Consider the following 115,343-nt stretch of genomic DNA (forward strand, 5'->3'; position numbering starts at 1 on the left):
TAAGGCATCACTCGCCACAATTGCCAACTCAACTCTCCTATTTTTAGCTTTCCCTTCTGCGGTATCGTTGGTGGCTCTTGGTTGGGTTTCCCCATACCACTTGGTAGTAAATCTAGATGAACTTATACCTGTGGCAACTAAATAGTCAGTCACGGAGCTAGCTCTTTTCTGAGACAGTTGCATATTGTAATCTTCTGCACCAGCACTATCTGTATGGCCCTCTACTAAAATGTTGGTATCTGGATACTCTTTTAAAATTTCCGCCAATTTATTTAAAGTAGTGGCTGCATCTCCTTTAACATCAGATTTGTTCGTGTCAAAATAAACACCAGCATCTTGCGTAAATGTTACATTAATACCTTCACCAACTCGTTCTACCTCTGCACCTGGAATTTCCTCTTCAATACGTTCTGCTTGTCTATCCATACGGTCGCCAATGTATCCACCTGCAGCACCACCTACCACAGCACCAATTATAGCACCTAATGCAGTATTACCTTTACCTACATTATTACCAATTACACCGCCTATGGCAGCGCCTCCTGAGGCACCAATCACCGCACCTTTTTGTTTGTTATTTGCATTCTTTACTGTACTACAACTTGCCAAAATTGAGAAAGCCATAAGTATAGTAGCTAATTTTACGTTTATCTTTTTCATTGTACTATTGTTTATTAAAATTGTATACTACAGTAACGGGTTCACCATCTACACTGACTCTAGATTTAAGCGTCATATTTTGCTCAGTTAGATTTGCAATATCTAATCGGTATCCTAAACCTCCCGATACATCTTTATTTTTCTCATCTATGAATTTAAATTGCAATTGGCTCACACTATTAGTGGGCTCCACAATAGTCCATTTTATAAACCTATCACCACCTTGGCATAAGCTCCCACCTTGTATAGTATAGCGTCCAGTATTATTATTATCACGGAAAAACCACTGGCTTCCCTCAAAACAAATGTCTTTAGAATCATTGAATAATACCGATTTAAATGCTCCTTGATTACCTTCATAAGAAACATCACTCAATATCCAAGTACCGCTAAGTATGTTTTGCTGTTGTCTGGACGATTTGGATACTGAACAAGAAAAAAGCACTGTTACCATGAGTAACGCACTTAATAATTTAGCTGATTTCATAATAGTTTTTATTTGTTCCATGTATATACGCTTAGAAACGTATTTTAAGATTTACGTCACTGTTAACAAATGTTAAAGTCGTTGTACAGTCACCTGGCAAAGAAACTAAAGACCATAAAATAGTTTTAGTGCAATACATTCCATTCTTAGCTTTATTGGCTCACAACCCCATTCTAGCTTAGTTATTAACAGTTGGTAATACTAATGAACAACTTTGCTTATTTTTGATTTAACTAATAAAAATGAACACATGAGTGCTATTCCAAGCGTGGATTTAAGGGACTTCTTATCAGAAGAACCGAATAGAAAGGAGAAATTTATAAAGGAAATTGGTGCAGCTTTTGAAAATATTGGTTTTGTTGCGTTACGCGGACATTTCTTGTCCGATGATTTGGTAGAAGATTTGTACTCTGAAATTAAAAAGTTTTTTGCGCTACCACAAGAAGTAAAAGATAGTTACGAAATAGAAGGTATTGGTGGGCAACGTGGCTATACAAGCTTTGGTAAAGAACATGCTAAAGGTAAAAAAGAGGGCGATTTAAAAGAATTTTGGCATTTTGGGCAATACGTAGAAGATAATCCAAAATTAGAAGAAGAGTATCCTGTAAATGTTATGGTAAAGGAGTTGCCCAAGTTTAATACTGTTGGGAAAGAAACTTACCAAATGCTAGAGAAAACAGCAAAGTATGTACTTAGAGCCTTGGCTTTACATTTAGGTCTAAAAGAAACTTATTTTGATGATTATATAAAAAATGGTAACTCCATTCTACGTCCTATTCATTACCCCCCAATAAAAGAAGAACCTAAAAATGCAGTTAGAGCAGCCGCACATGGTGATATTAACCTAATTACACTCTTAATGGGTGCACATGGTAAGGGTTTGCAAGTAAAAGACCATGAAGGTAATTGGGTAGACGCTATTGCTCAAGAAGATGAATTAATGATTAATGTTGGGGATATGCTATCACGCTTATCTAACAATAAATTAAAATCTACTATCCACCAAGTAGTGAACCCGCCAAGAGAATTATGGGGAACCTCTAGATATTCTATTCCATTTTTTATGCATCCAGTGAGCGATATGCCTTTAAATTGTCTGGAAAACTGTATAGATGAAAATCATCCAAAACAATTTGAAGACATTACAGCTGGGGCCTATTTGCATGAACGTCTTATAGAATTAGGCTTAATTAAAAAGTAAGGATGGATTTACAGGACCAGTTAAAAAATCTTTTCCCAGACCACGAGCCAGAACTTGATAAAACAGAAGAGAAAAAGGAACATTCTGAATTTTGGATTCAGGATTCTCCTCTTATCTGTAAGTACGAAAAAAGAAAAGGTAAACCTATCACTATTATTGAAGGATATAACGGGGCTACTGACGATTTTAAAAAGTTAACCAAAGCGCTTAAGCAGTTACTCAGTGTAGGTGGCAGTCATAAAAATGACACCATTATTATACAAGGAGATTACCGCGATAAAATCATGACTTTTTTAAAGGAGAGTGGTTTCACCATAAAACGTGTTGGGGGCTAACCAAGCATTAACTACCCCTATCGATAAACTGTTAAATTTACCGACCAATGATCTATCTTTTGTGGCGTTTGTTTTGCTTTTCTTGCTGTAAGCCTTATTTTTAACAAGTCTAACCAACGAAAACTACTACCTAAAAATGAATTCTTTATTACACATTACAAACGGTGATGCCTTTACGGACCGTTTAAAATCCCTCCCATACAAAGGAGACATTATTACATGGAGAGAAATGCTTTGCGAAGGCAAAACTATCAGTACTGTGGGTAGTGAAACGTTTTGGAAAACGCGTTTTGAATTTTTAAACGAAAATTATAAAGTGAGTAAATCTTGGTTTATAGAAAAAACCTTAAAAGAATACCGCTCTCTTTGCAACCATAAACAACAAGACCAAATAGTACTTTGGTTTGAGTATGATTTGTTTTGCCAGATTAATATGTTAGCTGTAATTAGTTGGCTAAAAACGCACAGAAGACATGCAGAAATTTCCTTAGTATGTAGTGGCAAGGAAAAAGGGTCTAGTAAACTAATGGCGTTAAATGAACTGACCGATGAACGTCTGGCAGAATTATACGAAAACAGAAAAGTACTTACCCAAGACGATATAGAATTTGCAGACTATGTTTGGCAATTATATTGTAGTGACAATCCCATACGATTAGAAAATCTAGGGGACTTTGAAAATTACCAATTCACCTACCTTGCGGACGCTTTACAGATGCATTTACAGCGTTTTCCTTCTATTAGAAATGGATTAAACGCTTTAGAAAACAAGGTATTAAACACCGCAATAGAAGCAAAACCAAAATCCAAAAAAGCCTTTGTAGGTACACTTTTAAAAACCCAAGAAGGTTATGGTTTTGGAGACTCTCAATACGATAGAGTATTAACAAAACTAAAACCATTATTTTCCTCTTTTAACCCAGTAAGATTAACAAAAGTTGGCAAGGAAGTGCTAGCTAACCAAACCAATTTTTATGCAAATCTTAGAGAAGGGAACGATTATTTAGGTGGTGCGCTTAAATACAATTTTCTATACAATACAGAGAGCGAACGTATTCTTAAACTTTAATTATAGCGAATGCCCATAGCGGACTCGGAACTGATAATCAACCCAGACGGGAGTATCTATCATTTAAATTTAATGCCAGAAGACCTTGCGGAAACTATTATTACGGTAGGTGACCCTGATAGGGTGAGCATGGTTTCTGATTTTTTTGATACCGTAGAAATAAAAAAAGGTAAACGAGAATTTATTACCCATACTGGGTATTACAAGAACAAACGTATCTCTGTTATTTCTACAGGTATCGGAACAGATAACATAGATATTGTTTTTAATGAATTAGATGCTTTGGTAAACATAGATTTTGCTACCAGAGCTATTAAAGAACAGAAGACAGCCCTAACCATTATAAGAATTGGCACCTCTGGGGGCATACAACCCCATATTCCCATAGACAGCTTTTTAGTATCAACAAAAGCGGTTGGCTTAGATGGTTTAATGCACTTTTATGAGCACAATAACCTTAATGATTTAGCATTAGAACAAGCTTTAACCAGTCATTGTAATTGGCAAGAGTACGGAATAATCCCCTATGCTTACTCAGCAGCTCCTAAAACATTAGAACAGTTTAAAAGCGATACTATTTTTCAAGGGATTACCGTAACCAACGCCGGTTTCTACGCACCGCAAGGAAGACAACTTAGATTACGCCCTCAACTGAAAGATTTTCATTCTAAATTAAAGTCCTTTCAACTAGGTTCAGATTTAATTACCAATTTAGAAATGGAAACGGCGGGCATTTATGGCTTATCTAAATTACTAGGCCACAATGCATTATCTATGAATGCCATTTTAGCCAATAGAGCTACGGGAGAATTTTCTAACAAACCCACTGAAACGGTTGCGGAGCTTATTCAGTATTGTTTGAGTCAACTTACTTAACATTTGTATCATCTAAAAAAAGAGGCAAATACTTACTTTTGGTAAAATTTGTAGATGAAAGAAATGGCGCTAAAACATAGAGACCATAATTGGTTGTTTTTTAACGAACGTGTACTACTAGAAGCGCAATGCCAAGACACTCCGTTGTTAGAAAGATTAAAATTTTTAGCTATTTTCTCGTCTAATCTAGACGAATATTTTAAGGTGCGAATCTCGCAATTACGGCAATTAAAAAAGGTTGACAAATCACTAAGAAAAAAACTTGATTTAAAAGGAAATAAAACACTTAAAAGTATACTTGAACTCATAGCGGAGCAGCAAACCGTTTTTGGCAAAACCCTATCAGCGATAGTAGAGGAATTAAAAACTGAACAGGTTTTTATTCACACAGATAATACGCTATCCCAAAATCAATTGCAGTTTATTGATACTTATTTTGATAAAGAAGTTGCAAAGCATTGTGAGCAAATTGCTTTAGACAATCCTTCTAAGATAAAAGACGGACAACTGTATTTTGTTTGCCAAAATGAGGATGAAAAATTACACTTATTGAAAATTCCAAGTAACGAAGTTGGTCGTTTTGTTAGTTTACCTGGAGAAGGACATCACTATATGTTTATAGATGATGTAATCCGATTAAAATCCGCATCCTTGTCACTAATGCCAGTACAACAACTCTATGCCATCAAATTGTCTAGAGATGCTGAATTATATCTGGATGATGATTATACGGATATGGATTTAGTAGATAAAATTTACCAAAGTCTTGGACAACGTAAATCTGGCCAGCCAACCCGGTTGTTGTATGATGCTACCATGCCAACCACTTTAGTATCTCAACTAAAAGAACTTCTACAATTGGGCAAGGTAGATATGGTTAAAGGTGGTAAATATCATAATTTATCGGATTTTTTTTCTTTCCCCGCTCCGAAAGATAAACCCCACTTAGTATATGACCAGCGACCTCCCCTACCGCATTTTGCCTTATCTAGTTCTAATGATATCTTTAAAACCATTGCAGAGAAAGACCAAATTGTGCATTTTCCCTATCAGGATTTTAAGGTAATAGAAAAGTTTATTCAACAAGCTGCCAATGATTTAAAGGTGACCACCATTAAAATGTCGCTCTATCGCATTGCTAAAGAATCAGCATTAACAGACGCCCTTTTAACCGCTCTAAAAAATGGTAAAAAAGTACTTCTATTTGTAGAAGCACAAGCCCGTTTTGATGAGCAGAACAATATTAAATGGGGCCGTATTTTTGAAGAACACGGAGCAACAGTTCTATATAGTGTTCCCAACATTAAAGTGCATTCTAAAATAGCATTGGTAGAAAGAGCCGTTACAGAAGGACCTAAACGGTATGTTTATATTGGTACTGGGAACTTTAATGCTAAAACCGCTAAAATTTATTCGGACCACGGTTTATTCACTGCACATAAAAAAATTACCAAAGAACTAGCACAGGTATTTCAGGTGTTAGAACGGACATTAATCATACCCAAAAGCAAGCGGTTAATGATTAGTCCTTTCAATACAAGAAATAAATTTTTAGAGTTGATACAGCAAGAAATTCGTTTTGCAAAAGCTGGTAAGACTGCAAAAATTACGGCTAAGATGAATAGCTTGGAAGACCGCAAAATGATAAAAGCCATACAAGATGCAAGCGAAGCTGGTGTTAGCGTCCGGTTAATCGTAAGAGGATTTTGTAGACTAGTACCTAAAGCAGAGCATGAGTTAAAGCCCAATGAAAAACCTATTTATATCACCAGTATAATTGACAGATATTTAGAACATGGAAGAATTTACTTATTCCACAATGGAGGTGATGAACAAATGTTTATTGGCTCTGCCGATTGGATGACCCGAAATTTAGACCGCAGAATTGAAGTATTAACTCCAATTTTAGACCCAACAATTTTTACTGAATTAAAAGACATCCTAACTTTACAATTAAACGATACGGTAAAAGCACGTGTGCTAGACGCGGAAGATAATAACCACAAGGTCAAATCTAATCGCAATAACATCCGTTCCCAATATGCCATTTACGATTACCTAAAAGAAAAATACCATGCAAACAGTTAAAATTATAGGCGTACCAGAACATTTTAATTTACCCTGGCATTTGGCCATAGAAGATGGTGCTTTTGAAGAAAGAGGAATCGATTTACAATGGGAAGATATTCCAGAAGGTACAGGTAGAATGGCCAAGATGTTAGCCGATGAGCAGACAGACTTGGCAATTATTTTAACAGAAGGTTTGGTAAAAAGCATTACGGAAGGTAACAACTCTAAAATAGTGCAAATATATGTTGAAAGTCCACTTTTATGGGGTATACATGTGGCACATCATAGTTCTTTTACAAATCTATCAGAGTTAGAACACACCAAAGCAGCAATTAGTCGCTATGGTAGCGGAAGCCACTTAATGGCCTATGTAAACGCACAAAAGCAAGGTTGGGACACCACTAAACTTCAATTTGAAGTAATTAACAATCTAGAGGGCGCAGTCCAAGGATTACAAGAACAGCAGGCACACTATTTTATGTGGGAACATTTTACAACAAAACCATTAGTAGATAACAATACTTTTAGACGTTTGGGAGATTGCCCAACCCCGTGGCCGTGTTTTGTAATAGCTGCTACAACAAAATTCATTACTGAAAATGCTACCATCCTTAAGCATATTTTAGACGTTATTAATACCTATACTCAAGAATTTAAGAGTATTCCAAGCATTGATAGAACTCTGGCTAACAGATACGGGCAAAAATTAGAAGATATTACAAGCTGGTTAAGTAAAACTAAATGGAGTCAGCAACAATTAAGTGTAGAAACCTTACAAAAGGTGCAAAACACGTTACATCAACTAGAAATAATTGAAGAATTAAAAGATAAGGATTTGTTTTTGTACCAAGATTAAAAATGTTTGGTGAACATTTTTCTAAAAATTCGGTCAGACAAAGGTTTTTGAGCAATATCTCTAACATTTGGGTCCGCTAATGTACGCCTTACAGTCTCTTCATTTTCTAGAGCTGTTATCATGACTATGGTAATGTTCTCCTTAAACTTGGCATCAAAATATTCCTCATAAGAATTTAGAAAGTCCCAGCCATTCATCACAGGCATGTTGGTATCTAAAATTAACAAACACGGAAAATCTAATTGGTTGTTATCGGCGTTTCGTAAAAATTCCAAAGCTTCCAAACCGTTTACTACGGAATGGATTTCTATTGTAGAATCTATTTGCTTAATGAAGAATTTATTTAAAAAATTCGTGGTTTCATCATCATCTACCAATAAAACAGATTTCAATTTACCCACCTTTATATAGGAATTTTCTTAGTTGGTTGTAAGTTACAAACGTAATATTTTTCTGGATGTTTTTAAAAGAATCTATTTTTTTTTAGGTTCTACCAACTAATTTCTTCCTTATTTAGAACTGTTAAAAGTTCATTTGCTTTACTAAAATGCTTATTTCCAAACCAATAGCCTCGATTTGCGCTTAAAGGCGATGGGTGCCCAGAAGAAAGAATATGATGCTTATTTTGGTCTATTAGCTTAGATTTTTTCTTTGCGTAACCGCCCCATAACAGAAAAATTACACCTTCTCTCTTGTCAGATATGGTTTTGATTACAGCATCTGTGAACGTTTCCCATCCCTTTTTTTGGTGACTACCAGCTTCTCCCCTGCGCACGGTAAGTGTCGCATTGAGCAATAACACCCCTTGCTTTGCCCAAGATACTAGATTCCCAGAAGTAGGATACGGTTTGCCAACATCTTGTTCCAACTCTTTAAAAATATTGATTAAAGAAGGTGGGTGCGGTATTCCTTCATTTACAGAAAAACATAAGCCATGCGCTTGGTTAGGTCCGTGATAGGGATCTTGGCCTATTAATACCACCTTAACTTTGGGTAGTGGACAAAAATCAAAAGCCGCAAAAATATCTTTGCCTTGAGGATAACAGGTATTTTGTTGATATTCTTCTTTTACAAAAGCAGTTAACGCTTTAAAATAAGGGGCTTCAAATTCTTTTTTTAAAGCAGTCTTCCAGCTTTTTTCTATTGTAACTTCCATAGCAATGCATCCCTTTTAAAGGTCTTATGTTAAAGATGACATAAGATTGAACAATCAAACTTCAAATTTACCAATATCTACTACATTTAACTATTCAAACCACAAATGATGGAAGTACGATTCAAAATTGTTTACCTAAAAAAGAGATTTCCACTTAGGATAAGTAGAGGCGTGCGAGACGGACAATATAATCTCTACGTAGAAGTAGAAGATGATGGTTTTGTAGGCTTGGGCGAAACTTCCCCAGGAATATCAGAAGGCGCAGCTACCGCAGAGGAAGCACAATTACAATTAGAAAAATTTGTACAACAATCGTTTAACCCAGATGCTATTTACAATGTGTACGACCAAGCTTTGGAAGAAAATACAGCCCCATGTGCACTAGCAGCTTTAGACATGGCATTATGGGATTTAAAGGCAAAAAAAGCAGGTTTGCCGCTATATCAATTATTAGGGATTGCAAAACCAAAGGTAGCCACCTCCATTACGTTAGGGATTATGACTCCGGAAGAAGCTAAGGAACGTTTACCTATTATTTTAGAGCAAGATGGCATACGTACACTTAAAGTAAAATTAGGTAATCCTGAAGGTATAGAAGCTGACAAGGCTATGTATATAGCGGTTCTGAACTACAATAAAACATACCCCATAAGTATTAGAGTAGATGCCAACGGTGGTTGGTCTCCCAAGGATGCAAAACATATGATGCAATGGTTGGCAGAGCGCCACTGTGAATACGTAGAACAACCGTTACAAGAAGGGCTAGAATCTGAATTGCCCTATCTTTATAAAAACCGCCCCCTACCCATCTTTTTAGATGAATCTTGTCGCTTTGTGAGCTCCATTCCTAAATGGGCGCATACTGTAGATGGCGTTAATATGAAATTAATGAAATGCGGAGGCATTACAGGTGCGCTGCGAATTATCCATACTGCCCATGCCTTCGGATTAAAAACCATGATTGGTTGTATGGGAGAAAGTTCTATATCTATTGCTGCCGGTGCAGCGGTATCTGGCATGTTAGACCATATAGATCTTGACTCACATTTAAATTTAAATCCAGACCCTTGCTCGGGGGCTCCTCTAGTCAATCAAATAATAATGCCTTTATCCCTTCCGGGCCACGGGGGACATTTTAAAAGTTAAACTTAACCCTAAAATTTATTTGAAAATGTTTACTACCAATCAACCTTTATGCATCTTTATGGAAGGTGCTTTAGACAAAGATGCTGGTAAAATGGGCTACGGCCTCATGCGTTTTTCTAAACACCCTATAGTATGCATAATCGATTCAAATTTTGCTGGCAAATCGGTTAAAGAAAGCGTAGACCTACCCTATGATATCCCAGTAGTAGCTACGGTAACAGAAGCGTTAACTTATCAACCAGAAATTATGGTACTTGGTATAGCCCCTAGCGGTGGTAAATTTCCGGATGAATGGGACGCTCCAATAGCAGAAGCTTTACAAAGTGGTCTACACCTTATCAATGGGCTTCATGATGACTTGAATGCGCGTTTTGGCAGTCTCTTGACCACAAACACCATCTGGGATGTTCGTAAACCGAAAGCTCATTATCCTATCGCCTCTGGCAAGGCGTCAAAATTAAAAGCAAAGCGGGTGCTCATGGTCGGCACCGATATGGCTGCTGGCAAAATGACTGCAGGATTAGAACTTTATGCCGCTTTATTAGACAAAGGCGTAAAGGTAGGCTTTGTACCTACAGGGCAAATAGGAATCACATTGATGGGTAATGGTATTCCATTAGATGCAATAAAAGTAGACCAAGCGGCAGGCGCTGTAGAGGAGGCAGTATTAGAGCAATCGGATAAAGAAATCATCATAATAGAGGGGCAAGGTTCTTTAGCACACCCTGGTAGCACTGCTACTTTACCCCTATTACGTGGTTCGCAACCTACACATTTAATTTTGTGTCATAAGGCTGCTCATACCCATTTAAGGCCACCAGTAGAACACATCGCTATTCCTCCTTTAGACCAATTTGTACAGTTAAATGAAGCTGTTGCCCATGTTTGTGGAACGCTACAAGAAGCAAAAACAATCGGTATTGCATTAAATACGGTTGGATTAACAGAAGAAGAAGCACAACAAAAAATTAAGGATATTACTATTCTAACCAAATTACCCACAGTAGATACCGTTAGGTATGGTGCCAAACCTTTAGTTGAAGCTTTATTGGCATGAACCAAACCGGTAGCTAGCAAAGCAACTGATGCAAATACGCTATCTTTGCTGCGCTAGAAAAAGAATATGCAAGGCGTACAAACAAAAACATTACAAGACCTAGAATTCCCAACCGTTCTACAGCAACTAGCGGCACGTTGCACTACAGAAAAAGGTAAAGCAGCCGCGTTAACGGTTGTACCAATAGCAGACAAAGACCACCTATTGGCTACCCTAGGGAAAACATCAGAATACGTAGCTTCTTTTACCAACGAAAATCGAATTCCCAACCACGGATTTGATGCGGTAGATAAAGAGTTGCAATTGTTAGCTATAGAAAATACGGTTCTAGAGGTGCCTAGTTTTAGAAAAATTGCGCACTTATGTACTACCATAAGCTTACACAAGAAGTTCTTTAAAAAATTTAAAGAATACTACCCTTTGCTATTTGCGGGCATTGACCAGATAGAAGAAAATACGTTTATACCAAACGCTATTAATGATGTTGTAGACCGTTTTGGAGAGATAAAAGACAACGCTTCTGTAGAGCTTAAGCGAATCCGAATGGATATGAATGTGGTTCGCGGTAAAATAAACTCGAGTTTTGGTGCTGCTTTAAGTCGCTACCAAGGCATGGATTATTTGGATGAAATAAAAGAATCCATTGTAGAAAACAGAAGGGTTTTAGCCGTAAAAGCCATGTACCGAAGAAAGGTAAGGGGTACTGTAATGGGAAATTCTAAAACAGGAAGTATCGTTTACATTGTTCCAGAAGCCACACTGCAATACAGTACAGAACTTAGCAATTTAGAATACGAAGAAAAAGAAGAAATTAGACGCATACTTTTGGTTTTAACCAACACCATTAGACCCGAGGCAGTTTTAATAAAAACCTATCAGTATTTTTTAACCGAAATTGATTTAACTGCAGCTAAAGCGAAGTATGCTAATGAAATGAATGGTATTTTACCCATCATTAATGAAGAACGAACACTATATTTAAGGGACGCCTACCACCCACTACTCTACCTTAACAATAAAAACAAACAAGAAAAGACATGGCCGCAAACCATATCTTTAAGTCAAGACAATAGAATCATTGTAATTTCTGGACCTAACGCCGGCGGTAAAAGTATTACCCTTAAAACTATTGGTTTGCTACAACTTATGCTACAATCTGGATTTATGGTTCCGGTACACGAGCGCAGTAGCATGTGTTTGTTTGATAAAGTCCTAACAGATATCGGTGATAACCAATCCATTGAAAATCATTTAAGTACCTATAGCTATCGCTTAAAGAACATGAATCAATTTTTAAAGCGATGCAACTCACAAACTCTTTTTCTGATTGATGAGTTTGGAACAGGGTCGGACCCAGAACTAGGTGGTGCTTTGGCAGAATCGTTTTTAGAGGTGTTTTATGAAAGAGAGGCATTTGGGGTTATTACAACCCATTACGCTAATTTAAAACTATTGGCTAACGAATTACCGCATATGACCAATGCCAATATGCAATTTGACAATAAAACCTTAGAACCCACCTTTAAATTGATTATGGGTGAAGCGGGGAGCTCCTTTACGTTTGAGGTAGCCCAAAAAAATGGTATTCCATACAGTCTAATTAATAAAGCGAAAAAGAAAATTGACCGGGGCAAGGTGCGCTTTGACGCCACCATTTCCAAACTCCAGAAAGAGCGTTCTAAAATGTCTAAAACGGAATCCCGTTTACAGGATAAAGAAGCCAAAGCCAAGGAAGAAGCAGAACGACTTGAAAAACTAAATGCAAAAATCAAAAATAAGCTAGAAAATTACCAAGAATTGTACGATCATAATCAGCGTATGATTTATCTAGGTAACAAGCTTAACGATGCTGCCGAGCGTTATTTTCATGATAAAAAGAAACGTGCGCTCATATCTGAAATGCTCCGTATAGTGGAAACAGAAAATAGCAAGCGTAAAAAAGCGACCGCAAAAGAGGCCAAAGCAAAAAAGGCAATTAAAAAACAAACCGCTAACGAACTAGAGCAAAAAATTGTGAAGGTTCGTGAAGAGAAAAAAGAACAAAAAGCAAAGGCGGTTAAGCAAGAAAAGGCCAAGCCAAAAGCAATACTAAAACTAGGAGACCGCGTGCGTATGCAAGATGGTAAAGCTATGGGTACCATAGATACTTTAGAAAAAGGCAAAGCCGTGGTAAATTACGGCCTATTCACCACCAATGTAAGTGTGGACCAATTGGAGTTGGTTGAACGAAAAAAATAAGCAGATGGAAGCAAAAAAAATTATTCTTTTTGACGGCGTCTGCAACTTATGCAATGGCGCAGTGCAATTTATCATCAAACAGGATAAACGTTCTGTATTTAAATTCGCTTCGCTACAAAGTGAAATTGGTAAACAACTAACAAAAGAGCATGGAATAGATACAGAATTACTAGATTCCATCATCTTAATAGAGCCGGGCATTGCCTATTACAGCAAATCTACAGCTGCTTTGGAGATTATGAAATCTTTTGGAGGTATTTGGAACCTAACTCGTCTATTTACAGTACTTCCAGAAGGTTTTAGAGATATCGTATACGATTTTATCGCTAAGAATAGATATAAATGGTTTGGTAAAAAGGATGCCTGTATGATTCCAACACCCGAGTTACAATCCCGATTTTTAGATTAACTCATCCAAACCCAGTTTTCCCTCACGCTTAAGCACCACCTTACTCATTTTTGGTTTTAAAAGCCACTTACCACCATTAGGTTTAAGCAACTTTTAAATTACCAATCATGAAAAAACTATGCTTATTCCTATTTTTTATACCCATTGTTCTTTTTTCTCAAGAGCACGAATTACAATCAAATATTGACTCCGTAACCATTTATCTGAGTGGTGCCCAAGTACATCGTAACGTTAAATGTACCTTAAAAAAAGGTGCTAATGCGATTAGCATTAAAGGCGTATCCGCGGATTTGGATGAAAACACGCTACAAATTGTTGGTCTTAAACAAGCAGCTATACGAAGTATGAAATACGAAATCAATTATTTAGATACGGCAACAAAAAGTCCACAAATAGCTTCACTTTCCAATAAACTTGAACAATTTAAACAGGAGCAAGCTTATCTAGAAAACGCAAGTCAAGGTTTACAAGAAGAGGTAAAACTGATTGAATTGAACAGACGTATATCTGGTGACAATGAGAGTTTAGACCTTAATCGTTTAAAAGAAATAAGCGCCTATTACCGGGAAAGAACGCAGGCAATTTATAATGAAATCTATTCGAATTCTATTAAAACAAATAAATTAAAAGACAGCATTCAACTGTATACTAGTGAGCTGGTTAAATTACAAGGAAGTCCTAAAAAAGCAGTAGGCGAAATTAAGCTTATACTAGACTCGCCTATTACGTTAACTACCAATCTTAGTATTTCTTATCAGGTAGAAAGGGCTGGTTGGGTACCCACGTATGACGTTCGTTCTACAGGGATAGATAAACCCTTACAATTGATGTACAAAGCACATGTATACCAAAATACCGCAGAAGATTGGGAGAATGTAGAAATAACTTTAGCTACCAATAAACCCAGTAGCAACATTAGTAAACCAAAATTGGAAACCAAATATTTAAACTTTTCTAGTTCTTATACCAAAAAGTATAATTCTACCACTAGAAAAAACGGCTACAGCTACAATCCTATGGTAAAACGAGTGTTTGGCACTATTACAGACCCAGAAGGAGAACCGCTACCGGGAGTAGCTATAGTAATAGAAGGCACTAACCAAGGTACCCAAACTGATTTTGATGGGAACTACACCTTAGATATCCCTAATGGACGTAGCTTATCCTTTTCCTATATTGGATTTAAGCCTGTTGACCTACCCATCTATTCCTCTATCATGAATTTGCAATTAGAAGAAGATATACAAGCGTTAGACGAGGTAGTTGTTATGGGTTATGGAAATGCTGGCAGGGCATCCGGCGTACAAATAAGAGGAGCCAGCTCCATGCCACAAAAAATACAAACGCCCGAACCCTTGTATATTATTGACGGAATTCCGGTAGAAGGCTTTACCGAAGGAGATTTAGATGCCAGTGAAATTGCTTCTATAGAAACCTTAAGAAATGAAAATGCTATCGATTTGTATGGCTCTAGAGCCGCAGACGGTGTTATCATCATCAACACGCATAAAAGTAGTACCCAAACCGATGGAAAAAATACCGTTTTCCGCATTCCAAAATCGTATACGATTAAAAGTAAAATGGAAATAACCTCAGTAGACATCAACCTTTACCAGTTAAAAGCTACCTATCAGTATTTGGCGATTCCTGTAATTGATACCAATGTATTTTTAACGGCTTCTTTTACAGATTGGGAACAATTTAATCTTTTACCTGGAGAAGCTCACATCTATTTTGATGGTCGATACGAAGGGAAAACAGTGATAGACCCCTACCTAACCAAAAAAGAAATGACGGTTTCATTAGGGATAGACCACAACATTCAAATAGAACGTAATCAAGAACGCAACTTTAAATCCAAATCCTTTTCTGGCGGAACCAGATTGGTAGATAGAACATATAGAATCACTATAAAAAACAACAAAAATATACCCATCAATCTAAAAGTAATGGACCGTATTCCCCTATCTGAGAATAGAGATATTAAGGTAGATGATATAGTTACCGGGGATGCATCATACGATGCTAAAAAGGGAATTTTAAGCTGGAACAATTCCATAGAGGCCAAAGCCACCACAACCAACGAATTTAGTTTTAGGATTAAGTATCCAAAAGGGAAATTCATATCGCTATAAATCCATAAAATGCGCAATTTTAACACGTTAAACAAAATAAATAACATATTGTATTTCAAATTAATAAAAATCATCACTTAAATTAAAAAATAAGCAATTCAATTGAGTTCGTTTTTAGTGTGATTGGATTAAACTTAGCAAGATAATTGGCCTTACTTGCAATATGAATTCGACTAAAAAAAAGAATAAAAAGAGTTGGTTTAAAAGAAAAAGGACTTGGATACCGTTAACGATCATCCTCGTTCTTTTAGCTTTTAGATTGGCACTACCCTACATTGTTAAAGACTACGTAAATAAGGTGCTGTCTGAGATTCCCGGTTATCATGGGCATGTAGCAGCTATAGATATTGCGCTTTACCGTGGCGCCTACGTAATACACGATTTAAAGTTGAACAAAGTAGCCGCTACATCACAAGTTCCTTTTCTTTCCATCAAAAAATCCGATATCTCCATAGAATGGAATGCCTTGTTTAATGGGGAAGTGGTGAGCGAACTTATACTCTACCAGCCTGAGTTTATCTATGTATTTGAAGACCAACAAGCTAAAGGAGTTGACCCCGAAGTAGAGGATTGGACCAAAGCACTTACAGATATTGTACCGATTGATATAAACCGTTTGCAACTCGTAGACGGAACTGCGGCATTTATTGAGTTACAGGCCGACCCGAATATAGATTTACATTTAAAAAACATTGATTTAGTTGCTTACAACTTGCGTAATGTGGTTCAAAAAGAACGAAACCTGCCTTCCGAGGTCCATGCTACCGCTACATCTATTGGTGATGGTGATTTAGAATTAGACGGGCGTTTAAATCTTGTGAAGCAAATACCGGATATGGATATTGCTTTTGAACTCACCAACGCCAATGCTACTGCTCTCAATGATTTCACCAACCACTACGCTGGTATTGATTTTAACAAAGGTACCTTCGAGGTTTTTGGTGAAATAGCTATAGCAGACGGCTATTTAAAAGGAAGTATAAAGCCAATTTTAACCAATGCCAAATTATTGGGCAAAGAAGATGGTTTTCTTAATAGTCTATGGGAAGGGTTTGTAGGTTTTTTTAAATTTTTATTTAAAAATCAAAAACATAATACGCTTGCCACCAAAGTTCCCATAGAGGGCAATTTAAATAATGCTGGGGCTAAAATATGGCCTACGGTAACCAATATTTTTAAAAATGCTTGGATAAAGGCCTATAAGGGCGTTTTAGACGATGATATTGATTTTAAAGACGCCGAGGAAGCCATAGATAATAAAAACAAATAAAATAAGCTTAAAACGGCTTATTTTAAATTATTCAGGATAAAGTCTAAGGTGGTATTTGTATTTCTGTTGGCATCAAAAGAATGGCTTTGATGCGTAATTGGTTTTGCTAAGCCTAATTTTTGCAAGTAAACTATTTTGTCCTCGAACTCTTGTGCTACTTTTCCAGTTAAAAATACATCAAAACTTTGCTGCTTTTTATACCGTTTGTACATTTTACTTAATCCACTTAAATACAATCGGTCTTTGGTAAACCCACCTCCACGGTGTGCCCGCAGTGTAATGTTAAACGCAGCTTCCCTGTCCAATTTATATTGCCCATGTATCAAATCAAAGGTATCTGCAAAACTGTAACCTTTAATTAAACTATCACTAGCTAAAACTCTATAAGCCAGTGTTTTTAATCGCTCTAAAGTAAGAGCTCCACTCATATATTCACTCAAAACCGCCATTCCCTCCTGTGTTTCTACGTTTTTTGGTAAACCGTTGGCAAAAATGCGCAGCGGTTGATTGTTGCCATTAAAAGTAGTAACCAAATGCACGCCAATTTCATGGTTGGCCAAGGTTTCCATTCTGTTCTTGCTGAACTTTGCATTTCTCTTTAGCAGTAAACTTTTATCTCGATTCCGTACCATGGCCTCTGCAGCAATCTGATTACTGAATTTAATATGCAATGGGAACTGGTATTGAGACATGAACGCTTCAAAATATGCCTTAGCCTCCAAGGCAGAATAGCTAGAAATCATGTCTTCTCGCGGCGCTTCATCCTGAAAGTGCAAAATATACCGTGCGTTTTGAACATCTCTTTCCCTAGGGGTACCATACAAGCGTAGCGAGTTGTAATAGAAAGATTGCCCTTTCCCTATTGTTTCTATACACTGTATCATATTGGCATAGTAATACACAATATCTCGATACATTTTCTGTATTTCTTCGTCCTTAATACGTTCTAAACGCTGTGAAAAGAACAAGCGCTGTAACTTGTAGGCATCGAATTTTAACTTAGGATACTTAAATTGGGGCTCCTCGGTATATTTTGAACTAAAAAAGCGTTGCTTCTCTTTTTCTATGTTAGCGGGATTTACATAGCTCAATAACTCAATTTTTCGTACCAATCGGTCTAAATTGGAGTCTATATCGAATACATTGGGGTAGTCATTGCGTAACGCCTGTAATTCTGCTGCACTCATCTTAAGTATGCTTTATTAATCGCCAAATGTATAAAGTCTTTCTCTCTAAAAAACATTGGGTAAAAAAAATATCAGCAAAACCTTGGTCCTACTGATATTGTTTATGTTATCTAAAACTAAACCCTTATTTCACGTCCTCATAATTATCGTCCCATTCTTTTACATCGGGCTCTCCTAATTTACCAACAGATTTAGCTACTAGCATAGAAACAGTTGCATCTCCTGTAACGTTAACAACCGTTCTACACATATCTAAAGGCCTATCTACAGCAAATATTAAGGCCAAGCCAATTGCTAATTTGTCTGAAGGAAAACCAATAGCCTCAAGAACAATTACCAACATTACCATACCCGCCCCAGGAACTGCTGCTGAACCAATAGAGGCTAGTAAGGCCGTTAGCACAATAGTTAATTGATTGGCCAAAGTCAACTCAAACCCTAGTGCCTGAGCTATAAAAACAGCCGCTACACCTTGGTATAAACTGGTGCCATCCATATTTATGGTAGCACCAACTGGCAAAACAAAACTAGACACCTCTTTATCCACTCCAATATGCTCTTCTACCCTTTCCATAGTAACTGGTAAGGTTGCGGCACTTGAACTGGTAGAAAAAGCAAGTAATTGAGCTGGACTCATTTGCTGTAAAAACCAGAAAGGATTTTTTTTAGTGATGGTTCCCACCAAAATGGCATAAAATACAATCATTAAAAACAAGCCACCCACAACTACACCGGCATATTTTAAAAGTGCCAATAACAAATCTGGATCACTGGACGAAACCACAACAGCGGCCAATAGTGAAAACACGGCATAAGGCGCCGTTAACATGATTAAGTCTACCATTTTTAAGACTACATCATTTAAAGAATCAAAAAAGTCTTTTAACGGTCTTGCTTTTTCCTCACCAATCAACAACATAGAAATTCCAAGAAAAATAGTAAAGAAAATAACTTGAAGCATAGCACTATTGTTCCCCAAGGCATTAATTGCGTTATCTGGCACCATATCTACCAAAAACTGCAACGGACCGCTATCTTTTTGCCTGGAAGCCTCCTCTAATTTAGAGGTAACCCCAGCATCATTGGCATAGGTTTCGGTTAGTTTAGCAACCGTTTCTTCAGAAATACCGGCACCTGGATTCAGCATGTTCACCAACACCAAACCAATGGTAATGGCAACAACCGTAGTTAAAATATAAATACCAATTGTTCTTAAACCAATATTTCTGAACTTAGAAATATCTTTTAAATCGGAAATCCCCTTTACCAAAGAGGCGATAATAAGCGGAATAGCGATGAGCTTGAGTAGCTTTACAAAAATTGCCCCTAAAGGTTGTATCCAATCAGACACAATGTCTTTTCCCGTAGGAACTTTGGTCATTACAAATCCAAAAACAATACCCAGCAACATTCCTATAAGAATCTGCCAGTGAAGTTCCAGTTTACGCATATAAAGTTGGTTTTGGCTTGGAAGATACCAATTTGCCCAAAATGCCCCAAATAATGCGGTTTAGATTTTATTGCCTTTGGCCAACAAAGTGTAATCTGCCAATACCAATGCCGCCATTGCTTCTACAATGGGCACCGCTCGAGGCACTACACATGGATCATGCCTGCCTTTGCCTTGGGTAGCAACCTTGTTCCCCTCTTTGTCTATAGTATCATACCCTTGAAGCACCGTGGCAACGGGTTTAAAAGCCACAGAAAAGTAAATATCCATACCATTGCTAATACCCCCCTGTATACCACCACTTTTGTTGGTTTTAGTGGTGCCATCCGTATTATACTGGTCGTTATGTTCGCTTCCCTTTTGGGTTACTCCTTCAAAACCGCTACCATATTCAAAGCCCTTTACCGCATTTATGGATAGCATGGCTTTACCCAATTCTGCATGGAGTTTATCAAAAACAGGTTCACCTAGTCCAATTGGTACGTTTTGAATCACACAAGTAATTACACCTCCAATGGTATCCCCATCTTTTTTAATGGATTTGATGTATTCTTCCATTTGGCTTGCCATTGTAGGGTCCGGACAACGAACTGGATTTTTCTCTATTTCAGAGAAATCTAATTGCTGATAAGGTGTTTCCAATTTTAAACCCCCAACCTGACTAACGTAAGCAGTTATTTTTATATCCTTCAAAAATTGCTTGGCAACAGCGCCTGCAACAACTCTGCTCGCTGTTTCCCTAGCCGAAGAACGCCCGCCACCACGATAATCCCTAAAACCATATTTATGGTCATACACATAATCTGCATGACTAGGGCGGTATGAGTCTTTAATGTGGGAGTAATCTTTAGACTTTTGATTGGTGTTATGGATAGCAAAACCAATGGGTGTACCAGTAGTTTTACCTTCGAAGACACCAGAATATATTTCTACCGTATCTGGTTCCTTGCGCTGCGTTACAATTGCAGATTGCCCGGGTTTTCTTCGGTTTAATTCCTCTTGAATAGCCTTTTCGTCTAATTCAATACCAGCAGGGCACCCATCTATAATTCCACCAAGGGCTCTACCATGGGATTCTCCAAATGTTGTAATTCTAAATAAGGTTCCAAAAGAATTTCCGGCCATTGTCTAAAAATTAAGCCGTAAAGGTAATTTTTATCGCTCTTTTAAAAAAACCGAATTGCACTTAAACATTTAGCAACATTACTTAAAAACAGGTGATATAAACTTAACGATTAGCTTATAATCATTTGATTACAAATTTATAGTAAGCTCATACATGGCTATTTACTTTGTAATCAAAGTGTTTTGTATTGAAAAAGCGTAAAATTGAATTAGCGGTAATTTCTGATGTACATTTAGGAACCTATGGATGCCATGCAGATGAATTGATTGCGTATCTAAATAGCATTAAGCCCAAAAAGCTCATTTTAAATGGAGATATTATAGATATTTGGCAATTTAGCAAGCGTTATTTTCCACCGGCACACCTTAAAGTTCTCAAGAAAGTAATTGGCATGGCTTCTAAAGGCACAGAGGTGTATTATATTACAGGTAATCATGACGAAATGCTACGTAAATTTTGCCCTACGTCCATGGGTAACTTTCATATTGTCAATAAATTAGTTTTAAACCTCGACGGTAAAAAAGCTTGGATTTTTCATGGGGATGTTTTTGACATCTCTATTCAACGTGCCAAATGGCTAGCTAAGCTTGGTGGTTACGGTTATGATATGCTTATCCTCATTAACAGTTTCATCAACTGGTGTAGAGTTAAAATGGGTAAAAAGAAATACTCGCTTTCTAAACGTATAAAAAATAGCGTTAAGGGTGCCGTAAAGTATATCAATGATTTTGAACGTACCGCAGCAGAGTTAGCTATTGAGAATAACTATGATTATGTAATTTGTGGTCATATTCATCAGCCTAAAAAAGAAGTTTTTGAGAACAAACAAGGCTGTACAACCTATCTAAATTCTGGCGATTGGGTAGAAAACTTAACCGCCTTAGAATATTCTTTTAAAAGATGGCGTATATATCATTACAATCATGACAAGCTATCTCCTTTCTTTGTAGATGAAGACTTAAAAGAAATGGATATTAATGAACTTATAGCCTCTATTACGGATGCTAAAGAAACGCCAAAATACAACAGTCTAGATAAAGAATTTTCAGAAGATTATCCAGAAGAAATATCCGAAAAAGAATTTAAAAAAGATGCTCTTTTAGACAATCAAAGCGCTACGCAAGATGGTGACGGGGTGTAAAGCATGCCTACCCGTTCCATCTTTAATTTGATGTCTGCAACTGGTTCCGTTTGCCGCTATAACGGTACTGCTTCCTGTTTTCCTTACAGCGGGGAATAATTTTGTTTCGCCCACCTTCATGCTAATCTGGTAATGCTCTTTTTCATAACCAAAAGAACCTGCCATACCACAACAACCAGAAGGTATTATGGCAACCTTGTAGTTCTCTGGTAAATTGAGCACGTCAAAAGTTACTTTTTGATTGCTCAGTGACTTTTGATGACAGTGTCCGTGGATTTTAATTTCCTTAGCTTCTTTAGTGAAGGATGAAGCTGTTATCCGATTTAATGCGATTTCCGCCGCTAAAAACTCCTCAATTAATAACGAATGGCTTGCCAGTTTTTCCGCTTGAAGTTTATCTTCTGCAAGACGACTGTATTCATCTCTAAATGAAAGAATTGAAGATGGCTCTATACCAACAATACTTAGGCCTTGGTCTGTGAAAGCTGTAAGAGCGGCAATGTTTTTATTTGCCAATTCTTTGGCTTGTTTTAAAAACCCCTTAGACAAGTAAGTTCTACCACTATCGCCGTAAAACAATTCCACTTGGTATCCTAATTTAGTGAGCAACACTATGGCGTCTTGCCCAACAGTTACATCCAAGTATTTGGTAAACTCGTCTATAAATAGTACCACTTTTTGTCCTGTAGTATTTTGTTCCTGTTGCGCTAAAAAGGTATCAAAATTAAATTTATAAACTGGGGGCAATTCTCGCTCCACAGCAACACCAGAGAGTTTTTTAACAAGCGTTCCAATGGGCGACTTATACGTAGCATTGACCAATGCGGCCATTTTACTATTAAAAGCATTTATCTTGGTATTATGCGCAAACAACTTAGAGCGCAACGAATACCCATTTGCTTCTTGATACTGATATTGAAACTCTGATTTTAGCGTAGCCACGTCTACATTACTGGGACATTCACTAGAACAAGCCTTACAACTAAGACATAAATCAAAAACCTCTTTTAGTTCTGTGTGATTGAACCGGTTAGGCTTGTCAGAATTGGTAAGAAACTCCCGTAATACATTGGCTCTACCCCTAGTCGTGTCTTTCTCTTGTTTGGTAGCGTGGTAACTAGGGCACATAGCACCCTTGCTCAACTCTGTTTTTCGGCAATCACCACTACCATTGCATTTCTCTGCGGCTCTTAAAATACCTTGACTATCAGAAAAATCTAGCAATGTACTAATCTCTGGTTCTTTTCTATCTACTACGTAACGTAGCGAAGCATCCATAGGATAGGCATCTACAATCTTTCCTGGATTTAAGATATGATTGGGGTCAAAATAGGCTTTTACGCGTTTTAATAACTCATAATTCTTTTGGCCTATCATGATTGGTATAAATTCTGCACGTACGATACCATCTCCATGCTCGCCGCTAAAACTACCTTTGTATTTTTTAGTAAGATAGGCTACATCCGTGGTTATTTTTCGGAATAAAACCACATCTTCCTTTTCTTTTAAATTTAAAATAGGCCTTAAATGCAATTCTCCCGCCCCTGCATGTGCATAATAAACTGCGCTTTGTTGGTATTTATCCATTATGGCACTGAACTCCATAATAAAAGGTTTTAAAACGTCTAAAGCTACTGCAGTATCTTCAATACACGCAACAGCCTTTTTATCGCCTACCATATTCCCCAACAATCCCAGACCTGCTTTTCTAAGCTCCACCGCTTTTTGTATATCTGCACCATACAACACAGGTTGTGCATAACTTAATCCAGACGCTTCTACCGTATTAACAAGGTCATGTATCTTTTGCTCTAATTCCTCTGAACTATGCGCTCTAACCTCTAGCATTAACAAGCCTTCTGGGTCGCCCTCTACAAAAAATCGATTGGCTAGTTGTTGCCTATTATTTTTAGTACAATCCAATATGGTTTTATCCATCATCTCGCACAAAAACAAATCGTGCTTCATTACGGGAACCACATCTGTAAGACAATCTTCTAAAGTTTTGTAATGGGTGCAAACCATAGCGGCATGCGCGGGTGGCAAAGTTTCTAACTGTAAGGTGATTTCTGTGGTAAATGCCAAGGTCCCCTCACTGCCTGAAAGCAGTTTACATAGATTAAAAGGTTTATCTTCTTTTCCAAAGACCGAATTAAACAAGAGTTCGTCTACCGCGTATCCCGTATTTCTTCTGTGGATGGACGGCTCTGGAAATTCTTTAAGGATTTCTTCTTTGACAACCGGATTACCTAACTCCGTTTTAAGAGCAGCATAAATCTTTCCTTCTAACGTATTTAGTTTTGTTTTCTGCTCGTATTCTTCTGCCGAAATATCTTTAAATTCTGCCCTTGTGCCATCTGCCAAAATGGTTTTCATACTAATAATAGTATCTCTAGTCACTCCAGATTGTATGGAGGTAGTACCAGAAGAATTATTCCCAACCATACCTCCAATCATGCACCTGTTAGAAGTAGACGTATTTGGACCAAATTGCAGTCCATGTGGTTTTAGGTACATGTTTAACTCGTCCCTAACCACGCCAGGTTGCACGGTAACTGTTTTATTAGCTACGTCTAAAGTCAAAATTTGAGTAAAATATCTAGAGGTATCTACCACAATACCTTCCCCAACACACTGCCCTGCCAAAGAAGTACCTGCTGTCCTAGGTATTAAGCCAATCTTGTGTGTATTCGCAAACTGTAACAATTGTATTAAACCCTCGTCATTCTTAGGAAAGGCAACCGCAGTTGGCAGTTTTCTGTACACCGATGCGTCAGTAGCATATAACGTTCTTACTAATGCATCATATTGAAAATCACCTATAAAGGATTCTGAGAATTTTTTTAAGATATTTTTATCCAACTTGGAACAATTTTTGGTCTAAAACTTCGGTTAAAAAAGAATAGCTAATGTAAAGCTATTTTATTTATTCAACTTAAATAGACACTTATGAAAATGACCACATTTTTAATTGGTTTGTTCAGTTTTGTAACAGCTGTAGTAAGCGCTCAAAACATCTCTGAACACACCTTGGGACTACGTTTAGGAGATAGTGATGGCTTTGGAGCGGAAATCTCTTATCAAAAATCTATTGGAAGATACAACCGTGCTGAGTTTAACCTTGGTTGGCGTGATAGTCGCGAATATGATGCTTTTAAATTAGCCGGAGTTTACCAATGGGTACACAACCTAGATGGCAATTTTAACTGGTATTACGGCGTTGGTGGCGGTTTAGGAAATTCTGATTTTGAACGTGTGCCAGACAGAGACCGTGATGATGGTCTTTTTGTTTTTGCTGCTGGTAATCTAGGGGTTGAATATGATTTTGATATCCCTTTATTAATTTCTTTAGATATACGGCCAGAAATAGGTTTGGTTGGTTTTAACGAGTTTGATAATGATTTCTTGTTTGATATCGCATTAGGACTCAGATATCAGTTCTAAACAACAACACACAAACGATATTTTTTAAAAGTGCCATTAGGGGCACTTTTTTTGTTAGCATGTTTGTGTACCTTTATCCAAAATAATTATCACACATGAAAAAAATCCTATCTATTGTTACATTAGGACTTTTGGTTATAGCTTGTTCTACCACCCCAGAAGGGTATACTATTAATGGTGAGTTAACTGGAGATGTAAAAAACGGTACTCAAGTATTTTTAAAGACTACAGATTCTATAAGACGTGGTCTTATTGAAGTGGATACAGCTACTGTAGAAAACGGCGTATTTACATTTACTGGAAATGCTAATAGCCCGCAGCTACATTACCTATTTGTAGACGGTACCAGAGCCAATACTGCTTTTGTATTAGAAAATGGAACCATCAACTTTAAAGCACAAAAAGATAGTTTACAATTCGCAGAAATTACTGGTACAACACAAAACGAATTGTTTATGAATTATTTGAATGGCCAACGCGAATTATCTAACATGGCACAATCCATGAACGAAGAATTTAAGAAAGCAAATGCCACGGGAGATACCGTTGTTATTGGCTCTTTACGTGATGAATATCAGGAATTACAAGAGCGCGGTAAGACTATGGAGTTAGATTATGTAAAGGAGAACCCAAATGCTCTCATTTCCGCTTTAATTTTAGATAAAATCATGGCGACAAAAGCTTTACCAGAGGACGAAATAGAGGCTTTGTACAATGCTTTTACAGAAGAAATAAAAAACTCAAGACCTGGAAAACGTCTTGGTGAAATGTTAGCAAAAAACAAAAACACTAAAATTGGAGCAAGAGCTCCCATGTTCAGTGGGCCTACTCCAACCGGGGAAGAAATTGCTTTGAATCAGGTAAAAGGTAAACTTACGTTAATTGACTTTTGGGCAGGATGGTGTAGGCCATGTAGAATGGAAAACCCCAATATTGTAGCCGTATACAATAAATATAAAGACAAAGGTTTTAATGTAGTGGGAGTGTCTTTAGATCAAAAAAAAGAAGTTTGGCTAGATGCAATTGAAAAAGATAGCCTTACATGGAATCATGTTTCTAACCTACAGCGTTTTCAGGACCCAATTGCGCAACTTTACAATATTAATGCCATACCGGCAGCCTTTTTGTTAGACGAGAATGGTGTTATTGTGGCAAAAGATTTAAGAGGACCAGCTTTAGAGGCTAAAGTAGCAGAACTACTTAATTAAAAAGAAAAGCCCGCCAGATATACGTCCAGCGGGCTTCCTCACTCTCATCTAGCACACTCTAGAATCTATTATTCATATCATTAAATTCGCCAGTTACTGTAGCACCTTCTTCTTGTGTTACCGTTCCTGTGATGTAGGCTCTATTAGCATCTCCAAGGAATTCTAAACTAGCACCTTTCTTTAAAATTAGATTTCCATAGATAGCAAAATCACCTTCAATACGTAAGATTGCATTCTCTTCTACGATTACGTCTTTTCTATCACTATTTCTACCCACGATTAGGGTTCCACGCATGTCAAACGCTGCTTCTTTGTCTACTTTTACATCATTACGTACGGTCCAGGTACCACACAATAGTAATTGACCTTCAACGGTTATACTATTAAATCTATTAGAGCCATTATAACCTAAGTTTTGATTACTTGCTACAGTTAAATTAGAGCTCCCAGAATATCTAGAGGTATCTACACAAGATTCTTCTAAACTTTGCGAAGGCTTATTCATCTTAATAATTTGTAAACCCCCTCTACCAGAAGCTGCAAATATGTAATCCTCTTTTGTCTCAACGTAGTTGATACTGCCATCTAATGCAATAATACCTACAAGGTCTACCCCATTATCGTTTTCTGACAAGCAAAGACCAGCACCGCCATTAGCCATTAATAATACATTCTCATTAAACGCAGCTGCATTGGTCACAATATCTCCTTGCTCTACATTTTCAGGACTGATTGGTATCTCCAAACGTTGTACTAAATTCCCTGTAGCAGCATTGTATACCCCTGCACCATCTTGACCTTCGGCAACAACAATCAATTCTCCATAATAATCTAAGGTACGCTTATCTGCCTCTCTAAAATCGCCAGAAATAGCTATATCGCTTGCTTGACTGAAATCCGAATTCAACACTCGAACACCATAACTTGCATCTAGAACAGCAATTTTATCGTTATTTATAGCTAAAGATCTTAAGTCTTGAAAGGCTGCTTCATTTATCATTTCTAGGCTCGACTTATCATACAAACGGATGTAGCCATCTTTACCAGAGGTTACATAAACACCAGCATTAGTCAAAGCTACATCTGTGGCATTAAATCCTTCTTGGAATGCGTAGGATATACCTGCATCAGTATTAAATCTTCCGTTTGCTACCGGTATTTTAGCTAAAAATGAGTTAGCATCTGCGGTTGCTGATTGCTCTGCATCTACACCACCAGCTGCATAGACAAATCCATTTTCATATTTAATGGAATTAATGTCTGCATTAGTATAATACAATCTAGAGGTTACCCTTGGTTGATAAGGATCACCAACATAAATAATATCCATAGCTCCTGCATAGTCATCTTCTGCAGTGTTGTAGGATACGTACACATAATCATTTACTAAATGAATGTGCGATGCAGTTAAGTTTTCTGCACCTGAATACGAAGGGGGATTAATTTGTGCCACTAAAGACAATGGATAGTCCCCAGCTTGTTCCTCGCCTTCGCGAGCATAATTGCTAGAGGCAGATTGGTCAGGATAAAAATCCAAAACTCCGCTATCTTCAAAATTTAGGCTGTTTTCTAAAACCGACGCGTCTTGTTCTACGACTAAGTTGTCATCATTCTCTTCAAATACGGTGGTTTCATCTGAACATGAAATTAACACCACGACCATTGCTAGCAATGGAAATAGTAATTTCCGTGTCATAATAAGTAGGTTTAAAAAATTTGGTAAAAATTCAACGTGCAAGTTCAACATAATATTTCAACCCACGTAAGAATTTTCGATAAAGTGTAGCGTTTCTATCGATTAATCGATGAAAAGCATCGTTTAAAGGAACTAAATTTTACCCATCTTGTCTAGCACAAATAAAATAATGATAGGTACCGCAAGTAAGAAAACCATCAAGGTTTCAGAAAAAATTAAACTTGGAACAAAAAGTAATGTAGTCACATAACCACCTATTGCACCCCCAAAATGTGCTGTGTGCCCAATATTACCTAATCTGCTTTTCATTCCATAAATGGAATAGAGCAAATACGCTATGCCAATTACATAAGCAGGTAGCGGAATAGGAATAAAAAAGAAACCTAAACGCATATTTGGTTGCAATAAAATGGCTGCATAAAGTACACCTGTTACAGCGCCACTTGCACCTACTGCACTATAATAGGGTTCATCTCTATGAAAAAATAGGGCTAACAAACTGCCTGCCAATAAGCTAACAAAATAGACTATAAAGAATTTGGGATATCCCAACCAGTTTATGATTACATCAGAAAAAAAATACAGCGTAAACATATTAAAGAAGAGGTGTGGAATATCTACATGCAAAAAACCAGAGGTTAACATACGCTCCTTTTGTCCAGTTTTAATAGCTCCTATTTGGAATTTATAACGGTCAAAAAAATAGCTGTCTTTAAATCCTCTTAAAGAAACCACCACATTTGCTGCCATTATGGCTATTGTGGCCCAGTGTAAATTAAGCATTAGCATAAGGTTTGGATTCAAATATAGCTATATTTGCCGATAGATTTTACCACATGCAATTATTGATTTTTTTACTGGCTTACCCTTTTATCTGGTTGGTATCTAAACTGCCATTTAGGTTACTTTATATGTTGTCTGACCTTGTTTTTGTTTTACTCTACCACATTGTTGGCTATCGTAAAAAAGTAGTCTATAGCAACTTAAAATTAGTGTTCCCTGATAAACCTGATAGCGAATTAAAACAAATCCAGAAGAAGTTTTACGCACATCTGTGTGATATGTTTTTAGAAATGATAAAAACTATGAGTTTAAGCAATGCTGAGGTTAAAAAAAGGTATGCGGTACAGAACATAGAACTTATTAAGCGTATAGAAAAAGATAGAAGCATATTAGTAGTATGCTCTCATTATGCCAATTGGGAATGGAATGTAAGTATTAATAATTATGTGAATTCTAAAGGATACGCTGTATACCAGCCAATTGCCAATAAGTATTTTGACGACTTTGTACGTAAAGTAAGGGCTAGGTTCAACACTACCCTTATTACACAAAAACAGACCGTAAAAACAGTGGTTAAAGATAAAAGAGATGGCGTAATTGGGGTCTTTGGTATGGTTAGCGACCAGAGCCCTATGGTGAGTAAAGCGCAATACTGGTCTGATTTTATGGGGATAAAAGTCCCTATTTTTAACGGAGCAGAAACTATGGCTAGAAAATTAGATTTAGCGGTAGTATTTTTAAAAGTGAGCAAGGTTAAACGCGGGTATTACAAGGCAGAGTTTATACCCATAGCAGAAAATGGTGCAGCAACCGAAGAAAACTATATCACCGATACCTTTTTAAGATTGGCAGAACAACAGATTAAAGAAGAGCCAGCTTATTATCTATGGACGCACCGTAGGTGGAAACACAGAAACAAGCAACCTGCACATTACGCCAAAGTATCTTAAAATAAAAAGCCTCCGTTCGGAGGCTTTTTATTCATAGTCTTTTGTACTACAACCCTGCAATTTCTTTTATTTCACCTATAATTCGGTCAGCAAGTTCATCCGCCGCTATTTGACTTTTTGCTTCTGTGTAAATACGAATAATTGGTTCTGTATTAGATTTACGCAAGTGCACCCAGTTTTCTGCAAAATCAATTTTTACCCCATCAATGGTAGATACATCTTCGTCCTTATACTTATTGTGCATAGCTACTAAAAGCGCATCCACATCTAATTCTGGTGTTAATTGTATTTTTTTCTTACTCATAAAATAACTAGGGTAACTAGCTCGTAATTCTGCAACCGTGCCTCCCTTTTCTGCCATTAACATTAAAAATAATGCCGTTCCTACTAGAGCATCCCTACCATAATGACTTTCTGGATAAATAATGCCGCCATTACCTTCGCCACCAATTATAGCATTATTGGCTTTCATCTTAGTAACTACATTCACCTCTCCTACAGCAGCAGCTTCATAAGTACCTCCATGCTTTTCTGTAACATCCCTTAGGGCTCTAGAAGAAGATAGGTTAGAAACTGTATTTCCTTTAGTTTTACCCAGCACGTAATCTGCGCAGGCCACCAATGTATACTCTTCTCCGAACATTTCGCCATCATTACTAATAAACGCTAAACGGTCTACATCTGGGTCTACTACAATACCAAAATCTGCTTGTTCTTCTACTACCTTTTTACAAATATCTCCCAAGTGCTCTTTTAAAGGCTCAGGGTTGTGCGGAAAATGGCCTGTTGGCTCACAATATAGCTTTACTACCTCTACGCCTAAGGCATCCAATAATTTAGGAATGGCAATACCTCCAGAAGAATTAACACCGTCTACTACAACTTTGAATTTCTTTTCTCTTATAACTTCTGCATCTACAAGAGGTAATGCTAAAACTTCATCTACATGGATATCCATATAAGCATCATTCGTAGTAATAGTCCCTAAATTATCTACTTCTGCAAAATTAAAATCCTCTTCCTCTGCCAATTCCAATATTTTAGCCCCTTCCTCTGCATTTAAAAATTCTCCTTTTTCATTCAACAACTTTAAAGCGTTCCATTGCTTTGGGTTATGACTTGCAGTTAAGATAATACCACCATCGGCCTTCTCTAAAGGTACCGCAATTTCTACGGTTGGCGTAGTACTCAACCCTAAATCAATAACATCTATACCCAAGCCCACCAAGGTAGAAACTACTAAATTCTGTATCATTTCTCCAGATAAACGGGCATCTCTACCAATAACCACCTTAAGCTTATCCTTGCCTGCATAATCTTTAAGCCAAGTACCATAGGCTGCTGCGAATTTAACCGCATCAATAGGTGTTAAATTATCATTAGTGGCACCGCCTATAGTGCCTCGTATACCAGAAATGGATTTTATGAGTGTCATATGTTAAAAAAGTTTGTGCAAATATATAATGATGCCGTGTAAAGGGTGTTTCTAATTTGTAAATTCGGTATTTAACCCCAAAGTTTCGGTATATGAACTTCTTGGCCCATATTTACCTTTCTTTTGACCAGCCTGAAATTACCGTAGGAAATTTTATAGCAGACCACATACGCGCAAATAAATACCAACATTTACCAGAACGTATACAACAAGGTATTCTATTGCATAGAGCCATTGACACTTTTACAGATACGCATCCTATTCCTAAAAAAAGCAGTAAAAAATTACATAAAAATTATGGCCATTACAGCAGGGTTATTGTAGATATTTATTACGACCATTTCCTAGCTAAAAATTGGCATAGGTATTCTAATGAACCTTTGCTAGATTATGTAGAAAATTTCTATTCGCTGTTAGAAGACTATTTTACCATTTTGCCAAAAGCTACGCAACGAATGATTCCTTATATGATCGCGGATAATTGGCTTTACAACTATGCTAACTTAGCAGGTATAGCAAAAGTTTTAAATGGAATGAATAGACGAACTAAAAATAGAAGTAAAATGAATTTTGCTATCCTAGATTTAGAGGAACATTACACTGCTTTTGAACAAGAATTTGTTACCTTTTTTGACGAATTAGTTATCTTTTCTAAAACTAAATTCCAAGAGATATGTTTAAAATAACCACCGCCTGCCTATTATTCTTCTTTGTAATAGCCTGCAAACAAAACCCTCATAAACCTGCCAATCCAACGGGACTAGTAACTAAAAAAGCTATGGTGGTTGCTGCACGGGAAGAGGCGGCAAGTATTGGGGCAGCAGTTATAAAAAAAGGTGGTAACGCTTTTGATGCTATGGTCGCGACAGAAATGGCTTTAGCAGTTGCATATCCGTTTGCTGGCAATCTAGGCGGTGGCGGATTCATGGTGTATAGAAAAAATGACGGTAGTGTAGGCGCCTTAGATTATAGAGAAAAAGCACCTTTAGCAGCACATAAAAACATGTATTTAGACTCATTAGGCAATGTGGTACCAGAGATGAGTACTGTAGGAGCCACTGCTGTTGGCGTACCAGGTACCGTAGCTGGTGTAATGGCGGTGCACAAAAAATTTGGAAAACTACCACTAGAACAAATTTTATCCCCAGTTATAGCCCTTGCTAATAAAGGTGTTATAGTTACAGAAAAGCAAGCAAAACGATTAGATAATAGCAGGGAAAAGTTTATTTCGGTTAATGGTGATAGCACCAAGTTTGCACAAGTTTATTATAAAGGAGACACTATAAAATATCCTGCATTGGCAAACACGTTAAACACCATTATGCTACAAGGAAAAGATGGATTTTATAAAGGCGAAATAGCAAAGAAATTAGCCGACTTTATTCAGGAAAAAGGAGGATTTATAACTGAAGAAGATTTAGCAAAATATGAAGCTCAATGGCGTAATCCTGTTATTTTCAATTATAAAGACCTAAAAATAATCTCTATGAGTCCTCCCAGTAGTGGCGGAATCACTATGCAACAGATTTTTAAAATGATGGAGCCTTTTGATGTTGCTTCTTTTGGTCATAACTCAGAAAAAACCATTCAACTATTTACAGAATCAGCAAGACGTGCGTATGCTGACAGAAATTACTTTTTGGGAGACCCAGATTTTGTTACTATTCCAACCAACAAACTAACCTCAGATTCTTACCTTACAGAACGTATGAAAACATTTAGTTTTGACAGTGCAACTGCTTCTGATGATATTGCCCATGGTGCAATAGAAATTATAGAGAGCAATGAAACCACACATTATTCTATTGTAGATGCTGAGGGCAATGCCGTTTCTGTTACCACTACTTTAAATGGTGCTTACGGCTCCAAACTTTATAGTGACGAATTGGGATTTTTCTTAAACAATGAAATGGATGATTTTAGTTCCAAGCCTGGTGTTCCCAACATGTTTGGATTAATTGGAGCTGAGGCCAATAGTATTGCCCCAGAAAAAAGAATGCTTAGTAGTATGACGCCAACAATTGTAGAAAAAGAAGGTCAGTTGTACATGGTTGTTGGCACCCCTGGTGGTTCCACCATTATTACAGCAGTAGCACAAACCATATTAAATGTGTATGAATTTAATTTAAGCATGCAAGATGCTGTAAACGCTCCTCGTTTTCACCACCAATGGTTACCAGATTTAATTATGTTTGAGGAAGAAGGATTTACACAAGAGCTAAAAACCAATCTTAAAGAAAAAGGGTATAAACTAAGGGAGGGTAAAAATCCTATTATTGGTAAAGTAGACGCCATAAGAATTTTACCTAATGGCCAGTTAGAAGGTGGTGCAGATAAACGTGGTGATGATACTGCCGTAGGCTTTTAAGATTATGAGGTTAGATGTAGTTTTAGTTACCGATAAGCGCTACCTGAAGCCTAAAGAAGATGCGTATACTAAAAATGTGATTTTAGAGGACCAATTGGTAGCTGATGCTTTACAAAACAAAGGTTTAAAAGTTGGCCGCACCTATTGGGACGACCCTAATTTTGATTGGGGCTCAACTAAGTATGTTATTTTTAGGGCCGTTTGGGATTATTTTCATAGAATAACCGAGTTTAAAAAATGGTTTGAAGCTACTGCCCAGAAAACCATATTTATCAATAGTAAAAAACTAGTAGAATGGAATTTAGACAAGCATTACTTTATAGATTTAGCCAATGCCGGAGTACATGTTCCTAAAACGTATTTTATAGAAAAAAGAAGTGTTGAAAGCTTAGAGGATGCTATTGAAGAAGCTACAATAGAGGCTGACATACAATCCAAGCACCTAATTTTAAAACCTTGTATTGCAGGTGGTGCAAGGCATACTTATAAATTTGAACGTAAAGACTGGCATAACTTAAACAAACAGTTTTTGCAGTTGATAGCCAAAGAAGCAATGATGTTGCAAGAATTTCAAACAAATATTATTAAAGAAGGAGAGTTTTCGCTGATATTTTTTGGAGACACCTATAGTCATACCATACTCAAAAAAGCGAAACCAGGTGATTTTAGAGTACAAGATGATTTTGGAGGCTCCGTTCACCATATTCAACCTACCAAAGCACAAATACAATTTGCCTTGCAAGCAGTACATGCTGCCCCAGAACTTCCTGTTTACAGTAGAATAGACCTTTTTAAAGATAATGATAATCAACTTGCATTGGCTGAACTAGAGTTGTTTGAACCGGAACTTTGGTTTAGAACATCTAAAAAAGCCGCACAGATTTTTGCTAATTCTTTGGTTGAAAACTATTTTAAATCGATATAATTTTATATTTGTAACAATACAAACTGTTTATGTTATGAATTTTAAAAGTGATGCACCGTTAGACCAGATTCTAGAAGCGCTTTTTACTCCCTACAAAGAAAGTGTACCAGACGTTGCTAAAATTGTTAATGCAATGATTTCTCAGGGAATGATTGCTTCAGAAGATGATATTATTAACGATCACATTGCCTTTAGAACCTTAGGCGTCCCAAATTTAGGCATATCCTCTTTTGAAAAGATTTTTTTGCATCACGGTTACACCAAAATGGCTCCATATCATTTTAAAGAAAAGAAATTAGATGCGTTTTGGTATGCACCTCCCTCACAAAAATATCCGCGGATTTTTATTTCGGAATTACGAGTGAACGATTTATCAAAGACAACCCAAGATATAATTTATAAATACACCCATCCTATTACAGAAGACCCCATTGCGTCTATTGATTTAGATAATCCCAGCATGGTAGGTAAATTCTTTTATCAACCACTATGGCAATTGCCTAGTTTAGAAGATTATCAAAGTTTGGCTGCAGAAAGTGAATATGCTGCTTGGGTTATTTATAATAGGTATTACTTAAACCATTATACCATTAGCGTTCACGAGCTTCCAGAACCATTTAATTTATTATCTGTTTTTAATACCTTCTTAGAGGAGCATGGTATTAAACTCAATGATTCTGGTTCCAAAATTAAAGTAAGTGCAGATGGCCTTTTAAAACAGAGTAGTTCTGTAGCCAAAATGATACCAGCAACCTTTGCTGGTGGAGAAACTTTAGCCATATCTGGCAGTTATGTAGAGTTTGCTGAACGTTTACCTTTGGCTGATTTTGCTCATTTACCTAAAGAGCAATTAGATGCAACGATGAGGAGAGAAGGTTTTGAAGCAGCTAATGCGGATAAAATATTTGAAAGCACCTATTCTGGACAAACCGGAAAATAGTCTTTACTTTAGCTCAAAAAAGGATGAGAAGGTTCTTTAAATGGACGGGGATTGTTGTAGTTGTTATACTAATTGCAATTGTTACATGGGGATTTATTGCAAATGAAGCCCTTCCAGAGGGGAAAGCAGGCCAAGAAGCTGATGCCTTAGCAATGAAAATGCTTACATCTTTAAACTATTCTAAATATCAAAATTCTCGTTGTATAGAATGGTCTTTTAAAAATGGTGCAAATCATTACAAATGGGATAAAAAATTGGGTAAGGTTACAGTTACTCTAGAAGATACCAAAATACATCTAAACCTTAATGCCCCAAAAAAATCTGAAGTATTAGATGCTTCAACAAGCTTATCAAAAGAGGAAAAGACCGCTTTGATAAACAAGGCTCTTGAAAATTTTAATAATGACTCGTTCTGGTTAGTTGCCCCCTACAAAGTATTTGATAATGGTGTTACCCGTAAAGTTGTGTCGCTAGACAGTGGAGAAAAAGCCTTATTGATTACCTATAATTCTGGAGGAACAACCCCTGGCGATAGTTATTTATGGTTACTAAACGATAATGGTTTTCCTAACGCCTTTAAAATGTGGGTAAAAATTATTCCCATTGGTGGCGTTAAAGCTACTTGGGACGACTGGCAGGTGATGGATTCTGGTGCATTTTTACCCAAAACACACCAGCTAGGACCCATTACGCTAAACATGGGTGATATTAAAGCTTACAACTAAAGGCTTTTTTCGCCATATTTGTAGTATGATTAAATTGCGCTACACCGCCTTAATAGTAAGCATTGTTTTGGGCTTTGCAAGTTGTAATCTACCACCTAAGGAGCAAAATCCGCAACGCACGGATTTTTCTGGTAAGCCTGCCGCCAAAATACCTGTAGATAGTTTGGTAGAAAAAGGACAGACCTATTTATCTGTTTATTCTGGAGTATACAGTTACTCAGAACATTCAACCCACAATTTAACTTCTACTATAAGCTTACGTAACAGGGATGCAAAAAATGAAGTATTTATTACCAAAGCAACTTATTTTGATACCCAGGGTACAGCTTTACATGAGTACATAAAAAATCCGATTTCTCTTAAACCCATGGAAACACTACATATAGTAATAGACGAGAGAGACGAAAGTGGTGGCACTGGAGCCAACTTTATATTTGATTGGGCCATCAACAATGAAGGTACTCCTCCTCTATTTGAAGCCGTAATGATTTCCACGCAGGGACAACAAGGTTTGTCTTTTGTAACTACCGGAGAACGGATTAAGTAATGCTTAATTTTTAACTTGTCCCAATTGTCTTTTTAAGTCATCCATAGAGGCTTGCAATTGTTTTAGTAAACCAGTCTCTGTAGTTGCATCTAAATTAAAGGTTAGTTTACTGCTTACCTCCCAAATTTCTTGTATTTGAAAAGGTTTTATCTCATAAGGAGGATAATTTTCATTCAAAGAAATTAAGGTGATGTTGTTAGAATTAGGGCGCTTTTCAACTTTTTTTACCATAACGGAATCTTGCAACACCACAACGTACATTTTATTGGCAGATACATAGTCTATATGTTCTACAGCTTTCGCTAAAACCCATTCTCCAGAACGTAAATTAGGGAGCATACTATCTCCTTCTACCTGAAAACCGCGGTACGTAGCATTTCTAAATTCGGGGATAGGTAAATCAAACGCTGGTAATTGTTGGTACCAGGTAGTATCTTGAATATTTTGCGGATAACCCGCTGCTGCTTTCGCATTTACCAAAACCATATTATCCCTTTCCATATTATCTACCGTAACTACTTTAGGGATAACGCTAATTTTTGCTGTTTCTAAATATTTCTCTTCACTATCTCCATACAACCAAAGTGGATTCACCTTAAATTGTTTCAATAATTCTGCTATTACTTTTCCAGATAGTTTAGTACGTCCCCGTTCTATATCTGCCGTAGTATTAGAGACACCTAAAAGTGCAGCAAATTGTACTTGAGTATAACCTAATTCCCTTCTAATTTCTACAAAACGCTTTAAAGCCAGCTCATTTTCCATAGTCAAATATACTATTTATGGATAATTTCCAAAAATATTTTGGATAATTTCCAATTATTGGATTATTTCCATATTTTTGGATAAAAACCAATTGTTGTGAACTTTGAGCGAATAAAAGAGAAGTTAAACATCCTTGCAGATGCTGCTAAGTATGATGTGTCTTGCGCAAGTAGTGGTAGTACTAGAAAAAACTCCAACAAAGGCTTAGGAAATAGCACGGGCATGGGTATCTGCCATAGCTACACAGAGGATGGTAGATGTGTGAGTTTATTGAAAATATTGTTAACTAACCACTGCATTTTTGATTGTGCTTATTGTGTTACGCGCCGTAGTAATGATGTTAAACGTGCTGCTTTTAAAATACAAGAAGTAGTGGATTTAACTATAAATTTTTACCGAAGAAATTATATTGAAGGTCTTTTTTTAAGCTCAGGCATCTTTAAGAATGCTGATTACACTATGGAACGTTTGGTGCAAGTTGCCAAAAAACTGCGCCAAGAAGAGAATTTTAACGGATATATTCATTTAAAATCTATTCCTGGTTGTAGTGATGAATTAATGTATGAAGCTGGTTTGTATGCAGACCGTTTATCTGTTAATATAGAAGTCCCCACCATATCTGGCCTTAAACTTTTGGCACCAGAAAAAAAGCATGAAGACTTTACAAAACCTATGTTGAAGGTTAAAAATGAACTTATACGGTATAAGAACGAACAAAAGCTAATAAAAAGCACTCCTAAGTACGCTCCTGCTGGCCAAAGCACTCAAATGATTGTGGGTGCTTCTGGTGAGTCTGATAAGGATATCATGTATTCTGCTACCTACTACTACAAAAAATACCATATGAAAAGGGTATATTATTCTGGCTACGTACCCGTAATACAAGATAGTAGACTGCCTTCTATCACTTCTCAAGTGCCCATGTTAAGAGAAAATAGATTATATCAAACAGATTGGCTTTTAAGATTCTATGGATTTTCTGTCAACGAGATTTTAGATGAATCTCACCCTAATTTAGACCATGATATAGACCCTAAGCTTTCTTGGGCATTGCGTAATATGCATTGTTTTCCAGTTGATGTTAATAGCGCTGATAAATCCATGTTACTGCGTGTTCCAGGTTTGGGAACTAAATCGGTTTACAAAATTTTAAATGCAAGAAAATTTAGACAGTTAAACTGGGAACACTTAAAAAAAATTGGTGTAGCACTTAACCGTGCACAATATTTTTTGATATGCAACTCTAAAGATTGGCATAAAAAAGATGTAGAAGCGGAGGGAATTAAAAATTTAATTCTACGTAATTCTCAAAGTAAATTTAGAACACAATACAGCAATCAGCTATCTCTTTTTACAAATTAATTCTAAGCACCCTGTTTATGACTGTAATGACCACTTTAATTTACGACGGTAGTTTTAACGGCTTCCTTAGCTGCATATTTAAAGCTTTTGATGAAAAACTTAAAATAGCAGATATCCAAAGAAAAAGTGCTGCTCAAAGTGGCCTTTTCGCCTCCACAGAAGAAGTATATACAGAAGTAAAAAAAGCGCAGCGGGTGTGGAAAGGTTTAAAGGCTAAAAATAACAATGCTCTTAATACTGCTTATTTTGCTTTTTTAAGTGAAACTGAAGGAATAGAAGTACAGCTATACCAATATATATCTAAAATTATATACAGTAAGAAAAATGAACACTTTGATTACAGTGATAAATTGGTGTTGTATATAAATCAATTGGCGAAAAAAGTAGGTAGAGAAAAACACCGAATGGAAGCCTTTGTACGTTTTCAATTAACAAAAGACGCTATTTACTTTGCTATTGTAGAGCCAGATTTTAATGTATTACCCCTTATTTCTAAACATTTTAGAAACAGATATGCAGACCAAGAATGGCTTATATATGACAGAAAGAGAGGTTATGGTATACACTATCAAGGTGATAATGTAGAGATGGTTACTTTAGATTTAACTGCACAATTACACAATAGCCTTAAGAAGAGTAATTTACTAAAAGATGAAGAACATCAATATCAAGAATTATGGGGTAATTATTTTAATAGCACTAACATTAAATCTAGAATTAATAAAAAACTACATACCCAACATGTACCCAAAAGATATTGGAAGTATCTGAGTGAGAAAAAAGCGGTGTAGTGCATCGCCCTGTACTATTCTATTAGGACGATGCACTATACTAATTTATTTACTTTTTTCACCTACAAAATTATCACTCTTGTTTTTAAAGAGTACATTAAAACTCGTTAGTGACCCATAAATACGAGTAATGTATTGTTGTAGGTCAACTTTTTCTTGGTCATCTAGATTTTTGCTACTATTAATTTTTTGTTCCATTACACGTAGCCTATCTCTAACCATTACAATTTTATGAAAAAAGGTATCAATAGGCATTTCTTTATTGGCTACAGCATCGCCAGGTTCAAGAATAAGCTTACCGCCTTTCCACTTATCTGCTATTGCAACTTTTTCTGTAGCATCACTCCAACGTTGTAAAATTTTAACCAAGGAGCGTTCAACTTCAAAAAAACTTACGGTATCTACTTCATCCTCTACAGCTTCAATGACCTCAAAATCATCATCAATTGCAATGGTTTCCAAGCCTATTTCCATAAAGGTAACCCAATACAGTTGTGCAGTAACGTTAGTAACTACGCCTTTACCATGTGTTGGGTGATTTATCCTAGAGCCAATTCCAAGTATTTTCATATATCAAGTATAAAAAATGGTTTGTAGGGTAAAAATAAGACATCAATTAACAAATTAGCAACAGTAAGTCACTTCCAATTTAAATGTCAATTGTTTACTTTAGCATCTTGTGCTATGATTAACTACGAAGAAAATATTGAAGTCCGCGGTGCTCGCGTACACAATCTTAAAAATATAGACGTAACCATCCCTAGAGAAAAGCTTGTTGTTATTACTGGCTTATCTGGTAGTGGTAAATCTTCTTTGGCTTTCGATACCATTTATGCAGAAGGCCAAAGACGTTATATAGAAACATTTTCTGCCTATGCTAGGCAATTTTTAGGTGGTTTGGAAAGACCAGAAGTAGACAAAATTGATGGTCTTTCTCCAGTGATTGCTATTGAGCAAAAAACCACGTCTAAATCTCCTAGGTCCACTGTGGGTACTATTACGGAGGTTTATGACTTTTTACGTTTACTGTTTGCCCGTGCTGGGGATGCTTATAGCTATGTTACAGGTAAAAAAATGGTAAGCTATAGTGATGCTCAAATAAAGGAGTTAATTCTTGAAAGCTATACAGATAGTAAAATAAATATTCTAGCTCCTGTAATCAAATCTAGAAAAGGGCACTATCGGGAACTATTTGAACAAATAGGCAAGCAGGGATTTGTAAAGGTGCGTATAGACGGAGAAATTACTGATATCACCAAAGGGATGAAAGTAGACCGTTACAAAACCCATGATATAGAAATTGTTATAGACCGCTTAAAAGTTGGGCAAGGTGCCGATTTTGATAAACGTTTAATGGAAAGCATCAACACGGCCATGTACAGTGGTGAAAACGTGATGATGGTCTTAGAAGAAGGCGAAAAAGAACCGCGCTATTTTAGTCGCGATTTAATGTGTCCAGAATCTGGAATCTCTTACCCTACCCCAGAGCCCAACACCTTTAGCTTTAATTCGCCCAAAGGAATGTGTCCAGAATGCAATGGTCTTGGGCATGTTTACCAAGTTAATGAGCAGAAATTAATTCCGAATGACAAATTATCTATAAAAAGTGGTGGCATTGCTCCTTTAGGGGAGTACAAACGTTCTTGGGCATTTAAGCAATTAGAAACTATTGCTCAGCGGTATAATTTTGAATTGGACACGCCAATAGCAGATATTCCTAAAAACGCTTTGGAAATTATTTTAAACGGCGGTAAAGAAAGTTTCTCTGTTAATTCTAAAACCCTGGGAGTAAAACGCGATTATAAGATTGATTATGAAGGAATATCCAATTTTATAAAATCACAGTTTAATGAAGCTAACTCTACCAGTATAAAACGTTGGGCCAAGGATTTTATGGATAAGACAACCTGTCCTACGTGTGGTGGTGCTCGGCTTAAAAAAGAATCTCTTTATTTTAAAGTTGATGGCAAAAATATTGGGGAGTTGGCTCATATGGACATTGTTGAGCTTGCAACATTTTTTAAAGAGCTAGAAGCTACTTTAGAAGGGAATCAAAAGAAAATTGCCGAAGAAATAGTAAAAGAAATTAGAACCCGTTTGCAGTTTTTGTTAGACGTTGGCTTAGACTATTTGTCGTTAAACAGAGGCTCTAAAACACTATCTGGTGGGGAAGCACAACGTATACGTTTGGCTACACAAATTGGCTCACAATTGGTTGGGGTACTTTATATTCTAGATGAGCCTAGTATTGGTTTGCATCAAAGAGACAATGAACGCCTCATAAACTCTTTAGTTTCACTTCGGGATATAGGAAATTCTGTTATTGTGGTTGAGCATGATAAGGATATGATTTTAGCTGCCGACCACGTCATAGACATAGGTCCTAGAGCTGGGAAGCACGGTGGTGAAATTATATCAGAAGGGCCACCGTCAGAATTAGACCAACACCAAACGCTAACAGCTCAATATTTAAATGGCAGTAAAGAAATTGCTGTACCAAAAAATAGACGGAAAGGAACTGGGAAAAACATTACGTTAAGTGGTTGCACTGGTAATAACCTTAAAAATATCACCGTAAAATTTCCTTTAGGTAAGATGATTGGCGTTACTGGAGTTTCTGGCAGTGGTAAGTCTACTTTAATTAATGAGACACTCTACCCTATTATGAATGCTCATTATTTTAATGGCGTAAAAAAACCAATGCCTTACAAAAAAATAACAGGGCTGCAACATATAGATAAGGTCATAGATATCAACCAAAGTCCAATTGGTCGTACTCCAAGGTCTAACCCAGCTACGTACACTGGTGTTTTTAGTGAAATACGTTCTTTATTTGCCAAAACCACAGAAGCAACCATAAGAGGGTATAAACCCGGACGTTTTAGTTTTAACGTAGCTGGCGGTAGATGTGAAACTTGCATGGGCGGTGGATTAAAGGTGATAGAAATGAACTTTTTACCAGATGTCTATGTTGAATGTGAAACGTGCCACGGGAAGCGTTTTAACAGAGAAACCTTAGAAATACGTTATAAAGGGAAGTCTATTGCAGATGTTTTAGAAATGACCATTAACGAAGCGGTGGATTTTTTTGAGAATATTCCTAAAATTCACAGAAAACTAAAAACTATTAAAGATGTGGGCTTAGGCTATATTAGTCTAGGTCAGCAATCTACTACACTATCCGGTGGCGAGGCGCAGCGCGTTAAGTTAGCTACAGAACTTTCTAAACGGGATACCGGAAATACTTTTTATATCTTGGACGAACCTACCACGGGATTACATTTTGAAGATATTCGTGTACTAATGGAAGTTCTTAATAAATTGGTAGACAAAGGGAATACTGTTTTAGTGATAGAACATAATTTAGATGTTATTAAAATGGTAGACCACGTTATAGATATTGGCTACGAAGGTGGTAAAGGTGGCGGACAAGTTATTGCAGAAGGCACCCCAGAACAGGTAGCAAAAAATACCAAAAGCCATACGGCAAGATTTTTAAAAAACGAATTAGAAGAAACTAAAAAAATTATAGCAAAAGCAGTATAATACCTATGCGAACAGAAAAACATCATAAAGGTTGGAACGAAATTAAAACCAATGATTCTTGGGCATTGTTCAAGATTATGGGCGAATTTGTTAATGGTTTTGAAAAAATGAGTCAGATTGGCCCATGCGTTTCCATATTTGGTTCTGCCAGAACTAAACCAGGTGCTCCATTTTATGAATTAACGGTAGAAACCGCACAAAAAATAGCAGAGGCTGGCTATGGCGTAATTACTGGTGGTGGCCCTGGAATTATGGAAGCTGGTAACAAGGGAGCTCATTTAGCAGGCGGTACTTCTGTAGGTTTAAATATAGAATTACCTTTTGAACAGCATGACAATCCATATATAGACAGCGATAAAAGCTTAGATTTTGATTACTTTTTTGTCCGTAAAGTGATGTTTGTTAAATATTCTCAAGGTTTTGTTGTAATGCCTGGTGGTTTTGGAACCTTAGATGAACTGTTTGAAGCTATTACCCTTATCCAAACCAATAAAATACAAAAGTTTCCTATCGTTTTAGTAGGTAAAACCTTTTGGACTGGCCTTATGGATTGGGTAAAAAATACCATGCTAGAAGTTAAAAATATTAGTCCTCAAGATTTAGATTTAATAAGCATTGTAGATACCGCGGATGAAGTTGTGGAAATTATTGATGCCTTTTACAAAGGACACAATCTTACCCCAAACTTTTAATTCTTGATTAGACCAAAGAATATCAGACTTTTATATTATTGGGTATGGTTTATTATTGGAGCCATACCCCTACTCTGTTTTGGTCAACACACAAATACAATAAGCGCCCATCTCAACGATTCTACTAAAATCATCTCAATACGCCAGGAACTAACCTACGTAAACGATGCTGATGTTTCCTTATTTACCCTGTACTTTAATGATTGGAACCATGCTTATTCAAGTAAAAAAACACCTTTAGCTAAACGTTTTGGCGAAGATTTTGACCGTAGACTTCATTTAGCAAAGGATTTTGAGCGTGGCTACACCCAAATAAATGCAATTAATAGTACAGATAACAAAACATTATCTTGGGAACGCATTAGTACCAGAGATATCATAAAGGTAGAGTTACCCAAAGAGCTTAAGCCCGGTGAAAAAACTACCCTATATTTTAATTACAGCATACGCCTACCAGAAAGTAAATTTACTGGCTACGGACACCAACCCAATGGCGGTTATTATTTACGGGATTGGTATGTAAACCCTGCAGTTTTCGATGGCAATTGGCATCTGTATTCTAATAAAGGTTTAGAAGATTTATATACAGAAGTCACTAATACCACTATCAATTTTACATACCCTAAACATTTATCCTTAGCTAGTAATTTTAACCACCAACAAAACTCAGAATTTCCGCAAGGGAAAAACATACAACTAAAAGCGCAGGAGCGTAAGAATTGCGTTATCATTCTTACTACTGAAAAAAAATACACCACCCATGTAACCCCTTATCTTACGGTAACAACAGATTTAGATGCGGTACGTTACGATGAAATCTCACAAGGGGTTAGTATTAATCGTATTAACGAATTTGTCACCACTCATCTGGGTCCGTATCCACACGGCAATTTATTGGTAAGTTCTATTGATTATACTAAAAACCCCATCTACGGTCTTAGTCAATTACCCTCTTTTGTAAGGCCTTATAGTGACCAGTTTCAATTTGAATTGGCATATTTAAAAACCAGTTTGAATAGCTTTTTAAATGAGACTCTATTTATGGACCCCAGAAAGGAACGTTGGGTTAATGATGCGATAGCAAATTACTTGGTTATTAAATATGTAGAAACGTATTATCCAGACCAGAAACTAATAGGTAAACTTGCTAACAAATGGTATTTAAAAGGGTTTAATGTTGCCCAGATGGATTTTAATGAGCAGTTTAATTTACTGCAAATGTTATCTGCACGTAGCAATATTGACCAAGCGTTAACCACCCCTAATGATTCCCTCATAAAATTCAACCAAAAAATAGCTAATAGATATAAAGCAGGTTTAGGCTTATCTTACTTAGCGGATTATATTGGTAAATCGCGTGTAGATAGTACGATAGCTGATTTTTACAATGTGCATAAATTAACCCCTAGAACCCACGTTATAGATTTTAAAAATGTACTTACAGATTGTTCTGACGAAGATGTAAATTGGTTTTTTGATGAATACGTAAGCACCCGTAAAAAAATTGATTTTAAAATTAAGAATATTGCTAAAACAGAGGACAGCATTACCTTTACCTTAAAAAATAAAAGAGGCACTAACGTCCCAATATCACTCTTTGGATTGTATAAAGACTCTGTTATCTCTAAGTACTGGTTTAAAGATATTGATAGCACCAAAACATTTACCATACCTAGAACAGGAGAAGACCGCCTGGTACTAAATTACGACAAAAAAATACCTGAATTTAATCAGCGAGATAATTGGAAAACCTTAAACGGTTTCTTTAGCAGTAACAAAAAACTAAAATTTACGTTTTTTAAAGACACAGAAAATCCATTTTACAATCAAGTATTTTTTGTTCCCATTGCCAATTTTAATATTTACGATGGCGTTACACCAGGAATCCGTTTATACAATAAAACCTTTCTAGAGCGCCCTTTTGTGTATGATATCTCCCCTACTTATAGTTTTGGAGAACAAACTATGGTTGGTAGAGCCAGTTTAAAGTACCGTAAATATCATGGAAAATCCGGATTGTATGTATCTAACTATTCTATTGGTGGTAGTACTTCTCACTTTCAAGAAAACTCTAGAGCAAGTACATTAACCCCTGCTATGAGCTTTGCCTGGCGACCAGAAGACTTACGTTCTAATAAACGAAAAATACTTTCTTTTAGATATAGAAATGTATTTAGAAGTATAGATGAAAATGTACGTAATGATAATACGATAGATTTAGACTTAGAAAATAATCCAGACTATAGTGTCTTTAATGCTCGCTTTTTAAATTACAACAACAATCTAATTAATTACAAATCTTCTGTAATTGATTTTCAACACTCAGCTCAATTTACCAAAGTTTCTTATGAATTGGAGTATAGAAGGTTGTTTGAAAGTAACAGACAATTAAATGTAAGATTCTATGCAGGTAAATTTTTGAGGAACAAGACTAACTCAGACTTCTTTAGTTTTGCCTTAGATAGACCCACTGATTATATGTTTGATTTAAATTACTTGGGCAGGTCAGAATCTACAGGGCTGGTTAGTCAGCAAATTATAATTGCAGAAGGCGGCTTTAAGTCTATCTACGATGACCAATTTGGCAGTGATTGGATTATGACTACCAACGCAAGTATTAATGTATGGCGATGGATAGAATTATATGGTGATATTGGTTTTATTGGGGATAGAGGTGCGTCTTCAAGGTTTGTCTATGACTCTGGTGTACGTTTAAATCTAGTTACAGATTATTTTGAATTGTACTTTCCGCTTTATTCCAATAAAGGTTGGGAAATTGCGCAGCCTAATTACGACCAGTCTATCCGTTTTATTATTACAGTAAGCCCAAAAACACTTACTGGCCTATTCACTCGCAGGTGGTTTTAATTGATAAATCATCATCCAAAGGACGATATTTTAATTATTTTTTAAACTATTCATAATTCAAACTGCATCAAATTACGATTTTCAAAATATTTTATGACTTCTGTCGTTACGTTGAATGCATCTTTTTTAGTAATTTTGCAGAAAATCAGTCCAGCTTATGAATACAGACCCAAAAACTAGCAACGAAATTTCTTTTGATGACTTTAAAAATCAAATTCTAAGTGATTATAAAGTCGCCTTAATCAGCAGGGAATGCAGCTTACTAGGACGTAGGGAAGTATTGACGGGGAAAGCCAAATTTGGAATATTTGGTGATGGTAAGGAACTTCCACAACTAGCTATGGCTAGAGCTTTCCAGAACGGAGACTTTAGAAGTGGGTACTACAGAGACCAAACCTTTATGATGGCGTTGGGGCATTTAAATGCTAAAATGTTTTTCCACGGATTGTATGCCACCACGGACCTAGAAAAAGAACCTATGAGTGCTGGTAGGCAAATGGGCGGACATTTTGTAACCCATAGTATCAATGAAGATGGTACATGGAAAAATTTAACCGCACAAACTAATAGTAGTGCAGATATTTCTTGTACTGCTGGGCAAATGCCACGTTTAGTTGGGCTTGCACAAGCATCAAAAATCTACAGGAATGTTGCAGGCATAGACCAAACCAACTTTTCTAACAATGGTAATGAAGTTGCTTGGGGTACTATTGGTAACGCCAGTACTTCTGAAGGACACTTTTTTGAGGCGCTTAACGCTGCGGGAGTCATGCAAGTACCAATGATTATAAGTGTTTGGGATGATGCTTATGGCATCTCTGTACCAGCAGAATACCACACGACTAAAAGCGATATTTCTGAAGTTTTAAAAGGATTTCAACGAGATGAGGATGCCAATGGTTACGAAATAATCAAAGTAAAAGGTTGGGATTATACTGCCCTTATCCATGCGTATGAAAACGCTTCTGATATTGCCCGGGAGGAACATGTTCCAGTGCTTATTCACGTAACAGAATTAACCCAACCTCAGGGACATTCCACCTCTGGTTCTCATGAACGTTACAAAAGCGCAGAGCGCCTAGAATGGGAAAAAGAAAATGATTGTAACAAGCGTTTTCGGGAGTGGATTATAGAAAATAATATTGCTGATGATGCCGCATTAAAAGCATTAGAAAAACAATGTAAAATAGATGTTAGAAATGCGAAAAAAGAAGCTTGGGCAGAATTTTTAGCACCTATCATTCAAAATAAAAAGGAATTGGTAGCGCATTTAGACCAGTTAGCAAACGCTAGTGCCAATAAAGTGTTTATCAACAAGATTAAAAATGATTTAATTGCTATTGATGAGCCCATTAAAAAAGACATTGCCAGCATGGCACGCAAAGCGTTACGTTATGTTATTGGTGAAAATTCTACCGCTAAAACCAATTTTAATACATGGTTAGATGGCTTTATGTTAGAGAGCCAAGAAAAATATAGCAGTGATTTACACAATAGTTTTGTTACTAATGCTACCACAGTTACTCCAATAGCGCCGACTTACGATGAAAATGCAGAAGAAGTAGATGGCCGTGTTATCCTAAGAGACAATTTTGACCAGCTTTTTAGCAAGTATCCAAATACCATGGTCTTTGGAGAAGACGCTGGTAAAATTGGCGATGTAAATCAGGGACTAGAAGGTTTGCAGAGCAAATATGGTAATTTAAGAATATCTGATACAGGAATACGAGAAGCAACCATTGTAGGGCAAGGTATTGGTCTGGCCATGCGAGGTTTACGCCCAATTGCAGAAATACAGTACCTAGATTATATCTTATACGGATTACAAACCTTGAGTGATGATTTGGCAACCTTAAGTTACCGTACTGTTGGTAAGCAAATAGCTCCTTTAATCATAAGAACTAGAGGGCACCGTTTAGAAGGTATTTGGCATTCTGGGTCACAGATGGGTGGGCTTATCCATTTATTGCGCGGCATGTACATACTTACCCCAAGAAATATGACGCAGGCAGCTGGCTTTTATAACACCTTGTTAGAGACCAACGAACCTGCACTAGTCATAGAAAGTTTAAACGGTTATCGCTTAAAAGAGAAAAAACCAAACAATCTCGGGAAGTATAAAACGCCTATTGGTGTAGTAGAAACCATAAAAGAAGGAAAGGATATTACAGTAGTTTCTTATGGCTCTACCTTAAGAATTGTAGAAAAAGTTGCTAAAGAATTGGTTGCTGTTGGTATAGATGTAGAATTGATAGATGCACAAAGTTTATTGCCTTTTGATATAAATCATGATACCATTCAAAGCGTTAAGAAAACTAATAGGTTGCTTGTAATAGATGAAGATGTGCCTGGCGGCTGTTCTGCCTATTTAACACAAGAGATTGTGGAAAAGCAAGGTGCCTATCAATATTTAGATAGTGCACCCCAAACGTTAACAGCTAAAGCGCACAGGCCCGCTTATGCTACAGATGGCGATTATTTTTCTAAACCCAATGAAGAAGATATTTTTGAAAAAATCTATAGTATTATGCACGAGGCCAACCCAACTAATTTTCCTAAACTACGCTAGTCGGTATAATTTTTAATAAAATTGTTAATTACTAAAGTGAATGGTCTAATTTAAGACGGTTCACTTTTTATAATTTTAAGGGTATTGTTAAATCCCCCTGAAAAATATATGCTCTTATGAAAGACATAGGTTTGGCGTTATTACGCATTGTACCTTCCTTAATGATGATGACTCATGGATTCCCTAAATTTCAAAAATTAATTTCTGGTGATTTTACTTTTGCTAATCCATTAGGTATCGGTGAGGCACCCTCTTTATTTTTAACTGTGATTGCGGAATTTATTGCCCCTATTTTAGTGATTCTAGGTTATAAGTCTAGAATAGCTGCTATGCCTGTAGCATTTACCATGTTAGTCGCGGCTTTTGTTGTTCATGGTGCGGATCCTTTAGGTAAAAAAGAATTAGCATTGTTGTATGCTGTAATTTTTGTTGTGATAAGTTTAGTAGGTCCCGGAAAATTTGGCATAGACCGAAAGTAATTCGGTCTATGAATGCCTAATTGATTGCTAAAAGACTGTGTTTAAAAGTTCTTTTAGTAAATCTGCTTGTGATAAATTTTGCGCTCCCAATCCTTTACCCATTAAATCTAGTTTTCTTAGACCCGCGATTATGCCACTAATACGTTTCATGGGATAGTTTTTAGCAGCTGTTTGATACTCTTTTACAAAATAAGGACTAACGCCTAGTGAACTTGCCACATTTCTTTGAGAATGGTCTGTTAATCCATGATACTGTAATAATTGTATAAAGAAATTATTTAAAAGAGAAATTGTAACCACAAACGGGTTGTCTTTTGGGTTTTGAGCAAAATAAGCAACTATTCTAGAGGCTTTCTCAAAATTGCGCTCCCCTACCGCTTTCTTTAATTCAAAATTATTGTAGTCTTTACTAATTCCAATATGGGTTTCAATGTTATCCGCTGTAATTTCTGTATTCTTTTTTAATACTAAATACAGCTTCTCTAATTCATTGCTAATTTTACTTAAATCCGTACCCAAAAACTCCACCAACAAAGCAGCTGCCTTGGGTGTAATTTTATAGCCTTTACCAGATAAAACACGCCTTATCCAATCAGCTACCTGATTTTCATAAAGTTTTTTACTTTCAAAGATGATTCCTGTCTTAGCTATTTCCTTGTAAACCTTTTTGCGTTTATCTAGCTTTTTATACTTGTAATTAAATACTAAAACAGTGGTAGGCTGGGGATTCTTAGCATATTCTGCTAATTGCTCTATAGTTCTAGATAAATGTTGTGCCTCTTTAACAATAACCACCTGATATTCTGCCATCATGGGAAATCGTTTAGCATTAGAGACAATTTCATCCACGGTGGTATCTTTACCATACACCGTCATCTGATTAAAGCCTTGCTCTTCTTCTGTTAATACATTTTTAGCAATATAATCCGTAATCCTATCTATATAATAGGGTTCTTCTCCCATAAGAAAATAGATTGGCGCTATTTTCTTGTTTTTAATATCCCCTACAATTTTTTTGGCTTCTTCCATTTAAAAAAAAACTAGATTTTTGCATATGCAAAATCTGAACTTCCCAAATTTTGAATTTCGGTTTAAAAGTACCGAAAATCGGCTCCATGTCTTTGATATCATCAGAAAAAAATTTGTGGTATTGCAGCCAGAAGAATGGGTAAGGCAACATGTAGTGCATAATTTAATTACAATTAAAGGCTATCCAAAAACGCTTATTAATGTTGAAAAACAACTTATAATCAACGGATTAAAAAAACGCTACGATGTTGTAGTATTTAAACCAAACGGTAGTATTTCTATCTTAGTGGAGTGCAAAGCGCCAGAAGTAAACATTACACAAAATACGTTTAACCAAATAGCTATTTACAACATGAATGTTGCGTCTGACTATTTAATGGTGACAAATGGTTTGCAGCACTACTACTGTCAAATGGATAACAAAGCGGAAAAATATGTATTTCTAAAGGATATTCCTGATTTTAGCCGTTAATTTGCTCCCGTTTTGAAAATTGCAATTGCCATATTAAATTGGAATGGAGCTGCTTTACTTGAAGCCTATCTCCCCAACGTATTGGAGCACTCACCCAATGCCGATGTTTACGTTATAGATAATGCCTCTACCGATAATTCGGTTAGCATGGTAAAAGAAAAATTTCCAGAAGTTAGGTTAGTTATCAATAAAGAAAACTACGGATTCGCAGGGGGGTATAATGAAGGATTACAAATTATTGATGCCGATATATACTGCTTACTTAATTCTGATGTAAAAGTGAGCGCCGATTGGTTAAAACCTATGGTGCAAATGTTTACTGAGGATTCCAATATTGCTATAGCTCAACCTAAAATTTTAGACCTACGCCAACCAGAATACTTTGAGTACGCTGGAGCAGCTGGTGGATTTATTGATAAATACGGATACCCATTTTGTAGAGGTAGAATTTTTCAAACTTTAGAAAAAGACCAAGGTCAATATAACGATATTACAGAAGTGTTTTGGGCTACAGGAGCCTGTATGTTTTTTAGAAAAGAAGTGTTTTGGGAACTTAAAGGCTTTGATGCCGATTATTTTGCGCACCAAGAAGAAATAGACCTATGCTGGCGAGCTAAAAATGCTGGGTATAAGGTGTTTTACAACGGTCATAGCACGGTGTATCATTTAGGTGGCTCAACATTAAAAAATAGTAATCCAAATAAAACCTTTCTCAATTTTAGAAACTCACTTTATTCGGTCATTAAAAACCTACCTACTAGACAGGCATTTGTAATTATTTTTATTAGGTTAGTTTTAGATGGTATTGCAGCAGCACGTTTTTTACTACAGCTCAGAGGTTGGCATGCGTGGGCCATTTTAAGGGCACACCTCAGCTTTTATCGTAATGTTAGAAGCATGTATAAAAAGCGAGAAAAAGCTAATTTTATATTAAAATACTATTTCGTAAAATCCATAGTGTGGTCTTATTTCGTACATCATATAAAGCATTTTAACATTTTAGTAAAAGATTAACTAAGGCACAATGTTAAGAGCTTTCAATTTGTATAATTTTGATTAGACTAGCGTAAATTAAATTTAAGTTTATTATGAAAAAAATAGTACTGGGTACTCTTGGGATAGCTATCCTTTTAAGTTCTTGTGTTTCTCAGAAGAAATATGCTGAACTTGAAGCAAAACACAATGAAACTGCTGACCTTTTAAATTCTGCAACCGTTAAATTAAACGATTGTTTGGATGAAAAAGCAAATGCTACCTCTAGAATGAATGCTCTAGAAGAGCAAAATGCATTCTTAAAAGCAAATAATCAGGAGTTGATAAATAATATGGGAGATTTAACCACTTTAACAGCAAAAGGAGCTGAAAACTTGGAGAAATCTTTAGAAAGTTTAAGGGAAAAAGACTTAACAATACGTAAACTACAAGATGCAGTGACCAGAAGAGATTCTGTTAATCTATCTTTAGTACAGAGTTTAAAAGGTGTTTTAGGAAATCTTGATGATGAAGACATTGAGGTTAGCGTAGAAAAAGGTGTTGTATTTGTTTCTATTTCTGATAAATTATTATTTAGTAGTGGTAGCTATAATGTAACTTCCGCGGCTAAACAAGTTTTAGGTAAGGTTGCAAAAGTGGTGAACAACAAACCAGATTTTGAATTCTTAGTAGAAGGACATACAGATAATGTACCGTACCGTAAAGGTGTTTTATTAGATAACTGGGATTTGAGTGCAAAACGTGCTACTTCTGTAGTTAGAATTTTACAAAACGATTTTGGTGTAGATCCAGCTAGAATGACAGCTGCTGGTCGTAGTTACCATATTCCTTTAGTAGGTAATGATTCTGCTACCAATAGAGCAAAAAATAGAAGAACTAGAATTGTAGTACTTCCTAAATTAGACCAATTCTACAGCATGATTGAAGAGGGAATGAAAGACCCTGCAATTGGTGGTAGCGGTAAATAAACGTTAAATACCAAAAGAAAATTAAAACGGCTCCATTTTGGAGCCGTTTTTTTGTTTAAATAATATTTGTAGCGCCTTTGCCTTCTCTAACCACTACATAGTCCCCATCAGACACATCTATTACAGTAGAGGGTACATTATCACCATAACCACCATCTATTACCACATCTACTAGATTATCCCACTTTTCCAAAATCAATTCAGGATCTGTAGTATATTCCAAAATATCATCATCGTCCTTTATAGAGGTAGATACTATTGGGTTTCCTAAAGCTAGTACTAAAGCTCTTGCAATATTATTATCAGGTATACGTATACCTACTGTTTTTTTCTTTTTAAACTCTTTGGGTAAATTATTATTACCAGGCAAAATAAAGGTGTACGGTCCTGGTAGCGCTCTCTTTAGTAATTTAAATGTTGGAGAGTCTATCTGTTTTACATAATCCGATAAATTACTTAAATCTGCACAAATAAAGGACCAATTGGCTTTAGCTAATTTTATCCCTTTAATCCTAGCAATTTTCTCTAAAGCTTTTGTATTACTAATATCGCACCCCAAACCATAAACGGTATCCGTGGGGTAAATAACCAAACCTCCCTTACGTAAAACTTGTACAATTTGCGCAATTTTTCTAGGGTCAGGATTTTCATTATATAACTTGATAAATTCTGCCATAACAATATTTTTTGTAATCTTTTTTCTACAATTATAAAATACTTAACCTACAATATGCGTTAAGGTTATGCCCAAACACCCAAATTATGAATACCATTAGAGGACGAATTTTATTGGCCTTTTTAACCTTATGCCTAATTACGGCACCTGTTATTCTATTTACCTACAACTCAATGAAAGATATTGAAACTGCTAGAAATTTAAAAGAGCAGGTAGCATTTTTCAATATAAATAGATTAAAAGCTGTCAATACATTTAATATCTTAATAGAAGAGGACCCTAAATTAGATGCTTTCTACACTACCGACTCTACTGCTAATTTGCTCAGCTACAGAAACTACATGCAAAATGCACGGATTGCATTAGAGGCTATTAATACCACATCTATAGTAACTAGCCAAGTAGTAGATTTAAGGGTAGAAGATATTACCAATAAATTACATTCTTTAGATAATTACGTAAATGAGATTATACGTCTTAAAAGAGAGCGTGGCTTTGAAGATTATGGGTTGGAGGGCGAAATGCGTAAACATATAAGAAGTTTAGAGAATGATACTACAACCTTAACCCAAATAGAAAACCTTTCTCTAAGACGTAAAGAAAAAGATTATTTTTTACGTTCAGATTTAAGTTACGCCAATGCATTAAACCAAATGGGAGATAGTATATTATTACGATTAACGAAAGATATAGAGACCAATAAAAAATCCATCACTGTTTTGGAGGCCTATTTAACTAATTTTAATAAAATAGTACAGTTAGAGTCCGCTATTGGAGATGCAAACACGGGCCTACTCTTTCAAACCAAAGAGCTTAATCAGTTATTGAATGCGAATATTACCAAACTCTATGATGTTTTAAATGAAGACCTTGAATTACTGATTAATAAAATCAAATCTTTCATTATTCTTTTTCTACTGATCACTTTCTTATTTCTAATCGTTTTTGCGTTTGTTTTTTCTGGTTACATAGTTAAACCGATTAAACAATTAATTACCGACATGGATCACATTGTAGAAAACGATTTTAAGTTGGGTACAAAAGTAACGGTCGATACCAATTCTGAAGAATTAGATAAACTATCTAAAACTTACGATAATTTGGTGCAAAAAATTCAAAATCAGATTACCCATTTAAATTTAAAGAACGAAGAACTTAACAGTTTAAATTCCCTATTAGCAGAATCTGAAGTAGAGCTAAAGGAAGCTTCAAAAATTAAAGATAAATTCTTTTCTATTGTCTCTCATGATTTAAAAGGGCACACGGGCAACGTTCTTTCACTGGCACAAGTTATAGACCAAAATAAGGGACTTAGCGAGGCAGAAAAATCGGTATTTACCAAATACCTATTAGATTCTACCCAAAATTTACAGTTGCTATTAGACAACCTACTAAACTGGGCAAAAACGCAAATGAGTGACCATGAAATTTCTAAACGGTCTTTTGATTTACACAAAGTGATACAAAAGAATATTGAGCTTTTCCAAGATGGAGCGTACCGTAAAGGTGTAGAACTAATTTATTTACCTACAGAAGTGCATAAAGCTTATGCGGATAAGGATATGGTAGATTTTATCTTAAGAAATCTAATGAGTAATGCACTTAAATATACCACTCAAGGAGATTGTATTGCAGTAACCGTACATAATAAAGAAGAACAACTGTACATAAAAGTATCGGATACAGGTGTTGGCATGACCACATCTCAGGTACAGGCGCTACTAAATAGTAATCAAGAAGGGTTAACAACCAAAGGCACTCATAATGAAGAAGGTAATGGATTGGGCTTTTCTATCTGTGTAGATTTTATAAAGCGTAATGGTGGTACCTTAGAGATTGACTCAGAAAAAGGAAAAGGAAGCGCTTTTATATTTAGTCTACCTACTAATCTTACAAGTAACGCTATATTAAACAAAATAGATTAAGGGTTATCCTATAACCTCTAACTTGGCAAAACGTAACAGTAGTTTTTTAATATTGCCACTATCAAACTGGATTTCTGCTTTTTTATCGTTGCCAACGCCCTCTATGTTTAGCACCTTACCACGACCAAAGCGAGTATGATTTACCATTGCTCCTTCTATTAGATTTGGGTCTGCGCTGTTAGTACTACTGGCAGACTCACTTAAATTAGGCTTTAATTTACGTAGTTTGCGCAATTGATTAGCATTGGGTCCTTGTACTTTAGGTGGTGTTCCGCTTACTGGTTTTACTTGGCGAAGTTTACTTTTATCTACTTCTCCCCAGATGTTATCGTTAATCAAAGATTTATAACGGTATCCATCATTAACAGGAACTAAACTTTCTATAAATTGCTCGTCTATCTCCTCAATAAAACGACTCGGTTCTGCATCTATTAATTTACCCCAACGGTAACGGTTCTGTGTGTAAGTTAAATAGGCTTGCTTTTCCGCACGGGTAAGAGCTACGTAAAATAACCTTCGCTCCTCCTCCAATTCACTTCGGGTATTCATACTCATTGCAGAAGGAAACAAATCTTCTTCCATGCCTACAATGTAAACATAAGGGAACTCTAATCCTTTAGCTAAGTGTATGGTCATTAACGCTACCCGGTCTTCGTCCTCAGTATCTTTATCCATATCTGTGGCTAAAGCTACATCCTCTAGAAATTCAGTAAGGCTGCCTGTTGCATCTGCTACCTCTTTTTGCCCTTCTACAAAGTCTTTAATACCATTTAAGAGCTCTTCTATATTTTCCATACGGGCAATACCTTCTGGAGTACCATCTTTCTTAAACTCTAAGAGCAATCCTGTTTTTTTGGCCACATGCTCAGCTAAGGCAAAAGCATCTGCTCCCTCATTCATTATCTGGAAGCTCTTAATCATCGTTACAAAATCTGATAATTTTCTTTTGGTGCCCGAATTTATTTTAAGGTTGATGCGGTCCAAATGTTCCATAACCTCAAAAATGGAACGCCCATAATGATTTGCAGCAACGACCAACTTATCTACTGTAGTTTGGCCAATACCCCTTGCAGGAAAATTGATAACACGTTTAAGTGCCTCTTCATCCGCTGGATTAATAACCAAACGTAGATAACCCAAAACATCCTTTATTTCTTTACGTTGGTAAAAAGATAATCCTCCATAAATACGATAGGGAATATCTCGTTTACGCAACGCATCTTCTATAGCTCTAGATTGAGAATTGGTACGGTACAATACTGCAAAATCCCCATTAGGAAGTTGGTGTTGCATTTTATTTTCAAAAATAGAACCTGCCACATAACGGCCTTCCTCTGCATCTGTAGGACTGCGGTGAACAATTATTTGGTTGCCATCCTCATTTGAGGTCCAAACCACTTTCTCTAGCTGATTTTTATTCTTCTCTATAACAGAATTGGCGGCCTTTACAATGTTACCCGTAGAACGGTAGTTTTGCTCCAAGCGGTACACTTTTGCATCTGTATAATCCCTTTGAAAATTTAATATGTTACTAATATTCGCTCCTCGAAAAGAATATATACTCTGGGCATCGTCCCCAACAACACAAATGTTTTGAAAACGGTCTGCCAACGCTTTTACGATAAGGTATTGTGAGTGATTGGTATCTTGGTACTCATCTACCAAAATATATTGAAATCGCTCTTGGTATTTTTTAAGTACTTCTGGAAAACGATTTAATAATTCATTAGTACGCAACAATAAATCATCAAAATCCATAGCACCCGCCTTAAAACAACGGTCCACATAATTCTGATATATCTCTCCAAGCCTAGGTCTTTTTGCCATGGCATCTGCCTCCATAAGCTCTGGATTATTAAAATAAGCCTTAACTGTGATTAAGCTATTTTTAAAGGACGATATTCTATTTTGTACCTGTTTATATTTGTAAATATCCTTGTCTAATCCCATTTCTTTAATAATGGATGCAATTAAACGCTGAGAATCTTGAGTATCGTAAATGGTAAAATTGCTGGGGTACCCCAACTTATCTCCATCAAACCGAAGTAATTTTGCAAAAACAGAGTGAAACGTTCCCATCCAAAGATTTTTGGTTTCTGCACTACCAACGATGGTGGCAATTCTATGTTTCATCTCTCGCGCCGCCTTATTGGTGAAAGTCAACGCCAAAATATTAAAAGAATCTACTCCTTGTTCCATCAAATGGGCAATCCTAAAGGTTAATACCCTTGTTTTACCAGAACCTGCTCCTGCAATTACCATTAATGGTCCTTCTTTTTGTAATACAGGACCACGTTGGGCATCATTCAACTCATCAATATAAGACATGGATGGTACTTTACATTAAACCAAACGTGAAATTAGCCATTCTAGCACTTTTACTAAAATCTTGCATTTAATAGTTTTAAACATTCCTGTTATTCTCACTTTTTTAAATACCTTAGAAGGCATGAAAATGAAGCTCTTCTACCTTTTTGCTCTATTATTTGGGATGATGCTTTCTGCACAAGAGAAAGCTACTGGTCCTATTATTTCTGAATTCGGTGCTGTTTACAAAATTTCCAATCCTGATTTTAAAACAAATGTAGAATCTGAATTTAAAGTCGTTTTTGATGTATTTTCTAGCCCTGAAGACCCGAGCGCTTTAAACCGAAGTCTAGAAACGGCAGCTCGCTTTTTAAACATGCACGGGCAAGCTGGTGTTCCTCAAGAGCAATTGCATGTTGCACTAGTGGTTCATGGCAAAGCTGCTCTGGATGTATTGATTTCTACGGCATATAGAAAAAGGTACGCTGTAGATAATCCTAACGAACCTTTAATTCATGACTTACTATCAAATAAGGTAAGCGTCATTCTCTGCGGACAATCTGCTAAAGGAAGAGACATTGAGAAAAGCGAATTAATTCCTGGTGTACAACTTGCTTTATCTGCAATGACGGCCTTAATACAATTACAAAACCAAGGATACCAACTTATAAAATTTTAATACTAACACTATGAAAAAACTATGCTTTTCTTTAGCAGGACTATTTACCATCCTGTGTTATGGTCAAGGTCCTAACCTTGATAAAGATTATGAAAAAATTGAATCTAAAGTAATAGAATGGCGCCATGATATTCACCAAAATCCAGAGTTAAGTAATCGGGAATTTAAAACGGCAGAAAAAATTGCGAAGCACCTTAAAAGTTTGGGGATAGCTGTACAAACAGGGGTTGCTCATACGGGTGTAGTTGGTGTACTTAAGGGTAATAATCCTGGGAAAGTTGTAGCACTAAGAGCAGATATAGACGCACTGCCTGTAACAGAACGTAATGATTTGCCTTTTAAATCAGAGGTTACTTCTGAGTTTTTAGGAGAACAAGTTGGTGTTATGCATGCTTGTGGTCATGATACGCATACTGCAATTTTAATGGGTGTGGCAGAGGTTTTAGCCAATAACAAAGATAAAATTAACGGCACGGTTAAATTCATCTTTCAACCTGCAGAAGAAGGACCACCACCAGGAGAAGAGGGCGGTGCTCTACTCATGGTAAAAGAAGGCGTGTTAAAAAGTCCAGATGTAGATGCTATTTTTGGATTGCACATCAATTCTGAAACTCCCGTAGGTGTGATACGCTATAAAGCCGGCGGAACAATGGCTGCAGCGCAAAGTTTCACTATTAAAGTGAAGGGAAAACAAAGTCATGGTTCCCAACCGTGGAGCGGTGTAGACCCTATTTTAATTAGTGCTAAAATCATAGATGGATTGCAAACCATTATTAGTAGAGAGTCTGAGCTAACTAATGAGGCGGCCGTAATTACCGTAGGTAAAATAAAAAGTGGGGTTCGTTTTAATATTATTCCAGAAAGCGCAGAGATGATTGGTACCATTAGAACACTAGATTATGGCATGAAAGACCATATTAATAAACGTATGAAAGAAATGGTAGCTACTATTGCTAAAGCATACGGTGGTGAGGCTACTTGCGAAATAAAAGACGCAACTGACATAACCTATAATGACCCAAAGTTGGTAGACCAAATGCTACCGACACTTAACCGAGTTGCAGGTTCTGATAATGTACAATTACAAAAGGCAATTACTGGGGCAGAAGATTTCTCTTATTTTCAGAGAGAGGTTCCAGGATTCTTTTTCTTTTTAGGCGGAATGACACCAGGTACTAAAGAATCTTTTCCGCATCACACCCCAGATTTTTTAATAGATGATGCGGGTATGCAATTAGGCGTTAAAGCGATGACAGAATTAACGCTAGACTATCTTAGTGCAAAGTAATTAACAAGGTTTATACTAAAGTCCAAATTAGTTTTTCAACGACTGATTTGGGCTTTTTTATGTCTATTTCTAAAAGTTTACCATTTTTGTAATGTAAACCGATATAAATGGAATCCGTATTACAAACGCTTGGGGCCTTACCATGGTGGGCCTACATTTTACTCTTTTTAGCATTATTAGCTTTTCGGGATATTTTCTTGCAAAGAGCACACACCATAACCCACAACTTCCCCATTGTTGGGCACTTACGCTATTGGTTAGAGAGTATTGGCCCAGAAATGAGGCAATACTTTGTAGCCAACAATAGAGAAGAACTCCCTTTTAATCGTATAGAACGGGGATGGATTTACGCATCGGCTAAAAAAGAAAATAATTACGAAGGGTTTGGTACGGATAGAGATATTTATGCGCATCAACACATATTTGTAAAAAATGCTATGATTGGTTACCAATTACCATCTAACCACATCAACCAAAAAGACCCTTATTTTCTACCCTGCGCTAAGGTTATAGGCGCTTATAATAAGAGAAAAAAGCCGTTTAGACCTGCATCTGTAATCAACGTATCTGCCATGAGTTTTGGTTCACTATCTGCGGCCGCTGTAGAAAGCATGAATCATGGTGTGCGGTTGTCTGGTGCTTATCATAATACCGGAGAAGGCGGCTTATCCCCTTATCACAAAAAAGGAGGTGATGTTGTATTTCATTTTGGAACGGGTTATTTTGGTGTGCGTACCCCAGATGGCAACTTTTCATTAGAAAAAATGAAACAGTTAGTAGAAAAAAATCCTTCTATTAAAGCTATCGAAATAAAACTATCTCAAGGAGCTAAACCAGGAAAAGGCGGTGTATTGCCTGGAGCAAAAATTACTAAGGAAATTGCAGAAATTCGCCATGTAGAAATGGGCAAAGATGTATTATCGCCAGCCACCCATAAAGCGTTCCGTAATATTCCAGAATTACTTCAACTTATAGAATCGATAGCAGAAGCCACAGGATTACCGGTGGGCATTAAAGGGGCCATTGGTAAGCTAGACCAATGGCAAGAATTGGCAGATTTAATGAAAGAAACAGGTAAAGGACCAGATTTTATCACAGTAGATGGTGGTGAAGGCGGCACTGGTGCTGCTCCACCGAGCTTTGCAGACCATGTTTCCTTACCATGGACTTATGGCTTTAGTAGTCTCTATCGCTTATTTCTAGAACGTGGCCTTACTGAGCGAATTGTTTTTATTGGCAGTGGTAAATTAGGGTTTCCTGCTAAAGCTGCTATGGCTTTTGCCATGGGCGTAGATGTTATAAATGTTGCAAGAGAAGCTATGATGAGTATTGGTTGTATACAAGCACAAATTTGCCATACCAATCGCTGTCCGGCAGGTGTAGCCACCCAAAGTAAGTGGCTTCAATCTGGTATAAATGTGCCATTAAAGTCAGAAAGATTGGCACAATACTTTAAAAGTTTTAGAAAAGAATTTTTAGAAATTACTCACGCTGCTGGTTATGAACATCCTTGTCAATTTACCATGGAAGATATACAGGTTAATGTAGATGATGATTACCTTAGCAGCGATTTAAAATCGGTTTACGGTTATCAAAAAACAGCGGTGCCGTTCACCTCTTTAAATGAATTTTATAATTGCATCCACTTAGGTGGAAAATATCAATAAACAGCTTATGACAAAAATTTTTACCCTAGCCACTGCCCTATTCCTCATTGGGACTTCAGTCAATGCTCAAAAAAAGAGTGAACTCATTACAAAAGTTTCTGAATTGGAGAAAGAAATTGTTTCTTTAAATGATTCCCTCTCAAGAGTTAATCGTACAATGAATACTGCCATTTCTAAATCGGAATTACTAGAAAAAGAAAATACCGAATTAAAAGATGCAAATACGACGCTCTTAGGGAATTTGACCAATTTCTCTAAAATTTCTAAAAAAAATACAGAAACTGTTAATAATGCTCTTGCAACCCTTTCTGCTAAGGAAAAACAAATGCGGATTATCACAGATACTTTTAGCAGCAATGATTCTACAGCTATAGCCATACTTACACAAGCCAAGCAAACTTTAGGTCCAGAGGCTACCGTTGGTATTGCCGGAGGAGATATTGTTATAAGTAACAGTTTACCTACTCTTTTTGGTTCAGATAGCGGTAGCGCATTAACTGCTACTGGTAAGGATTGGGTAACTAGAATTGCAGAAATTATTAAGAAAAATCCATCTAGAACGGTAGCAATAGAAGGGTTAAATATTACGGGGGAGTTTGACCTGACCTATAAACAAATACAAGCCGTTGCAAACGGCCTTATTGCCATAGAAGGCATAGGTGCGGAAAAGCTACAATTATTAGCAAAAGATGGCAACTTTTCTGAGGGGGTACAAATACGTTTAGCGCCAGATTACAAGGGGTTTTATACCACCATGAAATCAGAATTTAAATAATACTAATGCCACAAGAAGAATATTGGTTGTCTGGCCCTGTGCCAGACATTCCTGTTTTAGCACAACCTGCTGCTCATGCCTTGTTGCAAACCCAAAGGGAATTAAAGGAAATTCTGCTAGATTTCCCAAAGGATAAACTTTGGAAAAAGATTGGTGAGAGAGCTTCTGTAGGTTTCCATGCCCAACACTTAACGGGTGTTTTGGATAGATTATTAACCTATGCACAAGAAAAATCACTTACAGAAGAACAATTTCTTTATTTAAAATCGGAAGGTGAAGCTAATGAAAAATACAGCCCAGAAGTACTAGTAGAAAATTTTGAACAAAAAGTTACAGAGGCATTGGCTTATTTTAAAACATTGACTGAAGCTCATTTTACTGCGCCAAGATTTGTAGGAAGAAAACGATTAGCAACCAACGTACTAGGGTTAATATTTCATGCGGCAGAACATAGTCAACGGCATCTAGGGCAATTGCTAGTAACTGCCAGTATTCTGATAGAAAAACCAGAATTATAGTCTTCTTTGCATACTTTTTAATTTTGGTTTGCGTTCTAGATTGCAAATAACCAAAAGACAATAAAAGATTATGAGTACAGAGAATATCCTTCAACTATTTGGCTTTTTATTACCTGCAGTGGTAACTGGAGTTGTAGCGTTTTATTTTTTTAAAATGCATACTAAGAATGAAGACGGCCGCAGAAGGTATTTACTACATAAGGATTCTCTTAAAGAAACATTACCTATACGCCTACAGGCTTACGAGCGCATGGCTCTATTTTTAGAGCGTATTGCCATTAATAATTTAATTGTACGTGTTGCGCCTATTGGTCAAGATAAAAATAACTATGAAAACCTACTCATCAAACAAATTGAAAATGAGTTTGAACATAATCTTTCTCAGCAAATATATATGACAGATGAATGCTGGAATGTGATTAAGACTGCAAAAAATGCTACCATACAAGCTATCCGTTCTGCAGCCATGAGCTCATCTGAGACCGCAGACAAGTTAAGAGAAGATATTCTTAATAAGACAATGGAAAAGTCGTCTCCTTCTGTAACAGCACTTGCTTTTGTTAAAAAAGAAATTTCCGAACTCTGGTAACACTGCGCTTAACTATTCCTGCAAGTCTGGTTCAATAGGCATGCTTTCCTCATTCTTATTTTTAGCATAGAGAAAGCCCTTTTTCCACCATAAGGTCATTTTTTCCTTATCAAAAATTAGTGAATTAGTAGTTAGCACCGTTGGAGTGTAGTAGAGATTGATAATGGCATCGTTTTGGCTTGCTACCAATTTACCTATACGTATATTCTGATTTTCTATTCGGTCTAAAACAAAAGAAAACATACTGGTAAGTACTTCAAACGCATTTCTAGATGGCATTCTATTGTAATTGCTTACTTCTGTACGCAGAACAATAACATCTATCTCTGTAGCTCCTCTTTTAATAGCTTCTTCTATGGGTACCAATGTTCCCAAGCCCCCATCTGCATATTCACAACCATTCTTACGCACCAAACTCATAAAAGGCGTGTAGTTAGAAGAAATCCAAATCCAGTCACAAAACTCATCGTAATTAAAATCGTTGACCGATTTGTATTCTACCTGATTTAAGGAAAGGTTAGATACCGTAACTACAACATTTTTTGGACCGTTTTTTAAAGCTTCAAATTCTTCTCTGGTAATACTATTTCTAATTAGTTTTCTTAAGTTCTCACTCTCTCCAAAGGTCTTTTTGCCACGCATCCAGTTTTTAAAAATGTTCCAGTGGTTCATACCAATAATATCCGAGCCATATTTTTTACGCACCACAAAAGGGCAATTGCTAAAAATACTGTCTTGATTTACGTTGGAATAGATATTTCGAATCTTATCAATCTTATTTAAGGCCAAATGACTAATCAATAAACTACCGGTAGAAGTACCGACAAAAATATCGTACTCCCGTTTATCGTTCTGTATTAAATATTGCGCCACACCACCGGCAAAAGCACCTTTGCTTCCACCACCAGATATTACCAATGCCCTCATTCTGTCAATAATTTAGAAATTAGCTCTTTTTCAGTCTCAGTTAAGCTAGGTCGTAAATCTTCTAGCCTTGCTACCATATTTGGCAAACTTACTAAATGTTGTAGTTGCCTTTTGGCAAATAAACGAAACTGCCAAGAATGATGCTGTGTTGCTTGCACCAAATTATGTAAACTACTATCACTAAGAGCTTGTATCTGATTTAAGTTGCGGAATGCATTAATGCGGACCTCAAAATTATATTCTGGCGCAGTAAAAGCGTTTAACTCCTCATAATACTGCTTTTTAACGGACGAATTATATTGCTCTGTGACCAAAGCTAGGGTTAGCCAAAGTATACGTAAACTCTTATTGGGCAAACCCTCTACAGTAGACAGACTATTCAAGTATAATGACCCACGTTCCGGAAATTGCTGCCAAAGTGCTAGTAAAGCATATTCTTGGGTTAGGTAGCTATCATCTTTTAACAAGGTTTCAAAATCAGTTTGCAATTGAGCAGGTATCTGTTCTAGATTGGCTATAATAGCTTGCCTAACGAGCAACTCCCCTTCCATTAAAAATTTCTGCAGCGTTGGTGTATCTAACTGGTTAACATAGCGTTTTATAAATTCCTTTTTAAATCCTATGGGAGCTTTACTATCATAGAAGTTTGTTACGTTTTCTTTGGTAATTACGGTAGAACTTTCAATAGTTGTGGCTAATTCTTCTAACCTTTTAATAGAGGGTTCTTTCTTTTTTAAATATGCTAGTGCAGAAGCTTTAGGAAATTCAGATGCTACCAACCATTTTTTTCTAAATTCCTCTAAATCTTTACCAGAGGCTTTTTTCATCACGGCTAAAAAATCCGCCACAGTTGCATTTTTAAAACTATATGCTAATAAATACGTTTGTATGCCTTTTTTAAAAGCTTCGTCTCCCACCAAGTCTTTTAATAGTACCAATGCCCAAGCGCCTTTCTCATAAAAAGTTAGGCTGCTAGCCTTAGGGTCTAATAAAGATTCGCCATTACCTTTCTCTGATTCAGCAATTAAGTTTTGAGCGGTTTCATACAACTTCCAATAGTAGTAATCGTCCCCAAACACCTCCTTTTCAGCTAAATAAGCATAATAGGTAGCAAAACCTTCTTGCAACCAATGATGCGCTCCGCTTACTTCTGTAACTAGGTTGCCAAACCATTGGTGCGCCAACTCGTGTGCATTTACATTTACATAGTTTTTATCTACAAATCCTTTTTCATCTATCATGTATTGGTCAGAAAACAGTGTACAGCTGGTATTTTCCATCCCTCCATACATAAAATCGTGCACGGGTACTTGTTTGTAATTTTGCCATGGGTACGGAACGCCAATTTCTTGCTCCAAAAAATTAAAGAGTTCTGTGGTGTACTTGTAGGTAGGTGCTACCCTACTACTATCTTTTGGATTGTAATACAAGGAAATGGGAACGCGCGTACTTGATTCTCTGGTTTCTTTTTTAAAATCACCAATGGCAAAGGCTACTAGATAACTGCTCATAGGGTGCTCCATGTTCCAACTCCAGGTTTGTTTGTCCTCACCACTTGTTTTTGCATTAAGCTCCCCGTTGGCGATTACGGCTAAGTGTTTTGGTGCGGTAATAGACAAGTCAAATTCCACTTTTTCTGTCATATCATCAAAACTGGGTAGCCAATGTCTCGTATATTTTCCCTGCCCTTGGGTCCAAATTTGTTCATTGCCTACCATGACATCATCCCACCCAAAAAAATATACCGTTTGTTTTGGTCTTGCCAGATAATCAATATACAAGCAATATTCTCCCGGCTTTTTAGGCGATTTAAACCCCAGTTTCTTACCCGTATTTACGTATTCAATGGTGGTGCCATTCAATCTAAAATTAATTATATCGATATTCTCCGCATCCAAAAAAATACTGTCAACCTTACGTTGTACCAAAAACGTATACTCAACGCTACCTTGTACCGTTTTTTCTATACCATTTGGTTCAATTGCAACAGCAGCATGGATAAAATCAACGGCTTGTTGTTTTTGTGCAAAACCACTTAAACACCAACAAAACAGTAAAAGTGAAAAGAATCTCATAAATTGGCTAAATCAAAAGCTAGACCAATTTAGCTATTTTTAATCGGATGAAACCCAACTTGCTTTACACACCCTTGGTTTACCTAAAAGGTGTTGGCCCTAACCGTGCCGAGACCTTAAAAAGTGAGCTAGGCCTTGAAACGTATGGCGATTTACTGCAATTTTATCCCAATCGGTATCTAGATAAAACACAATATTATAAAATCTCGCAGTTGCACAATAGCGGAGCAGATGTACAAATAGTGGGTAAGATTGTGCATCTAAAAACCGTGGAACAAAAACGGGGAAAACGCTTAGTAGCTACATATGTAGACGAAACGGGACAAATGGAATTGGTTTGGTTTAGAGGTCACAAATGGATAAAAGAGAACATAAAAATGAATACCCCTTACGTGGTTTTTGGTAAGGTAAATCGTTTTGGGAGTACCTTTTCCATGCCACATCCAGAAATGGAATTACTTAAAGACCACCAAGCTGGACTTAAAATAAGTATGCAACCCATTTATCCGTCTACGGAAAAACTTACCAATAAAGGCATTACCAACAAGGTAGTAAGTAAAATGGTGCAACAATTGTTCATGGAAACCAAGGCCAATTTTTCAGAAACTTTGAGCCAAGGGTTACTCAACGAATTGAATTTATTACCAAGACCGGAATCTTTACTTAATATTCATTTCCCAAAAAGTCAAGATTTATTGGCCAAAGCACAGTTTCGATTGAAATTTGAGGAGTTATTTTACGTACAACTGCAATTACTATCTAAAAAGGCAGTGCGAAAACGCAAGATAAAGGGGATGCCTTTTACCGCCGTAGGCGAAAAATTCAATGAATTTTATGCCAATTACCTACCATTTGAGCTTACCAATGCCCAAAAACGGGTAATAAAGGAGATTCGTAATGATATGGGCAGTAGTGCACAAATGAACCGTTTATTGCAAGGCGATGTTGGTTCTGGTAAAACTATTGTTGCCTTAATGTGTATGCTTTTGGCCATAGATAACAGCTACCAAGCCTGCCTAATGGCACCAACCGAGATTTTGGCACAGCAGCATTACAACGGATTAAAAGAATTATTGCATAAAACCGACATAAAAATTGCCTTATTAACCGGTTCAACCAAAAAGGCAGAACGTACATTTTTGCACAACCAATTAGAAAATGGCAATCTTAACATCTTGGTTGGTACCCATGCCGTTTTAGAAGATAAAGTACAGTTTAAAAATCTAGGGTTAGCCATCATAGATGAACAACATCGTTTTGGGGTTGCCCAACGTTCTAAACTGTGGCAGAAAAACACCATTCCTCCTCACATTTTAGTTATGACCGCCACTCCAATTCCAAGAACCTTGGCCATGAGTTTGTATGGCGATTTGGATATTTCCGTAATAGATGAACTGCCGCCTGGCCGTAAACCTATTAAAACCGTGCATCGTTTTGATGCCAACCGATTAAAAGTTTTCCGTTTTATAAAAGACGAAATAGAAAAAGGTAGACAAATTTATGTGGTTTATCCACTGATTCAAGAAAGCGAAGCCCTAGATTATAAGGACCTAATGGATGGTTATGAGAGTATTGCACGGGAGTTTCCTTCTCCCAAATACCAAATCTCCATTGTTCACGGACAAATGAAGCCGCAAGACAAGGATTATGAAATGGACCGCTTTGTTAAGGGCGAAACACAAATTATGGTAGCTACCACCGTAATAGAAGTGGGCGTAAACGTACCCAATGCGTCCGTTATGATTATTGAGAGTGCAGAAAAATTTGGATTATCCCAGTTACACCAGCTCCGTGGGCGTGTAGGAAGGGGTGCCGAGCAGAGTTTTTGTATTCTAATGACGAGCCATAAACTATCTGAAGATGCTAAAACACGCCTAGAAACCATGTGTAGAACCAATGATGGATTTGAAATTGCCGAAGTTGACCTAAAATTACGCGGACCAGGTGATTTAATGGGTACACAACAAAGCGGAATGTTAAATCTTAAAATTGCTGATATTGTTAAAGATAATCCTATTCTAAAATTGGCACGTTACCATGCTATCCAATTGCTAAAGAACGACCCAAAATTAGAACAACCAGACCATCATGTAATTAGAAATACCTATACGCAACTAGTTAAGGGTAAAGGACTTTGGGGCTACATTAGTTAAACTGACCCAACTGTAACAATAGCCAACTTTTCTGTTGAACATCGTAATTTCATGACCTACCCTACCCTGTTGAAACAATGCTATTGCTTAGATTTGAAAGCTAAATTTGTAATTACAGAGACATGGGTAAAACGCTTTTTGATAAAGTTTGGGATTCACACGTTGTTAAGAATATAGAAAACGGTCCGGACGTCCTATTTATAGACCGCCATTTGGTACATGAGGTAACAAGTCCGGTAGCCTTTTTGGGTCTTAAAAACAGAAATATTCCTGTTTTGTATTCAAATAGGACTTTTGCAACGGCAGACCACAATACCCCTACTATAAACCAACACTTACCAGTAAAAGACGAATTATCTGCAAATCAACTAAAAGCATTAGAGAAAAATGCAGGTGAACATGGTATTCCTTACTGGGGCCTTGGACATGAAAAAAACGGAATTGTACACGTAATAGGTCCAGAAAACGGAATTACCGTTCCTGGTGCCACTATCGTGTGTGGAGATTCCCATACTTCTACTCACGGTGCTTTTGGTGCCATTGCCTTTGGTATTGGAACATCAGAAGTAGAAATGGTATTGGCCAGCCAATGTATAATGCAGCCAAAGCCTAAAAAAATGCGAATTAATATTGAGGGCGAATTAAGCACGGCGGTTACGCCAAAAGACGTTGCCCTATTTATTATATCTAAACTTACCACTTCTGGCGCTACAGGCTATTTTGTAGAATACGCTGGTAGCGTTTTTAGAGAAATGAGTATGGAAGGCCGTATGACGGTTTGTAACTTAAGTATAGAAATGGGTGCCCGTGGTGGAATGATTGCCCCAGACGAAAAAACATTTGAATATGTTAAAGGAAGAGAGTTTGCACCAAAAGGCGCAGACTGGGATAAAGCCATGGCTTATTGGGAAACCTTATATACTGAAGATGACGCTACGTTTGACAAGGAATTAACTTTTGCGGCCAGCGAAATAGAACCTATGATTACCTACGGTACCAATCCAGGTATGGGCTTTGGCATTAGCAACTCTATCCCAACGGCGGAACAAATAGACGGAGCTAAAGCAACCTTTGCTAAGTCATTGGCCTACATGGAGTTCAACGAGGGCGATACTATGATTGGTAAACCAATAGATTTTGTGTTCTTAGGAAGTTGCACCAACGGGCGAATAGAGGATTTTAGAGCTTTTGCTTCTATAATTAAAGGAAGAAAGAAGGCAGATAATGTAACGGCTTGGCTAGTTCCTGGTTCTCATAAGGTAGAAGCTGCCATTAAAGAAGAAGGAATTTTAGACATTTTACAAGAAGCTGGTTTTGAATTGCGAGAGCCTGGTTGCTCTGCTTGTTTAGCTATGAATGATGACAAGGTGCCTGCAGGCAAATATGCGGTAAGTACCAGTAACCGAAACTTTGAAGGCAGACAAGGTCCTGGCTCTAGAACACTTTTGGCAAGCCCGCTAGTGGCAGCAGCAGCAGCGGTAACGGGCAAGGTAACAGACCCAAGGGAATTAATGCAATTGCAAGAAGCATAATCAATCTAAAATCTAAACATTTCTGCTCTAGCGGAAATCAAAATAAAGCATACGACTATGGCATACGATAAATTTGAAGTTTTAACGAGTACCGCAGTACCTTTACCTATAGAAAACGTAGATACAGACCAGATTATTCCTGCTCGTTTCTTAAAAGCAACAGAACGTAAAGGATTTGGAGACAACCTTTTCCGTGATTGGAGATACAACAATGACGGAACTCCCAAAGAAAGTTTTGTACTTAATAACGCCCAATACGGCGGTAAAATTCTTGTAGGTGGTAAAAACTTTGGTTCTGGTTCCTCTAGAGAACATGCTGCTTGGGCAGTATACGATTATGGATTTAGATGTGTAGTATCTAGTTTCTTTGCAGACATTTTTAGAAACAATTGTTTAAATGTTGGCGTATTACCGGTACAAGTGAGTCCAGAATTTTTAGAAAAGATTTTTAGGGCGATTGAAAAGAACCCACACACAGAACTAAAGGTAGATTTACCTTCACAAAGCATTACGCTTTCAGAAACCGGAGAATCAGAATCTTTTGATATCAACGAATACAAAAAAGGGAACCTTTTAAATGGCTTTGATGATATAGATTACCTATTAAATTTAAAAGAAGACATCAAGGAATTCGCTAGTTCTAGACCTATTTAACAACATTCCATGGCGAGAACCATAGAAATAATGGATACCACCCTAAGGGATGGTGAACAAACCTCTGGAGTGTCTTTTACTGCCTCAGAAAAGCTCACTTTGGCCAAACTATTGCTAGAAGAACTAAAGGTAGACCGTATAGAAATTGCTTCGGCACGTGTTTCCGAAGGGGAATTTCAAGCAGTTAAGAACATTACATCTTGGGCCGCAGAGGCCAATTGCATAGATAAGGTAGAGGTTTTAACCTTTGTTGATGGTGGCAATTCCATAGATTGGATGCTTAAAGCTGGTGCAAGGGTGCAAAACCTGCTTACTAAGGGTTCTCTTAATCATTTAACCCATCAACTTAGAAAAACACCCGAGGAACATTTTAAAGCTATTGAGGAAACCATTGTACAAGCTAAAGCAAACGGTATTGCCACTAATGTTTACTTAGAAGATTGGAGCAATGGCATGCGTAATTCTCAAGATTATGTATTTCAATTTCTAGACTTTTTAACCCAACAACCTATTCAAAGGGTGTTGTTACCAGATACCTTAGGCGTGCTTACACCAAAAGAAACGCATCAGTATATTTCTAAAATAGTAGCGCGTTATCCTAACTCACATTTTGATTTTCATGGTCATAACGACTATGATTTAAGTGTAAGCAATGTCATGGAAGCTCTAGAGGCCGGTTGTCATGGATTACACCTTACCGTGAATGGTATGGGAGAACGTGCCGGTAATGCACCGCTAGCCAGTACCATTGCGGTAATCAATGATTTTTTACCAGAAATTGACACCAGAGTACAGGAATCTAGCTTATACAAAGTAAGTAAATTGGTTTCTACGTTTACAGGATTTGGCATCCCAGCCAACAAACCTATAGTAGGCGAGAATGTTTTTACCCAAACTGCTGGTATACATGCGGATGGAGATAATAAAAACAACCTTTACTTTAATGATTTGTTGCCAGAACGTTTTGGTAGAAAAAGGCAGTATGCCTTAGGAAAAACCTCTGGGAAAGCTAATATTTTAAAGAATTTACAAGAGCTAGGACTTACCCTTAATGAAGATGAGGTTAAAAAGGTTACCGAAAGGATAATAGAGCTGGGCGATAAGAAGGAAAAAGTTACCAAAGAAGACTTACCCTACATTATTTCTGATGTATTGGACAGTAGTGCCTTTCAACAAAAGGTCTTTATAAAATCCTATGTTCTAACACATGCTAAAGGATTAAAACCTTCTGCTACCCTATCCATAGAGATTGAAGGGAAAATTTTTGAAGAAAATGCACAAGGCGATGGACAGTTTGATGCCTTCATCACTGCCTTGAAAAAAATATACAAGCAAATTGACCGTGAGCTTCCAAAGCTGATAGATTATGCCGTACGTATACCACCAGGCAGTAATTCTGATGCTCTTTGTGAAACCATGATAACATGGAAGACCAAGAAGCAGGATTTTGTGACAACGGGCTTGGATTCTGACCAAACGGTATCTGCAATCAAGGCCACGGAAAAAATGTTGAACTTAATTTGATAACCACACTTAGATACTACATACATGAAATTAAATATTGCCTTATTGGCAGGAGACGGAATTGGACCAGAAGTTATAGATCAAGCGGTTAAAGTAAGTGATGCCGTAGCCCAAAAATTTGGGCACGATATTACTTGGAAGCCTGCACTTACTGGTGCAGCTGCCATTGACGCCGTGGGAGAGCCTTATCCGGACGAGACACATGAAGTTTGTGCTAATGCAGATGCTGTCCTATTTGGCGCAATAGGCGACCCACGTTTTGACAATGACCCTTCTGCAAAAGTAAGACCAGAACAAGGCCTATTAAAAATGCGTAAAAAACTGGGGTTGTTCGCCAATGTACGTCCAACTTTCACTTTTCCTTCTTTAATAGATAAATCACCTTTAAAAAGAGACCGTATAGAAGGAACTGATTTAATAATCCTTAGAGAACTAACTGGTGGAGTATACTTTGGTGAAAGAGGTAGACTAAATGATGGTGACACCGCTTTTGACACCATGACCTATCATCGTTTTGAAATTGAGCGCTTGGCTAAAAAGGGTTTTGAAATGGCTTTAAAACGTGGAAAAAGATTGTGCTGCGTGGATAAAGCAAACGTTTTAGAGGCTTCTCGTCTTTGGAGAGAAACCGTACAAGCCATGGAAAAAGATTACCCAGAAGTAGAGGTAACTTATGAATTTGTAGATGCCGTAGCCATGCGTTTAATACAATGGCCCAAAGGATATGATGTAATAATTACCGCTAACCTGTTTGGAGATATTTTAACCGATGAGGCTTCTGTAATCTCTGGCTCTATGGGACTAATGCCTTCCTCTTCTGTTGGGAGTGAAGTTTCTTTATATGAACCTATACACGGCTCGTATCCACAAGCTGCGGGTAAAGACATCGCTAATCCGTTAGCAACGGTATTATCTGCCGCAATGCTTTTTGAAGATAAAGGGCTTTCTGACGAAGCGCAAGCTATCCGCGATGTAGTAAACAAATCTTTAGCAGAAGGTATCGTAACAGAAGATTTAGCTGAAGGTGGTAAGGCCTACAAAACTTCGGAGGTTGGGGATTGGTTGGCCAAAAACATTTAAGCCATTACTTATAATAACAAAAAAAGGCCTGAACTAAGCATTCAGGCCTTTTTTTATTTCTTTAAAATACATTAGCGACAAGAGGCTAACTGTTTTTTTTGTTTCTCGGCTTTTACTTTTTGCTTTCTATAGACCATAATACCAACAGCAATTAGAACACCTAAACCAGCCAAAATAGCACCTACCACACTGGCTGCCGTTACGCTAAATCCAAAAACTAATGGTAGTCCGGCTAAATATGCACCAGAAGCATTACCTATATTAAATGCACTTTGATTCATTGAAGCACCAATTTTCTCAGCTCCTTTTGCGCTATTGATAATTGCCATTTGCAAGGGCGCGGCAACCGTAAAGGTGATTAATCCAATAGAAAAGGCTAAAACCAATACTACTATGGCATTAAATGCAAAAAAGGAATTAATTAATAAAACCAGGCTCATTGCGGTTAAACTTATTATCACCGATTTTAAAGGCTTATATACCTCTGCCATTCTAGCGCCAATAAAATTACCTAAAACCATTCCTGCACCAGCAATTACCATAGCATAGCTTACCACGTACTCTGGTAAATTGGCCACATCCGTTATCAAAGGAGCAATATAACTGTACCATGCAAAAAAACCACCTGTACCTATGGCCGTTAAAGCAATTATCGCCCATAGCTCACCATTTTTGAATACTGGTACATTAGCCTTAGGCTGCTCTTTTTCATCGGACTGCTGTTTTACCTCACCATCAATTTTAGGCATCCAGAAAAAGATGCTCAAAAAAGTTAATATACCAACAATACCCACTAGGAAAAAAGAGATGCTCCAACTATAGGTTTGTCCTAGATAGGTACCTAATGGAACACCTATCAAATTCGCAACGGTTAAGCCCGAAAACATTATGGCGATAGCTTGGGCCGCCTTTCCTTCTTTTGCTAAAGTAGTGGCAACTATAGAGCCAATTCCAAAAAATGTACCGTGTGGTAAGCCGGATAAAAAGCGCATGCTCAACATGGTATAGTAATTAGGAGAAAAGGCAGACAAAGTATTGAAAACCGTAAACCAAACCATTAATAGCAATAACATTTTTCTAGAAGGCAATTTATCGCCCATAGAAGCTAATAATGGTGCGCCTACTACAACACCTAAAGCATAAGCCGCTATAAAATGCCCTGCCTCTGGAATACTAACTTGTAAACCATTTGCTACCTCTGGTAAAATACCCATGATAACAAACTCGGTTAAGCCTATTCCAAAACCACCTAAAGCTAATGCTAACAATGGTTTTGTTGTATTGATATTCTGTTTCATAGAATATATTTTAATTCTTTGTTTTTTATCATATTATCTACTGTGCAAATTTCCAAATTTTGTTCCTGTTGAGATGATAGTAAATTGTTACTTTTATATGCTATATTAACATGTGTTGCCTTAATTTGTATAATATATTGTTAATAAAGTGTAAATTTTAGATGCTAAAGACGAATAGATATAACAAAAAAGTCCGGCTATAAAGCCAGACTTTAATCTCTTAAACAAGTATATTTTATTGTAGTGCAAATACTTTCTGCAATAACGCGGTAGTTCTAGAAGATACAGAATTTCTAATTTCTTTTTCTTTGTCGCCTACTTTTACAAACAAACCGTCTATTGCCTGATTGGTTACGTACTCTGTCAAATTTGGATTTACCGGTTTTACCAATGGAACGGTATTGTATTTCTGAATAATAGTTGCCCAAATATCATTTGCCCCTACTTTATCTAAAGAAACGGAAATTTTTGGTTCAAAAGCAGCAGCCAATTTAGTAGCGGTACTACCCTCTAAGTATTCAGTAGCAGCCAAATCATTGGATGATGTCAAAATGGTTTTAGCATCGGCAAAAGTAAAATCCTTAATGGCCTGGACAAAAATTGGTTTTGCTTCGCTTACTGCATCTTCTGCGGCCCTATTCAATACCTTCAATCCTTCATCTGCTAAGTTAGATAGACCTATTTTACGCAGTGTTGCGTCTACCTTCTGTAGTTCTTCTGGCAATAAAATTTTGACCGCTTCATCTTTGAAATAACCATCTTCCTTATTCAAGATATTTACCCCTTCTACCACACCAAACTCAAGTGCTTGTTTTAAACCGCCAATGATTTCTTCTTGGGTTACCGGACCACCTGTGGTTGGCAAATTATTTACTACTTGTTGCAATTCTGCACAGCTGCCAAAAGTGAGCAACACCGCTAATACTATTGTAATTTTAGATATTTTCATAGTTACTATTTTTAAAGTATTCCAAAAGTATAACAATCCACAAAAAAAGCCCTTGTTGAAACAAGGGCCGCACAGTTTTAATTCTAGTTAATTGCAATTATAATATGTAATCCGTACTTAAAAAGTTGCTTACCTTAGCCTCCAATAGTTGCTCTACTGTTTCATTGTTCACCTCATTGTCTTTAAAGGCAACAAATGTTCTAATACTAAAAGAACGTAAAGCATCGTGCACGCTCAAAGTTGCTTGCGCAGAGTCTTTTCTCCCTGTAAACGGGTACACGTCTGGTCCGCGTTGGCAAGAACTGTTTAGGTTTACCCTACAAACCAAGTTGGCCAAAGTATCAATTAAAGGCGATAAGGTATAAACGTCTTTACCAAATAGACTCACTTGTTGTCCGTAATTAGATTCTGCCATATCATCTAAAGGTTCAGAAATATCCTTGAAAGACAACACGGGTACTACTGGTCCAAATTGCTCTTCTTGGTACACACGCATATCTTTTGTTACGGGATACAATACCGCTGGCCAAATGTAATTATCAAAACGCTGCCCGCCTTTTTCGTTCATAATCTTAGCACCTTTTGCTAAGGCGTCATCAATCAATTCTTGAATATAATCTGGTTTTCCAGGTTCTGGTAGCGGCGTGAGCTTAACGCCTTCTTCCCATGGATTACCAAATTTTAGAGCATCGATAGCCTTAGTATATTTCTCAAAAAAATCGTCTTTCACCTCTTCGTGAACATAAACCACTTTAAGAGCGGTACACCGTTGCCCGTTAAATGAGGTTGTCCCAGCAATAACTTCGTTCACCGTTAAATCCATATTTGCATCCGGTAGCACTATGGCCGGATTTTTAGCTTCGAGTCCTAAAACTAATCTTAGCCTATTGCTTTTTGGATGTTGCTCTTGCAATGCATTGGCCGATTTACTATTACCAATTAAAGCCAAAACGTCTACTTTTCCTGTTTGCATAATTGGCGCAGCAACTGCCCTACCCCTACCAAAAAGAATATTGACCACGCCTTTAGGAAAACTACTTTGAAACGCCTCTAATAAAGGTGCTATTAACAAAACCCCATGTTTTGCAGGCTTAAAAATAGTAGTGTTACCCATGATTATCGCGGGAATTAATAGCGCAAACGTCTCGTTTAAAGGATAATTGTAAGGGCCCAAGCACAATACAACTCCCAAAGGTCCACGGCGTATGTGCGCATAAACACCATCATGCTTTTGAAATTTAGCCGAGTCTCTATCTAACTGCTTGTAATCTTCTATTGTATCGTAAATGTATTCAACGGTGCGATCAAATTCTTTGTAAGAATCGGGCTTAGACTTCCCTATTTCCCACATTAAAAGTTTAACTACCTCTTCTCTTTTGGCCTCCATCTTTTTTACAAAGGTTTCCATACACTCAATACGGTCCTTTACTTTCATGGTAGGCCACAAGCCCTGACCTTGATCATACGCTTTTAAAGCTGCATCTAATGCATCTAGAGCCTCTTTTTCTCCCATATCTGGGATACTTCCTAAAATGGTAGGTTGGTAATCTTCTGTACTAGAAATAGTGGAAATAACTTCTGTTGTAGCGCCATTCCACGCTCTAAGTTCACCATTGACTAAATAATGTCTTTGGTGTTTTTGTTCTTTTATTTGAAATTCTTCAGGAATTTGTGGTGTTGTTGTCATGCTAAGTGTTCTTGTATTTAATCCCTTTTTTAAGTTAGATTTAAGTTTAAATCAAGTATTGAAACAAATCTGGCTTGTCATTTAAATAGTCGCCAAAAAAGTTATTTTTTTTCATACGTTTAATCAGTGGCTCCAAGTCTAAAGGCGACTGCAACTCTATACCCACAACGGCCGGTGCATCTTCCCTACTAGACTTTTTAGAGTATTCAAAATGGGTTATATCATCTGTAGGCCCTAAAATATCTGCCACAAATTGTTTTAATGCCCCAGGTCTTTGCGGAAAACGAACAATAAAATAATGCTTTACCTTACCATATAATAGCGCTCGTTCTTTAATTTCTGCAGTTCTAGTAATATCATTGTTACTACCACTAACAATACAGACCACATTTTTACCCTTTAACCGCTCGCTAAATTGACCCAATGCCGCAATAGTTAACGCACCAGCAGGTTCTACCACTATAGCATCCCTGTTGTACAAGTCTAAAATGGTCTGGCAAACCAAACCTTCTGGCACTGTAACCATCTGACTTAAATGCTGTTTACAGATATTAAAATTAAGTGTTCCTACGCGCTTTACCGCAGCGCCATCTATAAATTTATCAATTTCTTCAAGTACTGTTACATTACCCAACTCCATAGATTTTTTCATGGAAGGAGCACCTTCTGGTTCTACTCCGATTATCTGGGTGTTGGGAGACAACTCTTTAAAAACTGAACAGATACCAGACACCAAACCACCACCACCAACAGGTACAAAAACATAATCTATAGGCACTTTAGTTTGGTTGAGCAGTTCTAGACCAACAGTAGCTTGTCCTTCTATAATCTTTGGGTCGTCAAATGGGTGCACAAACGTTTTACCTTGCTCATCACATTCTTTTTGGGCTGCCAGATAGGCATCATCAAAAGTATCACCGCTTAAAACTACGGTAACCCAATCGCCACCAAACATTTTGGTTTGGTCTATCTTTTGTTTTGGGGTTACCACTGGCATGTAAATGGTTCCTTTAACCCCAAGATGGCTACAAGCAAACGCTACACCCTGTGCATGATTACCCGCACTGGCACAAACCACTCCATTTTCCAATGTTTCTTTGGAAAGTGAATGAATTTTATTGAAAGCACCACGAATTTTGTAGCTACGTACCCGTTGTAAGTCTTCGCGTTTTAACAATACATTAGCCCCAAGTGCTTTGCTTAGCCGTATACTTTCTTGCAAAGGTGTTTCTTCTGCGATACTACTTATGGTAATCGCAGCCTGCTGTATTGCACTTATTTTGGGAACATACGTATTACTTTCTTCTTTCATTCAAAAAAAGATATAAAAAAAGGCAGGTTTTAAACCTGCCTTGTATTGTTTTAAGCTATCGGTTTCATTGCGGTCATTGAGGCTCGTAAACGCGCTCCTACTACTTCTACCGGGTGTTCTCTTAAGGCTTTGTTTACAGCAATTAATCGTTGGTTATCCACACCATTTCCTTGGCCCGCTGCAAACGGCTTGCCAATTACGTCTGTGTCTACGGTTTTCATAAAATCCGCTAACAAAGGTTTACAAGCATGATCAAACAAATAACAACCGTATTCTGCCGTATCAGAGATTACACGATTCATTTCAAATAACTTTTTACGTGCAATAGTATTCGCAATAAGTGGTGTTTCGTGTAACGATTCATAATAAGCAGATTCTGCAATAATTCCGGATTCAGTCATGGTTTCAAATGCCAATTCCACACCAGATTTTACAAACGCCACCATTAACACGCCATTATCGTAAAATTCCTGCTCAGTTATTTCAACGTCACCTGCGGGAGTTTTTTCAAAATTAGTTTCGCCTGTCTCTGCTCTCCACATTAATAGGTTTTTATCATCATTAGCCCAATCTTCCATCATTGTTTTGGAGAAATGACCGCTCATAATATCATCCATATGCTTTTGGAACAATGGACGCATAATTTCTTTTAACTCTTCTGCCAAGTCAAAAGCTTTTATTTTAGCAGGATTAGACAGACGGTCCATCATGTTGGTAATACCACCTTGCTTAAGACCTTCTGTGATCGTTTCCCAACCATACTGTATCAATTTTGAGGCATAACCCGCATCTATGCCTTTAGCTACCATTAAATCGAAGCTTAGGATAGAACCTGTTTGCAACAAACCACATAGAATAGTTTGCTCACCCATTAAATCTGACTTTACCTCTGCAACAAAAGAAGACTCTAACACACCTGCTCTATCGCCGCCCGTTGCAGCTGCATAAGCTTTAGCCTGTTCTAACCCTTTACCTTCTGGGTCGTTTTCAGGATGTACCGCAATTAGTGTTGGCACACCAAAACCTCTTTTGTATTCTTCCCTAACCTCTGATCCTGGAGACTTAGGTGCCACCATGATTACCGTTAAATCTTCACGTACCTGCATGCCTTCTTCTACAATGTTAAAGCCGTGAGAATAAGACAAGGTTGCGCCTTTCTTCATCAAAGGCATTACCGCATTTACTACGTTAGTATGCTGCTTGTCTGGCGTAAGGTTAATGACTACATCTGCAATAGGAATCAATTCTTCATAAGTACCACAAACAAAGTTGTTTTCTGTAGCATTTTTATACGATTGTCTTTGTTCTTTAATGGCTGCATCCCTTAAGGCGTAAGATACATCTAAACCAGAATCTCTCATGTTAAGACCTTGATTTAAACCTTGGGCTCCACAACCAACAATTACAATTTTCTTTCCTTTTAGTGCAGATACACCATTCGCAAATTCATGAGTGTCCATAAATCGGCATTTACCCAATTGCGTTAATTGGTCACGAAGCGATAGTGTATTAAAATAATTTGTCATTTTATACGTGTTTATTGGTATTACTTTTAGTTATTCAATTGAAATTCTTCTAATAAATTGGAAATTGGCATGGTTTCCTTAGAAACGGAAATACGTCCTGAACGCACGAATTGTAAAATACCGAACGGTTCAAAAGCATCGTGCATTTCATCAATCTCATTTCTTCTACCTGTTTTGGCCAATACAAAAAAGTCTCTTGCTACCGTAACAATGGTAGCATTATGCTCTTTAATTATATTCTGAATTTGACGCTCATCAAACAACAAATCAGAATCTATTTTAAAGATGGCAGATTCCTGATAAATTATTTCATCGTCTGTATGATAAAAGGCTTTTATAACTTCTATCTGCTTTTCTATTTGTTGTACAATTTTACGTGTCCAATCTTCTGTAGTAAATACAACGATAGTGAATTTAGAAACATTCTCAATTTCTGATTTAGAAACATTTAAGCTCTCTATATTAATGTGTCTCTTTAAGAATATTCCTGATATTCTATTTAACAATCCAACACTATTTTCTGAATATACCGAAATGGTAAACCATTGATTTTCCATAGGATTCTTTTCTTATTTTAAACGAATATCAGATACGGATGCACCAGAAGGAATCATAGGAAAAACATTATCCTCTTGTTCTACCACAACCTCCAAGAAATACGGCCCATCATGTTCCATCATTTCCTTGATACCCGCTTCTAAATCTTTTCTTTCTTCTATTCGGTTCGATTTAATGTGATACCCTTCCGCTATTTTCACGAAGTCAGGATTAGTCATTACCGTAGAAGCATATCGCTTGTCAAAAAACAATTCTTGCCATTGACGCACCATTCCTAGGTGATTGTTATTAAGTACCACAATTTTAACGCCCACATTATGCTGAAAAATGACACCCAATTCTTGAATGGTCATTTGGTAACCGCCATCACCAATAATTGCTACCACAGAACGCTCTGGAGCCCCCATTTTAGCACCTATGGCTGCTGGTAGCGCAAAACCCATAGTACCCAAACCACCAGAAGTGATGTTGCTTTTACTTTGACGGAATTTGGCATAGCGACAGCCTATCATTTGGTGTTGCCCCACATCAGTAACCACAACCGCTTTTTGGTCCGAAGCTATATTAATACCTTCTATCACCTCTCCCATGGTTAGACCAGGTTTGGTAGGATGAATATCGTTCTTAATTACCGCTTCAAATTCTTCTTGATATTTTTTATCAAACTCCGCTTTCCAAGCCTCGTGTGAGTTCTCTTTTACCTTTGGTAATAACAATTTTAAGGACGCTTTACAATCTCCTAAAACCGCTACATCTGCCTTAACATTTTTATTGATTTCTGCTGGGTCTATCTCAAAATGGATAACCTTAGCTTGTTTGGCATAGGTATCTAAGCTACCCGTAACCCGGTCATCAAAACGCATCCCAATAGCAACTAACAAATCGCACTCATTAGTTAACACATTAGGACCGTAATTACCGTGCATACCCACCATACCTACGTTAAGCGGATGTTCAGTGTCCATTGCGGAAAGTCCCATGATAGTCCAGGCTGCAGGAATGCCCGCTTTTTCTACCAATCGTTTTAATTCTTCTTCTGCCTCTCCAAGAATTACGCCCTGCCCAAAAACTATCATTGGCTTTTTAGCCGAATTGATAAGTTCTGCCGCGGCAGAAATGGCATTTTCGTCTGGCTCACTTACAGGTGTATAGCTACGTACGCCAGTACATTTTTCATACGTAAAATCAATTTCATCAAACTGAGCATTCTTAGTAATATCTACTAATACAGGTCCTGGTCTACCAGAACGTGCTATATAAAATGCCTTTGCCAAAATTTCTGGAATCTCAGACGCCTTGGTAATTTGATAGTTCCACTTGGTAACAGGTGTAGAAATACCAACAATATCCGTTTCTTGAAAAGCATCAGAACCCAATAAATGCCTGGGCACCTGGCCCGTAATACAAACCATTGGTGTTGAATCTATTTGTGCATCTGCTAACCCGGTGACCAAATTGGTTGCCCCTGGTCCCGAAGTAGCCATTGCCACCCCTACTTTACCACTTACTCTTGCATACCCTTGTGCCGCATGCGTAGCACCTTGTTCGTGGCGTGTAAGAATATGGGTGAGTTTATCTTGGAACTTGTATAACTCGTCATACACGGGCATTATAGCCCCTCCTGGATACCCATAAATTAAATCTACACCTTCTGCCAGCAAACAATGAATTATAGCCTCTGCACCTGTAACTCTCATGCTTTTTTGTTTTGCTGATTTATCTTCTGTTGCTTTTAATGTTTCCATAAACCTTTTTTTAAAGGGCGTCAGTTACACAGCCTTTAGAGGCAGACGAAACTGTTTTAGCATATTTATACAAACTTCCTTTTCTCACTTTTAAATCTGGAGCATCCCATTTGGCTTTCCTTTTTGCCATTTCTTCATCAGAAATTGCCACAGAAATGGTGTTTGCCTCGGCATCTATGGTGATTATATCGCCGTCTTCTACCAAAGCAATGTTACCACCTTCTTGTGCTTCTGGAGCAATATGCCCTACCACAAAACCGTGCGTACCACCAGAGAATCTACCATCAGTAATCAATGCTACATCTTTACCTAGCCCAGCACCCATAATAGCTGCTGTAGGTTTTAGCATTTCTGGCATACCTGGACCACCTTGAGGACCTTCATAACGGATAACCACAACATTACCTTTTTTTACCAAGCCATCGCGGATTCCTGCATTAGCCTCAAATTCGCCATTAAATACTTTTGCGGGACCTGAGAAATGCAATCCCTCTTTACCTGTAATTTTAGCTACGGAACCTAATTCTGCCAGATTACCGTATAAAATTCTTAAATGCCCTGTTTCTTTAATAGGATTGTCCAGACCATGAACCACATCTTGTCCCTCATGTAAGCCTGGAACATCTTTCATATTCTCTGCCAATGTTTTCCCGGTTACGGTTAAACAATCGCCGTGTAACATGTTATTTTCCAGCATAAACTTGATTACTCCAGGTACACCCCCTACGTTGTGCAAGTCTTCCATAGAATACTTACCACTTGGCTTTAAATCTGCTAAAAACGGAGTAGTATCGCTGATGCGTTGAAAGTCGTCTAAGGTAAAATCTATCTCCGCAGCTTTTGCGATTGCCAAAAAGTGCAATACAGCATTGGTAGAACCACCAAGTACAGTTATAAGACGCACGGCATTCTCCAAAGACTTTTTAGTGATGATGTCTAATGGTTTAATGTCATTTTCAATAAGGTAGCGCATCGCTTCCCCTGTTGCCTTACCATCATTATTTTTTTGCGAACCTACCGCCGGATTAGAAGAACTATAAGGCAAAGACATTCCCAATACCTCTATAGCCGATGCCATGGTGTTTGCCGTGTACATACCACCGCATGCACCTGCACCCGGACACGCTTTTTGTATTACGGATTTGTATTCTTTTTCATCAATAGAACCAGCTACCTTCTCTCCCCATGCCTCAAAAGCAGAAACAATGTCTAATTTTTTGTCTTTATGACAACCTGAGGCTATAGTGCCACCATATAATAATATAGAAGGTCTATTTAAACGAATCATCCCCATTAGGGCGCCCGGCATATTTTTATCGCAACCAACAACAGTAACCAAACCATCATAATTCATGGCCTGAACAACAGTTTCCATAGAATCTGCAATTAAATCTCTAGATGGAAGTGAATAGCGCATTCCATACGTTCCCATAGAAATACCATCACTAACCCCAATACTGTTGAAAATAAGTCCCACTAAATCTTTAGACTGAACACCAGATTTTACATGTTTGGCTAGTTCATTTAGGTGCATATTACAAGGATTACCTTCGTATCCTGTACTGCCTATCCCAATAAATGGCTTTTTTAAATCTTCTTCCGTTAAGCCGAGAGCATACAACATGGCCTGTGCTGCCGGTTGAGTTGGGTCTTGCGTTACGTTTTTACTGTACTTATTTAATTCCATTAGTATATTTTCCCAAAAAAGGTCTTTTTATTGCATTTTATTTCGAATATCAAAGATATATGTTTGATACACCTTAGAATTTTAACACTATCATTGTGTTTAGCCCCAGTGCAAGTCAAAATATAATAGTAATCTGATATACAGATATTTAAGTTGTTTTTAAATATCATATTCAACTAATTCATAAAGTTTTTATTTAGCATTATGGATATAAAAACCAAAGGTCTCTGGCATCAAGTTTTTTTATAATCCTTAATGATTACCGTTCTTTGCAGCTTTAAAATGATGACATGGAAAAAACCTTTTCCGAAGCGGTAGCGTATAGACGTTCCGTTCGTGTATTTAAGGATGAGAAATTGAATGATGAAACAGTAGCGTCTTGCATAAAAAATGCGACTTTAGCACCTACCAGCAGTAATTTGCAGTTATGGGAGTTTTATGAAGTTAGAAACAGTAAGACTTTAGAAGAAATGACTGCGGCTTGCCTAGGACAAAATGCTGCAAAAACAGCAGAACGTCTACTTGTTGTGGTTGCAAGAAAAGATTTATGGAAAAAACGTGTACAAGCGAATATTAATTTTTTAGAGGAAGCTTACGGTAATAAAAAAGAAAGTGAATACACCTCAAGAGAAAAGTTTGCTCTTAACTATTACCGCAAATTAATCCCTACTGTGTACGTTGACTTTCTGGGGATATTAGGATTATTAAAATATTTAGTCTTTAATGTTATAGGCCTTTTTAAACCTGTATACCGACAAGTGCGAAAATCTGATATGCGTATTGTTGCGCATAAAAGTGCTGCTTTAGCGGCCCAAAATTTTATGACAGGAATGGCAGCTGTGGGCTATGACACCTGCCCCATGGAAGGTTTTGACAGTATTAAAGTTAAACAGATTTTAAATCTACCAAGCGGTGCTGAAATAAATATGGTTATAGGTTGTGGTGTTAGAGATGATAACGGAATCTACGGGCCACGATTTAGAGTGCCATTTTCCGAAGTGCATTTTATAGTTTAAAAGTGATACTATCTCCATACTTTTTCTGAGCTAGTACGCAAATTGCTAGCTCAGACAACTGTAATACCCTAGGATAACCACCAGTTGTTTGCCCATCTTTCATTAAAATAATAAGCTTGCCAGCAGGAGTTAGTTGTACCGTACCAGGTAGTGTAGCGGCGGTTAAAATTGAATGTTCGTGTGGGTGTATAGCTTCTTCTAATTGATAAGCCATTCTATTGTTCTCTTTTGCTAAAGCGAACGTTTTACTAAACAATTGCTCTAATTGTTTATCTGTTAACAAACGGAATTCTGGTCCTTTACTAACCTCTAAAATAGGCGTATTTAGATAATTTGTATCTATTTTTACTATTGGAACTTCCCAACCTTTCTCATACGCTTTAAATGGCAATTCTGTATTAGCTTCTAATCTAGATATTTCTGTAATAGGATAGTACTGAGAACGGCTACCCAATTTTACAGCAGCATCAAAACCATTTTTAACCCCTAGATATCCTCTAAATCCATCAATGAGTCGTCCGAAAGCAACAACATCGCCTTCACTTACTTGATAAACCTTATAATTTTCTATGGAAACTTTATTCAAGGTAGCCGACATGTTTGCTCCGCCAATACAGAAATATGTAGGTGCATAAAATTGTAGTGTTGGCCCTGTCATTGTAATTTCTATAAGAGTAGCTTCTTTTGAATTCCCTAAAAGCATATTCACTTGTTCAAAAGCGATAGAATCCATAGCCCCAGAAACGGGCACTCCTTTATTTCTATATCCAAAACGACCCTTATCTTGTAAAGAAGTATATAAACCAGGTTTCAGCACTTTAATCATAACCTTCTTGTTTTTCTGGTTTGTATATGCCTACTTCTACTTGAATCTTGATTAAATCGTATTCTGATTTTTCTATCGCCTTAAATTGAACCCTATCACCCACAGATACAAAACAAGGTTGTTCCTTTTCAATTTCAAATAAAGAAACAGGACAATTGCCAATAATATTCCAACCTCCTGGGGATTCTTGCGGGTATATACCTGTTTGTTTACTTGCCAAACCCACAGCTCCTTTGGCCACTTTTTGTCTAGGGTGTTTCCTTCTTGGAATTTCAAGAACTTCTGGCAATCCACCTAAATACATAAAACCCGGTAAAAAACCAATGCCATAAACATCATAAATAGACTCCGTATGCAATTTTATTATTTCTGATTTGTTATACCCCAGCCGTTGAATAACATTTTCCATATCTATACTAAATTCATCATCATAGCAAACTGGTAATGTCCAAAGCACATTATCTCGATTTGCAACTTGCTCTAAGCTATTATATGTGTATTTAATTTTTGAAGCTATCTTTTCGAATTGAAATGCTTCCGTTCCATTATAAATTAAAGTGAGTGAATTATAGGCTAGCACAAATTCCCACATTCCGCTAAAACTATTTCTCAATTCCCGTTCAAGGGTTATACATTGGTTTAGAATGGCTCTGGACACCAGATGCTCCCATTCTATCAAAACGGCATTTGCGCCAAATGGTCTAATGCTTATTGGGTATTCTGATTCCATTTTTGCAGTTGTAGGTTATGGTTTGGCAATTCCTTTTGAAGATACATTAATATTTGCAATACATTAGGATTATCTCCATGGATGCAATAGGTGTTTGCTTGTATTTTTTTAAATTGATTATCTATAGTAAGTACCTTTCCTTGTTTAGCTATGGTTAACAAATGTGCGAGCACAGCTGTTGGCTTTTGTATTGTCGCTTTTTCCATAGAACGAGAAACCAGTTTTAAATCGTTACTATAATTACGATCTAAAAAAGCTTCAAAGTTGACCGAAAAACCATATTCCAAGGCCAAGTTGGCTACAACGGAATTATGTGGTAAATACAAATGAGTATTGTTTTTATAAGGCTGCACAGCATTTAAAAAGACACGAGCAATTTGGTGATTATTAGCAGCATCATTATATAATGCTCCATGAGGTTTTATGTGATGCAACTTAGCTTTTTTAGCCTGGAGTACCTTTTCAAAATCTTCTAATTGATGAGATAAACTTTTTAGTAGTTCTTTTTCACCAATAGGCATACTTTTACGCCCAAAATTAGCTCTATCTGGATAACTGGGGTGCGCACCAATTTTCACCTGATTTTCCAGGGCTAAAATCACCACAGATTCCATTGTAGCATTAGAACCAGCATGGCCACCACATGCAATATTACAAGAGCTTATAAGTGGTAATAGACTAGCTTCATTTTCTAATCCCTCCCCAACGTCTGCGTTTATATCTATTACATTCATCACTCTAAAATTCCTACGACCTTCAATACACTTTTTAAACCCAAGAATATGGCAAAAACAATAATAAGTAAGGCAATAAAATTTTGTAAGGGCGTGTTGCTGTAATGAGACATTATTTTTTTATTATTCACCATCCAAACAAGCAAAATAGCTATAATGGGTAACAAAACTCCATTGGCTATTTGCGCAAACTTGATGATTTGAATAGGGGTAATATGAAAAGATAGTGACAATACACCAATAATAATAATGGAGGACCAAACCATTCTGAATCGCCAATCTATGGTAGCAACATTCCAGTTAAAGCAACTATTTGCCACGTAAGCTGCTGCTAAAGGCGCTGTAATTGCAGAGGTTAAACCAGCCGCAAAAAGTCCGACCCCCATAAAGAACACAGCTGCTTTACCATAAAGAGGCTGTAAACCTAATGCTAAATCCATTACTGTAGTTAAATTAGATTTAGGAATAGAAGCTGCGCACACTACTATTGCCATAGATACTAATCCACCCACCGCAATACTAGTAACGGTATCTATCTGCGCTGTTTTTAAGTCCTTAAATGATTTCCACTTTTTGTTAACTAAATTGGCATGTAAAAAAAGGTTGTAAGGTACCACGGTAGTACCTACCAGTGCCAATATAGTTGTAAAACCAGCCTCTTCTATTTTTGGTAAAAAAAGTCCCTCTAGTAATGGTAAGAGTTTTGGCTTGGTTAGGATAGCAGTAATTAAAAAAGACAGGCTCATTAAACTAATAAGACCCACAAAAAATCGTTCTAAAACTTTATAACTACCAAACCATAATAAGGTAAAAGCTAATAGACCAACTATCCATGGATAGCTACCTAAATAAGCCTTGCCAAATATAGCCTCTAAACCCAAAACAGCACCGCCAATATTACCCGCTTCATAGGCTGTATTACCAATTAAAATTGCACCCAAAACAACCGCCGTAATAGTTACTTTTAAGCTTTTATTAGGTATATTTTTATTGATGACACCACCAAGACCTTTCTGGGTTATTAATCCCAACCTTGCCGCCATTTCTTGGAGAACCATTGTTGCTAAAATTGACAACAATAAAGCCCATAACAAATTATAGCCAAACCTTATGCCTGCAAGGGAACAGGCCGTAACAGTACCTGGACCAATAAAGGCTGCGGCGACCAGAACTCCTGGCCCAATATTTTTGAACATAGCTAATCACAATTCAGCCCGTAAATTAACAACTCTAAGACAGATAATATGCATTTCATCTAAAAAAGTGTATTTCGTCTAAAAATCGGTTCCTTATTATACGAATTGAAAAATGTTAAAGTTATAATAGTCCCAAATCATGAATTAAAAACCAAAGACACCTACTTACATGACATGCTGTGATTGTAAAAAAGACATAAGTTTTTTAGAGCAACAAAGGTCCCTAGAAAAATATGGGGTTGCACTATGCCAAAGGCACAGTTCGCTTATCGACAAAATTAGAAGGAATAATAACACTCCTTTAGAAGCGGTACAGCTATACTATGCTTTAAAAGAGGCAGGGACTAACCCTATGCTAGAATGGTGGGATGGACATAAGTCTATAGATATTGCTATTTCTAGAGTAAAATTAAATATTGAGGTAGAAACAGAATACCAAATGCTTACGCATGAACAGGCTATACAAGATTTAGAAGAAGCTATGCATTCTTTTAAAAATGGTTTCACTACCATACGTATACCCAGCGTCGTAATAAAATATTACTTAGCAGATACCGTACGTAACATACAAGGTATTATGGAAGGGTTAAAGGCTAACATCAAAGTGATTTAACCCAACCACCCTTCTCTGTCTAAGCTTCTATATTGAATTGCTTCAGAGATATGAGTACCATTTATAGCCTCATCATTAGATAAATCTGCAATTGTACGTGCTACCTTTAAAATTCGGTCGTATGCTCTTGCAGATAAATTAAGACGTTCCATAGCAGTTTTTAGCAACTCTTTAGATGCGGTATCTAATTTACAGTACTCCCTAATTTGCTTCGTATTCATCTGTGCATTATAATGCACCTTATCCAAATCTGCAAAACGTATAGTTTGCAACTCTCTAGCTTTCATAACACGCTCCCTAATTGCGCTGCTACTCTCCCCTTTTCGCTCGTCTGACAATTTATCAAAAGGTACAGGTGTTACTTCTATATGTATATCAATACGGTCTAGTAATGGACCAGAAATTTTACCTAAATAGCGCTGCATTTCTGCCGGTGAAGAAGTTACAGGTGCATCTGGGTCATTAAAATAACCTCCAGGACTCGGATTCATACTGGCAACCAACATAAAACTGCTGGGATAAGTCACTGTAAATTTTGCTCTAGAAATTGTAACATCTCTATCTTCTAAAGGTTGCCGCATAACCTCTAATACCGAACGTTTAAATTCTGGTAGCTCATCCAAAAAAAGAACCCCATTATGCGCTAGAGATATTTCTCCTGGTTGTGGATACGTACCTCCGCCCACAAGTGCCACGTCTGAAATGGTATGATGAGGAGACCTGAATGGCCGTTGACTCATGAGCCCAGCATCTTTTACCTTACCAACCACACTATGAATTTTTGTGGTTTCTAGAGCTTCATGCAACGTCATAGGCGGTAAAATGGACGGTAAGCGCTTAGCAAGCATGGTTTTACCAGCACCAGGAGGACCAATTAATATAATATTATGCCCACCAGAAGCAGCAATTTCCATGCAGCGCTTAATACTTTCTTGTCCACGTACATCTGAAAAATCGAACTCGGGAAATTCTAATTGCTTGTAAAATTCCTTCCGCGTATCGATTACGGTTTGTTCTAATGGCTCATTATTATCAAAAAAATCTATTACCTGTTTAATATTTTCAACGCCGTAAACTTCTAACTTATTTACAATAGCAGCTTCTTTAGCGTTTTGTTTGGGTAAGATAAATCCTTTAAAACCTTCTTCTTGTGCTTTAATGGCGATGGGCAGAGCTCCTTTAATTGGCTGTACCGTTCCATCCAGAGATAACTCGCCCATAATAAGATATTTATCTATTTCCGGGCTTTTAATCTGGCTTGAAGCTGAAAGAATACCGAGCGCTAACGTTAAATCGTATGCAGAGCCCTCTTTACGCAAGTCTGCCGGAGCCATATTTATGGTAATCTTTTTACCTGGTATCTTGTATCCATTGTTTTGTAAGGCTGCGGCTATACGGTAATTGCTTTCTTTTATTGCATTATCTGGCAAACCAACTAAATGATAACCTATTCCTTTATCTATATTTACTTCTACAGTGACAGTTGTAGCCTCCACGCCAAAGACAGCGCTGCCATAAACCTTAATTAACATAAATTGTTAGTGTTTGCGTCTAATATAATCCTTTTTAGGGGAATGCATACAATTCTTATTTCAAAGGCTTTAGAACCAACACATTCTTAGATTTTTCCTGTATTTCTTTTTTATTCATCAGCATTTTACGAAACTCGCCCTTTAAATACTTGGCTGTTTGATCTTTATAATGACTACTAAAGGGATTGCCAGATTGACCAGTAGGTAATATACTTACACTTTCATCTATGTTAGAAAAATCAATCACTCTACGAGTAGATGGTCCGGATGATACCTTATAAAAACCACTATCGTCATAGGGAAAAGACATATTGTTAATGACTTCCCGACTACCCTCAACCGGAAATGGTCCTACATTAAAAAAAGAACGCAAAATTTTTACTTTACCTATTGGATGCTCAAATTCTATAGTGTGAACTTTATCCCATGTCCAATTCTTATAATCGGGTCCAAAATCTTTAACCAAAGAAGTATATGCTTCCCCTATAGACTTAATTACTACATCTTCCTTGGTCTCTACCTTGTTGTTTGTATTAACATCATCCCACCACTTTCCATCTTTAAAACTTATAGCTGTAGATAAATGTCGCTTCATAAGGTTAGTCTCCATAAATTGACTAAAAAGCTCGGGACCCAATTCATCCTCAAAAGAATTTTTGAATACATAATACACGCATCTGTGGTAAAATGTTGCTGCTATAGAATTTAAAGGATAATCCCCTTTCCAACTATTGAGCATATCTAAAAGCTCTAACTGTTCATCTGTATATGGCGATACATCTACAAGTCGTAGGGACGAATTTATAATCTCTGCGTTCATTGCAGAGGTTACATCGGTTATCATTTTTTGAGTTGAATTTACATCCCAATCGTCTTTCGGCTCCAGAAGCGAAACTATTCTTTTAGCTCTATTATCTGGCAAATAATATCCAGGATATAAATTGCCAGCAATAGTATCTGGTTGATTGTTGGCAGAATATACGTATCCCCAATCTGGATTTATTGCCCGTGGATTTTTACTAAAATCTAACCATTCTACGGGCTCATCTTTTCCCGAAACTCCGTTGAGTATAAATTTAGTATTTACACTATCTGGCATTTTATATAATGCTGCAGAAGCCCACCATGCTACATTACCTTGCTTATCGCCGTACATCACATTTAAACCTGGTGCGTGAATATTTGGCAAAGCAGACTTAAAGCTGTTGATATCTTTCGCTTTAATCATACCATGCAACCCTTCTAAAACCTTATTTTCTTTTTGGGTATATACCCAGTACATTGCTACGGGCTTATCCCCATTTATCTGATTAGCTATTCCGTTTAAAATAGGACCATGCCTACTCACCTTATAACTAAATTTAACATCTTTTTCCCCTTTAACTTTAATAGTCTTATCCACCCAATTATAGCTAGCCCAACCCTCTGGTGTTTTATATTGGGTAGAATCCGTAGGATGGGGTGTTTCGTAATAAAAATTGATATCATCATTTTGAAACATGGTTAATCCGTAGGCTATATTTCTGTCATGCCCCAATAACGGAAAAGGGATTCCTGCAAGGTGATATCCATATTTTTCATAGGTTGGAGTTTTTACATGTGCCTCATACCAAACAGATGGTTGCGCAAAACCTATATGTGGGTCATTTGCAAAAATAACTTGTCCACTTTTTGTTTTCTTGGGTCCTAAAACCCAACTGTTACTGCCTTCTAACTTAGGAATGGGCAACTTTGCTAACGCTTTTTCTGAAGCTTGTATTAGTGCTTTTGAAAGACTATCCGTAGAAGAGGTAAAAGATTTTATTCTGACCCCCACCGTATCTGCATCTATGGCTAAATTTTTAATATAATCGTACCCTAAATTCTCTTTAATATGCGTTAATAATGGGTCCGTTTTATGGGCTTGCGCAAATGAAAATGCCATATAACCTACTGTGTTATACATATCTTCTAACTTAAAAGGCGTTTTATCCAAGCCTGTTAAGTAAAACTCTATTGGTGTAGGCCCTTCTTCTATAAATGTGTTTATTCCTTCTAAATATGCTAAACTTAGCTGCGCCATTTCACCATCCTTATCTAAGTTAGCAACAGTTTCTTTTGCGTGTTCATCTATACCTAAGCTGAGCATAAATTTATCCGTACTAAGCAAGTCTTTTCCGAATACTTCTGAAAGGCCCCCTTTAGCAATGCGTCGCATCAATTCCATCTGCCATAAACGGTCCTGAGCATGTACATAGCCCAAAGCCTTATAGGCATCTTTATCTGTCAGCGCATAGATGTGAGGTATACCGTAAGTGTCGTAGTAAACTTTTACTTCTGCAGTAATTCCGTTTAACTCTTTAGTACCATTATAAGTAGGTTTTAAAGAGTTAATAAATACGAAAAGAAAAAAAACAAAAATCAATAAAACACCCAAAAGGCTCAGCAGCACTTTTTTGAATCTTTTCATGTACTTTAATCGTTGGTTGAGCGACTAATTTAATGAAATTGTTAAGATTTTATCTAGTGTTTAGCCCGGTTTTTAGCCAATTTAAATAGGTATTTTTATCCACGTATTGTACGGCCTCTGTAAGTACTTCTAAATCTGGTGATAGTAAAACATAGTAAGGTTGAGAAGCCGCATTAAAATTAACAGTCTGAAACGTTCCCCATTTTTGCCCAACTGTTTTAATAGCTTTAATTCGACCACCATCATATTGAAATTTAAACTGTTCCTCTTCCGCTAATTCTTTACGGTCATCTACATAAAGTGATATTAAAACATACTTTTCTTTAAGAATAGGATAGATTTCAGGGTCGCTCCATACATTTTCTTCCATTTTACGGCAGTTTACACATGCCCAACCTGTAAAATCTAATAAAATTGGTTTGTTTTCCGCTTTAGCGACCGCCAAACCCTCTTCAAAATCTTTATAACAATCAAGTCCTAAGGGACAATCTGATTTTTGTTCGGTAATAGAATAAAAGTCTGGAGGTGGAAACCCGCTTAAAACTTTTAGCGGAACCACTTTTGCTAGTCCTAAAATTAAAAAGAGACTAAAACCAAGGCTAACCACACCAACAATTTTTCTACCTGCAGACAACTTCTGCTTTGGACCATCATGCGGAAATCTGAAGATACCAAATAGATATAGTGTCAGCAATACAAAGACTATAATCCATATAGCTATAAAAACCTCTCGTTTTAATAATCCCCAATGCCCTACTAAATCAGCATTAGAAAGAAACTTAAAGGCTAAGGCTAGCTCTAAAAAGCCTAACACCACTTTTACTGTAGTCATCCATCCACCAGACTTAGGTAAAGAATTTAACCATGCAGGAAATAAAGCAAATAGCATAAAAGGCAGTGCTAAAGCAACTCCAAAACCCGTCATCCCTGCCGTTAAATTATTGGCCACACTACCTTCCGCCAGAGTTGTGCTTCCTAGTAAACCACCTAAAATAGGCCCTGTGCAAGAAAAGGATACTATAGCTAACGTAATAGCCATAAAAAATATGCCTAAAGCACCACCTACTTTGTTAGAAGCACTGTCTAATTTATTAGCCCAAGAATTTGGTAATGTAAGCTCATAATACCCAAAAAAAGAAAAGGCAAAAAAGATGAAAATGATAAAGAAAAACAGATTGAGCCAAATATTAGTTGCAATGGTATTTAATACCTGAGAGTCTACTGAATTAAATACATGAAAAGGCATACTTAATAAAAAGTATATCAGAACAATAAAAAAACCATAAAGCAATGCATTTTTAATACCCTTTGCCCTGCTTCCAGTATGCTTGGTAAAGAAGGAAACTGTCAAAGGAATAAGAGGGAAGACACAAGGGGTAAACAACGCAATTAACCCTCCTAAAAAACCCAGTCCAAACACTACCCTGAGACTGTTTTTAGATGGGCTAGCCACTCCATCAGCACCATTTAAACGTTCTTTATTCTTTAAATCCAATTTAAGGGCATCAGTCATTGCTAAACTTTTATCATCTAGCTTTTCTGTCACTACATTTAAAGCGGAACCATCTAAAGAGATATTAAATTCTTCTTCTTTTAAAACGCAAACTTCTTTACAAATTTGATAATACAGCACTACTTTTAACTGGTTAATCGCTGTGTTATTAAGCTTTATTTTTTGTTTAAAAAGTGCTTCATTTTTAAAAAAGGTCTCATCCACATCAAATACTTCGGTGTATTTAGTGTAGGTTTTACCCTCTATCGTTTTTCCTAGTAATTCATAATCTTCTCCTGCCCCCACAAATTCGAACTCACTCGGCATAGAACCACCTTCTGCGGTATATAGAGAATAGATGTACCAGTCTTTTAAAATACTTGCTTTAAACTGTAACTCATATTCTGTTTCAGATAGTTTTTGTACCTGATGAGACCAAATAGCTGGCGATTCTTCAGTTTGAGCAAAAAGTACATTGGTAATTAATACAAATAAGAATAGGAAACTTTTTTTCATTTAATCTAAAATCACTTTTACAATTTGAGTAGTATCAGCAGTTACACGATATCTATGGTCTAAACGATGACCTACAACCCAAATTATGTCTTCACCAGAACACAGCAACCACTGTTGTTCTTTAGCTATTATACTCATTTTTTTATCCTTGAAATACTTAGACAGTTTCTTTTTGCCCTGCATTCCGATGGGATAAAAATAGTCGGCATTCTGCCATTTTCTTAACACTAACGGATACTTTAACAAATCCTTATTTAAATAAGCAATGTTTTGTTTCTTTTCTTTAATAGTATCTACTTCTTCAAATCGCAAAGCAATTGGCCGTACTATTTGACTCATTTCTTTTTCTATAAAAAATTCATTTTCTGTTGCTGTACCTAGAGTAAGCAATAGCAACTCTTCTCTATCCTTAACCAATCTGTGTGTTGTAGAATAAATTTCTTTACCACTTGTACTCTGTAACATTCGCAATAAATCTTCCCATTGTGTAAAGCCATAGGGTTTAAAGAGTAGATGCAGATGTGCATCTAAAGGTTGTAGATTTCGCAAATTACTTATAGGAATACGAATACCGTATTCACCTTGCATAAAAAATTCTTTTCTAAGGCGATTGGCATATGCGTCTAGAAGCGTAGCCGATTCTTTTAAATAACCTAGGGTTTGAATAAAGTTCTGGTCAAAATTAGGATGCAAGCGTTCTAATTCTGGCACAATTTTATTCCGGATTCTATTTCGGATATACTTGTTGCTTTTATTACTACTATCCTCTCGCCATTGAATACGGTGATTCCTAGCATAAGCCATTAGCTCTTTACGCGTAAAAAGTAACAAAGGTCTATTATATTTACCATTTATGGCTGGCACACCCAAAAGGCCATCTATACCTGTACCTCTAGATAAATTAATTGTAAAAGTTTCTAAACTATCATTAGCGTGGTGACCTGTAAGCACAAAGTCATAACCATTTTTTTGGCAAAGTTCCTCAAAATATTCATATCGTAATTCCCGTGCAACCATTTGTATGGAACCGCCCTGTTTTCTTTGTATTTCCAAGGTATTAAACCCTGTGCTGTGCAAGGGTACCTGTAACGATTTTGCCAGTTGGCGCACAAAATCAGCATCACCGTCACTCTCTTCACCTCTTAAATGGTAATTGCAATGTGCTAAACTTATATTAAGCCTACAAGCTTTTGCAAAATATGCCAATAGCACACTATCTATACCTCCACTACATGCCACAAGTATTTTTGCAGAGAATAAATGTGGAAAATGCCGTTCTAAATGAGCTTTAAATTGGTCCAACATAGCTGGACAAAGGTACGGTTTACAAAGAATCTAAAAAGCTAGACAATGCCTTATTATATTCAGCTTCTAAATGGGAATCTAAAATTCCTTTTTCCGCGCTAAGATTAGCCATAAAACTAGGTAGGGAAAAAGTGGCTATTACTTCTGCTCCAAATCTTGGTAACAAAGCAGACACAGATGTTAATGCACCAATTGCGCCGCGTTGACCTGTAGAAGTTGCCATTAATAAAATCTTTTTGTTTGCTAGAAATTTACGGTCTACTCTGGATAACCAATCCAATAAATTTTTGAAATAAGCAGACATACTTCCATTATGTTCATTCACAGAAATAATTAGTGCGTCTACTTTTTGAATGTCATTTTTTAGCTCTATCAAAGAATTAGAATACCCATCTTTTTCCTCTAAATCTTCACTAAACATAGGAAATGGATAATTGGCAAGATTAAGTGTTTGTATTTGGTGATTTTCTATTTGAGAAACTGTGTAAAGCACCAGTTGATAATTAATAGATTTTGAAGAATTACTCCCAGCGAATGCCAATATATTAGCCATAGTGATTTATTGATTATTTATCCCTAAAATAACTTAAATATCAGCCATTTGATTGTTTTTTACCTAATTTTGCGGCATTAATAATCCATGGATGGTTATTTTGAATATATCCATACAAACAGTTGCATGTGAGTTCAAATTCTAAACGACTCTTTTTTATTGATGCCATGCGCGCATGGGCTATCTTAATGATGCTACAAGGCCATTTCATAGATGGATTATTAGACCCAGTATTTAGGCAACCTAATAATTTAGCTTATTCTATTTGGCTTTACTTTAGAGGCATAACAGCCCCTGTCTTTTTCACTGTCTCTGGATTTATTTTTACCTACTTATTGGTAGCTGCCCCGGAAATTGGCTGGAAAAATCCTAGAGTTAAAAAGGGGATTCGCCGTGGATTGCAACTTTTATTTATAGGTTACCTCCTCCGTTTAAATTTATTCGGGTTACTCAAAGGAGAACTCTATGACGGATTTTTTTTGATAGACGTTCTACAATGCATAGGGCTATCTATTTTGGGTATAATAACTACATATATAATCACCGCTAAAAGAAAAGCTTGGGTATTTCCTAGCGTTTTAATAAGTATAACCTTATTCCTGTTCATTTTAGAACCGATATATAAAACATGGACTTTTGAAGGGTTACCCATTGGTATCGCTAATTATTTCACAAAGGTTAATGGCTCTGTTTTCACTATTTTTCCATGGTTTGGTTATGCAACGGTTGGTGCTTTTTTATCGCTCCTCTTCACCAAATTCAAGTCCTTTAGAAACCTATATTCCATAGCAATTCCTGTGGCTTTAGTAATAGGCTACTTACTGCTTTTTCAATCTTCTAATTTATTTGAAGTTTTACTAGCTCAAACCCAGTGGAAGCTTTTTGAGCTTATTTTAAATAATAACTATTTGTTTATACGTCTAGGAGATGTTTTTCTAGTTTTTGCAGTCTTCATGCTTTTAAGGCAAGCCTTAACGCATAAAACCGTTCTAAAAATTGGAGGGAGTACCTTAACTATCTATGTAATGCATTTTATCTTACTTTATGGAAGTTTTACAGGCTTAGGTTTGTATAAATTTTTGCATCACGATTTGACTCCCACCATAGCAATACCTGGAGCACTAGCATTTATGTTTATTTGCACTTACCTTTCCTTGGTGTATATGAAGCACGAAGATGAAGTTAAAACACAAATTAGTTATGCTGGAAAACAAACCTTAATACATTTACATAACGGTGTAGCATTTGCTATTCCAATAGTAAAAATGGGTATTTCCCGTTTACGTCTTTTTATAATTCGACTATTTGTAGGTGTTCGAAGTTAATGCGAGGTTACGTAAGTATATTGCATGATTATAACTATCAAGACAAAAATTAAAAAATCCCGAAACTAAATATTTAGTTTCGGGATTTTTTATGGTAAAATGAATAGTAAATTAAACGTGTAAAGCCCTATCATCTGTTGCCGCTAAAGCAGCTTCCTTAACCGCCTCTGCAAATGTAGGGTGCGCATGGCTCATACGCGAGATGTCTTCCGCTGACGCGCGGAATTCCATAGCAGTAACTGCTTCGGCAATTAAATCCGCACAACGGGCACCAATCATATGTACCCCCAACACTTCATCTGTTTGCTTGTCAGCAATAATTTTAACAAAACCATCTATATCCATGCTTGCACGGGCACGCCCCAAAGCACGCATAGGAAATTGACCTACTTTGTAGCTAACACCATCTTCTTTTAATTGCTCTTCTGTTTTACCAACAGCGGCAACCTCTGGCCAAGTATACACTACACCAGGAATTAAATTATAATCTATATGTGGTTTTTGTCCAGCTAAAATCTCCGCTACCATGGTACCTTCCTCTTCTGCCTTGTGGGCTAACATAGCGCCACGTACAACATCACCAATGGCATAGATATTAGATACATTTGTTTGTAAATGATCACTTACCACGACCCTACCTCTATCGTCTAATTTCACACCAGCCGCTTCTGCATTTAAACCATCGGTATAAGGTTTTCTACCTACGGATACCAAACAATAATCGCCCTTGAACTCAACTTCATTGCCTTTTTTATCGTCTGCTTTTACTACCACTTCATCACCAACACGCTCCACGGACTTTACTTTATGAGAAAGCGCAAATTTCACTTTTTGCTTCTTCATCACTTTAGCAAGTTCTTTAGACAAAGCACCATCCATACCTGGAATTATGCGGTCCATATATTCAATTACCGTAACCTCTGCTCCTAAGCGTTTGTACACTTGACCTAGTTCTAAACCTATGACACCGCCACCAATAACTAAAAGGTGTTTTGGTATTTCTTTAAGTTTTAAGGCTTCGGTAGATGTAATAATTTTTTCCTTGTCAATAGAAATAAAAGGCAAGCTAGACGGTTTAGAACCGGTAGCAATTATTGTGTTCTTTGCTTCAATGGTCTCTGTACTACCATCGTTCTTAGCTATTGTAATTGTAGTAGCATCTTTAAAACTACCTACACCTTCAAATACCTCTATCTTATTTTTATCCATCAAGAACTGAACTCCCTTGGTAGTTTGCTCTACCACGCTGTCCTTTCTGGCTATCATCTGTGCTAAATTCACTTTAATTTCTCCTGGAATTTCAATTCCGTGCTCTTCAAAATGCTTAACAGCATCCTCGTAGTGGTGAGAAGAATCTAACAATGCTTTAGAAGGGATACAACCAACATTTAAGCAAGTACCCCCAAGGGTAGCATATTTTTCTATTATAGCTGTTTTTAGGCCTAATTGGGCACAACGTATAGCAGCAACATAGCCTCCAGGTCCAGAACCGATAACGGCCACATCAAATTGACTCATAAATTCAGTATTTAAAACAAAAATACCACATAAAATTGGTATAGAAAACTAGCGTAATTAGATGTAAACCGCGGTTGTTTTTTTAACCTGATTAATCACAAAAGAACTTTGCGTACTACCAATCTGGTCTATCGCCGTTAATTTATTGACCATAAACTCCCTGTATTCCTGCATATTAGCCACATTTACCAGCACAATGTAATCATAATCACCACTAATATGTTGGCACTCTTGTACTTCTTGCAATTGTTGTATTTGATGCTCAAAACGTAACACATTTTCCTTTGTGTGTTGTACTAACTTAATATGGCAATACACCGTAAAACTTTTTTGCACCTTTTTTTTATCTACCAACCCAACATAATCTGTAATAATGGCATTACGCTCTAACCGCTTTATACGCTCAAAAACAGCCGTCGTGGACAACCCTAGTTCTAAAGCATACGCTTTTGTGGTCTTTTTGCAGTCTTGTTGTAATAAGTTCAGTAATTTTTTGTCCGTTGCATCTAGTTCCATCTTAATGTCATTCGTTAAATATGAGATTAAAGATAGTAAAAGTGATTAATTTTCTAATAATCAGAATAAATCTGAATTAAATTCTTCATTTTATAAATTCTATTGACAAATACGCTTTTAAAAATGATTTTTACCAAAAATAGTTCTATCATGAAAAGCAAAGCCGCACAGAAATTACAAGACTTACATTACTTTGGCGAATTTGGAGGTGTTAATCCATCAATATCCGATTCTTCTACCTATACATTTTTATCTGCTAAAACCATGTTCGATACCTTTGAGGGTAATACCGAAGGTTGTTACTTGTATAGCAGACACTCCTCCCCTTCTAATTTATATTTGGGTGAAGCACTAGCAGCACTGGAGCAGACAGAATCTGCCAACGTATATGCCAGCGGCATGGGAGCCATTACAGCGGTAATTATGCAATTGTGCAATGCTAATGACCATATTGTAACCAGTAGGACCATTTATGGCGGTACCTACGCTTTGATGAAGAATTTTTTACCAAAATTCAATATTAACAGCAGTTTTGTTGATATTACTAAATTAGAAGCTGTAACCGCAGCCATTACCCCAAAAACCAAGATGATTTACTGCGAAGCGGTTAGTAATCCACTCTTAGAAATAGCGGATATTACAGCACTTGCCCAATTGGCAAAACAGCACAATATTCCTTTAGTAGTAGACAACACTTTTTCCCCGCTAAGCATTAACCCTGCAAGTCTTGGTGCCGACATTGTAATTCACAGTTTAACCAAATTTATTAATGGCACCAGTGATTGTGTAGCTGGCGTGGTGTGTGGTACTACAGACTTTTGCTTAAGTTTAAAAGATGTAAATGATGGTGCTGGTATGCTTTTTGGCAGCACCCTGGATAGCCTACGCGCCGCTTCCATCCTAAAAAATATGCGCACCCTGCATATTCGGATTAAAAAACATAGTGAAAACACTCATTATTTAGCCAACAAGTTTGAAGCGGATGGTTTAAAAGTGGTTTATCCCGGTCTGGCATCCCATCCTGGGCACGAAACCATGCTAAAACAATTGAATCCTGAATACGGCTTTGGTGGCATGATGACTTTAGACGTTGGCTCTTTGGACAAGGCCAATGCGCTGATGGAATTGATGCAGCAAGAAAACTTGGGATACCTTGCGGTAAGCTTAGGATTTTACAAGACCTTATTTAGTGCTCCAGGAACATCTACCTCTTCTGAAATTCCAATAGAAGAGCAAAAAGAAATGGGCCTTACGGATGGTTTAATACGTTTTTCTATAGGTTTGGACCATGATATAGAACATACATATAACGCGATGAAAAGTTGCATGCTAAAACTCGGAATTCTAGATAGTTCCACAGTCACAGCATAATTAGAAGCATTTTACGGCTTGCAGAACCTAGGTCAAAGTCGTAATATTACAGGATTGCAACTTGTATTACATGGCAGATAACAAACCAAACTACGAACACAGAGAAAACGAGAATATAGTATCTAACAGAGAATTAAATATTTGGGAGGCTTTATTGCCTGTTTTTATTCTTGTAGGCATGCTTGCCTTTAATGTATTTGTTTATGGAGACGATGCCCTAAGCGGTTCTAACCAATTTATTCTATTGCTTGGCGCAGCTGTTGCTGCCATTGTTGGTTTTTTTAACAAAGTATCTTACCAACAAATGATGGATGAAGTTGCAGAAAATGTGCGGTCTACCACAGGTGCATTGTTGATTCTTCTTATGGTTGGTGCACTTTCTGGCACATGGCTTATCAGCGGTATTATTCCCAGCATGATTTATTATGGGCTGCAAATTTTAAACCCAACCATATTCTTAGCGGCCTGTGTTGTTATTTGTGCCATAATCTCTATTGCAACAGGTAGTAGTTGGACCACCGCTGCTACAGTAGGAATTGCGTTAATAGGTATTGGAGAAGCCTTAGGTATTTCTTTGGGGATGACAGCGGGCGCTGTACTTTCTGGAGCCTATTTTGGTGATAAAATGTCGCCTTTGAGTGATACTACCAACTTAGCGCCTACCATGGCGGGGGGCGAATTGTTTTCTCACATAAAATACATGACCATTACTACCGTACCTACGGTAATTGTAACCTTAATCATATTTATCATCCTTGGTTTCACCATAGAAACAACAGGAACCGCACAAACTGATGCCTTACTGGGTACTATTAGTAGTACTTTTAATGTAAGCGGTTGGTTGTTTTTAGTACCCGTAGTTGTTGTGGCCATGATTGTAAAAAAAGCACCACCGTTGTTGGCCTTGCTAGTAGGTACGCTTTTAGGCGGTTTATTCGCACTTATATTTCAGCCAGAAATTGTTGCAAAAATAGGGGGCGGAGAAAGTCTAAATCTACAGACAGCATACAAAGGAATAATGGACGCCATTACAGTAGATGTGGCCATAGAAACGGATAATAGTAGCCTAAACGACTTATTTTCTTCTGGAGGCATGAAGGGGATGTTAGGTACCATTTGGCTTATTTTATGTGCTATGGTCTTTGGTGGTATTATGGACGGTATTGGCGCGTTGGAAAGAATTACTAAATCCCTACTAAAATTAGCTAAATCTACCTTTGGGTTGTTCGCTAGTACCGTAGGTAGCTGTTTGGCATTAAATATTACGGCTTCTGACCAATATTTGGCCATAGTGGTACCCGGTAAAATGTTTTCTAAAGCCTACGAGGAAAGAGGTTTAGCCCCAGAAAACTTAAGTAGAACATTGGAAGATTCTGGAACAGTAACCTCCGTTTTAATTCCTTGGAATACTTGCGGGGCTTACCACAGTAGCGTACTAGGTGTTGGTGTAGCGGAATACGCTCTTTTTGCCATTTTTAACTGGTTAAGTCCATTAATGACCCTCTTATTTGCAGCATTGAATATTAAGATTAAGCAATTAGAATCAAAATAAATTATTAGGAGCAATCTACACATCCATCCTTTTCTTTTCAATATGATAAATTAGTAGGTTTATTTTTGTCAAATCGTTAATAAATTAGATCGATTTTTACGGTATAACCGTTACCTATTTTAGTATAACATTTACTTATTGTACGTCATTTTAATAACTGTTTTATAGGGGTTAATTTTGCTAAAATTTTGAACCGATAAACACGAATAGATATGGCAATCGTAGGAAGAAAATTCCCAAACATTGAAGTAAACGCAATAGACGAATTAGGTGATGTATTCAAATTAAACATCCTTAAAAAAGCACAGGAAGAAAAGAAAAAAGTGGTTCTTTTCTGGTACCCAAAAGATTTTACTTTTGTTTGCCCAACAGAATTACACGCTTTTCAAAAAGCTCAAGCAGAATTTGAAAAAAGAAATACATTAGTAGTTGGTGCTTCTTGTGACACTGCAGAAGTTCACTTTGCTTGGTTAAATACAAAAAAAGACAATGGTGGTATAGAAGGTGTTACTTACCCATTAATTGCAGATAGCAATAGAAATTTAGCAAGTGCACTTAATATTTTAGATAACACAACACAAGAGTACAATGAAGAAACGGATTCTGTATTGTTAGATGGTGATAATGTTACTTTTAGAGCTACTTACCTTATAGACGAAGAAGGTACTGTATTTCACGAGAGCGTAAACCACATGCCTTTAGGTAGAAACGTTAGCGAATTTTTACGTTTAGTTGATGCTTATACCCACGTACAGGAAAAAGGTGAAGTTTGCCCAGCAGATTGGGAAGAAGGTAAAGAAGCTATGAATGCAGACCGTAAGGGCGTTGCAGATTACTTGGCTAACCACGTAAACTAATTAAGTATGTTACTAGAATTAGAACAGGACAATTTACAAGAAATCATTGCTGAGAACAGTAATGTAGTTGTGCAATATTCTGCTTCTTGGTGTGGTAACTGCAGAATCATGAAACCCAAGTTTAAAAAAGAAGCTAGGGAAAATGAGAATGTAACCTTTGTCTTGGTAGATGCAGAAAAGTTTCCAGAATCGCGCAAATTAGCAACGGTAGATAACTTGCCAACATTCGCTGCTTTTCAAAATGGAAGTTTAAAAAACCAAGTACAGACCAATAAGTACGATGTTTTAAAAACATTAGTTCATGAGGTTGCCGCTAATTAAACATTTGGTGGCTTTTGCAGAAGCCAACGATGAAGATTTCTTAATAGAGACCGCAGAAACATTAGAAGACCTTACAGAGAGTCCATCTTTAAAAGATGAAGAACTGGATACCGTGGGCGAATTAATTTCTAATATCTATGGGGCTATAGAAGTTTACAAAGAAGTAAAGCAAGGTACTCCCAAAAAAGAGGCCTTAAACGGTTTTATGTCTAGGGTAACGGGAGCCATAGATAAATAGAGGTTTTTAAACCTTAATACTATAAACCTTCCGCATTAACTTGTGGAAGGTTTTCTTTTTGTGCTATTTTTGAGAAAACATAAAAACAAAAAAATGGCTACAGTTACCTTAAAAGGAAACGAAATACACACAGTGGGGAACCTACCAGAAGTTGGCGGTACTGCCCCAGATTTTACATTGGTTAAAAACGACTTAAGTGAGTGCTCCCTGTCGGATTTTAAAGGACAAAAAGTGGTGCTAAACATTTTTCCAAGTATAGATACCGGAACATGTGCACAATCGGTTAGACAATTTAACCAAGAGGCAGCCGAACTAGAAAATACCAAAATTTTATGCATTTCTAGAGACTTACCTTTTGCACAAGCCCGTTTTTGTGGTGCAGAAGGTATTGATAGTGTAGAAACCGTATCTGATTTTAGGTCTGGAGATTTTGGTAAAGCGTACGCATTAGAATTCACGGATGGACCTTTGAAAGGACTACACTCCCGCTCTGTAGTAGTTTTAGATGAAAATGCGAAAGTTTTATATGCAGAACAAGTTGCAGAAACGGTAGACGAGCCTAATTATAAAGCCGCACTTGAAGCTTTGATGGATGCCTAAAGAACCATTTATCATTAACCGCATAAAAAGTGTAGGATATGCTTTTAAAGGTCTGTTTATTCTGCTTTTTACCGAAGCAAGTATAAAAATTCAGCTTTTTATTGCGGTTATGGTTACTATTGCAGGGTGGTATTTTAAGATATCGGCCATGGAATGGGCATTGCAATTTTTAGCGGTTGGTATGGTTATGGGTATAGAAGGTCTAAATACCGCTGTAGAAAAGATTTCGGACTTTGTACAACCAGAATACGATGAAAAAATAGGCCTAATCAAAGACGTTTCCGCTGGGGCTGTTATGCTGGTTTCCATAGTTGCGGTGGCAGTTGGCCTAATCATTTATATTCCCAAAGTACTTTAAAAAGCTTCGGCTTTTACAGCTAAGCTAATTTTGTAAATTTGCCCTTTTATTCAACCTATGGCCAAAAAACGGAGAAAATCCAAAGCATCTTCAACCCCTAAACCAAATCGGTTTGTACTATCCAAAAAGAATAAAATTATTTTTGGGTGTTTCTTAATCGTGTTGAGTATTGCCTTATTCTTCTCGTTTATCTCGTTTTATTTTACCTGGCAAGCAGACCAAAGCTTGTTGACCGAATTTAGAGACCGTAATGCAGAAGCTAAAAACTTGCTCAATAAATTTGGAGCAGCGGTAAGCCACTTTTTTATGTACAAGGGTTTTGGGTTAGCATCTTTTGTGTTGCCTGTACTTATGGCCATTAGCGGACTATACCTTTTTTTAGGATTGCAATACAAAAACTTAATTGGTAAATGGATTTGGGGCCTCATAGGGATGATTTGGACCTCTATTGCTTTAGGTTTCTTTGCTTTTGAATATCCGCTTTTGGGTGGATTGATAGGTTTTGAGATGAACGACTTTCTCCAAGATTATGTGGGTAAAATTGGTGTATTTCTGGTATTGTTATTTGCTTTGATAGTTATCTTGGTACAACTATTCAATTTTTCACCAGAAGCTATAGGTAATTATTTTAAGGCGATGGATTTGCCTAAGCGGAAACCAAAACCAGCAAATAACGCTGTAACTTCAAACGTAGAAGATACACCCCTATCCATTTCTGATGAGGATTCCGAAATTAATCTGGACACCTACACCCATAAAGAAGACATACCTCTATTAGAACCCGAAGCGCCAGAAACATCAGTAACAAACTCATCGGATATGGACATTACCATAACTCAACCCGAAGAAGAGGAAGAAGATGTTGATTTACAGGTAGAAGCCGCTAAGGTAGAAAAGGAAGAGACCAGCAGCACCGCGGAACAACTGGTAAAGGATTTTGGTGAGTTTGACCCAACTTTAGAACTTGGTAATTATAAATTCCCACCACTGGATTTATTAGAGCAACATGGTGCCAATACCAGTATCACTATAAATCAAGAAGAGTTAGAAGAAAACAAAAACAAAATTGTTTCTACGCTTAAAAACTATAAAATTGGTATTGCGCAGATTAAAGCTACTATTGGGCCTACCGTTACTTTATATGAAATTGTACCCGAAGCAGGTATTCGCATCTCTAAAATCAAAAATTTAGAAGACGATATTGCACTTTCACTTGCGGCATTGGGTATTAGAATTATAGCCCCCATTCCAGGTAAAGGAACTATTGGTATTGAGGTGCCCAATAAAAATGCTTCTATAGTAAGTATGCGTTCGGTAATTGCTTCCGCTAAATTTCAAAAGGCTGAAATGCAATTACCCATTGCTTTTGGTAAAACCATTAGTAATGAAACCTTTGTGGTAGACCTTGCAAAAATGCCGCACATGCTTATGGCAGGTGCTACCGGTCAAGGTAAATCGGTTGGTTTAAATGCTGTTATTACTTCCCTACTCTATAAAAAACATCCAGCAGAAATAAAATTTGTTCTGGTAGACCCTAAAAAGGTAGAGTTAACGCTGTATAATAAAATTGAACGTCATTTCTTAGCCAAACTTCCAGATTCTGAGGAAGCCATTATCACAGATAACAGTAAAGTTATTAGTACGCTAAATTCACTTTGTATAGAAATGGATAATCGCTATGAGCTTTTAAAAACAGCCATGGTAAGGAACCTCAAAGAATACAACACCAAGTTTAAGGCTCGTAAATTAAATCCAAACGAAGGGCACAAATACCTACCATACATTATATTGGTAATAGATGAGTTCGCAGATTTAATTATGACCGCAGGGAAAGAAGTAGAAACGCCTATTGCACGTTTGGCACAATTGGCAAGAGCTATTGGTATTCACTTAATTATTGCTACGCAAAGACCTTCTGTGAACGTAATTACGGGTATTATTAAAGCAAACTTTCCTGCACGTATTGCGTTTAGAGTAACCTCTAAAATAGATTCTAGAACTATTTTAGATACACAAGGAGCAGACCAATTAATTGGTCGTGGAGATATGCTTTATACTCAGGGCAATGATGTTACCCGTATACAATGTGCGTTTGTAGACACACCAGAAGTTAGTAAAATAACCGAATTTATCGGTTCTCAACGGGCTTTCCCAGATGCTCATTTACTGCCAGAATTTGTAGGTGAAGACTCTGGCACGGGAATTGATTATGAGATAAGCGAAAGGGATAGTAAGTTCCGGGAAGCAGCGGAAGTTATTGTCATTGCACAGCAAGGTTCTGCCTCTCTTATTCAACGTAAACTTAAATTAGGCTATAACCGTGCAGGTAGAATAATAGATCAATTAGAAGCTGCGGGAATTGTAGGTCCTTTTGAAGGTAGTAAAGCTAGACAGGTTCTGGTACCAGACATGGTAGCTTTAGACCAATTATTAGAAAATGAATCGAATACATAAAACGAATACAAAATCGATGAAAAAAGTATTACTATTTATCTTATTTATCGCACTAAGTGCAACCACTTTTGCCCAGAATTCACCAAAAGCAAAAGCGTTGTTAGATGATGTCTACAACAAAGTAAAGTCTTACGATAATATTGAAGTTACTTTTAAGTATGCTTTAGAAAACACAGAAGCCAATACAAAGAGTGAAACTAAAGGTAATGCCACCATGCAAGGCGAAAAGTACCGTGTAAATTTATTTGGTGCAACCCAGTTGTTTGATGGTGCTAAAGTGTACACTATTGTTCCTGATAATGAAGAGGTTACTATTGATGATAAATCCGAGGAAGAAGACACGATAACCCCTTCTAAAATGCTAACCTTTTACAGAGAAGGTCACAATTATAAGTGGGACATTTTACAAAATGTACAAGGCAGAAAAATACAGTATGTAAAACTTACCCCTATAGACACCTATTCTGACATTAAATCTATTCTTTTAGGTATAGATGCAGAGACCAAACATATTTATAAGGTTATAGAAACGGGTAAAAACGGTACTAAAACTACCATCACAGTTAATTCTTTTAAAACGAATCAACCTTTATCAAAAAGCTTGTTTACCTTTGACCAAGCCAAGTATGAGGATGAAGGGTATTACATTATTAAAAACTAATAGCCTGAATTAAATAAAACACATTTCCATAAAGAGGTCCTTGGCTAAGGCACCTCTTTTGGTTTTTATAACTAGATAACAAGAAAGACCAGGTGCTACCTATCATTGACCGATATATATTATCGCGATTCCTATACAACTTCTTCAGTTCGTTCGCAATTCTGATGATTATCTTCATCTTCCAAACCGTATGGCTATTTATAGATGACTTGGCAGGGAAAGATTTAGATTTAGCCATCATTGGTAAATTCTTGTTGTACTACATGCCTACACTTATAGACAAAGTATTACCACTTACAGTACTACTTGCTAGTATATTAACTTTTGGTACGTTCGCAGAAAACTATGAGTTCGCTGCTATGAAAGCTTCTGGTGTTTCTTTACAAAAAGCAATGCGGAGTTTAATTGTATTTGTAAGTATTCTGGGGATTGGAGCGTTCTTTTTGGCCAATAATGTAATACCTGCTTCTGAACAGAAGATTTTTAACATGCGTAGAAATATTGCTAAGGTAAAACCGGCTGCTGTAATAGTAGAAGGAGTGTTTAGTGATGTAGAAGGCACCAATATGAATATGAAGGTTGCTAAAAAATCTGGTGACAAAGACCAATACCTTCACGACGTTATCATCCACCAAAAATCTAAAAGCAACGTAAATACCACGGTAATCAAAGCCAAAGAAGGTGAACTTGTTAGCAGTGAAGGTTCAGACATTATTTCTCTTGTACTTAAAGATGGGTATTACTACGAAGAAATGCAACCTAAAGCCGCCAAAGAAAAACGGCAACAACCCTTTGCTAAGGCTTATTTTGATACTTACATTAAAAACATAGACGTATCCGCATTAAATAGTCAAGATATTGAGGAAGAATCAGATATCATGACAGATAAAATGAAAAACGTAGTACGTTTAACTAAGGATATCGATTCGCTAAAAGGAGTAAATTTAAAACAGGTTACAGCTTTTTCTCATAACATATATGCTCGGATGGGCGCTTTCCCAGTTAACCCAAAAGATTCTTTAAAAGGAAAGCCGAAACTAAAACCTTTAGACAGTATCATAGACACAGATGATATTCCAATGCTTTACAAGGACTGGCAGCAAACACAAATTTATAATAATGCCAAAAATTCTGTAAAGAACGTTATGAATACTGTCAATTCTAAAAAAGAAGAATTGGGTAAACGGTATGAGGTGTATAATCGCCACATTTTATCGCTACACAAAAAATTCGCACTGGCACTATCATGTATAATATTATTCTTTGTTGGTGCTCCCTTGGGCGCTATAATTCGTAAAGGTGGATTGGGATTACCCATGGTTATTGCAATCATCTTATTTCTAACCTATTATTTTATTGGGGTTTTTGCAGAGAATTCTGCCAAGCAAGGCGGTATCAATCCAATCTTAGGCGCATGGTTATCTACCATCATCATGTTACCCTTAGGAGTTTATTTAACTAGAAGGGCTACTGCAGACCGTGGTCTAATGGGAGACGGAAACTGGATTCAACAAGTAACTAAACTATTCAAAAAGAAAAAAAGCCAAGAGGCTGCATAATAGCATGGAAAAGAAATTTACTTTAAATACCATAGAAGAAGCAATTGCAGATATTAGAAAAGGAAAGGTAATTATTGTAGTTGATGATGAAAACAGAGAGAATGAAGGTGATTTTCTTGCAGCTGCTGAGCTTATTACGCCAGAAACCATCAATTTTATGGCCACCCACGGTAAAGGCTTAATTTGTGCTCCACTAACAGAAAGCCGATGCAACCAATTAGGGTTACACCGCATGGTAACCAACAATACAGACCCCTTAGAAACTGCTTTTACCGTTTCTGTAGATTTAAGAGGTCATGGGGTAACTACCGGAATTTCTGCTGGAGATAGAGCTAAAACCGTTCTTTCTCTAGTGGACGAAGATACACGCCCACACGATTTAGGAAGGCCTGGACATATTTTTCCGTTGATTGCTAAAGAAGGGGGCGTATTAAGAAGAACAGGGCATACAGAAGCTGCTATTGATTTTGCGCGCCTAGCAGGTCTAAAACCTGCTGGAGTAATAGTAGAAATAATGAATGAAGACGGTACCATGGCTCGGTTACCGCAATTGATAGAAGTAGCTAAGAAATTCGACCTTAAAATAGTCTCCATAGAAGATTTGGTGGCATACCGCATGGAACATGATAGTTTGATTGAGAAAAAGGAAGATTTTAATATCACTACTCGTTTTGGAGCGTTCCGTCTACGTGCCTATAAACAGACTACGAATGACCAAATACACATTGCTCTTACCAAAGGAAATTGGAAAAAAGGTGAAAGTGTATTAACACGTATCAATAGTACCTTGGTAAATAATGACATTTTAGGCACCCTAACCAATAATCCTGAAGACAAGTTAAAAGACATGTTTAAAGCGATAAATAAGGAAGAAAAGGGCGCTTTTGTATTCATAAATCAAGAACCTAAAAGCATGAATCTTTTAGCGCGTTTAGCGCAAGTAAAAGAGTTACAGGGTCAAGGCGAATTTAAAGCTCCAAAAATAGAAATGGATAATAAAGACTTTGGCGTTGGCGCACAGATTCTGCACAACCTTAACCTAACAAAAATTAAACTACTTTCTAATTCTGAACATACCAAACGTGTTGGTATTGTAGGTTATGGATTAGAAATTGTGGAATACGTTGGCTACTAATTAAATAGTAGCCAGTAGGGTTGCCATTTTTGTAGCGCGGGCTTCCATTTCTTCCGCAGACCAGCTTAATTTAATCAAACAAGATATATTGCGTCCTACCCAAGCGTCAGAGGCAGAAAAGTCTGCTTTGCTGTAGTCTGGTAGCTGTTGTAATACTTCTTTTGGTAATTTCCCTAGCGCTGTTTTATGGGTTAAGTGCTCCCATTTACGGTAATAGTGCCAATTATTATCAAACCAATAAAAACAAGCATCTACACCCCCGTCCTTAAGTGCCTTATGTGCTAATCTTGCCTTTTCTATAGTTGGCATGTAAAAATTTAAGAAAGAAAAGTTTTCTTCACCGCCTTCTGGCACCCGCCTAAAAGTGATACCCGGCACAGCCTTTAATTTCTCCTTTAAAATAGTATAGTTTCTTTTTTGTAATGCTATAAAGCCATCTAACTTTTCTATTTGCGCACAGCCTACAGCCGCATGTAGCTCAGAAATACGATAGTTGTATCCAAGAAATGGATGAGCCTCTGCTCCCCTATCATTCCCTATATGGTCATGTCCATGGTCAGAATATTTATGGGCATTCTGGTAGTAGGTTTTGTTATTAGTTAACACAGCACCACCTTCACCACACGTTATCGTTTTTACATAATCAAAAGACAAGCAACCTAAATCACCAATACTACCCAAGGGTTGGCCTTTATAGCTTCCACCAATGGCTTGGCAAGCGTCTTCTATTAATAACAAGCTATGCTTGGCACAAATTGCTTTTAACACATCTAAATCTGCCATAGAACCACACATATGCACCGGCATTATAGCTTTAGTGTTTGGTGTTATTGCTTTTTCTACCGCGGTTGGGTTTATTGTTAAGGTATCGTCCACATCTACTAAAATAGGAACTGCCCCTAAGGCTAAGATAGATTCAAAACTGGCTACAAAAGTAAATGTGGGCATAATAACTTCATCTCCTGCACCAATACCTGAGCTAGCTAAGGCAACAGTTAAGGCTGCGGTACCACTACTTACACAATGTACCTCCTTTACCTGCATTCTAGAAGCTAATGCCTGCTCCAGTTCTTTAGCTTTCCAATACCCATTGCGCATACCATCAAAACCGTAACGCATAAAAACGGTAGAATCTAATACTTGGTTCACGTGCTTTTTTTCTTCTTCAGCTATCATTTCAAATCCTGGCATGCCTATGTGTTTTAAAGTGATTACAAAAGTATGGAGAACAAAAGAAATATACCTTCTAATAAAATTTGTTAAGAATGTTTTTACAGATTTAAAAAAGGTTCTTATATTTGCACCCGCTTAGGAGAAATGGCAGAGTGGTCGAATGCGGCAGTCTTGAAAACTGTTGAGGGTCACACCTCCGGGGGTTCGAATCCCTCTTTCTCCGCAAAAAACCCTGTAATCAATTGATTTACAGGGTTTTGCTTTTTTAGATGATAGTATAGTTGACAGTTGTTGCGGCCATAAGATTTTGCTTGACTAAAAAATTTTTAAGATTGATAGCTTCCTTACGAAAAATATTAAATTGATTTTTTACAAAATTCCGATATACAATAAAGATTTTTTATCCTTTCGCTGTAAAACGATACTAGTATCTGGCTTCATTTTTTTAAAACCTGTTTATTAATTGTCCTTTAAATAGAATTTTAGATTCCTACAATCTAATTAAGTAGACTTTCTACGCTTAACTATACTACTCAGTAATTTCAGAACCAATCCTTTTTAATGAACTTTCAATGGTCCTATGTAGGATGCGTAACCCACAGCGTATGTACTATACGCCGATTGGTTGCTAAAGACAAAAGCAAGAGGTTGGTATTAATCGCGGTTTGTAATAAGTTAGCAAAACAAGTTTCTGGTATTGTAAAAAATGGACTTTCTTACGATGAAAAATTGGTGACAATTTTAAGCTAAAAAGGCTTGTTTTTCAACTCAGTTCTTTGTTGTACACCGTATTTTATCCATTTATTAATTCAAAAGACTCATTTACGTTTGCTTTAAAATCTCCTTTTCTAACTCTTCTAATAAAACTAAATTCGAGAGTTGGTTCTAAGCTACTGTCACTAATTATATTTCCGTTGACATCTTTATATTTAGACTCTTGCTTTGTAAATCCTCCAAAAATATCAATATCATACCATCCATTTTTAATTTCATAAAAGGGTTTGTTCCATTTGTTTGGGGTTTTCATAAGTTCTCTAACTTTTTCATCGCTAAAGTCATTCAAAAACCACCAAGTAAATAGGACTACTTTCCTGTTTTCAACTTTCAAAATATAACCACTTTTCTTGAAAATCAGTTCATTTTCAGACTTTTCAAATTCAGATTTATTCTTGGTTGTTTTAAATATTATGGTATATGGTTGGTTTACTATTTTAGACATTGGAAGAAGTATTCCGTTTTTTACAATTTCATCTCCGCTGTCATTAGTTGTAAATTCGGTTGCCAAATCATTGGACAAGTTGTTTTTCTCTTTGTAATAAAGCAAGAGCTCAACATCGCCAAGAAGAAAATAATCAATGGTGTCATTTAAAACTTCAGTAAACTTTGTCATTTTCTCAATGTTGGGTTTATATGGTGTACAACGGACTTGTGTATGGAACGTAGCGTGCAAAAAAGACACTAACTTTTCGGATTAACACAGAGCCGAATTTTTATATTTTGTTTTTAATTTTTCTCTTTTAAAAGCCAAATTAAAAATTTGGCGAACTTTCTAAATATACACACACCTTTCGGTTAAGCACTTATTAGCTATGTTTTATACACCGTGTTGTAGCACGTTATTTTTTGTTTTCATACTGTTCAATTGCCTTTAAGAATTTCTTTCCTCCAGCTTCATTTTGCACATTAATATTAAGTTCAAGATTGAGTTCAGGATGATTTTCTTTAGTCCAATTTAAAAGTTCAGTTCTATTCTTTCCCCAAGTTTCTTCGTCGAAATTTATATACTCCGTTTCTATTTCAGTTATTTTGTCACCTTTGAATCTTAAAATCTCATTTGTTACAAAAGGCTTTCCCATAAAGAAAACAATTCTCTTGTCCGATTTTGAAACCTTTGCTTTGACAGTTCCGTTTTCCATATTCATTTCAAGCACTTCATAAGTTGGCTCGAAAATCGAGTCCCATTTTAACCAGTTCCTCAAGTAGTCATTTTTAGAGTATCTCACTTCATATTCATATTTCGGTATCGTAGTTATCAAACTATCAGCTAATAAATCTTCCATTTTGGCGCTATTCGATTCATCAAGAGCCGCGAAATAATTTTTAGCAATTTGAAGCTTGTCAATTGTCTTTTCAGGATTTTTACAACTTATAAGTCCAACTAAAAGGATAAGGGAAATTATCAGAATTC

General features: G+C 36.9%; 98 protein-coding genes and 1 tRNA gene (2 of these 99 cut by a window edge). 59 read left to right on the forward strand and 40 right to left on the reverse strand.

Annotated features, from left to right (window positions below):
• Together HCO57_RS03755 and HCO57_RS03760 are read right to left on the reverse strand one after the other, a co-directional pair.
• Nucleotides 1–660 carry the 5' portion of an OmpA family protein gene (locus HCO57_RS03755; RefSeq protein WP_167987902.1) on the reverse strand. Its footprint begins 33 nt before the window's first position, so only the first 660 of its 693 coding nucleotides appear in the window; it begins with the start codon at nucleotides 658–660; its stop codon lies off the left edge, out of view.
• Between the two features lie 4 nt (nucleotides 661–664).
• On the reverse strand, nucleotides 665–1,147 hold the full coding sequence (locus HCO57_RS03760; protein WP_167987903.1) for a lipocalin family protein: 483 nt from the start codon (nucleotides 1,145–1,147) through the stop codon (nucleotides 665–667).
• A gap of 250 nt (nucleotides 1,148–1,397) precedes the next feature.
• On the opposite strand from HCO57_RS03760, the gene HCO57_RS03765 reads away from it, so the two are divergent.
• From HCO57_RS03765 to HCO57_RS03790, 6 genes are all read left to right on the forward strand, one after another.
• Nucleotides 1,398–2,348, forward strand: coding sequence for an isopenicillin N synthase family dioxygenase (locus tag HCO57_RS03765; RefSeq protein WP_167987904.1), 951 nt, complete (start codon nucleotides 1,398–1,400; stop codon nucleotides 2,346–2,348).
• Between the two features lie 2 nt (nucleotides 2,349–2,350).
• On the forward strand, nucleotides 2,351–2,683 hold the full coding sequence (locus HCO57_RS03770) for a translation initiation factor (RefSeq protein ID WP_167987905.1): 333 nt from the start codon (nucleotides 2,351–2,353) through the stop codon (nucleotides 2,681–2,683).
• Between the two features lie 136 nt (nucleotides 2,684–2,819).
• Nucleotides 2,820–3,752 carry a DUF1835 domain-containing protein gene (locus HCO57_RS03775; protein ID WP_167987906.1) on the forward strand — a complete coding sequence of 311 codons (933 nt, stop codon included), beginning with the start codon at nucleotides 2,820–2,822 and terminating at the stop codon, nucleotides 3,750–3,752.
• 9 nt (nucleotides 3,753–3,761) lie between these two features.
• Nucleotides 3,762–4,628 carry a nucleoside phosphorylase gene (locus HCO57_RS03780; protein WP_167987907.1) on the forward strand — a complete coding sequence of 289 codons (867 nt, stop codon included), beginning with the start codon at nucleotides 3,762–3,764 and terminating at the stop codon, nucleotides 4,626–4,628.
• A gap of 54 nt (nucleotides 4,629–4,682) precedes the next feature.
• Nucleotides 4,683–6,716, forward strand: a complete 2,034-nt coding sequence (gene ppk1, locus HCO57_RS03785) for a polyphosphate kinase 1 (RefSeq protein WP_167987908.1) — start codon at nucleotides 4,683–4,685, stop codon at nucleotides 6,714–6,716.
• Complete coding sequence (locus HCO57_RS03790) at nucleotides 6,703–7,554, forward strand: substrate-binding domain-containing protein (RefSeq protein WP_167987909.1); 852 nt, start codon at nucleotides 6,703–6,705, stop codon at nucleotides 7,552–7,554. The genes ppk1 and HCO57_RS03790 overlap by 14 nt, the downstream gene beginning before the upstream one ends.
• On the opposite strand, the gene HCO57_RS03795 is transcribed toward HCO57_RS03790, so the two are convergent.
• A complete protein-coding gene (locus tag HCO57_RS03795; RefSeq protein ID WP_167987910.1) occupies nucleotides 7,551–7,946 on the reverse strand; it encodes a response regulator in 396 nt (131 codons plus the stop codon). The genes HCO57_RS03790 and HCO57_RS03795 overlap by 4 nt on opposite strands.
• A gap of 98 nt (nucleotides 7,947–8,044) precedes the next feature.
• Nucleotides 8,045–8,710 (reverse strand): uracil-DNA glycosylase, encoded by a 666-nt coding sequence (gene ung, locus HCO57_RS03800; protein ID WP_167987911.1) that lies wholly within the window; start codon nucleotides 8,708–8,710, stop codon nucleotides 8,045–8,047.
• Nucleotides 8,711–8,818: 108 nt separating this feature from the next.
• On the opposite strand from ung, the gene HCO57_RS16730 reads away from it, so the two are divergent.
• The 6 genes from HCO57_RS16730 to HCO57_RS03830 all read left to right on the forward strand — a co-directional run bounded on the left by HCO57_RS16730 (nucleotide 8,819) and on the right by HCO57_RS03830 (nucleotide 16,965).
• Nucleotides 8,819–9,856: a dipeptide epimerase gene (locus HCO57_RS16730; RefSeq protein ID WP_167987912.1), complete on the forward strand. Its 1,038-nt coding sequence runs from the start codon at nucleotides 8,819–8,821 to the stop codon at nucleotides 9,854–9,856.
• A 25-nt stretch (nucleotides 9,857–9,881) separates the two neighbouring features.
• Nucleotides 9,882–10,913, forward strand: a complete 1,032-nt coding sequence (locus HCO57_RS03810; RefSeq protein ID WP_245167530.1) for a DUF1611 domain-containing protein — start codon at nucleotides 9,882–9,884, stop codon at nucleotides 10,911–10,913.
• A gap of 66 nt (nucleotides 10,914–10,979) precedes the next feature.
• A complete protein-coding gene (locus HCO57_RS03815) occupies nucleotides 10,980–13,151 on the forward strand; it encodes an endonuclease MutS2 (protein ID WP_167987913.1) in 2,172 nt (723 codons plus the stop codon).
• Nucleotides 13,152–13,155: 4 nt separating this feature from the next.
• Nucleotides 13,156–13,560, forward strand: coding sequence for a thiol-disulfide oxidoreductase DCC family protein (locus HCO57_RS03820; protein ID WP_167987914.1), 405 nt, complete (start codon nucleotides 13,156–13,158; stop codon nucleotides 13,558–13,560).
• Between the two features lie 107 nt (nucleotides 13,561–13,667).
• Nucleotides 13,668–15,695 carry a DUF4139 domain-containing protein gene (locus tag HCO57_RS03825; protein ID WP_167987915.1) on the forward strand — a complete coding sequence of 676 codons (2,028 nt, stop codon included), beginning with the start codon at nucleotides 13,668–13,670 and terminating at the stop codon, nucleotides 15,693–15,695.
• 259 nt (nucleotides 15,696–15,954) lie between these two features.
• A complete protein-coding gene (locus HCO57_RS03830) occupies nucleotides 15,955–16,965 on the forward strand; it encodes a DUF748 domain-containing protein (RefSeq protein WP_245167531.1) in 1,011 nt (336 codons plus the stop codon).
• 17 nt (nucleotides 16,966–16,982) lie between these two features.
• On the opposite strand, the gene HCO57_RS03835 is transcribed toward HCO57_RS03830, so the two are convergent.
• From HCO57_RS03835 to aroC, 3 genes are all read right to left on the reverse strand, one after another.
• Nucleotides 16,983–18,152, reverse strand: a complete 1,170-nt coding sequence (locus tag HCO57_RS03835) for a flavohemoglobin expression-modulating QEGLA motif protein (RefSeq protein WP_167987917.1) — start codon at nucleotides 18,150–18,152, stop codon at nucleotides 16,983–16,985.
• Nucleotides 18,153–18,276: 124 nt separating this feature from the next.
• Nucleotides 18,277–19,602, reverse strand: coding sequence for a dicarboxylate/amino acid:cation symporter (locus tag HCO57_RS03840; protein ID WP_010516685.1), 1,326 nt, complete (start codon nucleotides 19,600–19,602; stop codon nucleotides 18,277–18,279).
• Between the two features lie 60 nt (nucleotides 19,603–19,662).
• Complete coding sequence (aroC, locus tag HCO57_RS03845) at nucleotides 19,663–20,727, reverse strand: chorismate synthase (RefSeq protein ID WP_167987918.1); 1,065 nt, start codon at nucleotides 20,725–20,727, stop codon at nucleotides 19,663–19,665.
• Between the two features lie 188 nt (nucleotides 20,728–20,915).
• Here aroC and HCO57_RS03850 point away from each other — a divergent pair, with 188 nt between their 5' ends.
• Entirely contained in the window at nucleotides 20,916–21,869 is a 954-nt protein-coding gene (locus tag HCO57_RS03850) for a UDP-2,3-diacylglucosamine diphosphatase (protein ID WP_167987919.1), read from the forward strand.
• On the opposite strand, the gene HCO57_RS03855 is transcribed toward HCO57_RS03850, so the two are convergent.
• On the reverse strand, nucleotides 21,828–24,731 hold the full coding sequence (locus HCO57_RS03855; protein ID WP_167987920.1) for an FAD-binding and (Fe-S)-binding domain-containing protein: 2,904 nt from the start codon (nucleotides 24,729–24,731) through the stop codon (nucleotides 21,828–21,830). The genes HCO57_RS03850 and HCO57_RS03855 overlap by 42 nt on opposite strands.
• An 87-nt stretch (nucleotides 24,732–24,818) precedes the next feature.
• On the opposite strand from HCO57_RS03855, the gene HCO57_RS03860 reads away from it, so the two are divergent.
• The gene (locus HCO57_RS03860) at nucleotides 24,819–25,313 is read left to right on the forward strand and encodes a hypothetical protein (RefSeq protein WP_167987921.1); all 495 of its coding nucleotides are present in this window, start codon (nucleotides 24,819–24,821) and stop codon (nucleotides 25,311–25,313) included.
• 95 nt (nucleotides 25,314–25,408) lie between these two features.
• Nucleotides 25,409–26,521: a TlpA disulfide reductase family protein gene (locus tag HCO57_RS03865; RefSeq protein ID WP_167987922.1), complete on the forward strand. Its 1,113-nt coding sequence runs from the start codon at nucleotides 25,409–25,411 to the stop codon at nucleotides 26,519–26,521.
• A 58-nt stretch (nucleotides 26,522–26,579) separates the two neighbouring features.
• Here HCO57_RS03865 and HCO57_RS03870 read toward each other — a convergent pair whose 3' ends face one another.
• Both HCO57_RS03870 and HCO57_RS03875 read right to left on the reverse strand, forming a co-directional pair.
• Nucleotides 26,580–28,217 (reverse strand): hypothetical protein, encoded by a 1,638-nt coding sequence (locus HCO57_RS03870; protein ID WP_167987923.1) that lies wholly within the window; start codon nucleotides 28,215–28,217, stop codon nucleotides 26,580–26,582.
• Nucleotides 28,218–28,349: 132 nt separating this feature from the next.
• On the reverse strand, nucleotides 28,350–29,000 hold the full coding sequence (locus HCO57_RS03875; RefSeq protein WP_136949813.1) for a rhomboid family intramembrane serine protease: 651 nt from the start codon (nucleotides 28,998–29,000) through the stop codon (nucleotides 28,350–28,352).
• 29 nt (nucleotides 29,001–29,029) lie between these two features.
• Here HCO57_RS03875 and HCO57_RS03880 point away from each other — a divergent pair, with 29 nt between their 5' ends.
• A complete protein-coding gene (locus tag HCO57_RS03880; protein WP_317171111.1) occupies nucleotides 29,030–29,950 on the forward strand; it encodes a lysophospholipid acyltransferase family protein in 921 nt (306 codons plus the stop codon).
• Between the two features lie 46 nt (nucleotides 29,951–29,996).
• Here HCO57_RS03880 and glmM read toward each other — a convergent pair whose 3' ends face one another.
• Nucleotides 29,997–31,385 (reverse strand): phosphoglucosamine mutase, encoded by a 1,389-nt coding sequence (glmM, locus tag HCO57_RS03885; protein WP_167987925.1) that lies wholly within the window; start codon nucleotides 31,383–31,385, stop codon nucleotides 29,997–29,999.
• A gap of 92 nt (nucleotides 31,386–31,477) precedes the next feature.
• Here glmM and HCO57_RS03890 point away from each other — a divergent pair, with 92 nt between their 5' ends.
• Genes HCO57_RS03890 through HCO57_RS03915 form a run of 6 tightly spaced genes read left to right on the forward strand, consistent with a single transcriptional unit; the run spans nucleotide 31,478 to nucleotide 36,890 of the window.
• Nucleotides 31,478–32,071: an ACP phosphodiesterase gene (locus HCO57_RS03890; protein ID WP_167987926.1), complete on the forward strand. Its 594-nt coding sequence runs from the start codon at nucleotides 31,478–31,480 to the stop codon at nucleotides 32,069–32,071.
• Nucleotides 32,059–33,753, forward strand: coding sequence for a gamma-glutamyltransferase (ggt, locus tag HCO57_RS03895; protein WP_167987927.1), 1,695 nt, complete (start codon nucleotides 32,059–32,061; stop codon nucleotides 33,751–33,753). Before HCO57_RS03890 ends, ggt begins: the two co-directional genes overlap by 13 nt.
• Before the next feature lie 4 nt (nucleotides 33,754–33,757).
• Nucleotides 33,758–34,678: a RimK family alpha-L-glutamate ligase gene (locus HCO57_RS03900; protein WP_167987928.1), complete on the forward strand. Its 921-nt coding sequence runs from the start codon at nucleotides 33,758–33,760 to the stop codon at nucleotides 34,676–34,678.
• A 34-nt stretch (nucleotides 34,679–34,712) separates the two neighbouring features.
• A complete protein-coding gene (locus HCO57_RS03905) occupies nucleotides 34,713–35,618 on the forward strand; it encodes a DUF1338 domain-containing protein (RefSeq protein WP_167987929.1) in 906 nt (301 codons plus the stop codon).
• A gap of 23 nt (nucleotides 35,619–35,641) precedes the next feature.
• Nucleotides 35,642–36,343, forward strand: a complete 702-nt coding sequence (locus HCO57_RS03910) for a hypothetical protein (protein ID WP_167987930.1) — start codon at nucleotides 35,642–35,644, stop codon at nucleotides 36,341–36,343.
• 25 nt (nucleotides 36,344–36,368) lie between these two features.
• The gene (locus HCO57_RS03915; protein ID WP_167987931.1) at nucleotides 36,369–36,890 is read left to right on the forward strand and encodes a DUF3124 domain-containing protein; all 522 of its coding nucleotides are present in this window, start codon (nucleotides 36,369–36,371) and stop codon (nucleotides 36,888–36,890) included.
• Between the two features lie 3 nt (nucleotides 36,891–36,893).
• Here HCO57_RS03915 and HCO57_RS03920 read toward each other — a convergent pair whose 3' ends face one another.
• Nucleotides 36,894–37,655 carry an XRE family transcriptional regulator gene (locus tag HCO57_RS03920; protein ID WP_167987932.1) on the reverse strand — a complete coding sequence of 254 codons (762 nt, stop codon included), beginning with the start codon at nucleotides 37,653–37,655 and terminating at the stop codon, nucleotides 36,894–36,896.
• Nucleotides 37,656–37,751: 96 nt separating this feature from the next.
• Between HCO57_RS03920 and HCO57_RS03925 the strand changes: the two genes are divergently transcribed.
• Both HCO57_RS03925 and HCO57_RS03930 read left to right on the forward strand, forming a co-directional pair.
• Nucleotides 37,752–39,017 carry a putative DNA modification/repair radical SAM protein gene (locus HCO57_RS03925; protein WP_167987933.1) on the forward strand — a complete coding sequence of 422 codons (1,266 nt, stop codon included), beginning with the start codon at nucleotides 37,752–37,754 and terminating at the stop codon, nucleotides 39,015–39,017.
• Nucleotides 39,018–39,034: 17 nt separating this feature from the next.
• Complete coding sequence (locus tag HCO57_RS03930; protein ID WP_167987934.1) at nucleotides 39,035–39,808, forward strand: TIGR03915 family putative DNA repair protein; 774 nt, start codon at nucleotides 39,035–39,037, stop codon at nucleotides 39,806–39,808.
• A 45-nt stretch (nucleotides 39,809–39,853) separates the two neighbouring features.
• On the opposite strand, the gene HCO57_RS03935 is transcribed toward HCO57_RS03930, so the two are convergent.
• The gene (locus HCO57_RS03935; RefSeq protein ID WP_136949801.1) at nucleotides 39,854–40,378 is read right to left on the reverse strand and encodes a hypothetical protein; all 525 of its coding nucleotides are present in this window, start codon (nucleotides 40,376–40,378) and stop codon (nucleotides 39,854–39,856) included.
• A 114-nt stretch (nucleotides 40,379–40,492) separates the two neighbouring features.
• Here HCO57_RS03935 and uvrA point away from each other — a divergent pair, with 114 nt between their 5' ends.
• The 5 genes from uvrA (at nucleotide 40,493) to HCO57_RS03960 (ending at nucleotide 49,962) form a co-directional block, all read left to right on the forward strand.
• The gene (gene uvrA, locus HCO57_RS03940; protein WP_167987935.1) at nucleotides 40,493–43,354 is read left to right on the forward strand and encodes an excinuclease ABC subunit UvrA; all 2,862 of its coding nucleotides are present in this window, start codon (nucleotides 40,493–40,495) and stop codon (nucleotides 43,352–43,354) included.
• Between the two features lie 5 nt (nucleotides 43,355–43,359).
• The gene (locus tag HCO57_RS03945) at nucleotides 43,360–44,046 is read left to right on the forward strand and encodes a TIGR00730 family Rossman fold protein (protein ID WP_136949799.1); all 687 of its coding nucleotides are present in this window, start codon (nucleotides 43,360–43,362) and stop codon (nucleotides 44,044–44,046) included.
• Nucleotides 44,047–44,049: 3 nt separating this feature from the next.
• Nucleotides 44,050–46,914, forward strand: coding sequence for a metalloprotease (locus HCO57_RS03950; protein WP_245167532.1), 2,865 nt, complete (start codon nucleotides 44,050–44,052; stop codon nucleotides 46,912–46,914).
• Between the two features lie 157 nt (nucleotides 46,915–47,071).
• Nucleotides 47,072–49,483 carry a thiamine pyrophosphate-dependent enzyme gene (locus HCO57_RS03955; RefSeq protein WP_167987936.1) on the forward strand — a complete coding sequence of 804 codons (2,412 nt, stop codon included), beginning with the start codon at nucleotides 47,072–47,074 and terminating at the stop codon, nucleotides 49,481–49,483.
• A gap of 116 nt (nucleotides 49,484–49,599) precedes the next feature.
• The gene (locus HCO57_RS03960; RefSeq protein WP_167987937.1) at nucleotides 49,600–49,962 is read left to right on the forward strand and encodes a DoxX family protein; all 363 of its coding nucleotides are present in this window, start codon (nucleotides 49,600–49,602) and stop codon (nucleotides 49,960–49,962) included.
• Between the two features lie 27 nt (nucleotides 49,963–49,989).
• On the opposite strand, the gene holA is transcribed toward HCO57_RS03960, so the two are convergent.
• Nucleotides 49,990–50,991, reverse strand: coding sequence for a DNA polymerase III subunit delta (gene holA, locus HCO57_RS03965; RefSeq protein ID WP_167987938.1), 1,002 nt, complete (start codon nucleotides 50,989–50,991; stop codon nucleotides 49,990–49,992).
• A gap of 25 nt (nucleotides 50,992–51,016) precedes the next feature.
• Between holA and HCO57_RS03970 the strand changes: the two genes are divergently transcribed.
• The 3 genes from HCO57_RS03970 (at nucleotide 51,017) to HCO57_RS03980 (ending at nucleotide 53,424) form a co-directional block, all read left to right on the forward strand.
• Nucleotides 51,017–51,463 carry a type I restriction enzyme HsdR N-terminal domain-containing protein gene (locus HCO57_RS03970; protein ID WP_167987939.1) on the forward strand — a complete coding sequence of 149 codons (447 nt, stop codon included), beginning with the start codon at nucleotides 51,017–51,019 and terminating at the stop codon, nucleotides 51,461–51,463.
• A gap of 12 nt (nucleotides 51,464–51,475) precedes the next feature.
• Nucleotides 51,476–52,477: a glycosyltransferase family 2 protein gene (locus tag HCO57_RS03975; RefSeq protein WP_167987940.1), complete on the forward strand. Its 1,002-nt coding sequence runs from the start codon at nucleotides 51,476–51,478 to the stop codon at nucleotides 52,475–52,477.
• Nucleotides 52,478–52,551: 74 nt separating this feature from the next.
• A complete protein-coding gene (locus tag HCO57_RS03980; RefSeq protein WP_136949793.1) occupies nucleotides 52,552–53,424 on the forward strand; it encodes a flagellar motor protein MotB in 873 nt (290 codons plus the stop codon).
• A 55-nt stretch (nucleotides 53,425–53,479) separates the two neighbouring features.
• On the opposite strand, the gene HCO57_RS03985 is transcribed toward HCO57_RS03980, so the two are convergent.
• Complete coding sequence (locus HCO57_RS03985; protein WP_167987941.1) at nucleotides 53,480–54,100, reverse strand: L-threonylcarbamoyladenylate synthase; 621 nt, start codon at nucleotides 54,098–54,100, stop codon at nucleotides 53,480–53,482.
• 86 nt (nucleotides 54,101–54,186) lie between these two features.
• Between HCO57_RS03985 and HCO57_RS03990 the strand changes: the two genes are divergently transcribed.
• Nucleotides 54,187–56,025 (forward strand): sensor histidine kinase, encoded by a 1,839-nt coding sequence (locus HCO57_RS03990; RefSeq protein WP_167987942.1) that lies wholly within the window; start codon nucleotides 54,187–54,189, stop codon nucleotides 56,023–56,025.
• A 3-nt stretch (nucleotides 56,026–56,028) separates the two neighbouring features.
• Here the strand turns inward: HCO57_RS03990 and HCO57_RS03995 are convergent, their stop codons facing one another.
• Entirely contained in the window at nucleotides 56,029–58,353 is a 2,325-nt protein-coding gene (locus HCO57_RS03995) for an ATP-dependent helicase (RefSeq protein WP_167987943.1), read from the reverse strand.
• A gap of 127 nt (nucleotides 58,354–58,480) precedes the next feature.
• On the opposite strand from HCO57_RS03995, the gene HCO57_RS04000 reads away from it, so the two are divergent.
• From HCO57_RS04000 to HCO57_RS04025, 6 genes are all read left to right on the forward strand, one after another.
• Entirely contained in the window at nucleotides 58,481–59,011 is a 531-nt protein-coding gene (locus HCO57_RS04000) for a DsrE family protein (RefSeq protein ID WP_245167533.1), read from the forward strand.
• 10 nt (nucleotides 59,012–59,021) lie between these two features.
• Nucleotides 59,022–60,299: an amidohydrolase gene (locus tag HCO57_RS04005; RefSeq protein ID WP_167987944.1), complete on the forward strand. Its 1,278-nt coding sequence runs from the start codon at nucleotides 59,022–59,024 to the stop codon at nucleotides 60,297–60,299.
• Between the two features lie 107 nt (nucleotides 60,300–60,406).
• Nucleotides 60,407–61,966: an FMN-binding glutamate synthase family protein gene (locus HCO57_RS04010; RefSeq protein ID WP_167987945.1), complete on the forward strand. Its 1,560-nt coding sequence runs from the start codon at nucleotides 60,407–60,409 to the stop codon at nucleotides 61,964–61,966.
• Nucleotides 61,967–61,973: 7 nt separating this feature from the next.
• Nucleotides 61,974–62,741 carry a hypothetical protein gene (locus HCO57_RS04015; protein ID WP_167987946.1) on the forward strand — a complete coding sequence of 256 codons (768 nt, stop codon included), beginning with the start codon at nucleotides 61,974–61,976 and terminating at the stop codon, nucleotides 62,739–62,741.
• A 5-nt stretch (nucleotides 62,742–62,746) separates the two neighbouring features.
• Nucleotides 62,747–63,259, forward strand: a complete 513-nt coding sequence (locus tag HCO57_RS04020) for a DinB family protein (protein ID WP_167987947.1) — start codon at nucleotides 62,747–62,749, stop codon at nucleotides 63,257–63,259.
• A gap of 70 nt (nucleotides 63,260–63,329) precedes the next feature.
• Complete coding sequence (locus HCO57_RS04025) at nucleotides 63,330–63,848, forward strand: hypothetical protein (protein WP_136949785.1); 519 nt, start codon at nucleotides 63,330–63,332, stop codon at nucleotides 63,846–63,848.
• A 12-nt stretch (nucleotides 63,849–63,860) separates the two neighbouring features.
• Here HCO57_RS04025 and HCO57_RS04030 read toward each other — a convergent pair whose 3' ends face one another.
• Together HCO57_RS04030 and HCO57_RS04035 are read right to left on the reverse strand one after the other, a co-directional pair.
• Nucleotides 63,861–64,775, reverse strand: a complete 915-nt coding sequence (locus tag HCO57_RS04030; protein ID WP_167987948.1) for a patatin family protein — start codon at nucleotides 64,773–64,775, stop codon at nucleotides 63,861–63,863.
• Complete coding sequence (locus tag HCO57_RS04035; protein WP_167987949.1) at nucleotides 64,772–66,850, reverse strand: M1 family metallopeptidase; 2,079 nt, start codon at nucleotides 66,848–66,850, stop codon at nucleotides 64,772–64,774. Before HCO57_RS04035 ends, HCO57_RS04030 begins: the two co-directional genes overlap by 4 nt.
• 47 nt (nucleotides 66,851–66,897) lie before the next feature.
• Between HCO57_RS04035 and recG the strand changes: the two genes are divergently transcribed.
• The 5 genes from recG to leuB all read left to right on the forward strand — a co-directional run bounded on the left by recG (nucleotide 66,898) and on the right by leuB (nucleotide 73,793).
• On the forward strand, nucleotides 66,898–69,003 hold the full coding sequence (gene recG, locus HCO57_RS04040) for an ATP-dependent DNA helicase RecG (protein WP_167987950.1): 2,106 nt from the start codon (nucleotides 66,898–66,900) through the stop codon (nucleotides 69,001–69,003).
• Between the two features lie 122 nt (nucleotides 69,004–69,125).
• Nucleotides 69,126–70,535 carry a 3-isopropylmalate dehydratase large subunit gene (gene leuC, locus HCO57_RS04045; RefSeq protein ID WP_167987951.1) on the forward strand — a complete coding sequence of 470 codons (1,410 nt, stop codon included), beginning with the start codon at nucleotides 69,126–69,128 and terminating at the stop codon, nucleotides 70,533–70,535.
• 57 nt (nucleotides 70,536–70,592) lie between these two features.
• Nucleotides 70,593–71,189: a 3-isopropylmalate dehydratase small subunit gene (gene leuD / locus HCO57_RS04050; RefSeq protein WP_167987952.1), complete on the forward strand. Its 597-nt coding sequence runs from the start codon at nucleotides 70,593–70,595 to the stop codon at nucleotides 71,187–71,189.
• 9 nt (nucleotides 71,190–71,198) lie between these two features.
• On the forward strand, nucleotides 71,199–72,713 hold the full coding sequence (locus HCO57_RS04055; protein ID WP_167987953.1) for an alpha-isopropylmalate synthase regulatory domain-containing protein: 1,515 nt from the start codon (nucleotides 71,199–71,201) through the stop codon (nucleotides 72,711–72,713).
• 24 nt (nucleotides 72,714–72,737) lie between these two features.
• Entirely contained in the window at nucleotides 72,738–73,793 is a 1,056-nt protein-coding gene (gene leuB / locus HCO57_RS04060; RefSeq protein ID WP_167987954.1) for a 3-isopropylmalate dehydrogenase, read from the forward strand.
• Between the two features lie 71 nt (nucleotides 73,794–73,864).
• Here leuB and HCO57_RS04065 read toward each other — a convergent pair whose 3' ends face one another.
• From HCO57_RS04065 to ilvD, 8 genes are all read right to left on the reverse strand, one after another.
• On the reverse strand, nucleotides 73,865–75,091 hold the full coding sequence (locus HCO57_RS04065) for an MFS transporter (RefSeq protein ID WP_167987955.1): 1,227 nt from the start codon (nucleotides 75,089–75,091) through the stop codon (nucleotides 73,865–73,867).
• Between the two features lie 235 nt (nucleotides 75,092–75,326).
• Nucleotides 75,327–76,040, reverse strand: coding sequence for a DUF4197 domain-containing protein (locus tag HCO57_RS04070; protein ID WP_167987956.1), 714 nt, complete (start codon nucleotides 76,038–76,040; stop codon nucleotides 75,327–75,329).
• A gap of 97 nt (nucleotides 76,041–76,137) precedes the next feature.
• Nucleotides 76,138–77,727 (reverse strand): NADP-dependent glyceraldehyde-3-phosphate dehydrogenase, encoded by a 1,590-nt coding sequence (locus HCO57_RS04075; protein ID WP_167987957.1) that lies wholly within the window; start codon nucleotides 77,725–77,727, stop codon nucleotides 76,138–76,140.
• Between the two features lie 46 nt (nucleotides 77,728–77,773).
• Complete coding sequence (ilvA, locus tag HCO57_RS04080) at nucleotides 77,774–79,039, reverse strand: threonine ammonia-lyase (RefSeq protein WP_167987958.1); 1,266 nt, start codon at nucleotides 79,037–79,039, stop codon at nucleotides 77,774–77,776.
• A 50-nt stretch (nucleotides 79,040–79,089) separates the two neighbouring features.
• Nucleotides 79,090–80,565, reverse strand: coding sequence for a ketol-acid reductoisomerase (ilvC, locus tag HCO57_RS04085; protein WP_167987959.1), 1,476 nt, complete (start codon nucleotides 80,563–80,565; stop codon nucleotides 79,090–79,092).
• Nucleotides 80,566–80,591: 26 nt separating this feature from the next.
• Nucleotides 80,592–81,122, reverse strand: coding sequence for an acetolactate synthase small subunit (ilvN, locus tag HCO57_RS04090; protein ID WP_010516606.1), 531 nt, complete (start codon nucleotides 81,120–81,122; stop codon nucleotides 80,592–80,594).
• Between the two features lie 12 nt (nucleotides 81,123–81,134).
• Nucleotides 81,135–82,868, reverse strand: coding sequence for a biosynthetic-type acetolactate synthase large subunit (ilvB, locus tag HCO57_RS04095; protein WP_167987960.1), 1,734 nt, complete (start codon nucleotides 82,866–82,868; stop codon nucleotides 81,135–81,137).
• A 10-nt stretch (nucleotides 82,869–82,878) separates the two neighbouring features.
• A complete protein-coding gene (gene ilvD / locus HCO57_RS04100; protein WP_167987961.1) occupies nucleotides 82,879–84,555 on the reverse strand; it encodes a dihydroxy-acid dehydratase in 1,677 nt (558 codons plus the stop codon).
• 290 nt (nucleotides 84,556–84,845) lie between these two features.
• Here ilvD and HCO57_RS04105 point away from each other — a divergent pair, with 290 nt between their 5' ends.
• Nucleotides 84,846–85,571, forward strand: coding sequence for a nitroreductase family protein (locus HCO57_RS04105; protein WP_167987962.1), 726 nt, complete (start codon nucleotides 84,846–84,848; stop codon nucleotides 85,569–85,571).
• On the opposite strand, the gene HCO57_RS04110 is transcribed toward HCO57_RS04105, so the two are convergent.
• From HCO57_RS04110 to HCO57_RS04125, 4 genes are read right to left on the reverse strand one after another with little or no spacing between them, the layout of a single operon-like run.
• Entirely contained in the window at nucleotides 85,561–86,397 is an 837-nt protein-coding gene (locus HCO57_RS04110; RefSeq protein ID WP_167987963.1) for a biotin-dependent carboxyltransferase family protein, read from the reverse strand. The two genes, HCO57_RS04105 and HCO57_RS04110, sit on opposite strands and share 11 nt — an antisense overlap.
• Entirely contained in the window at nucleotides 86,390–87,127 is a 738-nt protein-coding gene (gene pxpB, locus HCO57_RS04115; RefSeq protein WP_167987964.1) for a 5-oxoprolinase subunit PxpB, read from the reverse strand. The genes HCO57_RS04110 and pxpB overlap by 8 nt, the downstream gene beginning before the upstream one ends.
• Nucleotides 87,106–87,861: a 5-oxoprolinase subunit PxpA gene (gene pxpA, locus HCO57_RS04120; RefSeq protein WP_167987965.1), complete on the reverse strand. Its 756-nt coding sequence runs from the start codon at nucleotides 87,859–87,861 to the stop codon at nucleotides 87,106–87,108. The genes pxpB and pxpA overlap by 22 nt, the downstream gene beginning before the upstream one ends.
• Nucleotides 87,861–89,057 (reverse strand): Nramp family divalent metal transporter, encoded by a 1,197-nt coding sequence (locus HCO57_RS04125; RefSeq protein WP_167987966.1) that lies wholly within the window; start codon nucleotides 89,055–89,057, stop codon nucleotides 87,861–87,863. The genes pxpA and HCO57_RS04125 overlap by 1 nt, the downstream gene beginning before the upstream one ends.
• Nucleotides 89,058–89,226: 169 nt before the next feature.
• Here HCO57_RS04125 and HCO57_RS04130 point away from each other — a divergent pair, with 169 nt between their 5' ends.
• The gene (locus tag HCO57_RS04130) at nucleotides 89,227–89,670 is read left to right on the forward strand and encodes a hypothetical protein (RefSeq protein ID WP_167987967.1); all 444 of its coding nucleotides are present in this window, start codon (nucleotides 89,227–89,229) and stop codon (nucleotides 89,668–89,670) included.
• On the opposite strand, the gene HCO57_RS04135 is transcribed toward HCO57_RS04130, so the two are convergent.
• From HCO57_RS04135 to HCO57_RS04155, 5 genes are read right to left on the reverse strand one after another with little or no spacing between them, the layout of a single operon-like run.
• Entirely contained in the window at nucleotides 89,667–91,202 is a 1,536-nt protein-coding gene (locus tag HCO57_RS04135; RefSeq protein WP_167987968.1) for a YifB family Mg chelatase-like AAA ATPase, read from the reverse strand. The genes HCO57_RS04130 and HCO57_RS04135 overlap by 4 nt on opposite strands.
• Before the next feature lie 55 nt (nucleotides 91,203–91,257).
• Nucleotides 91,258–93,651, reverse strand: a complete 2,394-nt coding sequence (locus HCO57_RS04140; RefSeq protein WP_167987969.1) for a penicillin acylase family protein — start codon at nucleotides 93,649–93,651, stop codon at nucleotides 91,258–91,260.
• A gap of 49 nt (nucleotides 93,652–93,700) precedes the next feature.
• A complete protein-coding gene (locus HCO57_RS04145; RefSeq protein ID WP_167987970.1) occupies nucleotides 93,701–95,659 on the reverse strand; it encodes a protein-disulfide reductase DsbD family protein in 1,959 nt (652 codons plus the stop codon).
• Complete coding sequence (gene tilS / locus HCO57_RS04150; protein ID WP_167987971.1) at nucleotides 95,660–96,964, reverse strand: tRNA lysidine(34) synthetase TilS; 1,305 nt, start codon at nucleotides 96,962–96,964, stop codon at nucleotides 95,660–95,662.
• 19 nt (nucleotides 96,965–96,983) lie between these two features.
• A complete protein-coding gene (locus HCO57_RS04155; RefSeq protein ID WP_167987972.1) occupies nucleotides 96,984–97,517 on the reverse strand; it encodes an NADPH-dependent FMN reductase in 534 nt (177 codons plus the stop codon).
• Nucleotides 97,518–97,645: 128 nt separating this feature from the next.
• On the opposite strand from HCO57_RS04155, the gene HCO57_RS04160 reads away from it, so the two are divergent.
• On the forward strand, nucleotides 97,646–98,842 hold the full coding sequence (locus HCO57_RS04160) for a heparan-alpha-glucosaminide N-acetyltransferase domain-containing protein (RefSeq protein WP_167987973.1): 1,197 nt from the start codon (nucleotides 97,646–97,648) through the stop codon (nucleotides 98,840–98,842).
• A gap of 111 nt (nucleotides 98,843–98,953) precedes the next feature.
• Here HCO57_RS04160 and lpdA read toward each other — a convergent pair whose 3' ends face one another.
• On the reverse strand, nucleotides 98,954–100,360 hold the full coding sequence (gene lpdA / locus HCO57_RS04165) for a dihydrolipoyl dehydrogenase (protein ID WP_167987974.1): 1,407 nt from the start codon (nucleotides 100,358–100,360) through the stop codon (nucleotides 98,954–98,956).
• A gap of 57 nt (nucleotides 100,361–100,417) precedes the next feature.
• A complete protein-coding gene (locus HCO57_RS04170; protein ID WP_080318432.1) occupies nucleotides 100,418–100,876 on the reverse strand; it encodes an Lrp/AsnC family transcriptional regulator in 459 nt (152 codons plus the stop codon).
• 150 nt (nucleotides 100,877–101,026) lie between these two features.
• On the opposite strand from HCO57_RS04170, the gene HCO57_RS04175 reads away from it, so the two are divergent.
• The 11 genes from HCO57_RS04175 (at nucleotide 101,027) to ribB (ending at nucleotide 111,982) form a co-directional block, all read left to right on the forward strand.
• Nucleotides 101,027–102,247 carry an aminotransferase class I/II-fold pyridoxal phosphate-dependent enzyme gene (locus HCO57_RS04175; RefSeq protein WP_167987975.1) on the forward strand — a complete coding sequence of 407 codons (1,221 nt, stop codon included), beginning with the start codon at nucleotides 101,027–101,029 and terminating at the stop codon, nucleotides 102,245–102,247.
• 70 nt (nucleotides 102,248–102,317) lie between these two features.
• Nucleotides 102,318–103,799, forward strand: coding sequence for a Na+/H+ antiporter NhaC (gene nhaC, locus HCO57_RS04180; protein ID WP_167987976.1), 1,482 nt, complete (start codon nucleotides 102,318–102,320; stop codon nucleotides 103,797–103,799).
• Nucleotides 103,800–104,011: 212 nt separating this feature from the next.
• Entirely contained in the window at nucleotides 104,012–104,656 is a 645-nt protein-coding gene (locus HCO57_RS04185; protein ID WP_167987977.1) for a peroxiredoxin, read from the forward strand.
• Nucleotides 104,657–104,662: 6 nt separating this feature from the next.
• On the forward strand, nucleotides 104,663–104,977 hold the full coding sequence (locus tag HCO57_RS04190) for a thioredoxin family protein (protein WP_010516572.1): 315 nt from the start codon (nucleotides 104,663–104,665) through the stop codon (nucleotides 104,975–104,977).
• On the forward strand, nucleotides 104,958–105,215 hold the full coding sequence (locus tag HCO57_RS04195; protein ID WP_010516571.1) for a DUF6952 family protein: 258 nt from the start codon (nucleotides 104,958–104,960) through the stop codon (nucleotides 105,213–105,215). The genes HCO57_RS04190 and HCO57_RS04195 overlap by 20 nt, the downstream gene beginning before the upstream one ends.
• Nucleotides 105,216–105,308: 93 nt before the next feature.
• The gene (gene tpx, locus HCO57_RS04200) at nucleotides 105,309–105,815 is read left to right on the forward strand and encodes a thiol peroxidase (protein ID WP_167987978.1); all 507 of its coding nucleotides are present in this window, start codon (nucleotides 105,309–105,311) and stop codon (nucleotides 105,813–105,815) included.
• The gene (locus HCO57_RS04205; protein ID WP_167987979.1) at nucleotides 105,808–106,173 is read left to right on the forward strand and encodes a diacylglycerol kinase family protein; all 366 of its coding nucleotides are present in this window, start codon (nucleotides 105,808–105,810) and stop codon (nucleotides 106,171–106,173) included. Before tpx ends, HCO57_RS04205 begins: the two co-directional genes overlap by 8 nt.
• A gap of 57 nt (nucleotides 106,174–106,230) precedes the next feature.
• Nucleotides 106,231–108,627, forward strand: a complete 2,397-nt coding sequence (locus HCO57_RS04210; protein WP_167987980.1) for a DNA translocase FtsK — start codon at nucleotides 106,231–106,233, stop codon at nucleotides 108,625–108,627.
• Nucleotides 108,628–108,643: 16 nt separating this feature from the next.
• Nucleotides 108,644–109,288, forward strand: a complete 645-nt coding sequence (locus HCO57_RS04215) for a LolA family protein (protein WP_167987981.1) — start codon at nucleotides 108,644–108,646, stop codon at nucleotides 109,286–109,288.
• A 116-nt stretch (nucleotides 109,289–109,404) separates the two neighbouring features.
• Entirely contained in the window at nucleotides 109,405–110,847 is a 1,443-nt protein-coding gene (locus HCO57_RS04220; protein ID WP_136950125.1) for an LptF/LptG family permease, read from the forward strand.
• Nucleotides 110,848–110,851: 4 nt separating this feature from the next.
• Nucleotides 110,852–111,982 carry a 3,4-dihydroxy-2-butanone-4-phosphate synthase gene (ribB, locus tag HCO57_RS04225; RefSeq protein ID WP_167987983.1) on the forward strand — a complete coding sequence of 377 codons (1,131 nt, stop codon included), beginning with the start codon at nucleotides 110,852–110,854 and terminating at the stop codon, nucleotides 111,980–111,982.
• Here ribB and HCO57_RS04230 read toward each other — a convergent pair whose 3' ends face one another.
• Nucleotides 111,983–113,173, reverse strand: coding sequence for a DegT/DnrJ/EryC1/StrS family aminotransferase (locus tag HCO57_RS04230; protein WP_167987984.1), 1,191 nt, complete (start codon nucleotides 113,171–113,173; stop codon nucleotides 111,983–111,985). It lies immediately after the preceding gene.
• Nucleotides 113,174–113,293: 120 nt separating this feature from the next.
• Here HCO57_RS04230 and HCO57_RS04235 point away from each other — a divergent pair.
• Nucleotides 113,294–113,378 (forward strand) — tRNA-Ser (locus tag HCO57_RS04235).
• 570 nt (nucleotides 113,379–113,948) lie between these two features.
• Here HCO57_RS04235 and HCO57_RS04240 read toward each other — a convergent pair.
• Both HCO57_RS04240 and HCO57_RS04245 read right to left on the reverse strand, forming a co-directional pair.
• The gene (locus HCO57_RS04240; RefSeq protein ID WP_167987985.1) at nucleotides 113,949–114,545 is read right to left on the reverse strand and encodes a hypothetical protein; all 597 of its coding nucleotides are present in this window, start codon (nucleotides 114,543–114,545) and stop codon (nucleotides 113,949–113,951) included.
• A gap of 226 nt (nucleotides 114,546–114,771) precedes the next feature.
• Nucleotides 114,772–115,343 carry the 3' portion of a nuclear transport factor 2 family protein gene (locus tag HCO57_RS04245; RefSeq protein WP_167987986.1) on the reverse strand. 25 nt of this gene lie beyond the right edge of the window, so 572 of the gene's 597 nt are visible here — the last part of the coding sequence; the start codon falls outside the window, past its right edge — the gene reads right to left on this strand; the stop codon is at nucleotides 114,772–114,774.

The sequence above is a fragment of the Croceivirga sp. JEA036 genome (genome assembly GCF_011882165.1).
In the GTDB taxonomy this organism is placed as follows: Bacteria; Bacteroidota; Bacteroidia; order Flavobacteriales; family Flavobacteriaceae; genus Croceivirga.

What these genes read in the sequence shown, in the direction of transcription:
- HCO57_RS04175 (WP_167987975.1), top strand. Translation starts at nt 101,027, where the DNA reads ATGAAAAGCAAAGCCGCACAGAAATTACAAGACTTACATTACTTTGGC.
- HCO57_RS04030 (WP_167987948.1), bottom strand. Translation starts at nt 64,775, where the DNA reads ATGAGGGCATTGGTAATATCTGGTGGTGGAAGCAAAGGTGCTTTTGCC.
- HCO57_RS04230 (WP_167987984.1), bottom strand. Translation starts at nt 113,173, where the DNA reads ATGCCAGGATTTGAAATGATAGCTGAAGAAGAAAAAAAGCACGTGAAC.
- nhaC (WP_167987976.1), top strand. Translation starts at nt 102,318, where the DNA reads ATGGCAGATAACAAACCAAACTACGAACACAGAGAAAACGAGAATATA.
- recG (WP_167987950.1), top strand. Translation starts at nt 66,898, where the DNA reads ATGAAACCCAACTTGCTTTACACACCCTTGGTTTACCTAAAAGGTGTT.
- HCO57_RS04065 (WP_167987955.1), bottom strand. Translation starts at nt 75,091, where the DNA reads ATGAAACAGAATATCAATACAACAAAACCATTGTTAGCATTAGCTTTA.
- HCO57_RS04000 (WP_245167533.1), top strand. Translation starts at nt 58,481, where the DNA reads ATGAAGCTCTTCTACCTTTTTGCTCTATTATTTGGGATGATGCTTTCT.
- HCO57_RS04005 (WP_167987944.1), top strand. Translation starts at nt 59,022, where the DNA reads ATGAAAAAACTATGCTTTTCTTTAGCAGGACTATTTACCATCCTGTGT.
- HCO57_RS03980 (WP_136949793.1), top strand. Translation starts at nt 52,552, where the DNA reads ATGAAAAAAATAGTACTGGGTACTCTTGGGATAGCTATCCTTTTAAGT.
- leuB (WP_167987954.1), top strand. Translation starts at nt 72,738, where the DNA reads ATGAAATTAAATATTGCCTTATTGGCAGGAGACGGAATTGGACCAGAA.
- HCO57_RS03760 (WP_167987903.1), bottom strand. Translation starts at nt 1,147, where the DNA reads ATGAAATCAGCTAAATTATTAAGTGCGTTACTCATGGTAACAGTGCTT.
- HCO57_RS04020 (WP_167987947.1), top strand. Translation starts at nt 62,747, where the DNA reads ATGCCACAAGAAGAATATTGGTTGTCTGGCCCTGTGCCAGACATTCCT.
- HCO57_RS04185 (WP_167987977.1), top strand. Translation starts at nt 104,012, where the DNA reads ATGGCAATCGTAGGAAGAAAATTCCCAAACATTGAAGTAAACGCAATA.
- HCO57_RS04215 (WP_167987981.1), top strand. Translation starts at nt 108,644, where the DNA reads ATGAAAAAAGTATTACTATTTATCTTATTTATCGCACTAAGTGCAACC.
- lpdA (WP_167987974.1), bottom strand. Translation starts at nt 100,360, where the DNA reads ATGAGTCAATTTGATGTGGCCGTTATCGGTTCTGGACCTGGAGGCTAT.
- HCO57_RS04025 (WP_136949785.1), top strand. Translation starts at nt 63,330, where the DNA reads ATGAGTACAGAGAATATCCTTCAACTATTTGGCTTTTTATTACCTGCA.
- uvrA (WP_167987935.1), top strand. Translation starts at nt 40,493, where the DNA reads ATGATTAACTACGAAGAAAATATTGAAGTCCGCGGTGCTCGCGTACAC.
- HCO57_RS04145 (WP_167987970.1), bottom strand. Translation starts at nt 95,659, where the DNA reads ATGAAAAAAAGTTTCCTATTCTTATTTGTATTAATTACCAATGTACTT.
- HCO57_RS03875 (WP_136949813.1), bottom strand. Translation starts at nt 29,000, where the DNA reads ATGCTTAATTTACACTGGGCCACAATAGCCATAATGGCAGCAAATGTG.
- HCO57_RS04110 (WP_167987963.1), bottom strand. Translation starts at nt 86,397, where the DNA reads ATGATTAAAGTGCTGAAACCTGGTTTATATACTTCTTTACAAGATAAG.
- HCO57_RS04015 (WP_167987946.1), top strand. Translation starts at nt 61,974, where the DNA reads ATGACAAAAATTTTTACCCTAGCCACTGCCCTATTCCTCATTGGGACT.
- HCO57_RS04240 (WP_167987985.1), bottom strand. Translation starts at nt 114,545, where the DNA reads ATGACAAAGTTTACTGAAGTTTTAAATGACACCATTGATTATTTTCTT.
- HCO57_RS04125 (WP_167987966.1), bottom strand. Translation starts at nt 89,057, where the DNA reads ATGTTCAAAAATATTGGGCCAGGAGTTCTGGTCGCCGCAGCCTTTATT.
- HCO57_RS04170 (WP_080318432.1), bottom strand. Translation starts at nt 100,876, where the DNA reads ATGGAACTAGATGCAACGGACAAAAAATTACTGAACTTATTACAACAA.
- HCO57_RS04135 (WP_167987968.1), bottom strand. Translation starts at nt 91,202, where the DNA reads ATGTTAATTAAGGTTTATGGCAGCGCTGTCTTTGGCGTGGAGGCTACA.
- pxpB (WP_167987964.1), bottom strand. Translation starts at nt 87,127, where the DNA reads ATGGAATCAGAATACCCAATAAGCATTAGACCATTTGGCGCAAATGCC.
- ppk1 (WP_167987908.1), top strand. Translation starts at nt 4,683, where the DNA reads ATGAAAGAAATGGCGCTAAAACATAGAGACCATAATTGGTTGTTTTTT.
- HCO57_RS03820 (WP_167987914.1), top strand. Translation starts at nt 13,156, where the DNA reads ATGGAAGCAAAAAAAATTATTCTTTTTGACGGCGTCTGCAACTTATGC.
- HCO57_RS03920 (WP_167987932.1), bottom strand. Translation starts at nt 37,655, where the DNA reads ATGGAAAATGAGCTGGCTTTAAAGCGTTTTGTAGAAATTAGAAGGGAA.
- ilvD (WP_167987961.1), bottom strand. Translation starts at nt 84,555, where the DNA reads ATGGAATTAAATAAGTACAGTAAAAACGTAACGCAAGACCCAACTCAA.
- HCO57_RS03840 (WP_010516685.1), bottom strand. Translation starts at nt 19,602, where the DNA reads ATGCGTAAACTGGAACTTCACTGGCAGATTCTTATAGGAATGTTGCTG.
- HCO57_RS03910 (WP_167987930.1), top strand. Translation starts at nt 35,642, where the DNA reads ATGAGAAGGTTCTTTAAATGGACGGGGATTGTTGTAGTTGTTATACTA.
- HCO57_RS03985 (WP_167987941.1), bottom strand. Translation starts at nt 54,100, where the DNA reads ATGGCAGAATTTATCAAGTTATATAATGAAAATCCTGACCCTAGAAAA.
- HCO57_RS03900 (WP_167987928.1), top strand. Translation starts at nt 33,758, where the DNA reads ATGAGGTTAGATGTAGTTTTAGTTACCGATAAGCGCTACCTGAAGCCT.
- HCO57_RS04105 (WP_167987962.1), top strand. Translation starts at nt 84,846, where the DNA reads ATGGAAAAAACCTTTTCCGAAGCGGTAGCGTATAGACGTTCCGTTCGT.
- HCO57_RS04055 (WP_167987953.1), top strand. Translation starts at nt 71,199, where the DNA reads ATGGCGAGAACCATAGAAATAATGGATACCACCCTAAGGGATGGTGAA.
- HCO57_RS04210 (WP_167987980.1), top strand. Translation starts at nt 106,231, where the DNA reads ATGGCCAAAAAACGGAGAAAATCCAAAGCATCTTCAACCCCTAAACCA.
- HCO57_RS03935 (WP_136949801.1), bottom strand. Translation starts at nt 40,378, where the DNA reads ATGAAAATACTTGGAATTGGCTCTAGGATAAATCACCCAACACATGGT.
- HCO57_RS03945 (WP_136949799.1), top strand. Translation starts at nt 43,360, where the DNA reads ATGCGAACAGAAAAACATCATAAAGGTTGGAACGAAATTAAAACCAAT.
- pxpA (WP_167987965.1), bottom strand. Translation starts at nt 87,861, where the DNA reads ATGAATGTAATAGATATAAACGCAGACGTTGGGGAGGGATTAGAAAAT.
- glmM (WP_167987925.1), bottom strand. Translation starts at nt 31,385, where the DNA reads ATGACACTCATAAAATCCATTTCTGGTATACGAGGCACTATAGGCGGT.
- ilvC (WP_167987959.1), bottom strand. Translation starts at nt 80,565, where the DNA reads ATGACAAATTATTTTAATACACTATCGCTTCGTGACCAATTAACGCAA.
- HCO57_RS03905 (WP_167987929.1), top strand. Translation starts at nt 34,713, where the DNA reads ATGAATTTTAAAAGTGATGCACCGTTAGACCAGATTCTAGAAGCGCTT.
- HCO57_RS03870 (WP_167987923.1), bottom strand. Translation starts at nt 28,217, where the DNA reads ATGACACGGAAATTACTATTTCCATTGCTAGCAATGGTCGTGGTGTTA.
- HCO57_RS03930 (WP_167987934.1), top strand. Translation starts at nt 39,035, where the DNA reads ATGACTGTAATGACCACTTTAATTTACGACGGTAGTTTTAACGGCTTC.
- HCO57_RS04075 (WP_167987957.1), bottom strand. Translation starts at nt 77,727, where the DNA reads ATGACAACAACACCACAAATTCCTGAAGAATTTCAAATAAAAGAACAA.
- HCO57_RS03825 (WP_167987915.1), top strand. Translation starts at nt 13,668, where the DNA reads ATGAAAAAACTATGCTTATTCCTATTTTTTATACCCATTGTTCTTTTT.
- HCO57_RS03990 (WP_167987942.1), top strand. Translation starts at nt 54,187, where the DNA reads ATGAATACCATTAGAGGACGAATTTTATTGGCCTTTTTAACCTTATGC.
- HCO57_RS03810 (WP_245167530.1), top strand. Translation starts at nt 9,882, where the DNA reads ATGTTTACTACCAATCAACCTTTATGCATCTTTATGGAAGGTGCTTTA.
- HCO57_RS03890 (WP_167987926.1), top strand. Translation starts at nt 31,478, where the DNA reads ATGAACTTCTTGGCCCATATTTACCTTTCTTTTGACCAGCCTGAAATT.
- HCO57_RS04010 (WP_167987945.1), top strand. Translation starts at nt 60,407, where the DNA reads ATGGAATCCGTATTACAAACGCTTGGGGCCTTACCATGGTGGGCCTAC.
- HCO57_RS04130 (WP_167987967.1), top strand. Translation starts at nt 89,227, where the DNA reads ATGACATGCTGTGATTGTAAAAAAGACATAAGTTTTTTAGAGCAACAA.
- HCO57_RS03995 (WP_167987943.1), bottom strand. Translation starts at nt 58,353, where the DNA reads ATGTCTTATATTGATGAGTTGAATGATGCCCAACGTGGTCCTGTATTA.
- HCO57_RS03790 (WP_167987909.1), top strand. Translation starts at nt 6,703, where the DNA reads ATGCAAACAGTTAAAATTATAGGCGTACCAGAACATTTTAATTTACCC.
- ribB (WP_167987983.1), top strand. Translation starts at nt 110,852, where the DNA reads ATGGAAAAGAAATTTACTTTAAATACCATAGAAGAAGCAATTGCAGAT.
- HCO57_RS16730 (WP_167987912.1), top strand. Translation starts at nt 8,819, where the DNA reads ATGGAAGTACGATTCAAAATTGTTTACCTAAAAAAGAGATTTCCACTT.
- HCO57_RS03955 (WP_167987936.1), top strand. Translation starts at nt 47,072, where the DNA reads ATGAATACAGACCCAAAAACTAGCAACGAAATTTCTTTTGATGACTTT.
- HCO57_RS03835 (WP_167987917.1), bottom strand. Translation starts at nt 18,152, where the DNA reads ATGAGTGCAGCAGAATTACAGGCGTTACGCAATGACTACCCCAATGTA.
- ilvA (WP_167987958.1), bottom strand. Translation starts at nt 79,039, where the DNA reads ATGAAAGAAGAAAGTAATACGTATGTTCCCAAAATAAGTGCAATACAG.
- HCO57_RS04070 (WP_167987956.1), bottom strand. Translation starts at nt 76,040, where the DNA reads ATGAAAATATCTAAAATTACAATAGTATTAGCGGTGTTGCTCACTTTT.
- ilvN (WP_010516606.1), bottom strand. Translation starts at nt 81,122, where the DNA reads ATGGAAAATCAATGGTTTACCATTTCGGTATATTCAGAAAATAGTGTT.
- HCO57_RS03770 (WP_167987905.1), top strand. Translation starts at nt 2,351, where the DNA reads ATGGATTTACAGGACCAGTTAAAAAATCTTTTCCCAGACCACGAGCCA.
- HCO57_RS03765 (WP_167987904.1), top strand. Translation starts at nt 1,398, where the DNA reads ATGAGTGCTATTCCAAGCGTGGATTTAAGGGACTTCTTATCAGAAGAA.
- HCO57_RS03860 (WP_167987921.1), top strand. Translation starts at nt 24,819, where the DNA reads ATGAAAATGACCACATTTTTAATTGGTTTGTTCAGTTTTGTAACAGCT.
- HCO57_RS04195 (WP_010516571.1), top strand. Translation starts at nt 104,958, where the DNA reads ATGAGGTTGCCGCTAATTAAACATTTGGTGGCTTTTGCAGAAGCCAAC.
- leuD (WP_167987952.1), top strand. Translation starts at nt 70,593, where the DNA reads ATGGCATACGATAAATTTGAAGTTTTAACGAGTACCGCAGTACCTTTA.
- HCO57_RS04190 (WP_010516572.1), top strand. Translation starts at nt 104,663, where the DNA reads ATGTTACTAGAATTAGAACAGGACAATTTACAAGAAATCATTGCTGAG.
- tilS (WP_167987971.1), bottom strand. Translation starts at nt 96,964, where the DNA reads ATGTTGGACCAATTTAAAGCTCATTTAGAACGGCATTTTCCACATTTA.
- aroC (WP_167987918.1), bottom strand. Translation starts at nt 20,727, where the DNA reads ATGGCCGGAAATTCTTTTGGAACCTTATTTAGAATTACAACATTTGGA.
- HCO57_RS03780 (WP_167987907.1), top strand. Translation starts at nt 3,762, where the DNA reads ATGCCCATAGCGGACTCGGAACTGATAATCAACCCAGACGGGAGTATC.
- HCO57_RS03815 (WP_167987913.1), top strand. Translation starts at nt 10,980, where the DNA reads ATGCAAGGCGTACAAACAAAAACATTACAAGACCTAGAATTCCCAACC.
- ggt (WP_167987927.1), top strand. Translation starts at nt 32,059, where the DNA reads ATGTTTAAAATAACCACCGCCTGCCTATTATTCTTCTTTGTAATAGCC.
- tpx (WP_167987978.1), top strand. Translation starts at nt 105,309, where the DNA reads ATGGCTACAGTTACCTTAAAAGGAAACGAAATACACACAGTGGGGAAC.
- HCO57_RS03970 (WP_167987939.1), top strand. Translation starts at nt 51,017, where the DNA reads ATGCAAAATCTGAACTTCCCAAATTTTGAATTTCGGTTTAAAAGTACC.
- HCO57_RS03960 (WP_167987937.1), top strand. Translation starts at nt 49,600, where the DNA reads ATGAAAGACATAGGTTTGGCGTTATTACGCATTGTACCTTCCTTAATG.
- HCO57_RS03775 (WP_167987906.1), top strand. Translation starts at nt 2,820, where the DNA reads ATGAATTCTTTATTACACATTACAAACGGTGATGCCTTTACGGACCGT.
- ilvB (WP_167987960.1), bottom strand. Translation starts at nt 82,868, where the DNA reads ATGGAAACATTAAAAGCAACAGAAGATAAATCAGCAAAACAAAAAAGC.
- holA (WP_167987938.1), bottom strand. Translation starts at nt 50,991, where the DNA reads ATGGAAGAAGCCAAAAAAATTGTAGGGGATATTAAAAACAAGAAAATA.
- HCO57_RS04155 (WP_167987972.1), bottom strand. Translation starts at nt 97,517, where the DNA reads ATGGCTAATATATTGGCATTCGCTGGGAGTAATTCTTCAAAATCTATT.
- HCO57_RS04205 (WP_167987979.1), top strand. Translation starts at nt 105,808, where the DNA reads ATGCCTAAAGAACCATTTATCATTAACCGCATAAAAAGTGTAGGATAT.
- HCO57_RS03865 (WP_167987922.1), top strand. Translation starts at nt 25,409, where the DNA reads ATGAAAAAAATCCTATCTATTGTTACATTAGGACTTTTGGTTATAGCT.
- leuC (WP_167987951.1), top strand. Translation starts at nt 69,126, where the DNA reads ATGGGTAAAACGCTTTTTGATAAAGTTTGGGATTCACACGTTGTTAAG.
- HCO57_RS04035 (WP_167987949.1), bottom strand. Translation starts at nt 66,850, where the DNA reads ATGAGATTCTTTTCACTTTTACTGTTTTGTTGGTGTTTAAGTGGTTTT.
- ung (WP_167987911.1), bottom strand. Translation starts at nt 8,710, where the DNA reads ATGGAAGTTACAATAGAAAAAAGCTGGAAGACTGCTTTAAAAAAAGAA.
- HCO57_RS03915 (WP_167987931.1), top strand. Translation starts at nt 36,369, where the DNA reads ATGATTAAATTGCGCTACACCGCCTTAATAGTAAGCATTGTTTTGGGC.
- HCO57_RS04140 (WP_167987969.1), bottom strand. Translation starts at nt 93,651, where the DNA reads ATGAAAAGATTCAAAAAAGTGCTGCTGAGCCTTTTGGGTGTTTTATTG.